Here is a 115,343-nt window from a genome sequence, read left to right as displayed (position 1 = left end):
CGGCTGGCTTGCCGCCAAGCGTCGAACCATGCGCGCTTCAAACAGACATCCGATTTGTGGAATTCTTTGGTCTCCCCGGGATTGGAAAGACAACCGCATCCACCCTGTTAACGAACGGCTTGCGTCGGTGCGGTCCTTTGGTCGGTGATGTGCGAATAGCGTGGGAGACAAGAAATTTCATCGACCGCCAAATCTATAGGATCGGTATTGTTGCACCAAGATTTAAGGATCGTGAGTTTCGCTCCCTGTTCGCGCGCATTGCGCGCTTTGTCATCGAAAGCGGGCAATCATCAATTGTCGATGCAGCCAGAGTCATCTGGAATCTTTCGTTTCTGGTTGCCTATGTGCAAAGCGAGAGAGCAGAAAAGAATACCATTACTATTATGGATCAGGGTCTGTTGCAGGGGTTCTTGTCCATTTTGCTCAAGAGCCGGCATCGGGCAACATCCGAGAAGTGGCTTGATATTCTGTTCGCCATTGGCGTGCACGACATAGCTTTTGTCCATCTGCGCGGCGAGGTCGGCGTGGCACGAGATCGACTTCAGAGAAGGGGCGATCGGTCTTCGCGGATGCAAAGGGCATCTCCTGACCGCGACTTTGATCTCTGGTCGACAGCGGACCGTGCTTGCCGCGAGATTGCGGCCGATCTGGAGGGGGGGATGGGGACGGAAGATCACGCCGGCGTACTTGCGGCGGTCGTCGTGGAAAGGTTTGCATCACCCGAAGACATCGCCGAAAAGGTTCTCGATGCTGTGCTGCTGGCCTGCCTCGAACGGCATCGGCTGTGCGATTCGGTAGGTCAATGAGCACAAGCATGGACCGCCGTTCGTTCATGGGCGTCGCCGGCTTATATCCTGTAATCGCCCTGTTGCCGAGCTCGTTCCAAGCGCAAGGCGGACAGACGCCGCAAGGCAACGAGATCGTTCTGGCAGGTGAGTATGGCTTCGAACAGCAATCGATACGGAATCTCCAGCCGGGAGCAACTATCGACGCTCGCAATGCTGCTTTCACAGTTGCCAACAGCAGAAACAACGATCCCAGCGCGATGATGGGCTGCGACGAGGGGCCGTTGCCGGTCAATCGCTATCCCGTCGTCATCCGCAACTGTCCCGGCGTTCGCTTTGTCGGCGGCCGCTTCGACGGCCAGGTGCCGCTAACGTCTGATTGGCGGGACACCTACTGCAACAGCGCGGCTCTGCTTGTCAGGGACGGAACCACCGACGCGACAATAGAGGGTGTCCGTGCGCGCCGCTGCTGGGATGGCATTCGTTTTGCCGAGCACGCCGATGGCTTTCGCCTAAAAGGGTGCTGGCTCAGCGAAATCAGGGATGATGCGGTGGAGAACGACTATCTCCTCAGCGGCATCATTGAAGACTGCCTGTTCGACGGATGTTTCTCCGGGATCAGCCTGGATCCTGCGTCAAACGAACGGGACGGAACAGGGGAAACCGTGCGGATCGATGGATCCCTAATCCGTATGCACGCCTTTCTCTCCAAGGGCGAAATCACACATCAGGCGCCGATCAAGGCTGTCGATCAATCACCCAGGTTGAGGATCACGGGATCGGTTTTTGCATTGGCTGCGGCCAATATGCGTGGGTTCCGGCGCCTGGAAAGAACATGGCGGCTGACGATTGAAAGCCGGGACAACGTGTTGCTGTGGCTGCCCGACGAGCCAATCCCCTCCGCATTGCCGCTGCCGCCGTCTGGTTTCAGATTGCTGACGGGCGCCGACGCCCGCAAACATTGGAACAAGGCGCATCTCCAGTGGATCGCGACGCACCAGGACGTGGTTCGGTTCTCCGACGAAGTGCTGTGAGAAGTCGCAGCCGTCGGCAATGATCATCCGAACTGCGAAGTCTTGTAGCGCTCGCATGCAACCTGCTTTGCAACAACAGCTTGGACCATCACCGCGATGAACCAGCACGAGGCGATTGACAGAAGCGTGGCGTCCGGCCCCGCCGACCACAGTCTTGGGATGTTTGTGATCCAGGGGCGGTTGGCACGCGTCAGGGGACAGAACCTCCTGTTCAGTTCATCCCAGCAGGCCATTTTCGCCGTCAACGATACGGCTGCCGACATCTGGCGCTCTCTGGAAGAAGGCATGCCACCGCAAGCCATCTCGGCCGAGATGGCGCGTAGTGGCGTTAGTAGACTTGAGGCAAACAGGCATGTCGAGACTGCGCTGGAGGATTGGCAGCGGCTGAACCTGATACGGCCCTTCGCGCCTTCGTCTGCTTCTTCAGCTCAAAAGGCCGTGAGCCAGGTGGTCTCCGTTGCGGGCCTCAACATACGCATCGTCTATCCGGCAGCTTGCGCCTTTCCCGCGATCACCGTGTTTCAGCACCTTGAGGTCAAAAGAGAGACTGCCGACGTTCTGCTCGAGGTGGTCGGACATGGGGGGCGGGTCCATTTGCTGCGGGATGGCGAGTGGATTTTGTCCTGCTCGCTCGACGAACTACCCGTCATGCTGAAGGGGCAATTGCTGACCGAGGTTCTGGATTACGGCGCCTACGAGCTTGCTCTCCATGCGGCAGCGCTTTTCAGAAATGAACGCATCGTCCTTCTTTGTGGCAATCCGGGCGCCGGCAAGACAACGCTGACCTTGGCATTGGTCCATGCAGGATTTGGCTTTGCCGCCGATGATGTGACGCTGCTGGACTCTAGGGGGCATGGCATTGGCCTTCCATTTGCCCCGGCAGTCAAGGCGGGATCATGGCCGCTGCTGGCCGAATACTGCCCCGACCTCGGTGCCGTTCCAGTCTGTCGCCGCCCAGATCGCAAGCGTGTACGGTTTGTCGTGCCCAAGGCGTTCGTGCCCTTGCCTCCTGATCCCTTATCTATCGGCTGTGTGGTCCTGCTCCGTCGGCGTCGCGACTCGAAAGCTAGCCTGGAGCCGGTCGATCCAGCTCACGCATTGCGCGGTCTTCTTAACGGCGCGCTTGCACCCGGCGGAGAGCTGAGCGGCACAGCGTTTGACGTCCTGGTCCAACTCATCGGATCGGCGCAAACCTATTGCCTGACCTATTCGAGGCTTGATGATGCGGTACAACTGATCACGAAAGCATGCCGGTGATGAGCAGGGGCAATGCGCTTGAGGCGTTGATCGCCGGACTGCGCGGTAGTCCGACCGACCGCACCGATTGGCGGGCCGTGATTGCTCTAGCCAATCACACTCTGCTCACACCCGATTTGTTCTCGTCCCTCGCGCAATCCGGACAGACCCACCATCTTCCGCAGGACGTGCGCGAGTACCTTCAGTTCGTTCACGACTGCAATCGCGAACGGAACCTGCGCTTGCGTACCCAACTGCGTGAAGCCGTTGCGGCCCTCAACCGCCGCGACGTCGTTCCGTTTCTGCTCAAGGGGGCCGTTCCCCTGTTCCTTTCGCCGGCCGGCCGGGTTCCCAGCAGGATGACGAGTGACCTGGATCTGGCCGTGGAAGCGCCCGAAGAGACGATCGCCCGAGCCTGTCTCGAAAAGCTTGGCTACGTCGATGTGGCGGGCGCTCGAGGCATGGCCCGCCAGCACGACGCTGGCATGCTGGAGCTCCGGACGAGCCGGGCGAACGGCTTTGACCCCCCCAAGCTCGTTCAGCGAGACGGCCTTCGGGTGAAGATTCCGTCTGCTCAGTCTCGCGCCCTGCACTGGATGGTGCACGACCTTCTCAAGGAGGGAGATTATTGGCGCGGAAGGATAGATCTCAGACACCTTCATGATCTGGCTCGATTGGCGGAAAGCGACTGCGTAGACTGGACGGCACTGCAGGCATCCATGTCGGATCGAAGCGCCCGCAATGCGCTCGACACCCAGCTGCTGGCCCTGCACCATTTCTTCGGGACCAGAATCCCGGCAAAATGTGCACAACGCCCAATGGTCCGTTTCCAGCACTGGAGGCGCATCTTCACGGCGACCCACCCCATCATCGGCGCCCCGCTGCGCCTGGCCGGCAATTTGATGTGGGGCACATGGCGGTTTTCACGTGACTACGGTTTGGCGCGACGTGGACCGTCCGACCTCTTGCGTCGCATCGCTCGCACGCTCTTCAACCCTCGTACCAAAATCTAAGCCTTTTGGGGAACTAGTACCCCCGTATCAGCGAGCCTAAGGTGAAAGCTGTGAATTTGAGAAAGTTTGTGAAGAGGTCTGACATGTCAACTGAAAGCACAAAACGCTCGGAACGGACGCCGGAAACCCTGGTCTCGGAGGCTCAAGCGCGCCGTGAATTTCTCAAGAAGGCGGGACGTTTTGCAGCGGTTACGCCGCCGGCAGTGACGCTCTTGCTCGGCACAAGCTTGAACTCCAGGGCGATTGCCAAATCGGGCGGATCAAAACCGGGCAATGGTTGGGGAGACAAGAACCATATTCACTCCGGTCCCCCCGGCCAGGCGTAAGCTCCTGGTGCATCGTGGTCGCTGAAAACAGCGTCTTGAGGACATAGGGCTCCAGCCTTTTCATTTGGAAGCCCGGACCAGCCTCACATTGCATAGGCACCATCCCGAACTGCAATCAGCGCGGCTTTCGGCCGGCGTGACGTGCGCGCCGAGGGATTGAGCCATCGCGCCGTACCGGTTCAGACGAGCCAATCATTAAAATGGAATTCATAGATCTTGCCGTCGTTCTCGGTTGGGTTCGTGTCATTGTCCACGCCCCGATCGACGATATAGAGGCTCATATGGTGGGTCGGATCGTCGCTGCTCGGCGCCAGCGCCAATCCGGCCGGTTTTTTCGCGTGGGCCGAGGAGATATCGAGCGTACCCAACAGATCCCCTGTCGTTGTAACCATTGCCACTGACTTGGGCGACTGAATGTAGTAGAGGAGATCGTTGCCCGGGTCATACGCGATGCTTGCGTCACCTGGGGTTCCCAGCGCGGAAGCAGAAAAACTCGTCACGATGTCATCGCCGCCCGTACTCGCGACGCCGTCGAATTTGCCGTTCGGACCCGGTGCGACGGTGTAGATGTTGTGCGTTGTGCCATCCGCGACATACAGGACGCCACGTTTGGTATCATAGGCAACGCTTTCCGGATCCGTGCTGCCGAATGCCGACGTCCTGAACGAGGTCACGATGTCGTCGGACGTATTGTAAAGTCCGTCATTGCCGGGGTTCAGTTCGTACACGCTCTTCGTGCCGGTATCGTCCGCGAAGAAGAGATGGTGGTTAGCAGGATTATAAGCGATCCCGGCGGGCTCGTCGGAGAAATTGACGGTTGTGAGTGTTCCCACCAGATTGCCGCTCAGAGTCGTTTGGTAGACATTCTTACCGGTAAAAATGGACATCTCCTCCACTTCGCTGTCGGCAACAAGCAGCGTGCCCAAGTGGGAGATATAGACGATATCAGTGGGGTCGGGGCTCGGCGGCGACCACAGCGAAGTCGCGATAGTATGTGCCAGGGTCACCGACGTCGGCAGCTGGTGGGCCATGATGTTGACGTTGAAGGCATGGGTATCGATGCTGCCATCGGACGAGGTGGCCGTGACGGTGAGGGCGACTGACGGCTCGGACGTCGCGTTGAGGGTGCCGGTACCCGAACGCGTTATGACACCCGTGCTGGCATTGATGGCGAAGCGCGAGTCGCCGATGCTATAGGTGACCGTCGAGCCGGCATCGGGATCCGTGGCCGCGGCGGTAATCCCGATCGCCGTGCCGGCGGCGGCGTCCTGGGCAATCTGGTTGCCGGCGGGGTTGGCATCCGCCGAAATGTTGAAGGCGACCGGCTCGGGGCTGTTGAGGACGGCGAGGCTGAAGACGCGGTTGGCGGTGCTTCCATCGGACGAGGTTGCCGTCACTGTCAGATTGATCGACGACTGGGTCTCAAAGTCGAGCGCGCCGGTGGCTGAGCGCGTGATGACGCCGCTGCTGGAATTGATCGCGAAGCGAGAGTCATTGATGCTGTAGGTAACGGTCGAGCCGGCATCGGGATCCGTGGCCGAGGCGGTGATTCCGGTGGGTGCACCTGCCGCGGCAAGCTCGGCGATCTGGTTGGCGGCGGGATTGGCATCCGGCGAGGAGTTGAAGGCGACCGGCTCAGGGCTGTTGAGGACGGCGAGGCTGAAGGCCCGGTTGGCGGTGCTTCCGTCGGATGAGGTTGCCGTCACTGTCAGACTGATCGACGGCTGGGTCTCAAAGTCGAGCGTGCCGGTGGTTGAGCGCGTGATGACGCCGCTGCTGGCGTCGATGGTGAAGCGCGAGTCATTGATGCTGTAAGTGACCGTCGAGCCGGCATCGGGATCCGTGGCCGAGGCGGTGATCCCGGTGGGTGCACCTGCCGCGGCAAGTTCGGCGATCTGGTTGGCTGCGGGGTTGGCGTCGGGAGGTGCGTTGAAGGCCACCGGCAGCTGGTTGGCCGTGACATCGACGTTGAAGGCATGGGTATCGATGCTGCCATCGGACGAGGTGGCCGTGACGGTGAGGGCGATCGACGGCTCCGACGTCGCGTTGAGCGTGCCGGTACTCGAGCGCGTGATGACACCGGTGCTGGCATTGATGGCGAAGCGAGAGTCGTCGATGCTGTAGGTGACGGTCGAGCCGGCGTCAGGATCCGTCGCGGCAGCGGTGACCCCGATCGCCGTGCCGGCGGCGGCGTTCTGGCCAATCTGGTTGGCGGCGGGGTTGGCGTCCGGCGAGGAATTGAAGGCGACCGGCTCAGGGCTGTCGAGGACGGCGAGGGTGAAGACCTTGTTGGCGGTGCCTCCGTCGGAGGAGGTTGCGGTCACTGTCAGATTGATCGACGGCTGGGTCTCGAAGTCGAGCGTGCCGGTGGCTGAGCGCGTGATGACGCCGCTGCTGGCGTCGATGGCGAAGCGTGAATCGTTGAGACTATAGGTGACGGTCGAGCCGGCATCGGGATCCGTGGCGGAGGCGGTGATCCCGGTGGGTACACCTGCCGCGGCAAGCTCGGCGATCTGGTTGGCGGCGGCGTCGGCGTCGGCCGGGGTGTTGAAGGCCACCGGAGCGCCGGATGCAGGCAGCAGATATTCGATGTGCAGCAGCGGAGCGCCGGTCGGCGAATATTCGTAGGAATCGGCCGTGCGCGTGCCGGTGCCGGTAACTATAAATGCCATGTCGTTGAGCGCCGCCCAGCCCGAGCGGTTGACGATCTCCTGCACGATCGTCGACAGGTCCGGCGAGCGCTCGGCCAAGCCGTGGGCGCCGACCGTGGTCCACGGGTCCGGCGTCCAGGCGGCGGACGCGTCCGTCGTCGCGCGTGAGGACACGTTGAAGCTGACGCTGGTGAAGGCGCTCGCGTCGTCGGCATCTTCGCCCTTGATCAGCAGCGAGGTCGCGCCGGTCTTTACCTCATTGGCCTGGAACTGGATGTAGGCGCTGGTGATGGTGGCGCCTTGCGGTATGTCGATTCCGGTGAAGCGGATGCCTACCGTCTGGCGGGTGCTGCTGTCATAGCCCAGTTCCAGATCGTTGGTGTTGGTTGAGATCGCGCCCGAGCCCTTCTGCTCGACATCGTCGCCGGCGCTCGCCACCCTTGTCTCGAAGATCGGGTCGATCGCACTAGAGCTGGCCGCGAGGAGGCTGCTGGTGGTGACCGCGGTGCGCGTCGAGACCGTGCCGATGCCAGCAACTGCCTCAGGGATAGTGGTGGTGGAGGTCAGCAAGCTGTCGGCGTGACCCTTTTCCACATTGTGCCACAACCCAGAGGCCTTCGCCGCAAGCCTGTCGAGAAGCGTGCTGTCCAGATGAATGCCAAGTCTGGCTGCCGCCTCGGTGAGGCCAGTCGGTTTCAATCCGCCCTCGCTCTCCCATGCCGGCGTGTTCTGATGCTCGGAGACGAGATCGAGCTGGTTTGCGGCAGGATCAAAGCTGGTGGTGTGATTGCCCTTGCCGGTTTCGGCAGCGAGCCCATCGCCAAGCTCGGAGAGTACGCGCGGAGTCTCGCTGCCGCTCGCTGATCCGGTAGGCTGGGTCCAATTGTCTATGTTCAGCCAGTCGAAGGCGTCGATGCCGAACTCCGTCATCAAGAGTTTCGCGTCACCCCAGGGATGCTCAGGCAGTTTAGCCATGTTGGATTCCTTTTCGCATTTCTCTCGATTAAATCCGGAATCGCCACGTGCCCGACAGGGCGTCAGTTCCGATACCCAGATCGAGCATGGCGACGGTAACGCAGCGCACGAAAGCCGCGGCCCAAATGTTCTGTCGTTGACTAGTCAGTTGCCTTCTTCATTCTGGGCCAGGCGGGCGCCACCGCAGCGAGCAAGCGCAGCAGTGATTGCCCGTCCCGCCCGAGAAACAGCGAGGGCAGGATCCAGCACAGCAACAAGCCCCCGGCAGATGCCAGCAATGCCGTATCGATGAGCAGGGGAAGAGGAGATAGATGGAACTCGCGCAGCCATTCCACCAGTGCCCAGACGCCGGTTCCAACAGCGCCCGCGAGCGCCAGCCCGGGCAGGTGTGCCACAAGGAAGTCCCCCCACGTCATCCCGGTCACGCGGAGGCTCAATTGTGCCATGAGCAAGAAGTTGATCCCGAAGGCCGCGCCGACGCCGAACGCCACGCCCTTTATGCCCCAGAATTGCCCTATGAGGGAGCCGGCGAAGACGCCGATGGTGAAAACCGCCTGGCGCCAGGCGCGAGCGTAGACCGTTCCTGTGGCGCGCGAGACGGAATCGCTAAGCTTGTAGCTCGTGCGGAACAGCATGCTGAACGCTAGAATCCGGAGCGGGTCGACTACCCCTACCCATCCCCGTCCGAGAATGACCGCAACCAACTCCGGCGCGACGATCGCCACGACCACACTGGCCGGCAGGACAAGCAGAGCGCAACCCGCGACTGCGCTGCGATAGGCACGAGCAAGCCGCGCGGGCTGCTCCTGGACCAGCGCCATCGTCGGGAACAGCACCCGATCGAGAACCTGACCGACGATGACCGCTGGCGTCGTCATCAGTTGTGACGACAGGCCGTACAGTCCAAGTGCATCGGCGCCGAGCCAGCGGCCCACGACAAGCCTATCCGCTTGGGTGGCCAGGTAATTGCATACCCGGGCAATGGTGAAACCGCTTCCGAAATAGAGCAGTTCGGTGATGGCGCGCCGCTCCAGCAAAGGCCGCATCGGATGCGGCTGGCCAGCGAGCAGCACGACCATGCGGATGAATTGCTGGATCAGGAGCGCGCCGACAAGGGCCCAGATGCCGAAGCCGAGCCAAGCCAGGAGCGGACCGGCAACAACGTAGCCTGTGGCGAAGGCGCAGGCATCGACGAGCGCCAGCCAGCGGAATCGCAGCGCGCGTTGAGCCGCGGCCAATGCCACCATGGAAGCCCCTTGGAAAAGAAACACAAAGCAGATGGCACGAACGACGGGAGCCAGATCGGCGAGCCGAAGGAGACCGGCAATTGCCGGTGCCATCGCCCAGACCAACGCGGACACGACCAGGCCGAGGAGGCACGACAAGGTGAACCCGACCCGAATATGCCGCTCTTCCAGCACAGGTCGTTGGACGATCGCGGGGGTAATGCCAAGTCCCTGGAAGATCGCCGAAAACTTGATGACGATCAGCGCTGCGGAGTAAAGACCGAACTCATTGGGCGATAACAGCCGGGCCAGGATGAGAAGAGCGACAAGCTCCGCGACCGCGAGGGCACCCATGGACAAGGACGTCCAGAACATGCCCACGACACTTTGTTTTGCCAACCCGCGCCTGTCATTGCTCACGTCTGTCTCCACTCCTCGGCCGGCCCAAACAGGGACCATTGCGGCGACTCTGGATTCGCCGAGCGACGGCTGATACTCGGCGACGCGCCCGCAACGTCACGATCGCATTGGTCACGATGGGGCTCGGCCGCCGGCCCGACCGCCCGCGCCTTACGCGCCTCACCTATTGAAGAAGCGACGGAATTTCGTAGCGATAGAATTCCATCTCATCCCGGACCTCTGGTATGATCGCCGTCAGGTCCTTCTTTTCGAGGCGGAGCCACTTCTGCTGGCGGCCCGGGTCGATCATCTCCTTGGCCTTGCGAGCGATATCGTCGGTGCAATTCAGCCCGCAATGTTCATAGATGCGGCGCAAGACCAACTCGGGATCCTGTATCAAATCCTCATAGCGAAAGGACAGCACGCGGCCGTTGCCCAACCTGGCGAGATCTTCTCGAGCCCTCCGATTGCCACGCGCCCACTGGCGCGCGATCACCGTCAACTTTTCATGCTCCTTCAAATCCCGATCTATTCCATTGTAACGTGGCCCATAGATCGATGTGTATTTCCTCCCAAGCAGTCTTTTTGTGACCATCTGTTTTATAACATCTTTTGCGTAATAGTGGATTTGTGTGACAGGAGTGATTTTCAGGAGGCGTATTAGTCCCTTGATAGATTTTGCTCGCTGCCACTTAAGCTCCATAGAGCTTATGTACGAAAATGGGTTCCTCGTAATATAGAGAAATATGGCCTCCGGAAAAATCCCGTGGACAAACGGCACGCGCAAGACGTTGGCAGGCGTGTTTTCCATGATTTGCCGGTCACCGTGCCGCGATTGATAGTCGAGGAACCGGCCGCGAATGTAACGAGCGACCCTATCGGTGGCATCGGTTTCGACGAATTCGTCATGACGCCGCGCCGGATCGGCGTATAGCCACAAGGTTTTTGGCTCGTACCAGGTAACGATGTCGGGGTGCAGCCCGATCAATTTTTGTGCAATTGTGGTCCCCGACCGATAGTTGCCGATCAGAAAAATCGGAGGTTTCAGCTCTTTTTCTGTCATCACAAGTCTCCGTCGCTAAAGGGTGAGCCAGGATTGCGCCGACCCGCACGACAGGCTGCGGATTGCACCCGCGATGCGCGATCGGACGATGGGAAGGCGGCGCCGGGCGCGATGTAACGTCTTGGCGCGCGCCGCTGCACGGAGGAGGTCTCCGCTCTGCTCCGTTTAGACATGGGAATTCGGCCGCCGGAGGCAGTTCCCCACGACTGCCAGTGCTGTCCCAAAGATCATGTCAAAGTTCTGGCGATGAGATTCTTACCCCGGATAAGGCGGGGCCGGGCCAGGTCGGTCGATCAAGGCGCGAAGCAAGAATGTTGCGGAGCGACGACGGCAGGCCTGCAGCAAGCCCGTGTTCGATGGAGCGGACACCCCGTTGGTGCTATTGGCCGACAATGCTTGGCTGAAGTGCCGGGCCTTCAGCATTAGGTGCCGCCATTGTTCCGGACGTGTCCGGTGCGTAGAACCCCTTGTTGGCCACGATCGAAACCTCGATGACGTCGCCAGCTCTGACTTCCGTATTTTCATCGGCGACGATGTCGTGGGCGACTTTCTGGTCGCGCCTGAAAATCGAAATCTTCACCGAGCCTTGCAGGTCGTCGAAGGTCCTCTGTTCGCCATATGTGAAGATAAAGAGAAGCTTATCAGCAACATACCTTATCTGACTTTGAATTTTTCCCAGCTCGACCTGCGTATCCTGCGTTTGCGAGATCAAGTCCATTTCATAACTCTGCTTCTTTTTTCTCAGCTCACTCTCCGAGTTCAGCATCGCCTGCCGCGCCTGCTCCTGCTGCAGTTCGGTCTGCGCAAGTTCGGCGCGATAGCTCGTATGGGCTCTTTCCGCCGTCATGACATTCGAGTTGGTTACCAGACCTTTTTCCCGCAGCGACCGGGCAGACTGCAGTTCCTCGAGTTGAAGGTTGGCGGTCTTTTCCCTCTCTTTTCGCGTGGCAGCGACCATATCTGCTTCCTTCCTGGCCCGATCCAGCGAGACTTCGAAGAAGGAAACGTCATCCCGATATGCGGTAAGGCGAGCGTCCAGTTGCGCTTGTTCGGACGCAATGATGTCGGCAATCAAGTGTCCGCCAAACTCGACCGGCGGATCCGCCGGCGCAACGAAGGATTTGTCCGCCCGGCTTTCCGCCTGAAGTCGGGCGAGCCGAACCTTCAGACGATATTCTTCGATCGCCAGACCTGCGCGTGCGCTGCGCAGATCAGCTATTTGCAGGGCCGGCTCCGTGTTTCCCACGACGGTGGCCCGAAAGCCGCCGGCTATGGTGAGCGCATGCCGAACCGTAATTCCGGGTTGAAACGGGTACGATCCGGGATGAGCCACCGTTCCGGAAATAAAGAATGGCCGGTACTGACCGATCTCCACTCTCACGAACGGCTCGAGGATGAGCTTCTGCTGCTGAAATGCACGCTGAATGGCCTGCGAAAGGGCAACGGCGGTGATGCCGCGCGCCTGAATATCACCCAACATGGGAAGTGATATCGAGCCCCGATCATCGACCACGACGTCCAGCGGATAGGATTCCTCGCCAATCACGGATACACGCAGGACGTCACCGGTGTCGAATGTATATCCATCCGCACGGGATGCATCTGCGGTGAGCAGAACAAAGGCAATGGCGAGACCACAAATCATTGCCAGCATGCGGCCGGCTACAGGTTCAAATCCGGGAAAAAGCCGTCGGCCCCAATCCTTCATTCGCAAAGGCTTGGAAGGAAATTGCTGGTCAGCACGCAAACGCATCGCCGTACTCCGGTTGTCTTGCCCGCCGTCAGGACCAATCGACATTCGTCGACCGGAGCGTGACAGCAGGTGTTCGTTAGGTTCGAGCAGTAAGCCTTGGAAATCTGTGCTCCTTCGAAGGAGCAAAAGGGATCAAAATCCGGGCAGTCCTAAGGGTTGCTTGGCGAGGCCATCGCGAATTCGCGTCTCGGTTGGCCTTGCGGATGAAAGGGCTGATTCAAGAACGGATTGATAAATCAACTCGACCCTATCGCACATGGCATCCAGCCCCCAGGATGAAAGGTCGGTGAGTTTCGCGCCATCAGCCAGTCGAGCGCGGCAGTGCTCATTTTGGAGAAGGTCGGCGATCGCAGCCGCTGCGGCGCCAACGTCTTCCCCGGGCGTCACAATTCCATTCACGCCATGCTTCACAACCTCTTCCACTCCTGGCAGATGCGAGACCACACTGGCTCGACCGCCCGCCAGATACTGCATCATGACGCGAGGCAGTCCTTCTCGCATCGACGTCAGCACACACACGTCTGCTAGACTGATCAGCCGCTCAGGCTCGCTATGGTATCCGATCATGCGAATGTTGTTTGCGAACGGGGATCGTTCAATCGCGGATTCAATGGTGGCCCGCGCCGGTCCCTCACCGGCCAGGATCAGTCGCACGTTCGGAATTCGGTCGACGACTTGCCCGAACGATTCAATGAACTCTACATGGCGTTTTCTCGGCTCCAGTGCAGCCAGCATCAGGACCACTGGTGGCTTTGGCTCTCCGACAGCCGTCCCCAGAAGCAGATGGGGGTCTTGCGGCCATTGCGCGTTCGCGAAGCGCGCCAGATCGAAGCCGGAGTGAACGACATGGTGCTGATCGGCGCTGCCCAGATGATTGGCGATGCAAATGTCGCGCATAGCCTGGCTGACATCGATGTAAGCGCGCGTGAACTTCGCGGCCAGGCGTTCGGCACCCAGGAATATCAGCCTCCGCGCGCGGCCCACATGCACGAAAGGCAAAATGTGCACGCCATGGATGATGCAAGGGATATTGGCTTCCCTGGCAGCAAGCCGGCCGACGATACCGGCCTTGCTTTGATGTGTGTGCACGATGTCAGGCCGCCAATCGCGCATAAGGCGAGTGAGTTGCCCGAATGCAGAAATGTCGCGGGATGGTGAAATCGAATTGATGAGTTTTTCCAGAGTCACCACTCTGATGGCTCCGGCAACGGATGCCCGCAACCTCGGGTCATACTCCTCGCCGTGAACCAAAAGCACGTCGTGGCCGTGCCGCGCCTGAGCTAGACAGCAGGCCAATGTGTTCTCTTCGGAACCTGCCCGAAGCAGTCTGGTGAGCACATGAACGATCTTCATTTGCTTATACCTCAGGGACATGAAATCCGGGGCGCATCCGGGTGAAAGGGCGAGCGCAAAATCAGATTTCAGGCGGCCGCATGGACCTCCGACAGCGACCTCGGCGCCGGCACTTCTGCGCTGTTCGCCGTTGGCCGGTCGCGCTCGAACTGTTCGGTGCCGGGCAAGGCATGCAGCCAGGTTTCGCGTCTTGCGGTCCACAATTCATATTCGGGTACGAGATCGGTCGGCGCGACGTCGAGGCTGCCGATCATCACCTCGGCCTCATTGTCGTCGACCCGGGCGACGCGGCCGCCGCAGGTCGGGCAAAAGCTGCGCTGGCCATAGGAGTTGACGAGGCCAGTCTTCTCGAAGGCCTCGCGCGGCCAGATGGCAAAGGCCGAATAGGCCGAGCCGCTGGCCTTGCGGCAATCCTTGCAATGGCAAAGACCAATGCGGAGCGGCGGACCACGGACCGAGAACTGCACGCCGCCGCACAGGCAACTGCCGGTCCTGCGTATGGTGTCGAACATGGCAACCTCCGTCATCGCGTGGAGCTGCGGGCCGGGTGGGACAGGTGCTCGTCCTAAACAGAGCCATATTGGCTCGTTCGAGTCGGAGCCCCGTGCTGATCCCGGGATGAAACAGGCTCTAGCAACGCGCCGCCATCGAGCGCGAGCGTTCGGCGGTCTTTCCCCCGCCTGGCAGGGAACACCTGTCGATTCGCGATGGCGGAACGCCGTGCGTCAGGGGCTGTTGGGGACTGGCCGATGAGCCGCCCGCCCTGCCTCTCACAAAGACAGCCAGATATGCCTGAACAGTTCGCGGCCGACCGCCTCAATGCCAGCGCTTGCGTCAATGGTTTGGATGGTCTTGTCCTTGGCTCGCAGCTCCGCCATCAGCGACAGCCGCGCATCGAAGGCTTCTTTCCTGATTTCTCCCGGCTTTCGCTGCTCGGAGACGGCAAAATCGGAAACGAGGTGCAAAGTGAGGTGTGGCCGGCATTCCGCCATCTTCTGATAGAGCCTCTGCTCGAGCCGGGCGAGAGCTGACAAGCCAGGGACGGAGAACAGGTGCTGTGGGATGGTTGGCCCGTCCAGATACCCCCTGCCGAGCGCTTGCGGCCACCTGTCGCAAATGACGATCAGGCCGCGCGTCGCCCATCGATGTGCACGTTTCACGACAGCGTATCGCTCAAACGCGATCAAAACTGCCCACAATGCCAATGCGGCGGCAGCAACTCCTCCCTTCGACCAATTTCGGCTAGCGGAATTGTTGCCACCTTGCTGGGCCAAGGACTTAAGGCGGCGTCTATGGGGAAAAACCAGGGTCTGCAACGCCTTGCGAAGCCACCACCCATTGCCGTCTCCGGTTCCGACATATGCTTGCGCACACCCGAATTTCCATCGAAATATCTGTGTCAGCCGATCAACCTGGGTGCTCTTTCCCATGCCATCAGGCCCTATGAGCGCCACTACAAAGCCACCAGCCGCAGGCCGTCTCTTTGGTGGAAATCTGCCGGGCATCAATCGCTGAAGGGATCTCAATGCGAGATACGAGGTCTTGCGGGCCAGATGAACGCCGGCGTCGGCTACTCCGTATCGCCCCGTGAAGCCGCACGTTTCCCGGATTGAACGCCGCAGTCCGGCAAGATCTCCGCGGTGGGCGACGAGGCCGCCGGCGCTTTGCAGAAACCTGCAGCTCGCGATTCTCCCGCCGCCAAGCGTGTATTCCACGACATGCAAGCCTTGCTCGCCTGACGGAAATGGCAGACGTGCAAATTGGTCCTTCCAAGCATCCCCAACGGTGATCCATTGCCTCCACGGCGGCCCCCAGGCCCTAAAGGCGAAGCGTGCAATTGCTATTCGAATCTCATCTTCGGGAGAGACGACCGGGACCGCTACGCCGTCGACACAAATCGTCTCCCATCGCGTAATCGCCGCATAGTCGAATACGGGATAGCGCTTGCGAAACTCCCGGCCGACCCGGACGCCGATATGCATGTCGAGATGGAGATAGCGGCCATGCGAAAAGTCGGGCAGGAACCAGTCCTCTCGGCCGGCGCAGACATTGTCGTAGCAGGACAGGCTCACGCTGCGACAGCCGTGCAGCTTGCTCACGATCGAGCAGAAGGCTGGGTAGTCGTGTTTGTCCAGAAGGACATCCAGATCGTCCCGGCCCGCAAGTCCATACTGCAGGGATGCGAGATCCTGAATTATTCCGTACTTCAGACCGCCCTCATTGAATGCTCGAAACAATTCTGTGGCGATCGGCAGGGGCGGCACCGTCTTGAGGGGCAGGAAGGGGGCGCTTCCGTCGGTTTGTGTAAGACCTGCATCTGCTTTGCTGCCCGACGGGCTTGCGCCAACCACCCTGGCTGGCGCTGGAACACTCGCCCCCGGCGTCAACGCTTCGGTCAGCATGCTTGCCTTGGCCTCTGGAGCCCAGCGACGATACTGTTGCGGCTGCAGACCGTCCCGAGGCGCTCCCGGGTCCGCGGGACGGTGGCTTCCGGGTTTGGATTTCCGTGAAAGTTGCAAGGGGTTTCCCCAGTTGATCGCGTCGAGAGTCAATCGCTCATCGCCGGCAAGTCGTCGAATTGGCGCCACATCCATCCATTGGCGGCTGACTGGTGGGACGTAGCATCCAATGTTCTCAATGCCGGCCTGAAGGCTGGGATGTCGGCTTTTGCAAGCTGCCGCATCGAGGGTGAATTGGGTGCCAATTCGTCCCTCCTTGCCCGATGGTCTCAACATCGTCCGCGCAAAAATCGTTAGGTGAAAGCTAACGCCTAGAATTCAAGCAATTGCAGAAAGTTTATCCCGGTCGATCGTAATTGGAATCGACCGGTTCATAATATCGAGGAGAATTCTGACTGCTCCAGCACTTCCGACATGATCAAGAATGCCAAGCTGATCCGAAAACGGTCCGTCTATTATCCTAACTCTTTGACCCGGCCTCAATAGAATGTCCGGGTGCAAAATACCGTCGTCATCGGTTGCTGAGATCAAAGACTCAATCACACCATATGGCGCCGGTATCGGCATTCCTTTGCTCATCACGAGTTTTCGGACGCCGACGGTCGAGTTGATCGGGTACCAACTCTGCTGATGAACAGCCAGCGAGACGAACAGATAGCAGTCGAAATACGCACTGGAGACGGTTCTGACAATGCGAGCGTGGCGAACGGTTCGTCTTCGCTTGGGCAGATAGGTTTGGAAGTTTTGCGACAACAGGTGCCGCTCCGCCAAGCTCTCCGAATGTTGGTGCGTCTGGACCACGCACCAACGCGCGGCGTCCCCGTCGTGAATTTTTCCTGCCGGCTCAAGAGAGTGAATATGAGATAAGTCAGCGCGCTGCATGGCGAAATATTTTCTCTAGTTGAGATAGTAACTGTCAGAAACGCTACTTTCCAAGGACGTGTAGCGGCCATATTTCGGCATCTTTGGTTCCTCCACCATCGTCAAGGCGATGCCGGCAATCTTGGAACGGCCGCCAAGATGGCGAATTCCTTCGGCAACGGCCTCGCGCGAGGTTTCACGCCACTTCACGACAAAGAGGACTTTGTCGACATACCTCGCCAGGATCGAGGCATCGGCCGCAGGTCCAACAGGTGGTGCGTCAATGATCACCGTGTCGAATCTCCCGCGAAGCTCGTTGAGGACCGAGCGCATTCGCGCGGAAGCAAGAAGGGCAGGCGGGTTCCGGGTCCTTGTGCCGGCAGGGAGGAGGGAAATCCCCGAGCGTTCGTCCCGATGAATTGCGTTTGCAGCCCTCATCGGCAAAGTCAGAACGTCGACCAACCCGACCTTATCCGCCATGCCGAAGAAGGCCGTGGCAGCAGAAAGCCGCAAGTCCGCATCGACGACCAGAACCCGTTCGCCGTCGGCGGCGGCGGAGCAAGCCAGGCTCAATACCAGGGTTGTCTTTCCTTCGCCGGGCATCGCCGATGTCACCAGCATGAGGCGGGGGGATCGGATCAGTTCCGGTGTCGCCTCGATGCCCAGACGAAGCCGCCGCACGGCTTCGCTATACCTGGATAGTGGCCTGCGTTCGAGATAGGCCACAGGCTGGGCTTGCGACTGGCCGTCTCTCGACCAGCCCGACATCCTTGGCATGGACGCAAGAACCGGAACTGCCAACTCGTCCTCTATCTGCTTCTTTGCCATGAAGCCGGAAGCGAAAAGTTCACGAAGAACGGCGCCGGCGCCCCCGACGAAGAGGCCGAGGACAAGTCCCAGGGCCGCAAAAAGAGGCCTGTTCGGGAAGCTCGGCGAATCCGGAACACCCGCGTCGGTGATCACACGCACGCCGCTGTTGAGGAGGGTGGACTTCTCCTCGGTGAGCTTGGCGCGTGACAGGAATGTCTCAAAGAGTTCCTTGTTCGCGGCGGCAATCCTCTCGAGATCGCGCAACTGGACGCCGACCTGACCTTCGATTTCGGACCGGTTGGATACTGAATCCAAGGCTCGAGCCAGAGAAGCTTCCCGGGCCTCTGCGGCATCGACTTCATTCTTCAGATTGCCAATGAGACGCTGTACTTCGGCGGCGATCTGTCCCTCGATGTCGCGGCGCTCTGCCTGAGCCGTCATGACATCCGGATGCCGATCGCCATATTTCAATTTGAGGTCGGCTTCCCGTCGTGTCACTCCAGAGAGCTGAGCACGAAGTGCGCTGATCACCACGGATTGCAGTACGTCCGGTATCGACTGGATGTCGCCTCCGCTAGTCTGCAATTTGTCAACTTGTTGAAATTGTGCCCGTTTCTCCGACAGTTCGGCGCGCGCGGTAATCAACGCGATGTTCAATTCGGACAGCTGCTGGTCAGTCAAACTGCCTGCTGGCGTCGCCAACAAATTGTGATCGATCCGAAACTTCTGGACGGCTTGTTCCGAAACGCTCAGTTCCGCTCGCAGAGATGCGGCCCGCTCACTAAGCCATGTGGACGCTTTCCTGGCCCCTTCGTAGCGAGACCTTACGCGATCAGCGAGATAGGCCTGGGATATTGCGTTCGCCAGGGAGGCTGCTTTTCCCGGTTCGTAAGCGGTCACTGAAATCTCAATAACATCCGCCATCCCGACACGCGAGACTCCGAGCGCGCCTTGCAGCCATCCTAATGCCCCCAACCCGATCTTGGGATCCTCCGTCAGCTTTTCGCTGTCGACGACCTTCTGAAGAAGCGATGCGGATCTCAGAACCGCAATCTGACTTTCGATGAATGTCGAATTGTCGGCAAAATCAGAATTGGAATAATCCTGCGGAGTCATATAGTCGATCGGGGAATCGAGTAAGATTTGTGCAGCCCCTGTATACGATGGCGGAAGCACATAGGCGGCAACCACAAATATGCCGAAGGTGACCGCTGCAATGCTGCACACGAGCTTCCATCGGCGGAGGAAGAAATCAAGAATTTCCCTGACGTCCAGTGGTAGCAACTCTCGGGTTATGATCGGATTATCAGTTGGACTTGCCATCTCCGAATCCTTGCGATCAGCAGCACAACTCCACCCCTCCAGCGTCGGCTGGATTTGCTTCACATCAAAATAATTCGGGCAACCGCCTGTTTAAGCGCAATGAAAACACCTAACAGGGTTGGTCCCCGCTATTCGGCATGTCCAAATCGCTCCCGCCCGACGACCGGCAGCATCGCCGGCCAGTCCGAAACATAACAGCTTCGCGGACATCGTCGCCATTACCATTATTGAGTAGTAAATCGGCTAAAGGTCGATCTGGTCTACCCGACAAGCCTTTCAGACCTTAGGACATTCGCCGGGAAATCTGTCGCTCTTCCGGGAGGTCTAGAACGCCACCACCGACCACGGTCAGGCGCGCAGGAGAACCTACGCTCCCAGGCGCCGAGCAAGCGGCCGGCCTCGTCCAGCGTGAGGTTGATATGGATAGTTACAGTGACGTTGTTCCGAGGCTTGTAGATTGGGCGGTCATCAGGCCGTTGTCCATTCTGATGCTGTCTGCAACCTGGCCGTTGATGCTTCTTCTGAATAAGGGCCGGTTGCTGGTCTACGGAGCCCTTGCCTTTTTTATTGGAGCCGGGGCCTTGATTGTATTCGGCATCGAAAGTCCCGCAGGAGCAGCCGTTGTCGTTTTGGCCTACAGTTTGCTGGTTTCGGTTGCCTTGCTTTCCACCCGGAAGCGACTTGCCCAGATCGAAAACCGCCTTGCATCGGTCATATCGGCACTCGACGACCTCGAGGTGGCCGAAGAAAGATGGCAGACTTACAACGCCAAACGTGCCCTGCGACGCCGGAAGTCGGCAGCCAAGCCAATGGAGCAAATCGTTTCGGCTGGCGCAACGCAGGGTCTCGAAAGAGATACCCGGGTGATCGCCGGCCCGCCTTGGCAAGAATTGCAGGCTCCCGATCCGCGAGTGGGATTGGCTAGTCCGAATTCAGCTCGACCCGCGATACCCGAGGGACTTTCAGAAAAGCGTCAAATAGGGCTGCTATCAAAGTAGCGGTGACGTTCGCTGGGTGCAGCCTAGAAAAGATGTTCGAAAGCGGCGATCCGTGGCCGGCGGAAGTTCCAGGGCAAGTAGCTGGGGCCATTCCGGCAGCTAGAATATAGGAGCCGGCTTCGATCGAGATGACCAGCGTTGGTCGACTTTCATCCCAATGGTTCACACGCTCGCTGCGAGCGGGACGAAAGTGCGCGATCCCCCTGGAAGTCGTTTTGTGCGACGGATCCACCCAAAAGTGGTAAGGCTGTATCCAACAGTGGTAGGCTGCGACGCCATTCGGCTAAAAGGATAGAGGGAACTTTTTGTCCAGTGTATGGTTTGCAGTTCCATGTTGATCGAAGGGGCGATCATGGGGTGGGGCTATTAGGACAAAATGAACTTTTCAAAACAGGCTTTTGGATTGGCGAGGGGACCTACGCTTGCTGACGCGAGTTGGGAAAAGGCGTTCTCTGTACTGCCGGGAGCTGTGCGCCGACGTTATCCAGCGAACACGACGATTGCACGCGCGCATCAGGCCAGATCCCTTATCCTGGTAGTGACTGCGGGATGGGCCGCATTCGTCAAGACATTGCCGAACGGCTCGCGTCTCATCGTCGATTTTGCGCTTCCTCGCGAAATTGCCTTGATTGAGTTTAGCGGAGAAGGGGGCGAGACGGTAACGGCTCTTTCCGATGTGACTGCGATCGAGTTGATCGGTACTGTCCGTACTTGTTTATCGCGCTATCCGCAGGCCATTTGCGAGACTATTCTGCTGGCTGAGGCAAGGCGGTATTCCAGGGTTACGGAACATCTGGCCGGAGTCAGTAGAAGGGGACCTGTGCAACGCACGGCTCACTTTCTTCTTGAACTGGCCTGCCGCGCACATCGATCAGCAACGACCTATCCGGACCGCTTTGAATGCCCGCTGACGCAGGCCGAACTGGCCGACGCCTTGGGGCTTTCGGCTGTGCATGTAAGTCGCGTGTTGAAGGATTTGCGGGAAAGCGGATTGGCTTCATTCCGCAATGGTGTGGTCGAGTTGCACGACCATGCGGGACTTATCAAAACAGCCGGATTTGATCCGTCTTACATTTCGAATTGACGCCAAAGCGCCGTGGGGAACTCGCCCGTCGCTACTGTGAAAGTTCGCCGCTCCGCGAGCATGCGTCGAGATCGCAGTCTCCGCGCACGTTCAATCGGAGCAGGCCATGCCGATGGAATATCATGGCAGGTCCATCGTTCGGCGACTGTCATGGCTGGGCGCGGATCATCGGTCACATTCCGCTGCTGATGCCGTCACGCTAATGGAGCCTTACGGCTCGTCGAATCCTATCCTTGTTCACTGCCGATTTCGACGCTGTGAATCAGGCGATCGCCGGGATGCAGCAGGACGCCGCGAGACCCGCCCCGCCCAAGGATGTACACGCGCTCTTGCGATACGAACTTTGTGCGCTGCTTCTGCGCCTTACCATCCTGCAGGATCAGCACATGGGGCATTGACGTTATCAGCCACCATCACAGCACCATCTCGTTTTGTGACGACGTGGTGATCCTGAGCGGCGGCCGGGTGAAAAAGCAGGCACCTTTCGGCGCCCTGGCATCGCTCAGCATGGACGAGCTTTACCAGCACGAACCGTTCGACTGAGAAGGATCCGGGCCGGCCCGCGATTGCGTCCCGGACGCGTCTGCGGCCTGCCGGCTGAAGGTTCCCGCAAGGGTTCGAATCAGAAGACCAGGGGATTGTCGCTTGCACCTTCCGTGATCGCACCAATGCCCTGCAGTGCTGACGCACGCTACTTTGGCTGCGCGGCGGACCTGTCGACGCGCCTGGCCGGTGCCCCATTGGTTTACTCTCCGGGTGAGGTGCCGGCCTCGGTGGCGCTGTCGTCCTTGCCACCTCTGGAGCGCGTGCGAAGCGACGTCGCGGACACGCTGGAATGAGAAAGCGAGCTACGAAGCGGCGCTGACATTCCTGCGGATGCGCCGCCTGCCCGTTGTCCGTGCTTTCTTCGCCATCAACCCGGCTATCTCGACCCCGTCCTCGCGCGGTCTACCGCTGGTGGCCTTATGGAGCCGCTCGTAGGGCAGCAGTTCCTTGATCCGGGCATTGAGTGACACGATTTCGGCTTTGAGGTCCTCGCACTCCTGCCTCTGGACGTCGAACTGTATCTGTTCGGATGCCTGTTGCAGCGCAAGCTGTGAAAGATTGGCGTTCACCTTCGAAAGACTCATCTTGTCGTTTTCGTTGTCCTGGGTGAGCGCGGACAATCTTTCATCGGCGATTTTCTTTTCGGCCAGGGTGTCGTTCAATTCGCCCTTGAGTCTGGCGATCTCGTTGGCGGCCTCGCTGTTCTCGTTCGACGTTTGCTCCAGTCGCGATTGCAGATTCTGGATCTCCGATCCCAACCCGCGCATTTCCGCCTGACTGCGAGCCAGCTCGGCTTCCTTGTCGCCTTCCATCATGCGGGCCGCTTCGGTTGTTTCCGTCAGCTTCGCCTGTGCGGCCTCAAATGCCTTCTGGAGCCGTATCTCTTCTTTCTCGCTCTTGCCGAGCGCGGCCAGCAGCTCCGCAAGCCGCGCCGCTTCGCTGGCATGGATCGTCGAGAGCTCGTCGAGCCTGTGGCGCGCCTGGGATTCCCGCTTCAGCGCCTTGTCGAGCTCGATCGACAGGCTGACATGCTTTTCCCGCAGCATCTTGCTCTCGCGCAAGCGCCTGTTGGCCTCGACCGTCCTGGCGGTCAGCCGCTTGGCGATGTCGCCGAACTCCGCCTCGCGTTTTGCGCTCGCATTGGCTGTCTCCACAAGTTCCAGCCTTGTCGCGGCAAGCGCTGCACGAAGCGCCTCCCGGTCCTGAACCAGGCTTGTCTCGCGCTGTTGCAGCGCTTCGAATGCGCCTTCACGCTCGCGCAGCTTTCTCACCGCGTCGTGCAGCTTTTCCGACAGCGTCCTTTGTTCGGCGGCCAGACCGGCATTTGCAATCTCCAGCTCGTTGGCGCGAAGAATGTCGTTGTGGAGGATGTTGAGGAATTCGCGCGTCAAATGGTGTGAGGTGCCGATCTCCGACAGCTTGTCGTTGATTTCCTCCAGATAGTTCCTGGCGTCATGGAAGAGCCCTTCAAACGCACTCAATGCCGCCAGTCGGGTCTGGGTATGGGCGGTCAGGCGTGGCGCCGCTTCGGAACTGTCTGCATCGCCCGCACTGTCCGCGTTCTTCGCACTATCGCCATTTGCCGCATCGGCTTGGGGTGGCCCGTCACCAGATCTCGCCGCGGATTCCGGGACATCGTCGCTCTTGGGCGGCATCAGCTCTTCGGCGTCGAGACTTGCATCCAGCGCGTCCGCCAAATCGGTCTGCAGGTCCTGAATTGCTTTGTCTACGTCTTCAGCGCGCTTAATCAGGCCTCTGAAGTTCATGACCGAACTCCCCTTACGCAAACTCCAACAGGAACTTAACGAATTGCTAATATACCCTTACATCCGCTGATTGCGCAGGGGAAGCCCCCCGTTGCCAGGATCTTCGTCCTCGTGATCTGGACCGAATCTCCGGCAGCGGGGCTTGGGCAATTCGCCCATCAGAACGGGTATCACGCCGGCGCAAGTCCATGAGTTAATCAACAGGTGTGGAGGCCGCCGCTCAAATGCAGAGAATTTTACTTCATCCTAGTTCTTTTGCGTTGTGAGCTCATCCAAGTGGTGGAATGGACTGAATGCCATATGAGGTCGTAGCGTTCCTTTTTGCGCAGGCAGGGGAGCCGTATGATACCGTTACAAATCAAAGAGTTGTTGGAAGTTGGGGTATATCGGCGAACCATTAGGGCACTCGACCACGCCTATAACGTCGACCTGGCAAATGCTTGCACGCCTAGGGAGCGGGAACAGGCGGAGTACCGACATTATTGGGAAACGCTGCTATACTATGAACAGATTGCGGAGATAAAAACGCAGCGACTAGTCCGGAAGGCGGATCGCCTCAATATCCCGATTGGCTACGCGGGCGACAAGGACCCAATGTGGAGGAAATCGTCCCAGCTTAACAGCTGGATCCTGACGCCACTTGGTTACTCTGAAGTCCAAAATATGATCCGCCAAGAATGCAAAGACCGCCGACAGCACGCCACCACCTGGGCTGGCGTGATCGTCGGCCCACTCACCCGGCTAGCATCTGTTTGGCTGGTTGCGCGCGGGCAGTAAGCCGTACAGGGGGCGCATGGCCTCCAGGTCTAGCCCAGCATGAAGGCGCATGTCGCTGCCGGGTACGTGGCGCGCCTGTGGCTGAACCAGAGCTCGCCCAGACATCGTATATGGTGGGCTGAAATTCGAATGTCCGAACGCCGGCTTGGAGCAATGCGCCCCAGAAGTAGCGCGAGCTCGATTCAGCCGGCAAGGGAGGCAAAAGTGTCGCGGGCGAGTGCGGGAGCAACTCCGGACAGGACGGTTGGGATCCTCAACACCCTAGCGTCATTGTCTCCGTGGCACTGACGTGAACGCAGCTCCTCTACGGGTGCTATCGCAACGTGATGCTCATGCTTTGTGATCTTCAGCAGAGTCGCAGGGGCTTCACCATGATGTGAGGCCTCAGCTGCGCTGGCTGTCTCACCATGGCTATCAAAAGATGCGCAACCGATAGCGTGACCAACCCGCATGATATATAAAACTTGTCTAATATGATCGCTTGTCCGAGGGCAGTTCGGGATGCCCAATTATTCGAACAGAACGGTGCTATCGAGAAGCGTGGTCGAAATGGGCCTCTTCTCCGCGGTGATGAACACCCTGGTTTTGATTCTGCCCCTCTACATGCTGCAGGTATATGATCGGGTTTTGCCTGCAGCCAATCTGGACACTCTCACCTACCTGACCTTACTTGCGCTTTCGTCGCTCTTGCTCTTCGGAGTGCTCGAAGTCGTTCGCGGGATATACGCGAGCCGGCTCGCCGCGCGGCTCGATGTTGCGTTTGGTGCATCGTCTTTTCTCGCCGCAATGAGCGGCCCCCGAGCTGGGCTCGGCGATGTCCAGGCCTTACGCGACTTGGCCACCCTGCGGGGGTTCATCGCTTCACGAACCATTTTCTTTCTCTTCGACCTTCCCTTCGGGCCGATCTTCGTGGGCCTCCTCTATTTCATCCACCCGTTGCTCTTCCTTGTAACTGTAATCGGAGCGGTTCTCATGGTGTCCATTGCCGTGCTGAATCAGGTCGCGAGTTCGCGGCCCGGCAACGAGGCGGCGGAGAATCTCAGTGCCTCAATGAATTCGGCGCAGGCCTTCGCGCGAAACTTCGAAACGGTCCGTGCACTCGGCATGGTGTCCAACGCGATTGAGTTCTGGGGCGCCCGTTTTTCCGGCTCGCTGCACGCCTCCGATGGGCTCGCTCGCATCAACGCATTTTATGGCGGTGTATCTCGCACCACGCGATCGGTACTGCAAATCGCGATACTGGGCGTCGGCGCTTATCTGGTTCTGCACAACGAGATGACCGCCGGGATGATATTTGCGTCCTCGATGATTTCCGCGCGCGCTTTGCAACCTCTTGATCAAATCGTTGGAAGCTGGCGGCAGATCACCGACGCCAATCTTGCATGGAAGAGGCTTTCGGCTTCCCGATCCGAACCGGACAAGCAGGAAAGCATAGCATTGCCCGTCCCTGAAGGAGCGTTGAGCGCGGATCAGATAGTTTATCATCTTCCTGGATCGGCCGACGGCGCGCTGCCGCTCATAAAGCGGGTAACCTTCGAGGTCCCCGCTGGAGAAACCGTCGCCATCGTCGGCCCGAGCCAGGCCGGAAAATCGACGCTGGCGCGCCTTATCGTCGGTGCCATTCAACCCCGTTCTGGCGCGATCCGCATCGATGGCGGCGATATTCGAAACTGGGATCCCGAGCAGCTCGGCCGGCATATGGGCTACCTTCCGCAGGATGTGGAGCTCTTTCCAGGAACAATCGCCCAGAACATTGCGCGCTTTGAACCGGACGCACCTGACGAAAAGTTAGTCCGGGCGGCCCAACAGGCGCAGGTACATGAGCTCATCCTGGGGCAGAGGAACGGATACTCGACTGTGATCGGGCCCGCTGGCGTTCGCCTCTCAGGCGGTGAGCGTCAACGCATCGGCCTTGCGCGCGCCTTTTACGGCGATCCCAAGATCCTGGTGCTCGATGAGCCCAATGCAAATCTTGACACCTATGGCGAAGCCGCGCTCGAGCGCGCGATCATCCAGGCACGTTCACGAAAAACGACCGTGCTTGTCATCACCCACCGGCCTTCCCTCGCAGCCAAATGCGATCGCATACTTATGCTGCGCAATGGCCAGGTCGAGATCGATGGTTCGACCAAGGCCGTGCTCGACAAACTTGCCGAGCGACAGGGGCAAGCCACATCGCCCGCAGCTTCCCAGTCACGTGACAACGAAGGAGTGGTGCCTTTTCCCGTTACCTACACGCGTGGAGATAAAGGTCGCCAATGACGGTTCGTAGCCAAACCATCCAGACGGGCGCCAATACGTATCGCTGGCAACGTGACGTCGATACACGCACCGATCGGATCACGCTGGCGGGGTATGGAAGCGTGGCCCTTTTCTTGCTCGGCTTCGGATTCTGGGCAGCCACTGCACCGATTGCAGGAGCTACGATCGCGCCAGGCGTGGTAGCAGCAGCAGGGCAAAATGTCATGATCCAGCACCTCGAAGGAGGCGTGGTCAGCAGCATCAAGGTCCGAGAGGGCGACAAGGTCTCAAGAGGCCAGGCCCTGATTGTGCTCGATCCGACGGTAGCGCAGTCCCAGCTCAACCGCGTTCTCAAGCAATGGGTTGCCCAAAAAGCTGACATTGCGCGGCTTGAGGCAGAGCGGGACGGCCTCGAGAAAATTGTCTTGTCCAGCGATCTCGGAGCCTATTCAGACGCTTCCGAATATAGCGATGTCTTCGGAGAGCAAAATAAGGAATTTCAGGCTCGGTTGGCGCGCTATGCCGCAGAACAGGGGATTCTGAAGCAAAGGGTAATGGCCCTCCAGGACGCGATTGTCGGGCTAAGGGCTCAAAAGAAGGCAGCGGAAAATCAAATTGCGATCGTCAACGGGGAGACGGAGCGAAAAAAAGACCTGCTGGAAAAAGGACTCACAAATCGTTCGGAATACACCGATCTTCTGCGTAGCACCGCCGAGTTGGTAGGCCAGGCAGGGTCTCTGGAAGCGCAGATCGCTAGCTCGGCGACGCAGACCGTGGAAGCGCGTCAGCAGATTGAGCGACTCACAACCAGCCGGGTCGAGGACGCCGTTACGGAATTGAACAAAGCCCAGGCACAGGTCGCGGATCTCGAGGAACAAATCAACGCTGGTCGATCGGTTCTGGACCGGACGACCATCCGGGCGCCGGTGGACGGCATCATCGTTAGATCGCTCTACAATTCCCAAGGCAGCGTCATCCGTGCTGGGGAGGTGGTGATGGAGCTTCTGCCGACCACGAACGAGTTCATTGTCGAGGCCAGGATAAAGCCCGAAGATATCGACTCAATCCGGGTGGGGCAGGACGCAAATATGATGTTCACTGCGCTCAACGCGCGTACGACGCCGAAAGTGCCCGGAAAGGTATTCTACATTTCGGCGGACCGGCTGATCACACCCAGCACGGGACTGCCTTACTTCACCGTACGGCTTAAAATGGCCGACAAGTTGCCGCCGCAGATCAAGCCCGAGCAGATCTATCCAGGTATGCCGGTCGAAACATTCATCTCAACCGGCGAGCGAACGTTTCTGGCTTATCTGACCAAGCCCCTGATGGATTCGTTCCAGCGCGCCTTCCGGGAGAGATAGGCCCGTCCTGCCTCCTGGATATCAGAAGTTCAGATATGAGCGGGCGCCGGATTGATCGGCGCCCGCTCCATGCGATTGCCTTCTGCCCGCCGCTGATTATTACCGAAACCCCAGGTCGATACACTGATCGATGCTTTCGAGCGGTCGCTCGCCGCCGCTATGCCGTAGGTTCGGCCGCTGGACTGAGCAAGGTCTGCGATTGCAGGCGGGTCTTGATTTGCCGATCGTCATCGAGCGACGCGGGGGGTAGAAGAAGTCAAATCCCTATCCGTGTGGCGGAACCATGCGGAACGCCACGGGAAGCTTGATGTCCTCCGGGCCCACCATGACCATTGATTTTGCGATGAAAAATGCCCCTATTTGTAGCGGGTGACGGTACTTTTCGAGACGGCAGACACGCCTCGTCGAAAGCCCGAAAAGTGCAAAAATCGTCCGATTGGTCTCGATAGTTGGTGAAATCTCAAAATATTTTTTGCGACGATTTTCCTTTTAAAATCAAAAGCGTAACTTTTTGACGGTTCTGGTGTCGGACTTTATGCGGTTGCGGAAAATATTTGACAGTAATTTCAACGGGTTATATGCTATTTAAACAATCGAGTGGGAGTAGGGGTTGGATTAGTCTGGAGTGCTCCATCGTAGTTTTTCGCAGAAAAAACAACGATTTGCGTCTTGTTCTATTCACCATTGACCTCGCATCATCAACTCAAGTCATCGGCTTCCTAAGTTACTGATTTGTATGAATTTCTGCAAACCAGGGCCGTGTCGGACATAAAGCAGCGGGTCAATCTGACGGTACTTTCGGCGGTATTTTTTCGCGCGGAGTCATGCTCGCGAGAAAAGTACCGTCACCCGCATTCCAGTCTTGACGGTACCTTCTCTCGGCTAGCACTTTGAAATTGTGAGAGAAAGCCGCCTTGGAGTGTTGTTTACGCGCCGACGGTACTTTCGTTCATGCGGTTGAACGTCCGAAAGTGGCCGACAGCGGACCAGCAGCTTTCGGCCTCCGGAAAGCAAGAGCGGACGCGGCGCGACAGGTGCATTGTCTGGAGTTGACCGCCACAAGCCGACATTCTGGTGGGCATGGTTGGCGCGACCCCCAAAGAACCGGAAGAGCGGCCTTGGATCGGTTGATCTGGGCGCATATGATCCCGAGGCCTTGGAGGGGACTCGGATGGAAATCGGCCGCGTCGAGCGCAAGCTCTCGGCGATCCTTGCGGCTGACGTCGCCGGGTACAGTCGGCTGATGGGCGCCGACGAGGAAGGTACCCTCGACCGCTTGAACAGCCATCGCCGTGAGCACGTCGATCCCTGTGTTGCCAGGCATCGCGGCAGGATCGTCAAAACGACGGGCGACGGGCTGTTGGCGGATTTCGCCAGTGTCGTCGATGCGGTGCGCTGCGCTGTCGAGGTGCAGGCCGGTATGGCAGAACGCAATGCCGCCGTTGCAGCCGACGAACGGCTCGAATTCCGGATCGGCATCAATGTCGGCGACATCATCGAACAGGACGGCGACGTCTTCGGCGAGGGGGTCAACATCGCCGCCCGTCTTGAGGGGATCGCGGAGCCGGGCGGGATCTGCGTTTCCGCACGCGTGCAGGAAGATGCCGCGGGAAAGATCGGCGGCCTGCGCTTTGAAGATATGGGCGAGCAGGCGCTGAAGAACATAGCCCGGCCTATCCGCGCCTATCGTTGGAGCCCGGATGGTGCAAAGCAGCTCGGCCCATCGCGTCCGACAGAGCGCCTGCCCGACAGGCCGGCGCTTGCGGTACTGCCGTTCCAGAACATGAGCGGCGACCCGGAGCAGGACTACTTTGCCGACGGCATAGTTGAGGACATCATCACCGCGCTCAGCCGCTTCAAGTCGTTTGCGGTTATCGCCCGCAATTCGAGCTTCGTCTACAAGGGCAAGGCCATCGACGTGCGGCAGGTCGCCAGGGAGCTCGGAGTCCGCTACGTGCTCGAAGGCAGCGTGCGACGCTCCGGCGAGCGGCTGCGCATCACTGCACAGCTCATCGAGACGATAGCCGGGGCGCATCTTTGGGCCGATAGGTTTGATGGTGTCGTCGCAGACGTGTTCGACGTGCAGGACCGCATTGCCGAAAGCGTTATCGGCGTCATCGAGCCGCAGATCCGACAGGCCGAAATCGAACGCTCCCGCAGGCAACGCCCGGAAAGCCTCGATGCTTACGATCTCTACCTGAGAGCGCTGTCGAAGACGTACAGCGCGCGGCCCGAGGACAACGCCGAGGCCTTTGAGCTATTCATGCAGGCAGTCGCGCTCGAACCGCACTACGCGGCGTTCCTCATCGGTGCCTGTTTTGCCCTCGAGTTCCGCATTGCCATGGGCTGGCCCGAGCTTACCGGCGACGACCGGTCCGCTTGTCTCGATCTGGTGCGCCGCGCCCTTGCCGATCCGCGGGGCGATGCGACCGTGCTTGCGCAATGCGGGCTGACGCTGGTGACCATGCGGGAGTACGACCGAGGCATGCAGATCGTCGCCAATGCCGTCGAGGCGAACCCCAACAGCCAGTTTGCGCTGATGGTCGCAGGCATTGCCGAACTCCATTGCGGGGATCTGGAGGACGCACTCACCCATAGCCGGCGCGCGATCCTCATGAGCCCGGGCGACCCTACTGCGCCGTGGCCCATGACCACGATTGCTCATGTGCACATGGCGCGTGGCAACTATGTCGAAGCGCTGAAAGCCGCGGAGCGGTCAATGGCGTTGAACGCAGGCCTCGACCCGACTTACTGGATGCTGATCGCGGCAAATGCACAGCTCGGCCGAATGGATGAAGCACGTCGCTACCTGGCAAAATTTCGGACACTCGCGCCCGACGTTACCATCGCGAGCATCAGGGCAGGACTGCCGGAATACGATCCATCGCGCATGGCAGCGATCCTCGAGGGCTTGCGCATCGCAGGGCTGGAAGAGGGCTAGCCATTGCGCGGACAAGACCCCCGTGGTCGAGGTATGATGCAGCTCCTCGGCGGGGGCGATCGCACACCTCCGAACGTCCATCGCCCATGGCCGCTTTGCGCCGTCAGGCCCACCTCGACATTCGCGACTTTGTGGCTTTCAAATATTCGGTCGCGCGCTGCTCGAAGAAGTTAGCGCGCGACCAGTTCTCGGCGTCGATTACACGGTCGTAGATCGATTACTGCTCCTTCTTGAACAAATCCTGGAAGATGAGCTGGCCCCAAGTGCGGCCGCGTGCGTGCACCAGCGCGCCACCCTCGTTGAGCTTTCCCAGCTTGACGGGTGCGAACCCGAGTTGTTTGGCCAAGGCCGCCACGGGAGCGATCGCATCCTCGTCGTCGCTCGACAGAAAGACGACCCGGTGCCCGCCCTCGACGATCGGATCGGCAGCCAGGGTGGCTGCAATCAAGTGATTGAAGCCTTTCACGAACTTGGCGCCGGTGAACGACTTCGCAACGAAGGCGGAGGACGGGAGGCCGTCCAGTTCTTCAGGGACAGGAAACGCGTTCGTCGCGTCGATGACCGTCTTGCCTTCCCAGCTCGGCAGAGCCGTCGCAACCTCGCGATGCTCCCCGAAAGGGACCGCCAAGATGATCGTGTCGGCCTCGAGTGCTTCCCGCAGCGACTTGGCGACGACTGTAGGTCCAATCGCCCGAGCCTGCGGCGCCAACGCCTCCGGCGGCCGGCGGCTCGCGACGGTCACGTCGATATTTTTACGGGCGAAGGCGTGGGCGAGGGCCTGGCCTATCTTACCGAATCCTACAATCGCATAGCTCATAATACTTCTCCGATCCGTGTTGATATTGATTCCCCGGCCGTTCAGATGGCCGAGAAGCCGCCGTCGACAGACAACTCCACCCCATTCACGAAGCTCGAATCGTCGGAAGCAAGAAACAGCGCGGCCGCCGCAATTTCCTCAGGACGCCCCATCTTTCCCCGCGGGATCAGGGATTCGAACATCTGCTTCGCCTCTTCGGTGAGAACTTGGTCCTGCATCGGTGTGGCGATCGGCCCTGGGTGCAGTACGTTCACCCGGATATTCCTACCCTTCAGTTCGTTGAGCCACCCGCGTGCGAATGCGTGCAACGCCGCCTTGCTGGCCGCATAGACGCTGTAACCAGGAAAACCTTTGATCGAAGCAACTGACCCGGTCATGAAGATCGATCCGCCATCGTTGAACAGCGGCAACGCCTTCTGAACCGTAAACAGCGTGCCGCGCGTATTCAGGCCGAAGGCCGCATCGAAATGCTGCTCGGTAATCTCGCCCAGTGGGACGGCTTCGCCCGTGCCGGCGCTCGCGTACAGGACATCGATCTTGCCCTTTTCCCGCTTGACCGTGTCGAACAGGCGATCGAGGTCGTCGAGATTGGACGCGTCGCCGCGCACGCCGGTCACGTTCCGGCCGATCAGCTTGACGGCCTCGTCGAGCGCCTCCTGCCTTCGACCCGTGATGAAAACATAGGCGCCTTCTTCAACGAACCGCTTGGCGCTCGCCAGCGCCATGCCGCTCGATCCACCCGTGATGACTGCAACCTTGCCGTCTAGCTTTCCCATGACTTTTCCTTTCAGGCTCTGCTTTTGGTCGTTCGGGAAGAACCCCCGAGAGCTTGGAAGTAAGTCTGCTGGGGTCAGGCTTTGAGTGCGGAAACGCGCACATCGGTGGTGCGAAATCGATCCGGCCGGACGACTGACGCCAGCCGTGACGATCGGCGTTCGCCGCTCGGAATTGCGCCGTGCTTGTCGGCATGGGCTATGATAACCGCCCCGCGCCACTCACATACGAGATGCTGTTCGATGTGTTGGACACGGGCATTGGAAGGCGCACCGCACGGTGCGGGATTGCACCATGATCGACTGGGATGACGTTCGCTACTTTCTTGCCGTCGCGCGCGGAGGCTCTGTGCGGGCCGCCGGCGAGCGCCTCGGTGTGAACCACTCGACCGTGCTGCGACGCATCGCACAGCTCGAGGAACGCCTTGGGGCGCAGATGTTCGAAAAGCTGCCTTCGGGCTACCGCCTGACGGCTGCGGGCGAGGAGGTCCTCGAGCTCGCGAACCAGATGGAAGCGTCGTCGCACCAGCTGGAGACGCGCGTCTTCGGGCGCGACCAGAGCGTGCGTGGGCTTCTGCGGGTAACGTTGGCTCCGCCCCTCGCGACACATTTGCTCATGCCGGACTTCGCCGATTTCGCGCGTCTGCATCCCGACATCGAGATGGAAATCCTGTCGTCCGGCGAGCTGGCAAATCTGACCAACCGAGAGGCCGACGTAGCGATCCGCGTCGTCTACGACCGCAAAACCCTGCCGCTCAATCTTCACGGCCTGAAGGGACCGGAGCTGTTCGGCGGCGTCTACATGTCCCGCGATCGACTGGCCGCATGGCGTGCGGGCGCGCCTGACCCCATCCGGTGGATCGTCATAAGCATTCATGGAATTCCGGAATGGGCCAGCGAGGGTGAGGTTCGCACCACGGGGGTTCCATTCAGGACCACGGACGCCGAGGCGCAGATCGTTGCTGTACGGCAAGGGCTCGGGATCACGACACTGCCGTGCTTCGTCGGAGATGCCGACCCCCTACTGGTGAGGGTGCCGGGCACCGACCTGCACATGTACGGAACGCTCTGGCTTCTCACACAGGGGGAGACACGCAAGACGAAGCGCGTGCGGCTGTTCACGGAGTTCGTATCCCGCAGGCTCGCCGCGTACGCTCCGCTTCTCGCGGGGCTGTCCATATCGCGCGATTGACGCCCGGCAGGTCGCCGGCGGGCGCCCAGCCCCTTGCGGCCCAAGACGTTGGAACGCACGCCGCTGGGCCTCGATCCGGGATAGATGACAACCAACAACCCGCGCGACTGCTTATCGAAGCGCACGCTTCCGTCAGTGCAGGATCTGCGACAGGAACAGCTTTGTGCGCTCATGGCGTTAGTGGCTTGGCCGTCTAATCCAGCCGGTCGCGCAGCATGCTCCAGGGAAGCAGCACGTTCGGTGCGTAGCGCACGACGCTGTGGAGCGGGATCGGCGATGGCGCGGCGAAGGGAAGCGGCAGATCGCGCGCGTCCGTTCCGCTCGCCCAGTCCGCCAGCACCTTGCCCATCGCCGTGGTCATGGCGATGCCGCGGCCATTGCAGGCGAAGCCTGCGATCAAGCCCGGGCCGAGGTCGATGAGACGCGGCAGGAAATCCGGCATCACCGCCGCCAGGCCCGTCCAGCTGTAGGCAAGCGGCGGCAGTTCAGGCAAATCGAGATGCCTGGCAAGCCGTCGCCAGACGGTTTGCGGCACGCGCGTCTCGGCGCCGGCGCCGACGATGTGCATGCCGCCGCTGATCAGCCGGTTCTGGCTGTCGAAGCGGCAGGTGAAGAGGTTACGCCTGGTGTCGCCAATGCCCTGGCCACCGGGCAGCAGGCGGGCGCGTATGGAGTGCGGCAACGGCGCGGTGGCGATCTGGAAGACCTTCAGCGGGACGTAAGTTCGCGCCAGTGTCGGGTTCAGCGCTCCACCATAGGCGTTGGTGGCGACCAGCACCTTGCCCGCGCGCACAGTGCCGGATGCGGTCTTCAAGGCCCAGCCACCTTGTGTCCGGTCGATCGAGGCGACGCGCGTCTTCTCGAAGATGCGTGCGCCGGCTTTCTCCGCGGCGTCGGCCAGGCCGCGCGCATACTCGACCGGATTGAGGACACCACCAGATTTGTCCATCCAGCCGCCGGCATAGCCGTTGATACCAGTGAGCTCCGTGACCGCCTTGGCATCGAGCGTTACGGTCGGTCTGCCACGTGCCGCCCACTGCTCGGCGCGCGATCTCGTCTTTTCCAGCGCGGCGGACGAATGCGCCGGCTGGATCCAGCCGTTCTGCACGGCGTCGCATTCGATGCCGTGCTGCTTGATCAGGCCGAAGACGAGATCGGCACTGCCGGCAGCGAAATCGACCAGCCTTTCGCCGCGCTCGGGTCCAAGTTCGGCGATGATGTCGTTGGGGTCGCGCTTGGCAAAATTCGGGACGACAAGGCCGGCATTCCTGCCAGTCGCACCCCAGGCAATGAATTCGGCTTCGAGGACGGCGACCGAAAGCCCCTTCTCGGCGGCGTGTAGCGCCGTTGAGAGGCCGGAAAAGCCGCCACCAACAATCGCGAGGTCGACGTCGAGGCCGCCTTGCAGCGCGCTCCGGTCGCGGCGGTTGCGGCTGACGGCATCCCAGAGCGAAATGCCATGCACCTCTTGCCGGGTCATGGCATTCATCATCCGGCCTCGCTCTCGCCGGCCGCCTTCGTCTGTTTGCCGGGCTTCGGCCGCCGTGGCCGGTCGCCGAACAGGCCAGTCGGCCGGATCAGCAGGATGAGGCACAGCATGACGCCGATGGCGACGATCTGCAGCGAGGCCGCGCGGGCTTGTTGTTCCGGCGAGAAGACCACGCTGGTCAGCGTGCCTGACCCCGCCCATATTCCCCACACCAGGATGCTGCCGATGACGGCGCCGAGATTGCTGCCCGAGCCGCCGACGATCAGCATCACCCAGACCTGGAAGGTCAGGATCGGTAGATAATTGTCGGGCGCTATGAAGCCGGTGAAATGCGCCTGCAGCGCACCGGCCAGCGCCATGATGGCGCCGCCGACGGCAAAGGCCTGGACGCGGTAGAAACGCGCGCTTTTGCCCAGCGAGATCGCCGCCCGTTCGTCCTCGCGTAGCGCCTTCAAGACGCGTCCCCAGGGGCTGCGCGACAGGTGCTCCAGAGCGAGATAGGCGATCAGCGTCACAGCCGAGACGGCCGCTAGGTTCGACAGATTGAACAGCAGCGGCGTCTCGGCAAGGCTGCCGAAGGGACGCGGAATGAAGCCGATGCCGAACGGGCCGCCGGTCAGCTTCTGCGCGTTGAGCGCGACCAGTTGCACGACGACGGCGACGCCGAAAGTGGTGATCGCCAGATAGTCGGATCTCAGACGCAGCGTCGCCATGCCGGTAAGTGCCGCGGCGATGCCGCCGACGACCATGGCGCCCGCCCAGCCGACAAGGATCGGCAGGCCGAAGCCGCCGAGCCGGGCGGCATCGTCCGGTGTGGTCAGCAGCGCCGAGGTATAGGCGCCGATGGCAACGAAGCCGGCGAGGCCGACATTGAACAGCCCGGTCAGCCCCCACTGCAGATTGAGCCCCAGCGTGACCAGCGAAAAGATCAACGCGGTGGTCAGGAAGAAGGCGCCGTAGCCAAGCAGGTCCATCAGCGTTCCCTCACACCAAACAGGCCGATCGGCCGCACGAACAGCACCGCCATCAGGATGATGAAGGAGACGGCGGCGCGCCATTCGGCGCCGATCAACTGCACCGCGCCCGCTTCGGCGAGCCCGATGATCAGGCCGCCGAGAACCGCGCCTGGAATGCTTCCGATGCCACCGAGAATGGCGGCGGCGAACATCGGCAGCAGCATGTCGAACCCCATGAACGGGCGGATCTGCACCAGAATGCCGATCATCACGCCGGCGACGCAGGCCAGCGCCCCGCCGATGACCCAGGTGACGCGCACCACGGAGGCTACGTCGATGCCGACGATGCGGGCCAGTGCGGCGTTCTGGCTCAAGGCCTGCATGGAGCGGCCGGTCTGCGTGCGTGTCATCAGAAGATGCACGCCGAGCACCAGCACAGCGGTCAGCAGCAGAAGTGCAATCTGGTCGGGCGTGATGCGAATGCCAAAGCCGACCGGCATCGCGATCTGGATTGCCCGGCTGAAATAGGTCGGCCGCGAGGTGAAGGTGAATTCGAGCAGGCTGCGCAACGCCATCGAGGCACCGAAGCTCGCCATCACCACGATGATCGCCTGGCCTTGCGAGCGCAGCCGAGAAAACAGCACCTTGTCGAGCAGCAGCGCCAGGAGGGCGGTGAAGGCCATGCCGACGACCAGTGCAACAAGCAGCGGCCAGCCGAAGGACAGCGGTGCGATCGGCGCCACCTTGCCGAAGGTGGCACCGATGGCACTGACCACCGCCAGCGTCGCATAGGTGCCCCAGGCCATGAAGTCGCCATGGGCGAAGTTGGAGAAGCGCAAGATCGAATAGGTGAGCGTTACGCCGATGGCGCCAAGGCCGATCATCGAACCGGTCAGCAGTCCGTCGACGACGAATTGCAGGCTCATGCCGCGCCTCCCTTGCTGGCGTGAGAAGGGCGTTGGCCGAGATAGAGTTCGGCGACGACCGGGTCGTTCCACAGTTCGGAAGCAACGCCCTCGTGCCGGTCCTTGCCTTCGACCAGCACATAGGCGCGGTCGCCGATGGCCAGTGCTGCCTTGGCATTCTGTTCGACCAGAAGGATGGTGACGCCGGACTTGCGTATGCCGGCCAGCATCTCGAACACCATCGACACGAATTTCGGCGACAGGCCGGCCGAGGGCTCGTCCAGCACCAGCACCTTGGGATGGACGATCAGCGCCCGCGCCACCGCCAGCATCTGCCGCTGTCCGCCCGACAGATTGCCGGCGGCGGTCCGCCGCTGGCGGACGAGGTCGGGAAAGGCGGCATACATTTCCCCGATTCGGCCTGGGATTTCGCGCCGCTCGAGAATGCCGCAGGCGACCTTCAGATTGTCTTCGACCGACATCAGCGGAAAGATGTTTTCGGTTTGCGGCACGAAGGCTAGGCCAAGCCTAACCATGGTGTGTGCAGGTGCGGCGGTGATGTCCTTGCCGTCAAGAAACACCGTGCCGCCGGTGATCGGGACGAGGCCGGCGATCGCCTTGATGAGGCTCGACTTGCCGGCACCGTTGGGACCGAGCACGACGACGATCTCACCCTTGCCGACGGTGATCGAGGCGCCGCGCACGATCGGTACGCCGGGCTCGTAACCGGCTTCGAGATCGCGGACCTCGAGGACGGTCTCGTTCATGTAGCGCCTCCGAGATAGGCCTCGATGACGCGTGGGTCGCGGGCGACCTCTTCCGCCGTGCCTTCGCTGAGCAGCTGACCGCTCGCCATGACGAGGACGCGGTGGCAGAGCCGCGTCACCATGTCGATATTGTGCTCGATCAGCAGGAAGGTGATGCCGCGCGCGTTGATATCGCGGATGCGGTCGATGATGACTTCGAGCAGCGTGGCGTTGACGCCGGCAGCCGGCTCGTCGAGCAGGATGATCGCCGGGTCGGCAATCATGACGCGAGCGAGTTCGAGCAGCTTGCGCTGGCCGCCGGAAAGCACGCGCGCCGGCTCTTGCGCGAGATGGGTGAGGGTGACGAGCTCCAGTAGCTCGAGTGCCTTTGTTCTGGCCGTTCTCTCCTGCGCCGCGACGCGCCACGGCGTGACGAAATTGGCGAGCAGCTTTTCACCGGCCTGGCCCTGTGCCGCCAGCATGATGTTTTCGATCAGCGTCAGATTGGGCAGCGGACGCGGGATCTGAAAGGTGCGGCCAAGGCCGCGACCGATGCGCAGATGAGCGGCTTCACCCGAGACGCGCGCGCCGTTGAGAATGATATCGCCACTGGTCGGCAATATGCTGCCCGCCAACAGATCGAACATCGTCGTCTTGCCGGCGCCGTTAGGTCCGATCAGGCCGAGGATTTCGCCGGCTTTGACATCAAACGAGACATCGTTGACCGCGACGAGGCCACCGAACCGCCTGACGACATTCCTCGCCGACAGAACCGGTGCGCGGATTTCATCCTGCCGTTCAGCTCTCTCGCTCATGCACCCTCTGGCCGAGCGGTCTTTGCCGCCTTCTGATTTTTTTGATTTGTGATCACACTTGCTTTGATCACGCTAATCGGCTTTAATTTTCTCCGCAAGCCGAAAACGGGCCAAGACCGGGAATGCCATGCAAAAGGCTGCCATCGAGCGAAACAACGAAACGATCGCGGCCCAGCTTACGCCGGTAGGTCGCGAGACCGTGCAGGATCGTGTTTACTCGGAGTTGCGCCGGGCCCTGATCGGCGGTCTTTTCGAACCGAGCCAGGTGCTGACCATCCGTGGTCTCGCCGATGCGCTGGTCACCTCGACCATGCCGGTGCGAGAGGCGCTCGGCCGGCTGATCACGGAAAAGGCGCTGGAGGCGCTGCCCAACCGCTCCGTGCGTGTGCCGCCGATCACGCTGGAGCGCATCGACGACCTCCTGCGCGCGCGCTCCCTCATCGAAGGCGAAGCGATCGCGCTTGCCGCCACGCGGATGGGGCCGCGCCAGATCGCCACCATCGAAGCCATGCTTGGCGAGTGGGACGAGATGCGGGCGCTGAAGCACAAGAAGGACATCGACCGCGAAGCGACGCTCAACCAGAGCTTCCATTTCGAGATCTACCGCTGCTGCGGCTCGGCTGTGCTGATCCCGATGATCGAAAGCCTCTGGCTTCAATCGGGACCATGCATACGCGTCGCCATCTACGCGTTTTCCGAAGCCGGCGAGGTCGACACTGCGCACTATCATCGCAGAATCGTCGCGGCTCTTGCCAAACAGGATGCGCAAGCGGCGCGCGAAGCGCTTGTGGCAGACATCAGCCGGCCGTTTGCATTCCTGCGCGACAAGCTTCAATCCGCCGCCGCGAAGGACCGGACATGACCGGCATCAGGATCACCGAGCCGCGCTCGAAGCTTTCCGTCACGGCGCCGTTGCTGCCCGAAAAGGCGCCGGAAAACGCGGCTTTTCTCCAGGCATACCTCGCCACCCCGCGCGTTGTCCCGGGCATCCATGCGATGTGGACGGGACCGGAAATCTCGTGCCCGGTTCCGTCAGCCGATCTCGAGGGCCAGGCCTATGCCCGGCCTTTGCCGCCGGAGAATGCGACGCTGACGCCGCAGCCGGGCGATATCGTGCTGTCCTATGTGCCGCCACGCATGTGGGGCGGCAATCCCAATGCCATCTTCGATATCGGCCTGTACTACGGGCAGGGGGCGCGGCTGCTGTTCCCGATCGGTTGGCTGGCCGGCAGCGTGGTGGCGCAAGTGCTTGCCGGAGAGCGCGATCAGTTCGCCGCCGCCTGCGGCGTTATCCGCCGCAATGGCGCCTGTGACATCAGCTTCAGCCTGGTGGAGACCTGACATGGCCGACGACAGTTTCGAGCTTTTCGATTTGCGCGTCGAGGCGGTCATTCCCGAGGGCAAGCCGATCTATTGCGGCGCCAGGGCCGGCGACTATTTCGAGCTCAAGGGCGAGATGCTGTCGCTGCCGGCGGGGCAGGGCTTTTCGATATATTCGATCTCAGCCGTGTTGCCGCTCTTGGCGGCAAAGCAGCGCCCGACACACGCAAATGACTGGATGACCTCGGATGCCGAGATCGCCTGCCCCGATCCCAATTGCGCCAGCCGGCTGCGGATCGTCAGGCTGGCCAAGCGGCGGTTCAGCCATGCCGAAACCACGGCGGTGCCGCTGCCGAAGGAGACCGACAAGGGATGAGCGCCAGGACCGTCGAACTCAGCCCCGGCTATACGATTTCGCGCGTCATCCGCGGCGGCTGGCAGCTTGCCGGCGGCCATGGCGCCATCGACCGCAACCAAGCGGTGACCGACCTGATCGCCACTTTCGATGCCGGCATCTGGACCTATGACTGCGCCGACATCTACACCGGTGTCGAGGAACTGATCGGCGCCGCGCGCCTGTGGCTGGCCAGCGAGCGCGGTCTCGATGTCGCGGCCAGGATGAAGGTGCACACCAAGCTGGTGCCTGACCTCGAACGACTGGCAAGCATCAGCCGCGACTACATCAGGGGCATCGTCGATCAATCGCTTCGCAGGCTGAAGACGGAGCGGATCGATCTCGTGCAGTTTCACTGGTGGGATTATGACCAGCCTCGCTACGTCGATGCGATGGTTTGGCTCGACGAGCTTCGGCTGGAGGGCAAGGTGCGCAATCTCGGCACCACCAATTTCGATACGCCGCGGCTCGCCGAAATCCTCGCCGCAGGCATCCCGCTGGTCAGCCAGCAGCTGCAATATTCAGTGCTCGACCAGCGGCCGGCACACAGCCTGGCGGGCCTCGCCGCAAAGAACGGTGTCGGCTTCCTCTGCTACGGCTCGGTGGCCGGCGGCTTTCTCAGCGACAAATGGCTTGGCGCGGCCGAGCCAGCCACACCGCTCGAAAACCGCTCGCTGGTCAAATACAAGCTGATTATCGACGATTTCGGTGGCTGGGAGCTGTTCCAGTCCCTGCTCGAGACGCTGAAAGCCGTCGGCGATCGCCATGGCGTCGACATCGCCACCATCGCCTCGGCCTGGGTGCTCGAACAGCCACGCGTGGCAGCCGTCATTGTCGGCGCGCGCAATCAGGCGCATGCGCTGGCCAATGCGAAAATCATGGACGTCGCACTCGACGCCGACGATCGCGCGCGGATTGCTGCCGTCATCGCACAAGGCACCGGCCTCGAGGGCGATGTCTACACGCTGGAGCGCGACCGCCATGGCCGCCACGGCTCGATCATGCACTACAACCTCAATGCGGGGAAGAAATGAGCGGCGAGCCTTCCCTTTTTGCGCGTGCCAGCGCCGAGGTCGTCGACCTGCATCGCTTCTTCGTAGACTGGTTTGTCGCCGCGCGAGCCAACTCCGTGGAGTTCGGCCGCTTCGAAGCTGTCATGGGCGAAGGCTTCGCCATGGTCGCGCCGAATGGCCAAATCCTCGATCGCGACGCGGTCGTCGATCATGTCCGAACAAGTCGCGCCACTTGCGACGACGGTTTTGCCATATCGATCGAGGATATCAGGCCGGGTTGGCAGGACGCCGACACGATCGTCATCTTCTACGTCGAAGCGCAGTTGCGCGCGGGCAAGCACAGCCGCCGCCAGTCGAGCGCTGTCTTCACCACCAGTTCATCGGCGCCTAACGGCGTCGAATGGCGGCACCTGCATGAAACCTGGCTGCAGGTGCCGGAAAGCTGAACAGGCTCCAGAGATCAAAATACAGTCGAGTAACTCAAGGGGAACAACAATGAGAAACACGATACTCCAACTCACCACTGCACTCGCCCTCGTGACGATGGCCGGTGCTGCACACGCAGCGGACTGCAAGATCACCGTCGGCCTGGTCATGGAACTCACCGGCCCTGCCGGCGAATACGGCCAGGCCGGCGCGAAATCGGTCGAAATGGCCTTCCGCGACATCAACGAAGCCGGCGGCGTGCGCGGCTGCGATCTCGTGACCGACACGCGCGACAGCCAGAGCCAGGGCAACATCGCCGTCGACGCCGCGACCCAGCTGGTGCAGGTCAAGAAGGTGCCGGTGATCATCGGCGGCATCATCTCGTCGGTGTCGATCCCGATCCTGACCTCGGTCACCGGGCCGGCCAAGATCGTCCAGGTGTCGCCGGCTTCGTCCTCGCCGACGCTGACCGCGCTCGGCCGCGACGGCAAGACCAACGGCATCTTCTTCCGCACCATCACGTCGGATGCACTGCAAGGCGTGGCCGCCGCCAAATACGCCATCGACAAGGGCTTCAAGAAGCTGTCGATCATCCACGTCAACAACGACTTCGGCGTCAACATGGTGGCGGAGTTTTCGCGCGCCTACAAAGCGCTCGGCGGCACCATCGTCTCCGACACGCCCTACAACGAGAAGCAGTCGAGCTACGCCTCGGAAGTGACAGCGGCAATGGGCGGCGAACCGGACGGGCTCTATCTCGTCAGCACGCCGGTCGACGGCGCAACGGTTGCCCGCACCTGGATTTCGCAGGGCGGCGTGCAGAAATTCCTGCTCAATGACGGCATGAACAGCCCGGACTTCATCGAATCCGTAGGCGCCGACTATCTCAAGGATGCTTACGGCACCTCTTCCGGCACCAGCCCGACGGCCTCGACCGACTACTTCATGAAGAACTACAAGGAATTCTCCGGTATCGAGCCGTCGAACCCGGCAGCCGATCGTTCCTATGATGCCGGCGCCATTGTCGGCCTTGCCATCGCCATTGCCGGTTCCGAGGATCCGGCCAAGATCAAGGACGCCATGTACAAGGCGGTCGATCCGGCCGGCGCACCGATCTTTGCCGGCAAGGACGAGTTCGCCAAGGCCCTCGGCCTGATCAAGGACGGCAAGCCGATCCGCTATGAAGGCGTCATCGGTCCGGTCGCTTTCGACAAATATGGCGACATCACCGGCCCGTTCCGGCTGTGGAAGATCGTCGACGGCAAGGTGACGACCGACGGCGAAATGACGACGGACGACGTCAATGCGTTGCAGGCAAAGCTGCAGTAGGCGCTGATACGCCTGTCCGGCGCGATCCCCATCCGATCTCGGGGAGATCGTTGCCGGACAAGCAGCCGCCACCGAGTCTGCCGTGCACGCTAGCACGCCGGCCCGCGTCGAACCGGTGATCGAGACCATGTCGACATACGCGAGATCGCCTCGCCGACTTCGGCGCAATCGCATTGATGAGATCGTCATAGGCGCGACAGAGAGGTACCATCTTAAGGTCGACCTCCTCCTCCCACACTATGATCAGACAACGACGCCACTGTCTTCAACGCGCCATCGAGCATGTCGCCTTTCTCGTCCTTCAGCGCGGCCTCGCGCAACCGCCTGATCCAGTCGGCAGCGTCAGCACGGCCCTTGATCAGATCGAGCGCCGACAGGACGCGGTCGAATTTCGACTGGGCGCGGACGTGGGTGTCGCTGTAGCCCTTGATCAGCCGGCGGCAGTTAAGGATTTCGACGGCCAGCGCGTAGTCCTGGGGTACGTGGCTGAGCGCCAGTGCATACCAGCGCTCCAGATGTGCCGTCTCGACCTTGTGACGCAGCAGGCGGCGGCGCCATCGGCGCAGGCCGCCGATGAACCAGAGGGCCGCAAAGCCGGCAAAGCTGTCAGTGCGGATGTGGCGCCCATGGTTGATGCGGCGATCGAGGAAAGCGGCAAGCTTCGGCCGGTTCTCGATATAGCTGCCAAGCCCCGCCGGCAACGTGCCGCAGAATTCCTGGATGCGCGGATGGAAATATTCGGTCACCTGCAGGATGGAGCCGTCCTTGACGCCCACCTCCTTGCGCACCCGCCGGTCACGCGTCGAGCGCGTCTTGAGATCGGCGACGCGGATCATGTCGTCGTAGCATAGAGCGTTGGCGAGATGCTTGGCGGCCGCGATGGACAGCGCATGGGCATGGTCGGCGCCATCCAGCGCGACGGCCTTGTCCAGCCGGTCGAGATAGTCGCGCCCATAGGCGATGTCCTGATAGTCGACGACCTTTCTCAAGCCTCGAAGCGCCATGTCGCGCACCACTACGGGCATCAGGTCGATGCGGGCGGCCAGGGTCTGCCAGCCATGCAGCAGGTTTTGCGGGCCGCTTACGCGGCCTGCGCCTGAAGCAGATTCGACAATCGCTGGCTCTGCTGGTTCTGGCCCCGGCGCCGCTGTGCCGCGCGCGCGGTCAAACGCAGCGCCGAAGGCAGCGAGGCTGGCTTTCACGCCCCGGCCGCCGGCACCGATCGCCTGCTCATAGCTTTCGCGCGTGAACGGCAGCGCGTCGGAGCCTGCCAGTGCGCCAAGCAGGCTGGCGGAAATCATCGAGCCATTGTCGGCGGCGATCTTTTCCATGTCGAAGGCGATGAAGCGTTTCGATGCAGCTTCCGCTGTCGCATGTACCTTCGAAGACGAGGCCCGGCCGTCGCCCGGCTCGATCTTTTCCGACACGGCGGCAATGCGATGCGAAGACGCGATGAGCGTGGTGCGATCAGGCGTGACAAAGCCACGGATGATGGCGCGGCCGGCCTCCATCAATTCCGCGGCGATCAATATGTCGACGTCGCCCTGCGAAGGCGACAGCGCAAAGACCGGCAGCCGGCCGGTGTCTCGGGCCATTTCGATATAATAGATCGTGGCGCCAGTGCGTTGCGCCACGCCGGCGACCGAGGTCGACTGCGCAATGTAGCCACTGCGCTCGGCGACATCGGTGATCCAGTCGGCCAGCACACCGCCGCCCTGGCCGCCGACCGCAAGCACGGCGAGCTTGATGACGCGTTCGTCGTCCTGAGCGCCGGTCGGGGCGCGGAATGGCGGGACAGCGTCAAGCATCGGCAAAGGTCAGGCGCCGGCTTTCGCGGCGGCGCTGCAGCAGGCTGATGGTGGCGCGGCGTGTGCTCTCCAGGAAGCGATCCCAGCGGCTCGGATTGTGCACGACGTCGGCGCGGTAGAAAGACGGGCACAGCACGGCGGCGTCCGCCACCTCGCCGCAATTGCCGCAGCCGACGCAGCTCTGATCGATGGATGCCACCGGATCGTCACGCAGCGGATCGTCGAGCGACTTCACCGACAGTGACGGGCAGCCGGACAGCCGGATACAGGCATGGTCGCCGGTGCAGATGTCCTCGTCGACGCCGAATTTCGGCTTCACCACACGCTCGCCACCCTTGATCGCCTTGTCCACCAGCGGTTTTTCGCGGCGCTGGCGGTTGAGCATGCATTCGGACGAAGCGACGATGACTTTCGGTCCTTTTTCCTCCGTCGTCAGCGCCTCGCGCAGCGTGTCCTGCATCTTGCCGACATCATAGGTGCGGTCGATGTGGCGCAGCCATTTGACGCCCATACCCTTCACCGCTTCGGTGATTGGATGCTTGGTTGACTTGGTCTTGTTGCCCGCGCGCGACGACAGGATGTCCTGCCCGCCGGTCGCGGCGGAGTAAAAATTGTCGACGATGACGATGACGCCATCATTCTTGTTGAACACCGCATTGCCGATCGAGGAGGTCAGGCCGTTGTGCCAGAAGCCACCATCGCCGACGAAGGAGATCGAGCGGCGCTTGGCGTCGGGCGAATTGAAGGCCGAAGCCGAGGCCGGACCCAGCCCATAGCCCATGGTGGTGGCGCCGAGCTCGAAGGGCGGCATGATCGAGAACAAATGGCAGCCGATGTCGGAGGCGATGTGGTGCTTGCCGAGTTCCTGCTCGACCAGCTTTGTCGCGGCAAAGATTGGCCGTTCGGGGCAACCGATGCAGAAACCCGGCGGGCGGCCCGGCACGACATTGATCAGATCAGCGGTGTCGACGCCGTCGCCGACCTTGTTGGGGGCGCGCACCTCGCCCGGCAGCAGATGCGGAGCCTCGGCGCGCAGGAAGGTGCCGATGCCGTCGAGCATGACCTGGCCGGTATATTCGCCGGCCATCGGCAGATATTCCTTGCCGACCAGCCTGGTGCCCCGCCCGGCCTTATGCAGCATGGCGGCAAAGGCTTGCTCGATGTAGTTGGGCTGGCCTTCCTCGACCACGAGCACCGCCTGCTTGCCTTCGCAGAACGACAGGAATTCATCGTCGATCAGCGGATAGACGGCGTTGAGCACATAGAGCGGCACATCCGTCTCGCCATAGGTGTCGGCAAGGCCGAGCCGCTGCAAGGCGCGGATGACTGAATTGTACATGCCGCCCTGCATGACGATGCCGACCGAACCGTGATCCGAGCCGAAGAATTCGTTGATCTTGTTCCTGGCGATGAAATCGACCGCCGCCGGCCAACGTTTCTGCACCTTTTCCTTCTCATGCAGGAAGGAAGCGGGCGGCAGCACAATGCGGCCGGTGTCGCGCCGCGGCGCGTCGAGCGCATCGGCCACCGTCATCGGCGGTCGCTTGTTGTCCTTGGCGATGAAGTGGCCATGGACATGGCAGCAGCGGATGCGCACCTGCAGCATGACCGGCGTGTTGGAAATCTCCGACAGCTCGAAACCGTCCTCCACCGCCTTGACGATCGACGGCAGGTTCGGGCGCGGGTCGAGCAGCCAGACCTGGCTCTTCATGGCGAAGGCATGGCTGCGCTCCTGCATGATCGAGGACCCCTCTCCATAATCCTCGCCGACGATGATCAGCGCGCCGCCGGTGACGCCGCCGGAGGCGAGGTTGGCAAGCGCATCGGAGGCGACATTGGTGCCGACGGTCGACTTGAAGGTCGCTGCACCACGAATGGGGTAATGCACCGAGGCAGCCAGCATGGCGGTGGCGGTGGCTTCCGAAGCGCTGGCCTCGAAATGCACGCCGAGCTCGCCGAGAATGTCCTGCGCGTCGGCCAGCACATCCATCAGATGGCTGATCGGCGCGCCCTGATAGCCGCCGACATAACCGACGCCGCATTGCAGCAGCGCCTTGGTGATGGCGAGGATGCCTTCACCGGCAAACTCCTCGCCGGCGCCGAGCCTAAGTTTTTCGACTTCCTTGGCAAAAGACCGTTCGGCCATTTTTCCAACCTTCCGTTGCCGACCGATACGGCCGGCGCGTACGTCTAGAGTCCTAGTTTATGCATGTCGTTTCCCCAAAACCGGATCCACTTTTGGGCGACATGCATTAGATGTCGTGCTTGCGAATGTTCTTGAGCATTTTCAAAAGCGTTGCGATCAATGCTGCATATTCCGCATCGTCGATATCGTCGAACATCGCCTCGAAGGCGTCATGCATGGCCGGCCAGGCGCGCGTGAATTCGGCGCGACCCTCGTCGGTCAGGAAGACATGGCGGATGCGGCTGTCGGTGACGCCCTGCTCGCGGCGCACGAAGCCTTGCCCCTCCAACGTGTCGAGCGTGCGGCTCAAGGTCGACTGCTCGATAACGGTGTAGACCGAGAGGTCGTTGACGGTGACGCCGTCGGTGACCGACAGCACGGCAAGCGTGCGGACCTGCGGAATTGTCAGGCCCTGCTTGCGGAAATCGTCGCGCAAGGTGGCGTTGTAACGGCCCATGATGCGGTTCATCAGATAGGGTGCGAATTGCTGCAGGCCGATCTGACCGAGGGTCGAAATGCGCTGGCGCCTTTCCGCGACCTTCTGCTCCATCACAGCCTCCCCGCCAGAAGAAAGCCGGAGCCGCCGCCAAGACCCGCGCCTGGATGAGTGGAGGCGCCGATATGGTAGAGGTTTTTGATGCAGGTCTGATGGTTGCGGCTGGTCTTGAACGGCCGCCACAGGAAAGACTGGTCGATGGTGGACGAACCGCCATAGGGGTCACCGCCAACCAGATTGATGTTCATCGCTTCGAGATCCGCCGGCGAATAGGCGCGGCGCGCGATCACGCTGTCCTTGAAACCATCGATATGGCTGGCGAGGATGGCTTCGACACGATCCGCATAGGCTTCGCGCAACGCGTCGGTCCATTGTCCGTCAGCGGGCGTCTGCAGCTTGCCGGCAGCGTCGCCCTTGATGTGGCGGGGCGCTTCGGGCAGTTGCAGCCACAGGATCGCCTTGCCTTCCGGGCAGCGAGACGGGTCGAGCGCATGCGGCTGGCCGACGCAAATCGTCGGCACGTCCGGCAGCATGCCGCGCGCCGCCTCGTTGCAGGCTTTCGATACGCCGTCGAGCCCAGGCGTCAGGTGCAGCAGCGCCACCTTGTCGAGGCCATCGCCGCGCCATGCCGGCGGCTTGTTCAATGCATAGTGGATCTGGAAGTTGCCTTTGCCGTAGCGATATTTCTGTGTCGCCTCGACATCGGTTTTGGGAGCATCCGCACCGAGCAGCCGGCCATAGAGCTGCGTCGGCGTGACCGAGCAGATGACGCTCTTGTTGGCAGTGATCGTTTCGCCAGATGCTAGCCGTACGCCGGTCGCGCGGCCACCGCTCTGGACGATCGAGGCGACATCGGCGCCGGTGCGGATGCCGCCACCACGTTCCCGTATCAGAGCTTCGAAGGCGGTGAGCAGGGTCTTCGCCCCACCCTTGACGATCGGCGCGCCGGCCGCCTCCAGCGCGAAGGCAATGACCTTGGCGATCTGGCCGGAGAAGGCATCTTCCGGTCCAAGCCCGGCATGCAGCACCCAGGGCGCCCACAGCGCGCGGATTGTCTCGGACTGGTAGGTGCTTTCCAGCCAGCTGCGCGCCGGCACCAACGCTTCGCCGAGAAAGGCGGCAAGACCGCGCGGGCCGCGCCGCCAGGCATCGCCGGCCAGCAATTTCGCCGTCGGATAGGACCACAGGCTGCCGCCGAGCAGGCCGAACAGCAAGCCTGCGTTCCGCTCGATGCTGCCGACATCGCCGGCATGCCGGTCGCCATCGCCAGCGGCAATTGCATTGAGAGCAACGACATTGGCGGCGCGGCCGGTGGTGAGCACGGCATGGCTGCCGTCAGGCCGCAGCACGCCTGTTGGCATGCCGGTGTGACAGAACTCCAGCCCATGCCGCGCGAGATCGCCGCCCAATGCTGCAAAGGCCGGCGAGGTGATGAACAGCACGAAGGTCGTCGCCATCACGTCATGGATGAAGCCAGGTGCGGTGATCTCCTCGGTACGCATGCAACCACCGATGCGGTCATTGCGCTCGAGGACGAGCACACGCGCCCCTTTGCCGCCGAGCATCGCCGCGCAGACCAGCGCGTTGATGCCGCTGCCGACGATGATGTGATCCGGCTGGCTCACCTCAGCGTGCTTTCTTAGCCTTTCGAGACCAGTGCCAGCGCGCGGATCGGGCTGCCGGTGCCATGCTCGATCTTGAGCGGTGCCGCGATCAGGATCGCACCCTTTGGCGGCAGTTGGTCAAGGTTGCAGAGGCTGGCCAGCCCGTAGCGGTTGGCCTTGTGCATCAGTGTGTGCGCCGGGAATGGCGGCTCCATGCCGCCGGCCTTGCCGGCATCGGTGCCGATCGTCTCCGAGCCCCAACCCTTGATGTTCTTGCTGATCAGGAACTGGATGGCTTCAGCCGTCGGGCCAGGCGTGTGCGGGCCGGTCTCATTGGCGTTGAGGAACTCGGCTTCCGAGCCATTGCGCTTGTACCAGTCGGTGCGCATCACCACCCACTCGCCAGCATTGATCGCGCCATGCTTGGCTTCCCACGCCTTGATGTGGTCGACGGTGAGCAGGAAGTCATGATCGGCGGCGGCCTCCTTCGAGCAGTCGATGACATTGACCGGACCGACGAAGTTCTGCGCCGGAATGGTGTCGGTGGCGCCGTCCGGATAGTCCTTGCCGCTGATCCAATGCTGCGGCGCATCGAAGTGCGTGCCCGAATGCTCGCCAAGTTTCAGCCAGTTCCATGCCCACCATGGGCCGTTCTTGTCATAACGAGAGATGTTGTGGATCTCGACCTTCGGCGTGTCGACGGCGAGTTCCGGCGGCAGCTTGATCAGCGGCGTGTCCGGCCCGAGCGGCGCAGACAGGTCGACCACCCTGATGGCGCCTGAAAGCAGCTGGCCGGCGACTTCGCCGAGGAGTTTTTGCGTGTCCATGGTCTGAAGTTCCCTCTTTCTGGTGATGATCAAGGCTCGTCTCGGCCCTTAATATCCTACTAGACGAAAACATATGCATCTGCAATTATCTTTAAGCATAAAGGAAATGGGAACGGGGCGTGAGCGAGTTCGACGCCATCTTTGTCGGGGCGGGCCACAACAGTCTGGCATGCGCCGCGCATCTGGCGCTCAAAGGCTGGAAAACCGGGATTTTCGAGCGTAGCGCAGCAATCGGCGGCGCCGTGCAGACCCGGGAATTCACCCTTCCAGGCTTCCGCCACGATTTCGGCGCGATGAATCTGAGCCTGTTTGCCGGCTCTGCCTTCCACCGGAAATATGCAAATGAATTGAAAGCGCAGGGCTTGGAGTTCGCGCCGGTCGCCGACTGTTTCGCCAGCGCCTTCCCGGACGGACGCTGGTTCGGCGTCAGCAACGATCTGGAAAAGACCGCGACGCGCATGGCCGCATTCTCCGCCGCCGATGCAACGACATGGCGCAAGCTGGTCGCTGCCTTCCCCGGGGAGGCCGAGCATCTGTTCCGGCTGCTGGGATCGCCGATGAGCGCGCGTGCGCTTGCCGGCACCGCCTGGAACCTGTGGCGCAAGAAGGGCATGTCCGGCGCGCTCGACACCGGCCGGCTTTTGCTGTCATCGCCTCGCGCCTGGCTGGAAGAAAACTTCGAGTCCGCGCATGTGCGGGCAACGCTTGCCACCTGGGGCATGCATCTCGACTTCGCGCCCGACATCGCCGGCGGCGCCGTGTTCCCCTACCTGGAGTCGATGGCCAATCAAAGCTTTGGCATGGTGCTGGGCAAGGGCGGGGCCGATACCATGGTCCGGGCGCTGTCGGGTATGGTCACCTCGGCGGGCGGCAAGATCGTCACCGGGGCGGAGGTCACCGAAATCAGCGTTTCCGCCGGCAAGGCATCAGGCGTGCGGCTCGCATCCGGTGAGACGCATACGGCAACCAAGGCGGTCATTGCCGGCGTCGCGCCCATGGCGCTGACCGGCAAGTTGCTGCCAAACGGTTCCGGCGACGCCGGCTTCGACACGGCGATGCAAAAGTTCCGGCACGCGCCGGGCACGATGATGATCCATCTGGCGCTCGACGATCTGCCCGACTGGCGTTCCGGCGCCGAGCTGCGGCAGTTCGCCTACGTGCATCTGTCGCCGTCACTCGACGCGATGTCGCGAACCTATCAGCAGGCGATGGCGGGCATACTGCCGGACGAGCCGGTGCTGGTCGTCGGCCAGCCGACCGCGATCGATTCGTCGCGCGCGCCGCAGGGCAAGCACATACTGTGGGTGCAGGTGCGCATGCTGCCTGCCGAAATCGCTGGCGATGCGGCCGGCAGGATCGCGCCCGCGCATTGGGATCAGGTCAAGGACGTCTACGCTGACCGTGTCCTCGACATCATCGAGACCTATGCGCCCGGCCTGCGAAACAAAATCCTCGGCCGTTCGGTGTTTTCGCCCATCGATCTCGAGCGCGAGAATCCGAATCTCGTCGGTGGCGACCAGGTCTGCGGCAGCCATCATCTGGCGCAGAACTTCTTGTTTCGCCCGGCGCGCGGCTATGCAGGCTGGAACACGCCGATCGCCAATCTGCATCTCACGGGCGCTGCAACATGGCCAGGCGCCGGCACCGGCGCGGCCTCGGGCTTCATGCTCGCACAACAGCTTGGTGGGAGGTAGCTCGGAAGATTTCATGAAGGCGACGAGAGGCAAGGCGCTGCTGCCCACGAAGCCTGAAGCTATGAACTGATAGTGCCGCGCGAAGACAACAAACAACAAGGGGAACAACCATGACAATCAACAGACGAGAATTGCTGGGATACAGTGCCGCAGCACTTGGGGTGGCCGCAGTCGGCCTGCCCCATATCGCCAAGGCGGCCGGCGAGCTGACCATCGCCTATAACGTCAACCTGCCGTCCTGGGACCCGACCACCGGACCCTCGGCGGTCAACCCGACCATTCAGGGTCTCTACCAGTCCGTGTTCGACCAGTTCATCCCGCAGAAGCCGGACCTCTCCTTCGCGCCAGGCCTGCTCACCGAATGGGGTTGGAACGACGACCGCACCAAGGTGATGATGACCGTGCGCGAAGGCGTGACCTGGCATGACGGCTCGCCCTTCACGCCCGAGGATGTCGTCTGGTCGCTGCAGCGGGCGGGCGACGAAAAGACCGGCAACCCGATCCAGTTCGTCTGGAAGAACGTCAGCAATTTCAAGATCGACGGCAACAAGATCACCGGTGATGTCGTTCAGTTCGACCCGGTCTACTTCAAGTGGATGTCGTTCCTGACCGGCTACATCCTGCCGAAAGCCTATTACGAGAAGGTCGGCGCCGAAGGCTTCGAGAAGGCGCCGATCGGCACCGGACCGTACATGGTGGAAAAATTCGAACGCAACGCCTTCCTGCGGCTCAAGGCCAACCCGACCTATTGGGGCGGCAAGCCGGCCTTCGAGAATGTGACGATCAAGTTCGTCACCGACGCGGCAAGCCGCGTGGCCGAGATCGAATCCGGCTCCTCGCAGGTGACACTCGAAATTCCTTATGAGGAGTATGACCGGCTGATCGCCAAGGACGGGCTTGCCGGCTCGTGCAAGCCCGTTTCCGACATCGGTATGATCTTCTTCAATGACATCGAAGCGATGCTGGACAAGAACGTCCGCCAGGCCGCCGTGATGGCAGTGGACAAGGAGCTGCTGGTCAAGCGGCTGCTGCGCGGCTACGGCCAACCGATCGCTACGCTGGAGACCCCGGAGTACGAGGCCTTCGATGCCTCGATCAAGGTCGAGCACAATCCGGAAAAGGCCAAGGAGCTGCTCGCGGCTTCCGGCTATTCACCCGAAAAACCGGTCAAGTTCACCATCCAGACGACGAAGGGGTTCAAGCCCAAGGACTATGAGATGATCCAGGCGATCGTCGGCATGTGGCGCAAGGTGGGCATCGAAGCAACGATGGAGGTCTACGAGATCGCCAAGCACTATGAGCTGCGCGCCGCTGACAAGCTGGCGCCGGCCGCCTTCTACAATTGGGGCAATGCCATCGGCGATCCGACGACGTCGACCGGCTTTGCCATGTACGGCCCGAGCCCGCACTCGGTGTGGGACAGCCAGGACCTGATCGACATGATCAACCCGCTGTGGGGCGAGAAGGACGAGGCCAAGCGCGTTGCCGGCTGGAAGGCGGTCGACAAATACATCGCCGAGCAGGCCTATGTGCTGCCGCTGATTCAGTATGCGCAACCGATCGTGCATGCCAAGGGCGTCAATGTGGTACAGCATGTGTCCGGCGCGCTGCTGCCGGCGCTGATGACTCCGGCCTGATACCGGCCTGGACTTGCCGCGCGCCGTCCATAGCGACGGCGCGCATTCATACAGGCATACGAACCTGCGGGCTTCTGCAAAGATTTACATGCTCCTGCAAAGATTCCTGATCCGTCTGCTGACGATGCTGATCACGCTGTTCGGCGTGGCTGTCGTCGTCTTCGTCGTGATCCGCGTCGCGCCTGGTGACCCGATCGCCATGATGCTGCCGCCCGGTGCGACGGATGCCGACATCGACCGGCTGCGCGCACTTTACGGGCTCGACAAGACCATCGTGCAGCAATTCTTCATCTGGCTGTCCGGTGTTGTCAGAGGCGATTTCGGCACCTCGATTTCACTCAGGCAAGATGTGCTTGGCCTTGTCTTCAACCGGTTGCCGGCGACGCTGGAACTCGCCATCGTCGCGCTTGTCATGGCGGTGGCGCTCGGCGGCACGACGGCGGTCCTCGGCGCACGCGAGCGCGGCACGGTGGTCGAGGCCGGCATCGATATCGCCAGCGGTGCCGCGCTCTCCATTCCCGATTTCCTGTGGGGCCTGGTGCTGATCCTTTTGTTCGGCGTGCTGGTGCCGATCTTCGACATTTCCGGCCGAGTGTCACCGCAACTCGACCTGCCTTTCGTGACCCAGTTCTATTTCTTCGAGAGCATCTTGCGACTGCGCCTGGACCTGACCTGGGATCTGCTCAAGCACATGCTGATGCCGGCGATCGCGCTGGCTCTGCCGCTAGCTGCAATCATCTCGCAGTTGCTGAAACAGTCGCTGAAGGAAGTGCTTGACCTCGACTATGTCGTGCTGGCTCGGGTGAAGGGGTTTTCGGAAACGCAGGTCATTCTGCGCGAGGCGCTGAAGAACGCCGCTCTGCCGACGCTGACGCTGGTCGGCGTGCAGTTCACCTTCCTTATCGGCGGCACGGTCATCGTCGAGCGACTGTTTTCCTATGAGGGGCTCGGCAACATGGCGATCGACGCCGTCATCAACCGCGACCTGCCGCTGATCCAGGGCATCGTGCTGGTCTTCGCGCTGCTGTTTGTGCTGATCAATCTTGCGGTCGACATGATGTACGCGCTGCTCAATCCGAGGCTGCGCCATGGATGAGGCGCGCATCGCCCGACGCGGACTGAGCCCCAGGCTGTGGCTGGCCGGCGGCTGGCTGCTGCTGGCGTTGCTGGCCGCGATCTTCGCCCCGCTGGTGGCGCCGCAGGATCCGTTGGCGCAGGATCTGATGCTGGAGCGGCTGCCGCCGTTCTGGCTCGATGGCGCCGAGCCCGGCTATTGGCTGGGCACCGACAGCCTCGGCCGCGATCTCTTGTCCCGGCTGATCTTCGGCGGCCGTATCGCCTTCATCGTAGCTTTTGCGGCGGCGATTGCCGCCTGTCTGGTCGGATCGACGCTGGGGTTGATCGCAGGCTATTTCGGCGGCTGGGCCGACCGCATCATTTCGCGCATCGTCGATGTCTGGATGGCGTTTCCGCCGGTGCTGTTCGCCATCTTGCTGGTCGCGGTGCTCGGCACCGGCCTGAGTTCCGTCATCCTCGCCATCGCCATCATCGACTGGACGCGCTTTTGCCGGGTGATCCGTGCCGAAGCGATGGGCCAGTCGCGCATGGACTATGTCGAGAACGCCCGCATCGCCGGCTATGGCCGCATCGGCATCATGCTGCGCGAGGTGCTGCCCAATGTGGTGCCGTCGATCGTGGCGCTGCTGTCGCTGGAAATGGGCATCGCCGTCATCGTCGAGGCGATCCTGTCCTTCGTCAATCTGTCGATCTCGACCGACGATCCGACCTGGGGCGGCATTATCGCCGAGGGCCGGCTGTCGGTCCACCAGGCCTGGTGGGTGCTGGTGTTTCCGCTGATCACGCTGATCCTCACCGTGCTGTCGTTCAGCCAATTCGGCGAGGCGCTGAAGACGCGCTTCGATCCGGTGCTGCGATGAGCGCATGTCTCGACATCCGCGATTTGAGCGCAGTGCTGCCGAACGGCCAGCGCGTGCTGCGCTCGGTGTCGCTCTCCGTTCAACCGGGGGAGGTGCGAGCACTGGTCGGTGAGAGCGGCGCCGGCAAGACGATGATCGGCAAGGCGGTGCTTGGCGTGCTGCCATCAAGCGTGCGCATCGTCGAAGGCAATATGAAGCTCGAAGGCGAGGACCTCGGCAAGCTGCAGCCCAAGGCAAGGCGTACGCTGATCGGCGCCCGCACGGCGCTGATCCCGCAAGATCCGTTGACTGCGCTCAACCCGTCGCGCCGCATCGGCCCGCAAATGACTGACCGACTGGTGCGCATTCTCGGCTGGGGCGGAGAGAAGGCCGATACGCGCATCCGGCAACTGCTGGACGAAGTGCAGATCCGCGACCCCGACCGGGTGCTGAAGAGCTACCCGCACGAACTGTCCGGCGGCATGCGCCAGCGTGTGCTGATCGCCGCCGCCTTCGCCGCCGAGCCAAGGCTGATCGTTGCCGACGAGCCGACCACCGCGCTCGACGTTACCGTGCAAAAGCAGATCCTGCGCCTGATCGCCGAGTTGCAGCGTGAGCATGGCACCGCGATCCTGTTCGTCACGCACGATCTCGGTGTCGTTGCCAAGATCAGCCAGAAAGTGTCGGTGCTCTATGCCGGCAAGGTGGTGGAAGAGGCTGATACGGCCGCTCTCTTCGCCGGGGCTGAGCATCCCTATACGCGAGCATTGATGGCCGCCACGCCGCGCTACACCGATCCTTTCGCCTCGCTGATGCCGGTGGACGAGACCGTGCTGGCCGGGCTTGCCGCCGAGATCCATGCGGCAGACCAGGCGTGGAGGCGGCCGCATGGTTGAGCCGCTGTTTTCCGTGCGCGGGCTGAAGGTCGCGCTGCCCGACATGACCCGCAAGCCGCTGATCGGCCGCGCGCCGCTGGCCGAGATTTTGAAAGGTCTGGACTTCGATCTTCCGAGGGGTTCGGTGACCGGCATCGTCGGCGAATCCGGGTCCGGAAAATCGACGCTTGGCCGCGCGCTGGTCAGACTGCTGGAGCCGAGCGCCGGCAGCATCAGCTTCGAGGGCCGCGATATCACCCATCTGCCGGAGGGGGAACTGCGCCCTCAGCGCCGCGACCTGCAGATGATCTTCCAGGATCCGATGTCGTCGCTCAACCCGCGTCGCACCATCGCCAGCATCATTGCCGCGCCGCTCAAGCAGAATGGGCTTGGCGACAAGCTTAGGGAACGCATCGCCGAGGCATTGCATCGCGTCGGCCTGCCGCAAAGCTTCGCCGGCCGCTATCGTCATGAACTGTCGGGCGGCCAGCGGCAGCGCGTCGGTATTGCGCGCGCGTTGGCGCTATCGCCGAAATTCGTGCTGGCCGACGAGATCGTCTCCGGCCTCGACGTGTCGACGCAAGCGCAGATCCTCACACTCTTGGAGAAGCTTGCGGCGGAGATGGGGCTGACCGTTGCCTTCATCAGCCACGATCTGTCGGTCATCCGGCGGCTCTGCCAACAAGTCATCGTCATGCGCGAAGGCAGGATCGTCGAGGCGAGCGCCACCGACGCGCTGTTCGACAACCCCAGGGAGACCTACACGCGCGATCTGCTTGCCGCCATTCCACTGCCTGAGATCGACGCGGACTGGCTGCGGCCAGCTACGAAAGCGCCGGCATAGGACTGTTCATCCAGCACGCCGAACCGCGGGCCTCGGACGTGCATGATGGCAAAATCAGCCCGCGAACGGAGGGTAACATGAACTATGCAACCTGCGGCACGATGCTTGCCGCGATCCTGTTCGGCTCGATGGGAGCGGCCTCGGCCGATTCAATCCCCGGCATGCGCGGCCACGACCACACCGGCATCACGGTGCCCGATATGAAGCAGGCGGTCGACTTCTTCACCGAAGTGGTCGGCTGCAAGAAGGCGATGTCGTTCGGTCCGTTCGCTGACGACAAGGGCACCTTCATGCAGGACCTTCTGGGCGTCGATCCGAAGGCTGTCATCGAGCAGGTTACCATGGTGCGTTGCGGTTACGGATCGAACATAGAGCTGTTCAAATACACCGCGCCCGACCAGAAGGATTTGACGCCGAAGAACAGCGATATCGGCGGCTTTCACATTGCCTTGTATGTCGATGATGTCGCCGCGGCGAAAGCCTATCTCGATGGCAAGGGTGTGAAGACGCGGATGGGGCCGCTGCCGGTCAAGGAAGGTCCGGCCGCCGGCCAGACCATCCTCTATTTCCAGGCGCCATGGGGATTGCAACTGGAGGCAATCAGCTATCCCGATGGGATGGCCTATGAGAAAGGCGCCGAGACCGTTCTGTGGAGCCCGAAGAACCCGGACAAGTGATTTCCAGAGCGCGCTTGCGGGACGGGCTCGCAAGCGCGCCACCCGATGTCCAGACAATCATTCGGTGCGAAACTTTAAGCTTGAAATATTTTATCTCTGGCGCGATACTTGGGATGCAGCAAGCGAAGAGGAGATCGCACGGATGAAGGTTGCGGTTCTCGGCGGCGGACCAGCTGGCCTCTACTTTGCCATTTCGATGAAGCTCAGAGACGCCGCGCATGAGGTCACGGTGTTCGAGCGCAACCGCGCCGACGATACGTTCGGCTGGGGCGTCGTGCTGTCGGCCGAAACACTCGACAACCTTGCCAAGAACGACCCGGTCAGCGCTGTCTGGATCAAGAAGCATTTCGCCTATTGGGACGACATCGCCGTCATCCATGACGGCGTGCGCACGGTCTCGTCGGGTCACGGTTTTTGTGGCATCGGCCGCAAACGGCTTCTGATCCTGCTGCAGCGGCGCGCGCGCGAACTCGGCGTCAAGCTGATGTTCGAAAGCGATATCGCCGACCCTCAGCCCTATATGGAGACGCATGATCTGGTCGTCGCCGCCGACGGGCTGAACTCAAGGGCGCGCAACACTTTCGTCGATGTCTTCAAGCCCGACATCGACACCCGCAAATGCAAATTCGTCTGGCTCGGCACCAACCAGAAATTCGACGACGCCTTCACCTTCATCTTCGAGAAGACCGAACATGGCTGGGTGTGGGCGCACGCCTATCAGTTCGACAGCGAGACGGCGACTTTCATCGTCGAGTGCAGCGAACAGACCTGGGCTGCCTTCGGCTTCGGTGCGATGTCGCAGCAGGAATCCATCGCCGTCTGCGAGCGCATCTTTGAGAAACATCTCGGCGGCCATGCGCTGATGACCAATGCCAATCACATCCGCGGTTCGGCCTGGATCAATTTCCCGCGCGTGCTGTGCGAGCGCTGGTCGTACAAGAACCTGGCGCTGATGGGCGACGCGGCGGCCTCGGCGCATTTCTCGATCGGCTCCGGCACCAAGCTCGCATTGGAAAGCGCGGTGGCGCTGGCCGAATATGTCAAAACCGAACCGGACCTCGACGCGGCCTTCCGCAAATATGAGGATGCCCGTCGCACCGAGGTGTTGAAGCTGCAGTCGGCGGCGCGCAATTCGCTGGAGTGGTTCGAGGAGGTCGAGCGCTATCTCGGCCTCGATCCGGTGCAGTTCAACTATTCGCTGCTGACCCGGTCGCAGCGCATCAGCCACGAGAATTTGCGGCTGCGCGATGCCAAATGGCTTGAAAGCGCCGAGGAATGGTTCCAGCGCCAGGCGGGGGCAGGCGGCAACAGGCAGCGCCGGGCGCCGATGTTCGCGCCGTTCAAGCTGCGCGAGATGCAGCTCAACAACCGCATCGTCGTTTCGCCGATGGCGCAGTACAAGGCCGTCGACGGCTGCCCGACGGACTGGCATTTCGCCCACTATGCCGAGCGTGCCAAGGGCGGCGCCGGGCTTGTCTATATCGAGATGACCTGCATCAGCCCGGAAGGACGCATCACGCCCGGCTGTCCTGGCTTCTATGCGCGCGAACATGAGGTGGCGTGGAAGCGGCTTGTCGACTTCGTCCACACCGAGACAGAGGCGAAAATCTGCGCCCAGATCGGCCATTCCGGAGCCAAGGGGTCGACCCGTGTCGGTTGGGAAGGCACCGACGTGCCGCTCGCCTCGGGCAATTGGCCGGTCATGGCGGCCTCGGCGATTGCATGGTCGCCTGAGAATCAGGTGCCGAAGGCCATGGACCGCGCCGACATGGACAGGGTGCGCGACGAGTTCGTGGCCTCCACCGAGATGGCAGATCGCTGCGGCTTCGACATGCTGGAGATCCATGCCGCGCACGGCTACCTGCTGTCGTCCTTCATCACGCAGGTCACCAACCAGCGCACGGATGAATATGGCGGTTCGCTGGAAAATCGTATGCGCTATCCCTTGGAAATCTTCCATGCGGTGCGCGCCGCCTGGCCGGCGCGAAAGCCGATCTCGGTGCGAATTTCGGCCAATGACTGGGTCGGCATCGAGGGTGTGACGCCGGCCGATGCTGTGGAGATCGCGCAGATGCTGCACGAGGCAGGCGTCGACATATGCGACGTCTCTGCAGGCCAAACCTCGATTGCCGCCAAGCCTGTCTATGGCCGCATGTTCCAGACGCCGTTCTCGGACCGCATCCGCAACGAGGTCGGCATGGCGACGATGGCGGTCGGCAACATCTACGAGCCTGACCATGTCAATTCGATCCTGATGGCCGGCCGCGCCGACCTGGTAGCACTGGCGCGGCCGCATCTCGCCGATCCCTACTGGACGCTGCATGCGGCCGTGACGCTCGGCGACCGTGGCGTCAAATGGCCGGATCCCTATCTGCCCGGACGCGACCAGATCTACCGGTTGGCCGAGCGCGATGCGGCGGCGGGGCTGAAAGTATGACGACGGCCTCAGCGATCTCCGGCAAACATGCGCTGGTCACCGGCGGCGGCTCCGGTGTCGGTCGGGCCATCGCACTCGTGCTGGCCGAGGCCGGCATCGAGGTGACCATATGCGGGCGGCGCGACGCCGAGCTTGCCAAGGTGGCCGGCGAGAACGGCCGCATCCACGCCATGTCAGCCGATGTTACCAACGAGGCGGCGATGACATCGCTCTACGCGCAAGCGGAGGCCGCACGCGGCCCGTTCGACATCGTCGTCGCCAATGCCGGCATGGCCGGCAGCACGTCGGCGCACAGAACCTCGCTTGCCGACTGGCAGCGGACGCTCGACGTCAATCTGACCGGCGCCTTCCTGACGGTGAAGCCGGCGCTGGCCGGCATGGCCGCGCGCAAGGCAGGCCGGATCGTCTTCGTCGCGTCGACTGCAGGACTGAAAGGCTACGCCTATGTCGCGCCCTATGTGGCGGCCAAGCACGGCGTGGTCGGGCTGATGCGGGCGCTGGCGGCCGAGACGGCGAAATCAGGCATCACCATCAACGCCGTGTGTCCGGGTTTCGTCGAGACCGACATGCTGGAAGCATCCGTCCAGCGCATTGTCGAAAAGACCGGCCGCTCGGTTGACGAGGCGCGGGCGAGCCTTGCCTCGACCAACCCGCAAGGCCGCTTCATCCAGCCGCAAGAAGTTGCCGCGGCGGTGCTTTGGCTGTGCGGCGATGCGGCGGCGTCGATCACCGGACAAGCAATTTCGATCTCAGGAGGCGAAACATGGTAGCCGGCCCATTGCCCGCGCCCTCGGGACCCGGCAAGGACCGGCTGCGTCTTTGGATCAGGCTGCTGCGCGCGTCGCGCACGATCGAGGCCGAACTGCGCGAGCGCCTGAAGAAAGAATTCGATACGACGCTGCCGCGTTTCGACGTCATGGCTGCCCTCTACCGCGCGCCGGAAGGCATGCTGATGAGCGATCTATCGCGCTTCCTGCTGGTGTCCAACGGCAATGTCACCGGCATTGTCGATCGGCTGGTTTCGGAAGGGTTGGTCGCGCGCGCGCGCCGCAATGGCGATCGCCGCACGTCAATGGTGCGACTGACCGATGAGGGTTCCAGATCCTTTGCCGCAATGGCCGCGGCGCATGAGGGGTGGATCGGCGAATTGCTGGGAAAGGTCAGCGAGGAGGATGCCCGCCGGCTGACCGGCATGCTGACCTCGTTCCGCAGCAACTGGGAGGGACGCGAATGACTGCGATGGCCGGCCTCAAGCCGAAGCACTTCCTCTGGGAGGTCGAAGGCAGGATCGCCAGGGTGCGGCTCGACCGGCCGGAGCGCAAGAACCCGCTGACCTTCGACAGCTATGCCGAACTGCGCGACACGTTCCGCGATCTCGTCTATGCCGACGACGTCGACGCCGTGGTGTTCCTGCCCAACGGCGGCAATTTCTGCTCGGGCGGCGATGTCCACGACATTATCGGCCCATTGGTCAAGATGGACATGAAGGAGTTGCTCGCCTTCACCCGCATGACAGGCGATTTCGTCAAGGCGATGCTCAACTGCGGCAAGCCGATCATCGCGGCGGTCGACGGTGTCGCGGTCGGCGCCGGCGCCATCATCGCCATGAGCGCCGACATTCGCATCGCCACGCCGGAGGCCAAGGCCGCCTTCCTGTTCACCCGCGTCGGCCTTGCCGGCTGCGACATGGGCGCCTGCGCGATCCTGCCGCGCATCATCGGCCAGGGCCGTGCCGCAGAACTGCTCTACACCGGCCGCACGATGACAGCTGCGGAAGGCGAGCGCTGGGGCTTCTACAACAGGCTGGTCGATGCGGCGGCGCTCGAGACCGACGCACTCGATATGGCGGCGCGCATCGTCTCTGGCCCGACCTTCGCGCACGGCATCACCAAGACGCAGCTCAACCAGGAATGGTCGATGGGCCTCGACCAGGCGATCGAAGCGGAAGCGCAGGCGCAGGCGATCTGCATGCAGACGCGTGACTTCGAGCGCGCCTACAAGGCCTTCGTGGCCAAGGAAAAACCGGTGTTCGAGGGCAATTGATGGCTGACAAGAGTTTCCTCAACTGGCCGTTCTTTGAAGATCGCCATCGCGAATTAGCCGAAAGGCTGGAAGCATGGTGCGTGAGAAACCTGCCCGTCGATCATCATGACGTCGATGCCGCCTGCCGCGAGCTGGTGGCCAAGCTTGGCCGCGACGGCTGGCTGAAGCCGACGGCGCTCGATACCGACAATCCCGGACCGCTCGATGTCCGCACTTTGTGCATCACGCGCGAGACGCTGGCCCGCCATGACGGGTTGGCCGACTTCGCCTTCGCCATGCAGGGGCTCGGCACCGGTGCGCTCAGCCTGTTCGGCACGCCCGACCAGCAGCAGTGGCTGGCAAAGACCAGGGCCGGCAAGACGATCTCGGCCTTCGCACTGTCGGAGCCACGCTCCGGGTCGGATGTCGCCAACACCGAAATGACGGCGACTCGCGACGGCGACGTCTATATCCTCACCGGCGAGAAGACCTGGATTTCCAATGGCGGCATCGCCGATCTCTACGTCGTCTTTGCCCGCACCGGCGAGGCGCCGGGCGCCAGGGGGCTTTCCGCCTTTCTCGTGCCTGCCGACACCAAGGGGCTTGGCATCGCCGAGCGCCTCGAAGTGATCGCGCCGCATCCGCTGGCGCGGCTTTCCTTCGACAAGGTCCGGGTGCCGGCGTCGGCGCTGATCGGCAGACCGGGCGACGGTTTTCGCATCGCCATGTCGGTGCTCGACGTGTTCCGCTCGACGGTCGGCGCGGCGGCACTTGGCTTTGCCCGCCGGGCGCTCGATGAAAGCATCCGCAGGGTGGCCGAGCGCAAACTGTTTGGCGCGCCGATGGCAGAACTGCAGATGGTGCAAGGCCATGTCGCCGATATGGCGCTGGACGTCGATGCGGCGGCGCTTCTGGTCTACCGCGCTGCCTGGACCAAGGACATGGGCGCCGCGCGGGTGACCCGTGAGGCGGCGATGGCCAAGCTGTTCGCCACCGACAAGGCGCAAGAGGTGATCGACAAGGCTGTGCAACTGCATGGCGGCGACGGTGTCCGCAAGGGCCATATCGTCGAGAGCCTGTATCGCGAAATCCGCGCGCTGCGCATCTACGAGGGCGCTTCCGACGTGCAGAAGGTGGTGATCGCACGGCAGGTGATGGGCGCGGCCTGACGGCGAGATATCGACGGGCATTCGATTTTGAGACTTGGTTTTTAGGACTACCGGGGAGGCTTGAAATGCACGAGATCCTGCAGCCGGAAGGCTGGGCGAAACCGGTCGGCTACGCCAACGGCATAGCGGCGCGCGGCAGGCTCGTCTTCGTCGGTGGACAGGTCGGCTGGAACGGGCAGTGCCAGTTCGAGACCGACGATTTCGCCGGCCAGGTGCGGCAGACGCTGCAAAACATCGTCGCCGTGCTAGCAGAGGCCGGCGCCGAGCCACGCCACATCACCGCGATGACCTGGTATTTCACTGACAAGGCCGAATATCTCGGCAACCTAAAGGGAATAGGCGAAGCCTATCGCGAGGTGATCGGCCGGCATTTTCCGGCGATGGCCGCCATGCAGGTGGTGGCCCTGGTGGAAGATCGCGCCAAGATCGAGATTCAGGCAACCGCCGTTATTCCAGATTAGTTAGCCGCGAAGCCCGGCATGCCTGAGCAGCGGCAACACATGGTCGCAGAAATAGGGCAATTCCCTAGTGTAGTTGACGAAGGACAGGGCGATGCCCTGGTAGCCATGCCCGGCAATCGCGGCCATCTCGGCGGCAATCGTCTCCGGCGTTCCAACCAGCGGGTAGGTGCCGGCGCCGCCTGCGAAACGCTGCCGGTAGCGGTCATAGGCATGCGGGTCATGCGACTGCGAGAACTCCTTCTTGCCAGCCATATGGGCATCGACCGCGTCGTGGTCGGCCAGATCGACGGCATACCGGTTGTAATAGTCCTGCGCCTCTTTCATCGTTGGGCGGCAGACGACATGCGCCACCGTGTAGACGCCAACATTGCGGCCAACCTTGTCGGCCCGCTCGCTGATGTCGGCGACATGCTTGCCGGCATCGCTCATCTCGGAAAAGGTGGTGAACAGATAATCGCATCGGGCGGCGGCGAAATCGCGGCCTGGGCCACCGAAAGCGGCGTTCATGGTCACCGGGCGCGGCACCTGCAGGCTGGCCGGCCGGCTGACCGCTTCCTTCAAGCGATAATAGATGCCTTCGTAATCGAGTGGCTCGCTCGACGCGTAAAGCCGCTCCAGAACTTCGATCCATTCCGCGGCCTGCTCATAGCCCTTTTCGACCAGCGGTGTGCCGAACATGCCGAATTCCTTCGGGTTCCAGCCGCAGACGATGTTCAGGCCGGCGCGGCCCTGGCTGATATGGTCGACCGTTGCCAGTGCCTTGGCAGCATAGAGCGGATGCACCAGCGGCACATGCACGGTCATGAACAGGCCGATCTGCTCGGTGGCCACCGCCAGAGCTGCTGCCCAGGTGAAGGTCTCGAACGACCATTCGCGCACCTTGTTGCGGCCGCCAAAGCCACGCCAGCGCGCTATCGGCAGGATAAATTCCAGCCCGGCGCGGTCGGCGATCTGCGCTGCCGTCAGATTGTCCTGCCAGCTTGCCGTCCAGCGTTCCGGCACATCGGTGATGGCCAGACCGCCATCGGCATTGGTCGAGAAGACGCCGAGCTTCAGTTTGTTCGGGCCGTGCAGGGGATGCGTTTTGATCATCATGGGAACTCGTGGCGGGAGACCCACACGCTAGGCCCGCCCAAAAATATTTCAAGCCTGAAATAGCTTCGCCTCGCTGCCGATTGCGGTTATGAATTTGGACCAGACGAAAAAGGGGATGGAGATGAGCGAGTTCCGTCAGAAGTGCATCGGCAAGGCCAATCTCGTCGGCTCCTTCGCCGCCATTCCGCATCCCGTCGCGGTCGAAGTGATGGCGCTCGCCGGCCTCGATTTCCTCTGTATCGACTGGGAACATGCCCAGATCTCGCGCGACACGATCGAGACCATGGTGCGCGCGGCCGACGTCCACCGCGTGCCGGCGATGGTGCGTGTTCCCGGCCATGCGCCGGAAGCCATTCAGGCGGCACTCGACAGCGGCGCCCAAGGCGTGCTGGTGCCGCGCGTTTCAACTGCCGCCCAGGCTGCGATAGCGGTGAAGGCCTCGCGCTATCCGCCGCTGGGCGAACGCGGCGTCGGGCCAGGCCGCGCGGCCGGCTATGGCTATCGCATTCCCGAATATCTGGCCGCCGCCAATGACAGGATCGTCGTCGCGATCCAGGTCGAGACATCGGAAGGGCTGGCCAACATCGAGGCGATCGCTGCCGTCGACGGTGTCGATGTGATCTTCGTCGGCCCCGGCGATCTCTCGGTATCGATCGATGCGGTTGGACCGAAAGGCGCCGACAAGCTCAACGAGGCGATCGGGACAATCATCCGCGCGACGATCGCACACCACAAGGTAGCCGGCATATTTTGCGCCAGCCCGCAGGCGATCAGCCGGTGGGCAGCGATCGGCGCAAGCTTCTTCATGCTGGCCAGCGATACGATGTTTCTTGGCGCCGGCACAGCGGCCAACTGCACCGCCGCGCGCGCCGAGCTGGGGCGAGAAGGGCGGGACTAGGTAAAAACTTTTTAAGCTTAAAACTTTTGCCTTGAAAAGCGCCGCACTTTGGATAGCATCCAAAGTGGATGGCGACTGCCGTGCCGGAGGGGCTAGCCGGACAGTCCATCATGGTGCTCCGGGTGGGAGGGGTTTCAGTCCTTGTCGTTCATACTGCCCCAGTCATCGTCCAGCGCTCGCTACGCTTTCGACGGCGTGCGCGCCCAGATTCGTGACCTGCACACCGAAAACATCGCCAACCTTGCCGTGCGCGCCCGCGAACTGGGCGACGTGATTGCGCTCTGGTACGGCGAAGGCGACATGGTGACGCCGGCCTTCATCCGAGACGCCGCCAAGGCTGCCTTCGACGAAGGCCAGACCTTCTACGTTCCCAACATGCGCGGGCACGGCCCGCTGAACGAGGCGCTGTCGGAATACCAGACGCGCATTCACGGCCGCTCGATCCCGATTGCGCGCACCACCGTCACGCCGGGCGGCATGCAGGCGCTGTACCTGGCGCTGGAGCTGCTGGTCGATACCGGCACCAATGTTGTCTATGTCGCGCCGCAATGGCCCAACATTCATAACGCCATCCATCTGATCGGCGGCGAGCCACGGCCGTTTTCGCTCGACTTCAAGGGCGACTGGAAGCTCGATCTCGACCGGCTGTTCGCCACTTGCGACGCGCGTACCCGCGCGATCTTCCTGTCGACGCCGTCCAACCCGACCGGCTGGACCGCGTCGCGCGAGGAGATGCAGGCGCTGCTCGATTTCAGCCGGCGCACCGGCATCTGGATCATTTCCGACGAGGTCTATGGCCGGCTCTATTTCGACGGCGATGTTGCCCCTTCCATCCTGCAGATCGCCGAGGACGGCGACCGCGTGCTGTCGGTCAACAGTTTTTCGAAAGCGTGGGCGATGACCGGCTGGCGCGTCGGCTGGCTGACGCATCCGTCGGGGGTGGCCGACCAGCTTGGCGCCATGACGCAGTATATCAACAGCGGCACCGCCGCGCCGATCCAGGCCGGCGCTGTCGCCGCCATCCGCCAGGGCGAGCCGCTGGTCGAGGAGATCAGGCAGCGGATCAAAACCGGCCTCGACCTTGCCTACGACAGGCTGGCCCAGATTCCCGGTATCATCCTGCCGACAAAACCGCGGGGCGGCATGTATGCCTTCTTTGCCATGGACGGAGAGAGCGACGCCCGGCAGGCCTGCGCCAAGATATTGGAGACGGCGCACGTCGGGCTGGCGCCCGGCCACCTCTTTGGAAATTCGGCAGCGGCCTTCCTGCGGATGTGCGTGTGCCGTGAACGCGACCAGATAGCGACCGCGCTCGAGCGCATGGTCGCCGCCATGAATTGACGCCCCGCTGGGAGGTGGGACGGCAACAAACCGTGCGGGAGCAAACCCGCCCGATCAACAACCAGAGGGAACAAAAAATGAGCTTCACTCGTCGCAACCTGCTTCTTCTCGCCGCCACGATCGGCATCGCTGCCGGCCCGGCCACCGCCTTTGCCGCCGACGTGCTCAATGTCGGCGCCTACCCGACCAATCCACCCTTCGAATACAAGAACGAGAGCGGCACCTTCGAAGGCTTTGAGGTCGACATCGTCAACGAGGCGGCCAAGCGCATCGGCATGACCACCGACATCGCCGACCTCGGCTTCCAGGCGCTGTTTGCCGCCACCACCTCGAAGCGCATCGACGTTGCCATATCCTCGATCACCATCACGGCCGAGCGACTGAAGTCGCAGTCCTTCACGCAGCCCTATTACGATTCCGATATGGGCATCGCCACAAAGACCGACAGCGCGATCAACACCGAGGCCGATCTCAAGGGCAAGATCGTCGGCGTGCTGTCCGGCTCGACCGGCGAAAACTGGGTCAAGGAGCACCAGGCGGCCGACGGCTTCAGTGATGTGAAGGGCTATGACACGCAGCAGAACCTGCTGCTCGACCTCAGCGCCGGCCGCGTCGACGCTGCCGTCAGCGACATTCCGGGCATGGAATATTCCTTCACCAAGATGAAGGACCTCACCGTGAAGGAGCGCATCAAGACCGGCGAACAGTACGGCCTGATGATGACCAAGGACCATCCGCTGCTCGGCAAGCTGAACGACGCGCTGACGGCGATGAAGAAGGACGGCACGATCGCCGCGATCCACAAGAAGTGGTTCGGCAGCGACGCGCCAGCCGATTCCTCGACCGTGAAGGAAATGCCGCTGCCCAAGGCCTGAGCGGCATTGCACCTAAATCGTGCCGGCTTTCCAGGCCGGCACGATTCATTTCACGCTCCAGCGCCTGCTGCCGCACGGACAGCCTCATCGTAGGCGAGGTCGATTGGTTTTAACGTGAGCATCCTTTGCTCTGGGGTTCGGGAACGCTCCCATGTCGCTGATCGACACCTTCTTCAATCCTGACGTGATCATGTCCAGCCTGCCGGCGCTGCTGCGCGGCTTCCTGAACACACTGCTGCTCGGCATTTTGAGCATCGGCATCGGCATTCCCATCGGCCTGGTCATCAGCCTGTTGCGGCTCTATGCGCCGAAACCGGTACGTTGGCTGGCGGTCGGCTACACCGACATCTTTCGCGCGCTGCCGGTGCTGGTCGTGCTGATCCTGATCTACTACGCGCTGCCCTTCCTCGGCATACGCCTGTCGTCCTGGGCGTCGGCGGTTACCGCGTTCGCCTTCATCATGTCGGCCTACTCGGCCGAAGTGTTCCGCTCCGGCATAGAGAGCATTCCGAAAGGCCAATTCGAGGCATCGCAGGCGCTTGGCCTGCCGTTCCTTTTAACCTTGCGCAAGGTAGTGCTTCCGCAGGCGATCCGCGTCGTCATCCCGCCGATGACCAGCAACTGCGTCTCGATGTTCAAGGACACGTCGCTCGCCTCAACCGTGGCGCTGCCCGAACTCTTGAAGGAAGCGACCAACGCCCAGTCGCTCTACGCCAATCCCTCGCCGCTGATCGGCGCGGCGCTGGTCTATCTCATCTTCCTCTGGCCGATGGTCCGCCTCGTCAGCCTGCTCGAAGACCGCTTCAAGACCGAGAAGACGCGCTGACCCGCCAACCGATCTCCACCCGCCAAATTCTTCGCAGGAGCGTACCCGTGAACAAGCACCAAACCGACAATGCGAACGCCGCTGCGTTCCCCGTCGACACCATCCGCGCCATGTTTCCCGCCTTGCAGCAGGCCGGCGATTTCATCTTCATGGACAACGCCGCCGGCGCACAGATCCCGCAGAGCGTGCTCGACGCGGTGACCAACCATCTGGTCTCGCACAATGTGCAGCGCGGCGGCCGCTATGGCCGCTCCGTCACGGTCGACCAATCGGTTGCGGATGCGCGGACGAGCGTGGCACTGCTGATCAACGCCTACAGTCCGTCGGAAATCTGCTTCGGCATGAACGCCACTTCGTTCATCCGTCTGGTCAGCCTCGGCATCGGCCAGATGCTTGCCAAGGACACAGATGGGGCGCGCGACGAGATCGTCATCACCGACATGGACCATGACGCCAACATCGCGACGTGGCTGGCGCTGGAGTCCGCCGGAGCCAAATTCAAGTGGTGGCGCATGCGCGAGGACGGCAATCTGCATGTCGACGACCTCAAGCCGCTGGTTTCGGAGCGCACCCGCCTGGTCGCCTGCACGGTGACCGCGCATTCGATCGGCTCGATCGTCGACGTCGCCTCGGTGGCCAGGATCGCCCACGCTGGCGGCGCCGAAGTGTTCCTCGATTGCGTGCATTACGGACCGCACGGGCTGATCGACGTGCAGGCCTGGGACTGCGATTATCTCGTCTGCTCCGGCTACAAGAATTTTTCGCCGCATATGGGCTTTCTGTGGGGCCGCTTCGAAACGCTGAAGCGGCTGCCGACCTTCCGCGAGGATTTCATTCCCGACGAGCCGCCCTACAAGGTCGAGGCCGGCACCTTCATCTACGAAAACGTCTCGGGCATGGATGCCGCCGTGCAGTACCTGGAACTGATCGGCCGCAATCTGGCGCCCTCCAACAACCGTTCGCGGCGAGACAATATCGTTGCCGGCATGGGTGCCATCCGCGACTACGAAATGCTCTTGGCGCGCGAGATGCTCGCCGTGCTCAAGGGCTGCGATGCCACGATCTACGGCGTCGCCGAGGAAGCCCGCATCAACGAGCGCGTGCCGACCTTCTGCTTCAACATCGGCAAGCTGTCGCCGCAGCGGATCGTCGAGGAAATGGCGGAGATGCAGATCGGCATCCGCGACGGCCACATGTACGCCCCGCGCCTGATGAAGCGGCTCAACCTGGAGATGGACAGCGGCGCCATCCGCGCCTCGCTGGTCCACTACAACACGGTAGACGAGGTCAGGCGTTTCGGCGAAGCGCTGCGCGCCGTCATCGCCAAGCTGTCTTAGCTTGATCCTCAGATGTCTCCGGCGTGGAACATTGGCCCGCCCTTGTGGGCCGGGAAGCCGTAGCCGTTGATCATCACAAGATCGATGTCGGAGGCACGCGCCGCGATGCCTTCGGCGAGCAACGCCTTGCCCTCGTCGGCCATTGCCGCCAGCAGGTGTGTGACGATCTCGTCGGCCGAAAAGCGGCGCGGCACGATGCCCTTGGCCGCCCGCACGGCCTCGATCAGCGCCGTCACCTCAGGGTCGGTCCTGCGCTCGCCGTCCGAATAATCGTACCAGCCGCGCCCGGTCTTGCGGCCGAAGCGGCCGGTCTCGCACAACCGGTCGGCGATCTCGACATAACGCGCTTTTGGATCGCGCATGGGCGCTTGCCGCTTGGGCCGCGCCCAGGCTATCTCCAGTCCAGCCATATCGTTGACGGCGAAGATCCCCATCGGGAAGCCCCAGGCCTCCAGCGCGGCGTCCACCTCATCGGGTGCTGCGCCATCCTCCACCATGAACTCCGCTTCGCGGCGGTAGGCCGAATAGATGCGATTGCCGATGAATCCCTCGGTAACGCCGCACACGACAGGCAGCTTGCCGAGCTTTCTGACGAAGGCGATCGCCGAGGCGAGCACATCGGGCGCCGTCGCCGCACAATCCACGACTTCGGTGAGCCGCATGATGTTGGCCGGGGAGAAAAAATGCAGGCCGACGATCCGTTCGGGTCTGGCGGTTGCCGACGCGATCTCGTTGGGGTTGAGGTAGCTGGTGTTGGTCGCAAGCATGGCGTCCGGGCGGACGATACGATCAAGCTTCCGGAAGAGTTCGGTTTTTACCGTGAGGTCGTCGAACACCGCCTCGATGACCAGATCGGCCTGCGCCAGCCTGCCGGCATCGCTGGCCGCTTCAAACCGGCTCAGAGCCTCTCTGCGCGCATGATCGGTGAGACGGCCTGATTGGACCGACTTGTCGAGAAGACCGGCGATACGTTCGTATCCTTTTGCCGCCGCCTCGTCGGTCTGTTCGATGCCGATCACGCGATAGCCCGCATTCAAGGCCGAGACCGCGATGCCTGCACCCATCAGGCCGGTTCCGACGATGCCAACGGTCTCGACCTTGCGAGGCGTGACACCCTCCAGCCTGTCGACTTTGCTGGCTTGCCTCTCGGCAAAGAAGACGTGGCGCAACGCTGCCGCTTCGCGGGAATCCCGGAGCCGCAGGAATGTAGCGCGTTCGTCCGCGAGACCGTCCTCCAGTCTGGCCGAGGACGCAGCCTGGACCAGTCTCACGGCTTCTGCGGGCGCGATCTGTCCACGGCTGCGAGAAAGCACCTTTTTTGCGGCTGCCGCGTCGGCCTCAGGCTGCGAGTGCGGGACGGAAAGCGCGCCCGTGCGCCGCAACGGTTGGTCAACGCGACGATGGGCGGCATCGAGCGCGCCTTTAGGGAGATCGTCTGCAATGGCATCGATCAGACCGAGAGTGAGGGCCTCGTCGGATGTCGCGATGCGACCCGTGCCGATCAGGTCAATTGCGGCGACCGTGCCGATGAGGCGGGGCAGGCGTTGGGTTCCGCCGGCCCCGGGGACGATTCCGAGCTTGACCTCGGGCAGGCCGAAGCTGGCCGCCTTGCTGGCCACGCGGTAGTGGCAGGCCAGCGCAATCTCGCAGCCGCCGCCGAGCGCCGCGCCGCCGACTGCCGCGACGACCGGTTTAACGAAGCTCTCGATCGCATTGATCACGTCAGGCAGTGTGGGCTCGATAGAGGGCTTGCCGAATTCCTTGATATCGGCGCCACCGATGAAAGTGCGCCCAGTGGCGGTCAGCACCACGGCAGACACTTCATCCGACGCCGCACGCCCGAGCGCAGCCATCAACCCGGCCCTGACATGGAAGGAGAGGGCGTTGACGGGTGGATTTTCGATCGTGACGATGAGAGCGCCATCGACGATCTCGCCTGTTACACTCTCGGAAAATCGTGCTGTGTTCATGGAGTTTTGTTCCGGAACGACGGCAAATCTTCCTCCTCCTGCTCTCCTGCCAAATGCCGCGGTGTCTCGGCTCGGACGAATGAAGCGCCATGGGATTCTTCATAAAAACTTCAAGCTTAAAATAATCAGAATTCAAAAAACTTCAAGCCTATACCAAGTCGACTGCAAAAGGCGTCGCGACCACCTCGTTCGAGCAAAGACCGTCGCCAATGTTACCTGCCAGGCATTCTGACGCTTGATCGCCGAGCGACTGCTTAGGACCCGCTCTCCGCTTCCATTTCGGCAACATCCTGAAAGCGGTCGGCGATGCGGGCGTGCACCCGTCCGCCATTGGCGGCGCCGATGGCAACCAGCACTTCATCGGCGCTCGGCGCATCGGCGATCTGGAAGTTCGCGGTGATGAAATGCGAGCGCCTTCCGTTCTCGCTCTTGTGCATCATCGGCAGCGACATCAGCGCGCCGCCCGCGTTTCTGGTGTTGCAGAATTCGAGATAGGTGGTGCCGCCAACCGCGTCGCGGAACAGATTGCCGAAGCGCAGCGTGTGGATCAGCGCCGAGGCGTGTTCGATCTCGCCATTGAGACCGACCGCGGCAGCCTTGCCGTAGGATTCGATCTCGGCCGGCGGCATCAGGGCGATCAGCCGTCGGGTCAGTTCGGCGCCGAGCTTGGGCGCGACGTCAATGATCTCGGGGCGAAGGTTCTCGACGAAGCCGCGGCCCGCCCACGGGTTCTTCAACACGGCTGCGACGACGATCGATGTGACCGGCTTGCCGGCCGCCTTGCCGCCTTCGATCAGAACCTCGTCGATGAAGGTGCAGATTTTCCTGATTTCCATTCGCTCCAGCGGCCTTTCCTCAAGCAGAATTCAGGGCAGGCTAGGGGAGTGGCCGGCCAGGCGTCTTCCTCTGCTTCGGAGGAAAAACGGGATGTCTCGCTCTCGGAAGACGTGTAGCTTCGCACGGTCGCGAATTGCTTATATCGGCGCGCGGAGCGCCAACAGGAAACAGATTGCCCAGCCGGAAAAAGATCGCAGCGTGAACCACCAGTCGCAAATCCTGTCGTTGCGGGACGCCGCCAGCCTGATCAACTCCGGCGGCGACCTGAGCACTGTGCTGCGCGATCTGGTTCGGGCCGCCTGCCGGCACGCCAAATGGACCATGGGCTCGATCATGAGCATCGATGCGCCGCATGGCCATGCCTATGTCATCGTGCGCCATGACCCGACGCTGATCCAGCGGCCGCTGCCTGATCGCTGGGAACTCGCCACCAGCCCGTCGATCATCGCCCTGCAGCGCAACGAGCCGGTCTACATCAGGGATGCCCGCGTTTCGGAGGAGTTTTCCGGCTACCGCAAGGAAGCGTTCGAACGCGATTACCGCAGCGTCCTAGTGATGCCGATGAGTTGCGTCGACGAGGCGGAGCGGCCGATGGTGCTCAGCGTCGTCTCCCGCGAGATCATGGAGGTCACCGCCGATGACCTCGCCTTCATCGGCATGATTGTCCATCTCGGCGAAATCGCGGTCGAAAAACAGCACAAGCTGCGTGAGGAAAAGCGGGCCGCCGAACGGCTGCAGAAAGCCTTGCAGGCTCATACGTCGCTGCTGCAGCAGGCCTTGGCGGAAAGTTCGGTGCCATCGCTTGCCGGCAAGATCGCAGCACTTGTGCCCAACCCTGTCGTCGTGGTCGATTTCACCGCCAACCTGATCGTTGCCAGCCGCACGCCGAGCGAGAAGCATTTCGACGATGAGGCCTGGCAACTTGCCGCCAACACCAGCCTGCACCGGCAGATCATGAAGGCGGCGCGGTCGGCGGTGGATCGGCCGCAGAACGAGGCCCATACGTTCTTCCTCGACGACGGCACGCGGCGTCTGCGTCTCACCGCCAGGATCGAGCCGCTGAGCGTCGATGCGGAAGCAGTCGGTGCGCTGGTCATTTTCACCATGCAGGAGCCGTTCAGCCAGTTGGACCTGCTCTTGCTCGACAGCGCCAAATTCGCGCTCAGCGTCCAGATGATGCGCAGCTTCATCCGTTTCCGATTCGAAACGCGAACACTGACCGAACTGTTCATGGAGGTTGTCGAGCACCGTTGGCACGACGCCGCCGATGTGATGCAGCGGGCGCAACGGCTTGCCATCGGCCTGGCGTCGCCGCAGCAGATGATCGTCATCGACCTGCCTGAGGCAGCAAAAGGCAGCGCGGGACGTTCCGTAGATCCTCATCATGCAGTGATCCGGCTGCTGCAGCAGAATTCGGTCGCAGCCGGCATCATCGTTGTCGACAACGGTCTCGTCTGCCTGATCCCGGCTGAGCTGGGTGAGGACAAGGAGCGTGTCGCCAAGCTGCTGCGCAAGATCGCCGAGGAACTGGGGCGATATTTCGGCCAGGAGCCGTTCGTCGTTCTCTCCGGTCCCTGCTCGAAACTTGCGGACTATCCCGCCGCCTGGGAGCGCTGCCTGCGCATGATCCGCATCGGCCGCTCGTTCGGCCGCACCGGAGTGTTTGCCAGCCAGGATTTCGGCCCGCTGCCGATGCTGGTCGCAGCCGCCGATGTCGAGGACGTGCGCGGTTTCGTGCAGGACAGTGTCGGCGCCATTGCCGACCACGATCGTCAGCACGGCACGCCCTACATGGAAACGCTGTTTTCATACCTGCGCGAAGGGTGCCGCAGCCAGGCTTGCGCCGACGCCATGGGCCTGCATGTGACGACCTTGCGCTACCGCCTGACGCGCATCCAGGAACTGTTCGGCGTCGACTTCGATACGCCCGAGCGACGCTTTGCTTTCGAACTCGCCATCCGTTTGCGCGAGGTCATCGACAACAGCGCCTCATCAGAAAAATAGCATCATTTTTGGCACCTGCCGCGCAGCCGTTTCCCGACTGGAAAAACGGCCCTGTCGTTTGCGTTGCTGGCCTCCATCTTTGCTAGCAAACACAGCAGCGGCATCGCCGCCCGTTCCTATCAACAGGAGGAAGAACAGCTCGAAACCAGCGGCTAACGTCTCATGCGATCCGAAGAGGAAACACGAGGCGAGATGCTCACGACCCCGCAGCCGACGATCGATCCGATCGCCCTCAGAAGGGCCTTCGGAACCTTCGTGACCGGCGTCACGGTGATCACCACCTGCGACAGCGACGGCACGCCGCGCGGCATGACGGCGAACTCCTTCACATCCGTTTCGCTCGATCCGCCACTGCTTCTCGTCTGTGTCGGCAAGGTAGCCGCCAGCTATGCAGCGTTCAACGCGTCCGACTCTTTCGCGGTCAACCTCTTGCATGAGGGGCAAACCGACGTTTCGGCGGTTTTCGCCTCGAAGGCGCAAGACAAGTTCAGTGCCGTCAGCCATGACCGCGTCCACACCGGTGCGCCTATCCTCAATGAGTGTCTCACCTGGTTCGACTGCACCGTGCACAATCGCGTGGATGCCGGCGATCATGTCGTGCTCATCGGCGCCGTGCAGGCCTTCGGCACCAGCCCGTCGGCGCCGCTTGGCTTTTGCCGGGGCCGCTATGCCTCGGTGAAGGATCCGCTGCCGCCGGGCTGGCTTGCGTCCCACTCCATGATCGTCGGCTATCTCATCGAAGCGGACGGCAACATCCTGTTGCGTTCTGACGGCAAGGGCGGCTGGGTGCTGCCGAGCGCCAAGAGCCGCAAGGCGGAAAACGAACTCAAGCTTGAAGGCGGCGATGCGCTGACGCTGCTGCCGGACGAGACGTTCCTCTATTCGGTGTTCGACGTTGCCGACAGCGACCCTGGCTACCTCATCTATCGCGCCCGCCTGTCCGGCGCATCCGCTGCCTTCACCGTGCCCGCGGGGTTCCGGTTCTTCCCGTTGGCGGACCTTCCCTACAACGACATTCCAGCCCGTGAGATCCAGGCGCTGCTGCGTCGCTACAGCCGCGAGCGGCATGACGACCGCTTCAGCATCTTCATGGATTCGGGTGATGGCGGACGTCTGGCGCGGATCGATGGCGGCTCGCAGCCATGGACGCAAAGCCCGCAGGACACTGAGCAGGAAAAGCCATGAAGACATCCGTCAAATCGCTCGAGAATTCACGCCAGCAGCTTTTCATCGGCGGCGGTTTCGTCGCCCCGAAAGCCGGCCAATACATTCCGAGCTACGATCCGACGACCGCCAAGCCGTGGTATGAACTGGCCGAGGCCGACGCATCCGATGTCGATGCCGCCGTGGCCTCCGCGCGCGCCGCCTTTGCCAATCCGGCATGGCGCAGGATGACCCAGACCGACCGCGGCAAGCTTGTTTACCGCCTGGCGCAGCTTGTGCTCGAGCATGCCGACGAACTGGCGCTGATCGAGACGCGCGACAATGGCAAGCTGCTAAAGGAGATGCGGGCGCAAATGCGCGCCATGCCGGACTCCTACAGCTATTTCGCGGGGATGGCCGACAAGCTGCTGGGCGACACGATACCCGTCAACAAGCTCGACATGCTCAATTTCAACATGCGCGAACCGCTCGGCGTTGTCGGCATGATCACGCCATGGAATTCGCCGCTGATGCTGCTCACCGGCACGCTGGCGCCTTGCCTTGCCATCGGCAACACCGTGGTCATCAAGCCGTCGGAACATGCCACCGCCTCGACGCTGGCGCTGGCCGAGCTGATCATGGAAGCCGGCTTTCCCGCTGGCGTCGTCAACGTCGTGACCGGCACCGGCGCCAGCGCCGGCGACGCGCTGACGCGCCATCCCGGCATCGCCAAGATCGTCTTCACCGGCAGCACGGCCACCGGCCGGCGCATCGCCACCAACGCGGCTGCCAATCTGGTTTCCTGCCAGATGGAGCTTGGCGGAAAATCACCGCATGTCGTTTTTGCCGATGTCGACATGGACCATGCCGTCAACGGCGTCGTCTCCGGCATATTCGCCGCAGCAGGCCAGAGCTGCGTTGCCGGATCGCGCTGCTTTGTCGAGGCCAGCGTCTATGACCGGTTCATCGATGCACTGGTCGAGCGCGCCAAACGCGTGAGGGTAGGGCATCCCTTGAACGACGATACCGACATGGGACCGCTGGCGCTTTCAGCACAGCTTGCCAAGGTCGAGAGCTATGTCGCCTCGGGCGTGCGCCAGGGCGCGAGGATCGCGGCGGGCGGCCGCAGGCCGCAATCCGCCGAGCTTGCCGGCGGCTGGTATTTCGAGCCGACCGTCATGGTCGATGCCCGCAACGACATGGACTTCATGCAGGAAGAGATTTTCGGGCCGGTCGTCGGCGTCATCCCTTTCTCGTCGGAAGAGGAGATGACCGCGCTCGCCAATGACACGCGCTACGGCCTGTCGTCCGGCATCTGGACCAAGGACATCGACCGCGCGCTGCGCTTTGCCCGCAACGTCGATGCCGGAACCGTCTGGATCAACACCTATCGCGCCTCGTCCTTCATGTCGGCCAATGGCGGCTTCAAGGAGAGCGGCTATGGCCGCCGCGGCGGGCTTGACGTGATGGAAGAGTTCTCTCGCCTGAAGAACATCATGATCGATTATTCCGGGGCCATGCAGGACCCGTTCGTCATTCGTCTGCGCTGAGCCGACCACAAAGTACGGGACAGGAAAAATGAAATTTGCGGTTTCGCTGACCATGGAGCGCTTCTCGCCCGACATGCCGATGTCGAAGGTGAAGAGCAATCTGCTCGAGCTGGCGCAGATGGCCGACGAGGGCGGTTTCGAGACGCTGTGGACGGCCGAACATCACACGATCGAATGCACTATCTCGCCCAATCCGCTGATGACGCTGACCTGGCTGGCGCAGCACACGCAGCAGATCCGGCTTGGCACCTCGACGCTGGTGGCGCCCTACTGGAGCCCGATCCGTCTGGCCGGCGAAGCCGCCCTTTGCGACCACCTGACCGGCGGCCGGCTGGAGTTCGGCATTGCCCGCGGCTCCTACCAGTATGAGTTCGACCGTATGGCCGGCGGGATGCCGCAGCAGGAGGGCGTCGCCTATCTGAAGGAACTTGTGCCGGCGGTGAAGAAACTGTGGGCCGAAGACTATGCGCATGACGGCCAGTTCTGGAAATTTCCGCTTGCTGCCGGCGTGCCCAAGCCTCTGCAGACGCCGCATCCGCCGATCTGGGTCGCGGCGCGCGACCCAGGCACGTTCGGCTGGGCCGTCGGCATCGGCGCCAACATCCTGTCGACTCCCCTGTCGGCGCCCGCCGCCGAGATTGCCGTGCTCGGCGAAAAATTCCGCAAGGCGGTCGCCGACCATCCGGAAGTGCCGCGCCCACGCCTGATGATGCAGCGCCGCACTTGCATCTACGACCGCCCGGAGGACTGGGAAGTCGCGGTCCGTCACGCCATCGACTATGGGCGCGCCTTCGAAAACCTGTTCCAGAATATCGGCACGGTGAAGAGCGGTTTCCCCGAAGCGGTCCCCTATGAAAGCGTCAAGGGCAAGGACAATTATAATCCCGAGAGCATCCGCAAGAACCTGATGTTCGGCACACCCGACGAGATCATCGAGAAGCTTGAGGACTACGAGGCCGCCGGCGTCGACCAGTATTGCCTGGGGCTGACCTTCAACCTGCCATTCGAGCTGCAGAAGAAGACCATCCGGCTGTTCGTCGACGAGGTCATGCCGCACTTCGCGGCACGCAATCGCGCCAAGGCCGTCGCGGTGGGACACTGATGGCAATGACGGCCGGCACCTTTGTCCATGGCGATGTAGCACTGAACTACCGTGTCGACGGCAACGGGCCGCGGAAGCTTGTCTGCATCCATGGCGTCGGCTCCTATCTGGAAGCCTGGGGCGGCGTCGTCGCCCGCCTGCCGGATGAGTTCACGGTACTCACGTCCGATCTGCGTGGCCACGGCCGGTCGGCCCGCATCAAGGGCCGCTACGAGATCGACGATTTCGTCGGCGATATTTTGGCCCTGGCTGATCATGCCGGCTTCGCACGCTTTCATCTGGCCGGCTTTTCGCTCGGTGGCCTGATCGCGCAGCGCCTGGCGCTGAGCCGCCCGGAGCGGCTCGACCGGCTGGTGCTTTTGTCGACAGTCGCTGGCCGCTTGCCGGAAGAACGACAGGCGGTTCTGGGGCGTCTTGCCGCTTTGACCGCAACCCAACCGAGCACGCATCATGCGGCCTCGCTGTCGCGCTGGATCACCGAGGATTTTCAAGCGCGCAATCCGGATGTGATTGCGGAGCTGCGCCGGCGCGACGCCGAAAACGATCCAGCATGCTACGCCGCCGCTTACCGGGTGCTGGCCGAGACCGATTTTGGCGGCATTCTCGATCAGATCAGGGCGCCGACGCTGATCGTCACCGGGGAGGATGATCAGGGATCCAATCCGCGCATGGCGCGCCATATGCACGAACAGATCCGTGGCTCACGGCTGGAAATCCTGCCGGGCCTGCGACATTCGATCCTGGTCGAGGCGCCCGAACTGGTCGCCGGCCTGATGGCTGATTTCCTGAGCGACCATTCACAACGGGCGGGGGCACCCAGTCATGGATAGTGAGCTGCAAAAGGCCGGCGAGGCGGCCCGTCGTAAAGTTCTCGGCGACGACTATGTCGAGCGCGCAATCGGCAATGCCGACGATTTCTCGCGGCCGTTCCAGGACATCCTCAACGAGTATTGCTGGGGCACATGTTGGACCGACGGAGCTCTCGACCTCAAGCAGCGCAGCCTGCTCAATCTCGGCATGCTTGCCGCTTTGGGGCGGATGCATGAATTCGGCGTGCATTTCCGTGGTGCGATGCGCAATGGCCTGAGCGACGACGAATTGCGGGCGGCGCTGATCCAGATTGCGGTCTATTGCGGCATTCCCGCTGGTGTCGAAGCCTTCCGGGCCGCGCGTGCGGCGCGCGACGAAGCAAAGGCCGACACGCGATGACACCGGTTTCGAAAGCCGGCGCCAGCTTACCATCGTTCCGAGCAATCGGCGCGACAAACCTCCTCTGCCTCGCCGGAAGACGGCGACAGCGGTCTCATCTCTAAATTAGCAACAACAACAAAGGGGAACGGAACACATGAAAACATATCTGAAACTGACGACGCTGGCGGCTTCGCTTGGCTTGGTCCTGGCGACGCTTCCGGCGCAAGCCGGGGCGGTGCTCGATCGCGTGACCACGGCCGGCACGCTCAAGGTGGCCACCGACGCCAACTGGGCGCCGCAGTCCTTCGTCAACTCCAACAATGAGCTGGACGGCTTCGACGTCGACGTCGCCAAGGAGATCGGCAAGCGCATCGGCGTCAAGGTCGAGTTCGTGACGCCGGGCTGGGACATCATCACCGCCGGCAACTGGGTCGGCCGCTGGGACATGCATGTCGGCTCGATGACGCCGACCAAGAAGCGGGCCGAGATTTTCGATTTCCCGGCGGTCTATTACTACACCCCCGCCGCCGTTGCCGTTCACAAGGACAGCAAGGCTACGTCGCTCAGCGATCTGGACGGCAAGGTCGTCGGCGCGACGACGACATCGACCTTCGAAGCCTATGCCAAGAAGGATCTGACGCTCGACGCCGCCGGCGCGCCGCCCTTCGAATACAAGCTCAACCCCAAGGAAGTGCACTCCTACGAGAACTCCACCACCGCCTTTGACGACCTGCGGATCGGGGATGGCGTGCGGCTTGACGCCGTCGTGTCGTCGCAGCCCAGCATCGTCGATGCAGTGAAGGCCGGCTATCCGATCAAGCAGATCGGTGAGCCGGTGTTCTACGAGCCACTGGCTGTTGCCATCGAACATGGCGACCCGGAATTCTCGGCCAAGATCGCCGATGCGGTCAAAGCGATGAAGGCCGATGGCACGCTCGGCACGCTCTCCAAGAAATGGTACGGGGTCGACTATTCCATCGTGAGATAGTCTCGACTTTCGCTGGTGGCCCGCTCTAAGCGGGCTGCCGACCATTCGAGGGGGACAGGCTATGCTCTATCCGGATACCGTCGAAGCCGAGATTCTTGTGCACAAACCATGGTTTGTGGCTACGATGTTCGGCGTTGTCTTTGCGATCTTCCTCGCCTTCAACCTGACGTCGACGAGCTTCGGCGAATTGATGCGCCCGGTCATCGGCGAACCGTCGCAGAGCGGCCTCTATGGTCGGTTTGCCATCGCCTTCGTGATCGCGCTTCTGTTCGTCCTCAATGTCGTCCTGATTGGCTTCGCCTCGCTGCGTGTCCAGATCGCCATCGTCTGGTTCGAACTGCTGCTGCTCTTCCTGGCCTTCTTCGCGACCTTTCATCTCAGCCTGCCCTTCATCTGGGAAAAGCTGCCATTCCTGATTTCCCAGGGCGTGGTGACCACGCTCTACGTCTCGGCCATCTCCATCGTCATTGCGTCTCTCATCGCCATTCTGGGCGCCGTCGCCAAGCTCTCCACCAATGGCTTCGCCTATGCCATCGCCAGCTTCTACACCTCGTTCTTTCGCGGCTTGCCACTGTTGATGCAGGTCTATCTGATCTATCTCGGCCTGCCGCAGCTCGGTTTCGTTGTTGGCGCCGTCCCGGCCGGCATACTGGCGCTGTCGTTATGTTACGGCGCCTACATGACCGAGATCTTTCGGTCCGGCATCCAAAGCATCGACCGTGGCCAGTGGGAGGCGTCGCGCTCGATGGGCTTCGGCTTCTCGTTGACTATGCGCCGCATCATCCTGCCGCAGGCGCTGCCGGTGATCATTCCGCCGACCGGCAATCAGTTCATCTCCATGCTCAAGGACAGTTCGCTGGTGTCCGTCATCGGCGTCTGGGAGCTGATGTTCCTTGCCCGTACACTCGGCCAGAAGACCTTCCAGCATATGGAGATGCTGATCTCGGCCTCGGTCATCTACTGGATGCTGTCGATCTGCCTCGAACTGATCCAGTCCCGTATCGAACGGCACTACGCCAGGAGCAAGGTGCGATGAGCGCTGAAGCCATCATTGAAGCCAAGGCCGTTTCCAAATGGTACGGCCAGTTCCACGCGCTGAAGGACATCAATCTGACGGTCCACAAGGGCGAGCGGATCGTCATCTGCGGGCCGTCCGGTTCGGGCAAGTCAACGCTGATCCGCTGCTTCAACCGCCTCGAAGCGCATCAGGAAGGCGACATCACCGTGAACGGCATCGAGCTTCATCCGAAGATGAAGAACGTCGCCGACGTGCGCAGCAATGTCGGCATGGTCTTTCAGCACTTCAACCTGTTCCCGCACATGACCGTGCTGATGAACTGCATGGCCGGACCGATGTGGGTCAAAGGCGTTTCCGCAGCCGAAGCGCGCAAGACCGCGCTTCAGTTCCTGGAGCGCGTGCGCATCCCCGAACAGGCGAACAAATTCCCGGTCCAGCTGTCAGGCGGTCAGCAGCAGCGCGTCGCCATCGCCCGCAGCCTGTGCATGCAGCCGGCGGTGATGCTGTTCGACGAGCCGACCTCGGCGCTCGATCCCGAAATGGTGTCGGAGGTTCTCGACACCATGACCGGGCTTGCGCGCGACGGCATGACGATGGTCTGCGTCACCCATGAGATGGGCTTTGCCCGCGCGGTCGCCGACCGTGTGATCTTCATGGACGCCGGGCAGATTGTCGAAGAGGGCAAACCGGACAGTTTCTTCGGCAACCCCCAGCACGCACGGACCAAGCTGTTTCTCAGCCAGATTTTGAAACACTGACCAAGCTGCATCGTTTGATCCAACTGATCGCACGATGCCGCATTGCACAATTTTTTCTGCTTAAGCAGAATGCCGGGCATGGTCCGATCTTCCTTAGCCGTCCTGGTGATCGACGAAAACCGCATCCGCGCCGCGATCATCGAGGCCGGTTTGCGCGAGGCCGGCCATGAGCGCGTCACCGTTGTCCACGACGTGACCGGCATTGCACGGCGCATCGCCGAGATCGAGCCGGACGTTATCGTCATTGATCTCGAAAACCCGAACCGAGACATGCTGGAAAACATGTTCCAGCTGTCGCGCGCGGTGAAGCGGCCGATCGCCATGTTCGTCGACCGCTCGGACCAGGCCTCGATCGAGGCAGCCGTCGATGCCGGCGTTTCGGCCTATGTCGTCGATGGTCTCAGACAGGAACGCGTCAAGCCGATCCTCGACATGGCGGTCAGCCGCTTCAACGCTTTCTGGCGCATGGCGCGCGAACTGGAAGAGGTTCGCGGCGAGCTTGAGAGCCGCAAGGTCATCGATCGCGCCAAGGGCATATTGATGAAGTCGCGCGGCCTGACGGAAGAGGCCGCCTACACGCTGCTGCGCAAGACGGCGATGAACCAGAACCGCAAGATCAGCGACATTGCCCAGAGCCTGGTGACCGCTGCCGGGTTGCTCGGGCCGTCGGAGGAAGAATGAGCATGGACGCCGAGCACCAGATCACCGCCGGCTTTATGCCGCTGTTCGACAGCGCCGTGCTGGTTGCGGCCGGCGAGCTTGGCTTTGCTACACGCGAAGGCATAGATCTCACACTGCACCGCGAGACCTCCTGGGCCAACATCCGCGACCGCATCGCCATCGGCCACTTCCATCTGGCGCATATGCTGGGACCGATGCCGCTCGCCTGCAATCTCGGGCTGACGCCGCTCGCTTCAGAGACCATCGTGCCGTTTTCGCTTGGGCTCGGCGGCAATTGCGTCACCATCTCCAACGCCGTCTGGGCTGGCATGGCGGCGAATGGGGCAGCACCCGATCTCGATCCGGCGCGCGCCGGTGCCGCCCTTCGTGCGCTCATTCGCGAGCGCGCCGGGGCCGGTGGCGATCCGCTGCGCTTTGCCGTGGTGCACCCGCATTCGGGGCACAATTACGAACTGCGTTACTGGCTCGCCGGGTGCGGCATCGATCCCGAGCGCGAGATCGAGATCGTCATCGTGCCGCCGCCCTTCATGGCCGATGCGCTGGCCGCAGGGCGGATCGACGGCTACTGCGTCGGCGAGCCCTGGAACAGCGCCTCTGTCGCTGCCGGCACCGGCCATATCGTCACCGTCAAGGCGCTGCTGTGGCGCAATAGCCCGGAGAAGGTGATCGGTGTGCGCAAAGCCTGGGCCGAGCAGTCCCCCGGGGCGCTGGCGGCGCTCTTGCGCGCGCTGCATCACTCGGCGCGCTGGTGCCAGGATCCGGGCAACCACGCCGAATTGGCTGGTGTGATGGCTCAAGCTTGCTTCCTCGGTCTGCCGCCCGCTGTCCAGATGCCGATCCTGACCGGTCACCTCCAATTGGGCGGCGGCGCCGAGCTGGATGTCGACGACTTCTTCCTGCCCTTCGACAAGGCGGCAAATTTTCCGTGGAAGAGCCACGCGCTATGGTTCTACACGCAGATGGTGCGCTGGGGGCATGTGGCGCACACGCCGGAAAACCTCGCTATTGCCCGAGACTGCTACCGTCCCGACCTCTACCGCTCGGCGCTAAAGCCGCTTGGTGTCGCGCTTCCCGGTGCCAATGCGAAGGTCGAGGGCGCGCTGAAGATCGCGACGGCGGTCGGTGCGACCGGGGCAGGCCTGGTGCTCGGGCCGGACGGCTTCTTCGACGGCCAGATCTTCGACCCCGATGAGATCGATGCCTATATCGCCAGTCAGAAATCAGGCCTGATCCGAGCCTGATCATTTTCGCGCCATTCTTGTGCATTGCACAAAAAATGTGCGTGCGATTGCTCTAATGAACAATCTTTGACCTGCTTGCCATATAGCCTGGCACCTCGGTAGCTGGCGTATTGTGCTGATTTAATTGATGTTTTTCATATTCTCACAAACTGGCACGGTTCCTGCTTTGAAATAGCCAGGCCCTTCGCGGGTCACGGAACAGGCGTCCAATGGCGGGCGCCACAGGCAAAGCTGCCGCTCAGGTCAAAACGCGATCCCGGATGTACGGATGCGCGAGGCTTGGACGGCGGCTTTTTTGTTTTGGGTCAATCGAAGGCGCCCTCGCGTTCAACCGGAGATCACGATGAAAGAAACGATAGAGAAATGGATCGGGACGGGAACATCGCTCAAGGATGTGACGCGTCGCGATTTTCTTGTCAGCAGTGCCATGACCGCAGGTCTGTTCGTCGCGGCTCGCAAGCTCTTCCCCTCGGGTGCGTATGCCGCCACGACCGCTCCGGAAGTCACCGGCGCCAAGCTCGGCTTCATCGCGCTGACCGATGCGGCACCGCTGATGATCGCCAAGGAGAAGGGGCTGTTCGCAAAATACGGCATGCCCGATGTCGAGGTGCTCAAGCAGGCTTCCTGGGGCGCGACGCGCGACAATCTGATGCTTGGCGGCGCGGCCAACGGCATTGACGGTGCCCACATCCTGACGCCGCTGCCCTACCTGATGCACACCGGCAAGGTGACGCAGAACAACCAGCCGATGCCGATGGCGATCGTGGCGCGGCTCAACTACGACTGCCAGGGCATCTCGGTCGCGCAGGAATACGCCGGCACTGGTGTCGGCCTCGATGCCTCCAAGCTGAAGGACGCCTTCGCCGCCAAGAAAGCGGCCGGCAAGGAGATCAAGGCCGCCATGACTTTTCCGGGCGGCACCCACGATTTGTGGTTGCGCTACTGGCTGGCCGCCGGCGGCATCGATCCCGACAAGGACGTCTCGACCATCGTCGTGCCGCCGCCGCAGATGGTGGCCAACATGAAGGTCGGCAACATGGATGTCTTCTGTGTCGGCGAGCCATGGAACGAGCAACTCGTCCACCAGGGCGTCGGTTTCACTGCCGCCACCACCGGCGAACTGTGGAAGGGCCATCCCGAAAAGGCGCTCGGCCTGCGCGCCGAATTCATCGACAAATATCCGAACGCCACCAAGGCGATCCTTATGGCCGTCATGGAAGCGCAGCAATGGTGCGAAGCCATGGAGAACAAGGACGAGATGGCCGCCATCATCGGCAAGCGGCAATGGATGAACGTGCCTGTCGCTGACATCATCGGCCGCCTCAAGGGCGACATCAACTACGGCAACGGCCGCGTCGCCTCCGGCACCGATCTCTACATGAAATTCTGGAAGGGTGGCGTCTCCTATCCCTACAAGAGCCACGACAGCTGGTTCCTCGCTGAAAACATCCGTTGGGGAAAATTCGCGCCGACCACCGACATCAAGGCGCTGGTCGATCAGGTCAACCGCGAGGATTTGTGGCGCGAAGCGGCGAAGGATCTCGGCGTTGCGGCGGCCGATATTCCGGCGTCGTCGTCGCGCGGCGTCGAGACCTTCTTCGACGGCAAGATCTTCGATCCGGCCAACCCGTCGGCCTATCTCGACAGCCTGAAGATCAAGGCGTCGGCCTAGGCCGGCGCAAACGGTGCCCAAGGCGCCGTTTGTCGCCCTCGCAACGGCGCTTCGCGCCGTTGTCGCTCTCAACTCCGACCCCGGCGCAAGCGGCGTCAGCCGCTTGTCGCCAGAGATACCCAGGGAGCTTCCCCAGACATGTCGATCCAGACTATTGAGGACACCAAGGTGAAGGCATTTCCCACGCCCGCCAAGCCGGCCGCGGTGATTGCCTTCACCGCCAAGGCGCGGCGCCGCTTCGATCCAATCGCGATCGCCGGCAGTCTTGCCACCGCCCTGGTGCCGCCGGTCATCGTCATCGCCCTCATGCTGGTCGTCTGGCAGATCGCCTGCTCGTCGCCGACCGCCAGCCTGCCGCCGCCGAGCCAGGTGTGGAACGAGGCTTATGATCTGATCGCCCATCCGTTCTTCAACAATGGCCCGCAGGATATCGGCCTTGCCTGGCGGGTGCTGATCTCGCTGCAGCGCGTCGCCATCGGCTTTGGCCTGGCGGCGATCGTCGGCGTTGCACTCGGCGCGCTGGTCGGCCAGTCGATCTGGGCGATGCGTGGCCTCGATCCGGTGTTCCAGATCCTGCGCACCGTGCCGCCGCTGGCATGGCTGCCGCTGTCGCTGGCTGCTTTCCGCGATTCCAGCCCATCGGCGCTGTTCGTTATCTTCATCACCTCGATCTGGCCGATCATCATCAATACCGCCGTCGGTGTGCGCAACATCCCGCAGGATTATCGCAACGTCTCGCGCATCCTGCGGCTCAACCAGTTCGAATTCTTCGTCAAGATCATGGTGCCGGCCGCCGCGCCCTACATCTTCACCGGCCTCAGAATCGGCATCGGCCTGTCCTGGCTCGCCATCGTCGCCGCCGAAATGCTGACCGGCGGCGTCGGCATCGGCTTCTTCATCTGGGACGCATGGAACTCGTCGCGGCTGCCCGACATCATCGTCGCGCTCGCCTATATCGGCGTCACCGGCTTCTGCCTCGACCGTCTGGTCGCGGCGGTCGGCGCCTTCGTCACCCGCGGCACAACGGCAAAGTGAGGAGAGGGTGATGACCGCCTATCTGAAACTCGACCATATCGACAAATCCTTTACCCGCGGCAGTCAGGTCAGCGAAGTGCTGAAGGACATCAGGCTGACCATCGACAAGGGCGAATTCGTCTCGATCATCGGTCATTCCGGCTGCGGCAAGTCGACCTTGCTCAACCTGATCGCCGGACTGACCAGGGTCTCCGCCGGTGCCGTGCTGCTTCAGGACAAGGAGGTCGACAGCCCCGGACCCGAGCGCGCTGTGGTGTTCCAGAACCATTCGCTGCTGCCATGGCTGACCGTCTACGAGAACATCAGCTTGGCGGTGTCGAAAGTCTTTGGTCGTACGAAGAGCAGAGCCGAACGGCATGAATGGATCATGCGCAATCTCGACCTGGTGCAGATGGCGCATGCCAGGGACAAGCGGCCGGCCGAAATATCGGGCGGCATGAAGCAGCGCGTCGGCATTGCCCGGGCGCTCGCCATGGAGCCGAAGATACTGTTGCTCGACGAGCCATTCGGGGCGCTCGACGCGCTGACGCGCGCCCATCTGCAGGACGCGGTGATGGACATCCATTCCAGGCTTGGCTCGACAACGATCATGATCACTCACGATGTCGACGAGGCGGTGCTGTTGTCCGACCGCATTGTCATGATGACCAACGGTCCGGCGGCGACCATCGGCGAGGTGCTTGCGGTACCGCTAGCGCGGCCACGTCGACGCGTCGAGCTCTCGTCCGATCGCACCTTCCTGCGCTGCCGCGAGGCGGTGCTGAAGTTCCTCTACGAACGCCACCGCTTCGTCGAAGCCGCGGAGTAGCATCATGAGCGAAAAACTCGTCATCATCGGCAACGGCATGGCCCCCGGGCGCATGCTGGAGCATCTGCTGGAACAGGCGCCGGGCCGCTACACCGTCACCATCTTCAACGCCGAACCGCGGGTCAATTACGACCGCATCATGCTGTCGCCGGTGCTGTCGGGCGAAAAGGCTTTTGAGGAAATCATCATCCACGGCGACGGCTGGTACATCGCCAACAACATCACCCTCTACAAGGGTCACAAGATCGTCGCCATCGACCGCGAGGCGAAGACCGTCACCTCCGATCACGGTGTCACCGAGCCATACGACAAGCTCGTCATCGCCACCGGCTCGGTGCCGTTCATCATTCCGGTTCCCGGCCATGATCTGCCGGGCGTGTTGACCTATCGCGACCTCGACGACGTGCAGGCGATGATGCTCGCCGCGCAATCGCGGGCCAAGGCCGTGGTCATCGGTGGTGGCCTGCTCGGGCTGGAGGCGGCGGCCGGCCTCAATTCGCAAGGCATGGACGTCACCGTGCTGCATGTCATGCCGACGCTGATGGAGCGCCAACTCGATCCGGCGGCAGGCTATCTCTTGCAGCGCGCCGTCGAGCAGCGCGGCATCAAGGTCATCACCAAGGCCAACACAAAGGCGATCACCGGCAACGGCAAGGTCGGGCAGGTAGAGCTCGCCGACGGCATGGTCATCCCGGCCACGCTGGTAGTCATGGCGGTCGGCATAAGGCCGAATTCGGCGTTGGCCAAGCAGGCCGGCATTGCCGTCAATCGCGGCATTGTCGTCGACGCCGGCATGCGCAGCAACGATCCTGACATCTACGCGCTCGGCGAATGCGCCGAGGTCAATGGACAGGTCTACGGGCTGGTGGCGCCGCTCTACGAGATGGCGCGCGTTGCGGCACGCCAGCTTGCTGGCGACGAGGCAGCCGCCTTCGTCCACATGGACACGCCTACCAAGCTCAAGGTCACCGGCATCGACCTGTTCTCGCTGGGTGACTTTGCCGAGGGCGAGGACCGCCAGGAGATCGTGCTGCGCGACGCCGCGGCCGGCGTCTACAAGCGCCTGGTGCTCAAGGACGACCGTATCATCGGCACCGTGCTCTACGGCGAGACGGCGGACGGCACCTGGTTCAACGACCTGAAGAAGAAGCAGACCGACATATCCGAAATGCGCGACACGCTCATCTTCGGCCAGTCCTACCAGGGGGGTGCCCCGCTGGACCCTATGGCGGCCGTTGCAGCCTTGCCGGATGATGCGGAAATCTGCGGCTGCAACGGCGTCTGCAAGGGCAAGATCACAGGTGCGATTTCAGGCAAAGGCCTGACCTCGCTAGACGACGTGCGCGCCCACACCAAGGCGTCCGCCTCCTGTGGTTCCTGCACCGGGCTGGTCGAGAAGCTGATGGTGCTGACCATCGGCGACAAATACAATCCGGCCGCCGTACAGCCGATGTGCGGCTGCACCACGCTTGGCCATGACGAGGTGCGCCGGCTGATCATCGCCAAGAGCCTGAAGACCATTCCGGCCGTCATGCAAGAGCTGGAATGGACGACCTCCTGCGGCTGCGCCAAATGCCGGCCGGCGCTCAACTATTACCTCGTCTGCGATTGGCCGGATGATTATGCCGACGACTACCAGTCACGCTTCATCAACGAGCGCGTCCACGCCAACATCCAGAAGGACGGCACCTATTCGGTTGTGCCGCGCATGTGGGGCGGCGTCACCAATGCCGCGGAACTGCGCGCCATCGCCGACGTCGTCGACAAGTTCGAAATACCGATGGTCAAGGTCACCGGCGGACAGCGCATCGATATGCTGGGCATCCGCAAGGAGGATCTGCCGGCGGTGTGGGCCGATCTCGGCCAGGCCGGTTTCGTCTCCGGCCATGCCTATGCCAAGGGGTTGCGCACCGTGAAGACTTGCGTCGGCTCCGACTGGTGCCGCTTCGGCACGCAGGATTCGACCGGGCTCGGCATCCGCATCGAGAAATTCATGTGGGGCTCGTGGACCCCGGCCAAGGTCAAGATGGCGGTGTCGGGCTGTCCGCGAAACTGCGCCGAGGCGACCTGCAAGGATGTCGGCGTCATCTGCGTCGACAGTGGTTACGAGATCCATTTCGCCGGTGCCGCCGGCCTCGACATCAAGGGCACCGAGGTGCTCGGCATGGTCAGGACAGAAGACGAGGCGCTGGAGCATATCGTGGCGCTGACGCAGATGTATCGCGAGCAGGGCCGCTATCTCGAACGCATCTACAAATGGGCAAAGCGCATCGGCATTCCCGAGATCAAGCGCCAGATCATGGATGATGGCGAGAAGCGCAAAGCCTATTACGAGCGCTTCGTCTTCAGCCAGAAATTCGCCCAGGTCGACCCGTGGTCGGAACGCGTCTCCGGCAAGGACAAGCACGAATTCAGGCCGATGGCTTCGGTCGGGTTTGCGCAGGCGGCGGAGTGATGGAGATGAACTGGGTATCGATCGGCTCCCTCTCAGACATTCCCCGCCGCGGCGCGCGCTGTGTCGCCACGCCGGAAGGCAAGGTCGCGGTCTTCCGCACCCAGGACGATCAGGTCTATGCCATCGATGATCACTGCCCGCACAAGGGCGGGCCGCTGAGTCAGGGCATCGTCCACGGCACGGCGGTGACCTGTCCCTTGCACAACTGGGTGATTTCGCTGGAGACCGGCAAGGCGCTCGGCGCGGATGAGGGCGTGGTGCGAACCATTCCGGTCAGGATCGAAGGCGAGCATCTGTTCATAGCGCTGGAAGCGCTGGCCAGCCGCGCGGCTTGAACCCATGGAAATCGACGCAGCGCGCGAGGTGAGGACCACCTGCCCCTATTGCGGGGTGGGCTGCGGCGTGCTGGCGAAGGTCGCCGCGGACGGTGAAGTCAGCGTCCGCGGCGACCCCGATCACCCTGCGAATTTCGGCCGGCTTTGCTCGAAGGGTTCGGCACTCGCCGAAACCATCGATCTTGACGGCCGGCTGCTCCATCCGGAGATCGGCGGCCGCCGTGCCGGCTGGGACGAGGCGCTCGATCTCGTCGCTTCGACCTTCTCGCAAACCATCGCCGAGCATGGCACGGACTCGGTCGCCTTCTATGTCTCCGGCCAGTTGCTGACCGAAGACTACTATGTCGCCAACAAGCTGATGAAGGGCTTCATCGGCTCGGCCAACATCGACACCAATTCGCGCCTCTGCATGGCCTCATCGGTGGCCGGCCACCGCCGCGCCTTCGGCTCCGACACCGTGCCGGGAACCTACGAGGATCTTGAGCTCGCCGACTTGATCGTGCTGGTCGGCTCCAACCTCGCCTGGTGCCATCCCGTGCTTTACCAGCGTATCGCGGCTGCCCGGGAAAAGCGGCCCGACATGAAGATCGTGCTGATCGATCCGCGCCGCACCATGACCGCTGACATCGCCGACCTGCATCTGGCGATCGCGCCGGATGGCGACACCGCTTTGTTCACTGGGCTGCTCGCCTGGCTTGGCCAGCATAATGCGCTGGACCGCGCCTATATCACCGCGCACACGACTGGCTTCGGACAAGCGCTTTTCGCCGCCTCGGCACTCGACCTTGCCGGCGTCGCCACGGCCACGGGCCTCAGCGAAGACGAGCTCGGCCGCTTCTACAGCCTGTTTGCCGCCACCGCGAAGACAGTGACCGTCTACAGCCAGGGGGTGAACCAGTCATCGCAAGGCACCGACAAGGTCAACGCCATCATCAACTGCCATCTCGCCACCGGCCGCATCGGCAAGCCAGGAGCAGGGCCGTTTTCGGTGACCGGCCAGCCCAACGCCATGGGCGGCCGCGAGGTCGGCGGCATGGCCAACATGCTGGCCGCCCATATGGAGATCGAAGACCCGGAGCACCGTGACGGCGTGCAGCGTTTCTGGAAGGCGCCGGCCGTTGTGCAAAAGCCCGGTTTGAAGGCGGTCGAGATGTTTCAGGCGCTTGCTGACGGACGCATCAAGGCGCTGTGGATCATGGCCACCAACCCGGTCGATTCGATGCCGGACGCCGATGCCGTCGAAGCTGCTATCAAGGCTTGCCCATTCGTCGTGGTGTCGGACGTGTTGGCCAAGACCGACACGATCCGCCACGCCCATGTCCGGCTGCCGGCCGCCGCCTGGGGCGAGAAGGACGGCACCGTCACCAATTCCGAGCGCCGCATCTCGCGCCAGCGTGCGTTCCTGAACCTGCCCGGAGACGCGCGACCCGACTGGTGGATTGTCGCCGAGGTCGGCAAACGGATGGGTTTTGGCGAAGCGTTTTCTTATTCGTCGCTGGCGAAAATCTTCGCAGAACATGCCGAGCTATCGGGTTTCGAGAATGATGGCGCGCGCGATTTCGATATAGGAGCTTATGCCGGGATCGATGCGGCGGGGTATAGAGAATTGGCCCCGTTCCAGTGGCCGGCGCCGAGTCGACAAGAAAGGGACACTCTGGCTGGATGTAACCCTTCCAGCATCCGCTTCTTCGCCGACGGTAATTTCTACACACCCGACCGCAAGGCGCGCTTCATCGCTATCCGCCCAACCGTCGAGACACGCACCAGCCCGAACTATCCGCTGATCCTCAACACCGGCCGCGTCCGTGACCATTGGCACACCATGACGCGCACAGGCAAAAGCCCGCGGCTGTCCCAGCACATCGCCGAGCCTTTCGTCGAAATCCACCCGGCGGATGCCGGGCATCATGGCATCAGCGACGCCGACATCGTGCGCATTTCCAGCCCGCGCGGCGATGTGCTGGTGCGCGCGCTGGTGACAGCACGCCAGCGCCAGGGCAGCCTGTTTGCGCCGATGCACTGGACCGATCAGTTCGCTGCAAGAGGCCGGCTTGATGTGCTGACCGCCCCGCTGACCGACCCGATTTCTGGCCAGCCGGCGCTGAAACATGTGGCCGCCCGCATCGAGAAATTCTCCGCAAAGGCCTTCGGTTTCGCGGTAATGCAACAACTGCCAGTGGCGATTGCCGCAAGCTACTGGGCCGTGGCCAAATGCCGGAGCGGTTGGCGGGTGGAACTGGCCTTTGCCGATGACGACATCGACTGGGCCGCATTCGCCAGTTCGTTGTTCGGCACGCCACCCGGGGCCGAAATTCTTGCCTACCACGATCGCGACGCCGGCCAGCATCGCATCGCTGCCTTCGACGCTGATCGCTTATCGGGAGCACTGTTCGTCGCGCCCGGCCCGGTCGCCGTGTCGCGCGGATGGGCGGCGGAACAGCTTGAGGAGAACCACCATGGCCAGCGCGAACGATTCCGCATCGTCGCCGGTCGCGCTGGAGCCGAACGGCCAGATGCCGGCGCGATCGTCTGCACCTGTTACGGCGTCGGGGCCAACCAGATCGCGACGGCCGCGGCGGCCGGCTGCACGACCGTAGATGCCATCGGCGGCGCCCTGAAAGCGGGCACCAATTGCGGTTCCTGCCGGGCTGAGATCAGGGCTATCATCCAGGTCAATCGGGTTCAGGCTGCAGAATAGCTGCGGGTCGCCCGAGGAACGGACCGTCTCGTCGATCTAGTTGGTCTTCAGCTTGCCAACGCGATTTTCAGCGATCCAGCGGGCGGCAAGTACCAGCGCGCCCATGCTGAAATCCTTGCCATGCTTGGCCACCATTTCTTCCGAAAGCTCGGCCAGCCGTTCGAAAAATTCGTCCTTGCTCTTGTCCTCGGCGGTGAGTTCGGCCTGCATTTCATCCTCCTGTTTCATGTCGGCTGCGTCCGCTATTTGAACATCTGCCCGGGGAAGGTGACGATCGCGGCGGTGCCGTCAACGGCGCCCGCGGCCAGGTGTCGTCCATCGCCGGACCATGCAAGCGCGGTGACCGCGCTGCCCAGCGGCCTGACCAGCAGCTCGTCCCGGCTGCCGGTCTGAGCGACTATGATGCGTCCATTGGCATAGCCCGCCGCAATCAGCTTCTTTTCCGGGTGTGCCGCCACCGCCTCGACAAGAACCAGCCCGGCGCGGCCTGTCTCCAGCGCGCCGGAGGTTTCGCCGCCAACCGGCGGCGCCGTCATCGACCAGCCGGCGATCCGGAAGGCGCCCGAGGCAAACAGCGCATCCGCGGGTTGGCTCCAGCACATTGTCCGAACCGGTGATGGAAATCCCGCGACGACGTCCGTTCGGCCATCGGCCAGGCTGACCAGCGCAAAGCCTCCTGTTTCGAGCCCGCAGGCCAACCATGTGCCATCGCTGCTCCAGCGGATCGACACCGGTCGCGCTGGAAGGGAGATATCGTGTATCAAGGCTGCATCGCCTTCGACCGCCCAGATCGACAGCCTTTCACCAACGCCGCAGGCGAGGCGCCGCCCGCCTGGCGAGAAGGCGAGGGCATCTGTTGACAATGTCACACCGCGTCCCAGTTGCACGGCATCGCCTTGGCCACGCGAGAGAAAGACATCATGCCCATTGCTGACGGCTGTCGTGTCCGTCCTTGTGCTGTGGTCGATGGCCAGGATCGGTCCATCGATCTTGACCAGGGAGGCCTCGATTTCACCGCCGGCGGTCAGATGCTGCACGTCGCCGCTGGCCGCGCCGACCAGAAAGCCGGAATGCGCGTGGGCGGCGATCGGAACATCGCCATCTCCGAATGCCGCTGTGGCGATCAGCGGCACTGGTGGCTTCTCCCTGGGGCGGATCGTCGTCTGCCCGAGATCATGGCTCACCCTGAGCCGCGATTCCGGAGGCTCGTGATCCGCGACCGTGGCTATGGCGACGGTTCCGTCCACCGAGGTGAAGGCGACAGCCGTACCGTCGGTGCTGAAGCGCAGATCGGCGATCGCCGACGGTCGCTGCCAGCTGCGGGCCAGGAGGTCGAACAAGGTCAGGCTCTGCATCGTCTGCTGGTTCATGTTCTCTCTCCCGTCAGTTCTTGTTCGCCGTTGCGACGAGCCGGCGATCAAGCTCCTCGATGTCGGCTTCGACAGCTATGATGCGATCCTCACAAGCCGCGCATGCCTGCACGATTGCCGTCATGCTCTGCTCAGCCTCATGCAAGTCCCGCACCAGTTGCGCATTGGCGCCGCTTCTGCCGATCTCCAACTCCAGGCGCAGCAGGTCCATTTCGATGCCGGCGCGTTTCTGGTTGAGCCGCATCGCTTCCGCGGTGAGGGCGGAGACGCTGGCGACGAGATCGAGCCGGTGAGCAAGCAGCGCGTCGCGCCTGGCCGTTTCGGATCCTTCGGTCATTTTTCGCTTCCCAAAAGCCAAGGCGGTTTTTCAAAAGCCGACAGCAGTTTGGGCAATGTGCCGGCCTGCGACTGGAACTGTTTTTCGGCCGTTTCGATATGGCTCTTGAGCTGGTCCCAGATGTCGACACGGATCATCGATGTCGTGTCGCCGGTCAGGCGCTCGATCTCGTCGACACGGAACTGACGCGTCAGTGAAACGCCTGAAAACACGAAGTCGCGCAACAGGATGGCATGGCTTTCGATGAACAGATGGATCATCGGATGCGTCTCCGTGGTGACGCCGCCGGCGGCAAGCTCGGCCCGGATGAAGTCCTGGAAATGGCTCTGCAGGCGGTGCTGGCTCTCGCCCATGAAGCGCATGACAAACACCAGATCGCGGGGCATCAGCTTGACCAGGTCGCCGGTAACGCCATCGGCATGGCTGGACATTGGTCCGGTTGGCTCGCTTGCGCCCCTGTCGTTCGGCATTGTCTTTCTCCAGTGCCAGGCTGGCCCCAAGGGCCGTCGCCTTCAAATAATAGAGAAAGACAAAGAGTTAAACAGATAATATGGTTTTTGATATTTTGCTGCGATTGCTAACTAGATATATTGCATGTGCGAATATACGGTAAATATTACAGGCGTAAGTTACAACTGTAAAAGAACGTTACAGTTGAGCGTCGGATCGCTTGCCGAAAGGGCGACGGTCTTGTTTTGAATGCCGGCCATGAGCGCTATTTTAAAACTGGCACGACGCTTGCTTTGTTCATTTTCATAAGAAGCCCATCGCGCTTGACGCGGTGCCAAAAGAACGAAGGAACGGAGGAAGCAGAACCGCTTCGATACGCCCATCGCACATGCGGTAGGCGTCGCGGATCCCTGCCAGACGCCTCGAAACCTTTGCCCCGATCCACTTGAACGGCCGGACCTCGAGTCGTGCCTCGACGCGCAACGCTTTGTCATGCCGATCGCATTCTCACTGGCGGTGCTTTGCCGCTTCATGCCGGGGTCAAGGGACCTGCGGCTCAAACCTGGTGGAGGCTTATGACCATGACGTCTCTGACGCTCAACAAGATTACCTCGCAACGCGGAATTTCCGTCGGCGAGGCGACCAAGAAGATCGCCGATCTCGGCTGGAATCCTTCCTACGTGCAGGAAGCGATGACATTCCCGACCGACTACAAGATCAACAAGACGCCGCGCGACCCGATGAAGCAGGTGTTGCGATCCTACTTCCCGATGCAGGAAGAGAAGGACAACCGTGTCTACGGTGCGCTCGATGCCGCATTGCGCGGTGACATGTTCCGCAACGTCGAGCCGCGCTGGGTCGAGTGGATGAAGCTGTTCCTGGCTATCATTCCCTTCCCGGAAATCTCCGCCGCCCGCTCGATGGCGATGGTCGCCCGCATTGCACCCGGCGAAGAACTCCGGACCGGCTTCACCATGCAGATGATCGACGAGTTCCGTCACTCGACGATCCAGATGAATTTGAAGAAATGGTACATGGAAAACTACATCGATCCGGCCGGCTTCGACATCACCGAGGAAGCCTTCGGAAAATGCTACGCCACCACCATCGGCCGGCAGTTCGCGGAAGGTTTCATCACTGGCGATACGATGACCGCCGCCTGCATGTACCTGACGGTGGTCGCCGAGACCGCCTTCACCAACACACTGTTCGTCGCCATGCCTTCGGAGGCCGCCCGCAACGGCGACTACGCGCTGCCGACCGTCTTCCTGTCGGTGCAATCCGACGAGAGCCGGCATATCGGCAACGGCCACTCGCTGCTGATGGCGGCGCTCAAGGAGCCGGAGAACCATCTCTTGCTCGAGCGCGACCTGCGCTACGCCTTCTGGCAGAACCACGCCATCGTCGATGCGGCCATCGGCACCTTCATCGAATACGGCACCACCAACCGCGACAAGAACAAGGAATCCTACGCGGAAATGTGGCACCGCTGGATCTATGAGGACTACTACCGCACCTACATGCTGCCGCTCGAGAAATACGGCATCAAGGTCCATCACGACGATGTCCAGGCGGCCTGGGAGCGCATCACCAAGAAGAATTACGTCCACAAGGTCGGGCAGTTCTTCGCGGTCGGCTGGCCGGTCAATTTCTGGCGCATCGAAGCCCAGACCGACAAGGACTTCGAGTGGTTCGAGCACAAGTATCCAGGCTGGTACGCCGAGTTCGGCGAGTTCTGGAAATGGTACGCCAAGCTCAGCCACAAGGGCGAGAAGGTGCTGCTGTTCAACAGCGACGTCGGCTACGTCTACCCGCACCGCTGCTGGTCGTGCCTCGTTCCCTGCCTGATCCGCGAGGACATGGTGGTCGGCGAGATCAACGGCGAACTCTACACCTTCGCCCACGAACTCGACCGCTGGACCACGATGGTCGCCTTCAACGACGAGTATGAGGGCCGTGCGACGCCCGCCATGGGCCGCTTCAGCGGCAAGCGCGAGTGGGAGACGCTCTATGACGGCTGGGATCTGGCCGATGCCATCAAGGACCTGAACTTCGTCCGCTCCGACGGCAAGACACTGGTTCCCCAGCCGCATCTGCGCTTCGACGACAAGGAGATGTGGACGCTCGACGATGTGCACGGCAACACGCTCGGATCGCCGCTCAACGCGCTGCGTGGCATGTCGCCCGCGGACCGTGAGAAGCACCTGGCGGAGTACCGGGCCGGCTTCACCATCAACCCCTGCAACTGATCAGGCCAAAAGGGGGGCGGGTTCGTCCCGCCCTTCTTTTCACTGGAGGTCCGTATGTCGGAAACCCACACGGTCAGGCTCAGCCCGGTCGGCGTCGAATTCGAGGTCGAGAATGGCGAAACGGTGCTCAACGCCGCATTTCGCCAGGGCATCGCCCTGCCGCACGGCTGCAAGGAGGGGCAATGCTCGGCCTGCAAAAGCGTGTTGCTCGAAGGCGAAGTCGACATGCTGAAATACTCGACCTTCGCGCTGAACGACATGGAGAAGGAAAGCGGCCACGTCCTGTTGTGCCGTTGCATCGCCTACTCCGATCTGGAAGTCGAGCTTCTCAACTACGACGAGGAGATTTTGGCGAAAGCGATCGCCGTGAAAACGTACAAGGGCCGGATTGCTCGCATCGAGCAGCTGACCCACGACATTCGCGGCATCGAGATCGAACTCGGCTCCCCAATGAAGTTCTGGGCGGGGCAATATGTCGACATCACGGTTACCACGCAAAAAGGGGAGACGATTACGCGCTCGTTCTCCATGGCAAATACGCCGGACCAAACCCAGAAACTCTCCTTCATCATCAAAAAATACCCTGAAGGAAAGTTCTCAGGCGAACTCGATTCCGGAGGCATCAGGGCCGGAGCCGAAGTCACCGTCGTCGGACCCTACGGAACCTGTTTCCGCCGCGACGAACGGCAAGGACCCCTGATCCTGGTCGGCGCCGGATCGGGCATGTCGCCGATCTGGTCGATCCTCAACGACCATCTGAAGAGCGGTGAGAAGCGTCCCGTGTATTTCTTCTACGGCGCCCGCACCCGCAACGACCTGTTCTACCTCGACAGGATCGCCGAGCTGGTCGGCAATCATTCCGACGTCACCTTCATTCCCGTGCTGTCGCACGCCAATGACGACGCCGAATGGCAGGGCGAACGCGGCTTCGTTCACCAGAGCGTCGACGCCATGCTCAAGCAACTCGCGGTCGACGGGCAGGGCGATGTCCATGCCTGTGGCCCGCCGCCGATGATCGATGCGCTGCAGCCGGTGCTGTTCATGAACGGCTTCGAAACGGAGCGGATCTTCTTCGACAAGTTCACCACATCGGCAGGTGCAACGCCGGCCCATTGAGGGCGGTATCGCGCAAGCCAACCACAACTGCAACAAGGGAGAGAGACTATGCCTGCAACCTCGAGTTCAGTCGGATCCGGAGCCGCCGGTGCTGCGATCTTCGCCGACTCCGACAGCCGGAAATACCGGTATTTCGAGCCGAAAGGCCAGCGTGCCACCCACTATGAGGACATGACGGTGGACGTGCAGCCCGATCCGGAACGCTATTTGATCCAGAACTGGATCATCTCCTTCGCCGACGGCAAGGGCGCCTATGTCAAGCAGAACACTGCCGCCCAGAGTTCCAACTGGCATGCCTTCCGCGCCCCCGACCAGGAATGGGAACGCACGCATTACCAGCGCCAGTCGAAGATCGAGACGATGGTGCAGAGCGTCATCAACAATGCGCGCAAGTCCGGGGCGCCGAAGACATTCGACAAGGCCTGGGTCAAGATCCTGCAGACACAGCTCGGCGCCTGGAAGCATGCCGAGTTCGGCCTCGGCACATCGCTGATGCAGGCGCAGCGTTACGGCTACACCCAGATGATCAACAACGCGACGCTGACCAACTCGTCCTACAAACTCAGGCTTGCCCAGGACATCACGCTCTACCTTGCCGAGATCGGCATGGACCTTCCCGGCTGGGACGATGAGCTCGGCAAGAAGGCCTGGCTCGACGACAAGAACTGGCAAGGCACGCGCGAAGCGGTCGAAACCATCATGGGCGCGACCGATTATCTTGAGCAGTATTTCGCCATCAACATCGTCTTCGAACCGCTGGTCGGCGAGGTATTCCGCTCAGGCTTCCTGATGCAGATCGCCGCCGCCAACCACGACTTCATTACGCCGGCGGTGATCTCGGCCGCCGAGGCCGATTACGAGCGCAACCTCGCCAACACCATCGACCTCATCCACATGCTGGCCAATGACGAGAAGCACGGTGCGGCGAACAAGAAGCTCTTCCAGGGCTGGGTCAAGAAACACGGCGCGCTCGCCGACAAGGCAGCCACCGGCCTGCAGCCGATCTGGTCGATGCCGCATTCCAAGCCGGTCGCGTTCGCGGATGTCCGCGCCAAATCCGAGGAGCGGATTGGCCAGATCCTCGGCGAACTCGGCCTCAAGCGCTGAAACAGGGAGAAATCGTCATGTCACTAGCAGCACGCGACGCAACGCATTCCAACATCTTCAAGGCGATGAAGGACATCACCTTCGAGCAGACGATCTCGCATCAGTGCGGCGTCACCATGAACGACTCGGTCGAGGCTCGCGCCATTGCCGAATTCATGGGCCAGAAGCCCGGTGTCACCATCACCTACCAGCCGGCGCTGATCCGCATCGACGGCGACGGCAAGCTGATCTTCAAGATGGACGCGATCGGCGAATATCTCGGCCGCGAGATTTCGGCCGAGACCTTCGAGGTCAACACCTCCACCCATTACGGCCGCATGGTCCGCGTCGACGACAACACCGTGATCCTGTTCGGCAACATGGATGAGATGTTCGAATACATCGAATAGCCGCCAAGGAAACTGGCGCGCCGCAGGTGCGGCGCGCCGAACCGATCAATGCGATTGCTGCGGAGGCAACCATGTACAGAACACCGGAAGGCAAGGACATTTTCGTGGTCGACGGCCACACCCATTTCTGGGACGGCAGCCCGGAAAACCAGAAGAACATCCACGGCAAGCAGTTCATCGAATGCTTCTATGCCTACCACACGGGCTTGAGCCCGAAGGAACAGCTGTGGGAGAAGAGCAAGTTCGAAAAATACAGCGCCGACGATCTCTATCGCGACCTGTTCATCGACGGGCCCGATGATGTGGCGATCGTCCAGTCGACATACCTCAAGGATTTCTACAAGAACGGCTTCAACACGATCGAGCGCAACGCCGAGGTCGCCAAGCGCTATCCCGAGCGTTTCATCGTCAACGGCGCCTTCGATCCCCGCGACGGCGAGAAGGCGCTGGAATACATCCACTTCCTCAAGGAGACCTACAACGTCAAGGGCGTGAAGATGTACACGGCCGAGTGGAACGGCGCGTCCAAGGGCTGGAAGCTCACCGATCCCGATGCCTACAAATGCTTCGAACTCTGCGACAAGCTCGGCATCAAGAACATCCACGTCCACAAGGGGCCGACGATCATCCCGCTCAGTAAGGATGCCTTCGACGTTCATGACGTCGACCACGCCGCGACGGATTTCCAAAACCTCAATTGGATTGTCGAGCATTGCGGCCTACCGCGTCTCGACGATTTCTGCTGGATCGCCACGCAGGAAACCAATGTCTATGGCGGCCTGGCCGTGGCGCTGCCTTTCATCCACGCACGCCCGCGCTATTTCGGCGAAGTGATTGCCGAGCTGTTGTTCTGGCTCGGACCGGAGAAGATCCTGTTCGGCTCCGACTACGCGATCTGGACGCCGCGCTGGCTGGTCGAGAAATTCTGGGCCTACCAGATCCCTGAGGATATCGCAGCCGAACGCGGCGTGCAGCTGACCGACGAGATCAAGGAGAAGATCCTCGGCCTCAACGCCGCGCGTCTCTACAACATCGACGTCGAAGCCAAGAAGAAGGCGCTCGCCAGTTCGCCCTTCAGCATCGCGGCGGAGTAGCAGCCATGGCAACCGCCAGCGTTTCCGGCGACTGCCAGAAGGAACTCTGGCGGCGCCTTGGCGAGGTCAACGACCCCGAATTAGACGAACCCATCACCGAGATGGGTTTCGTCGAGCGGGCGCAGATGACGGGCGATGGCAGCGTGGAGATAGATTTCCGCCTGCCGACATACTGGTGCTCGCCCAACTTCGCGTTCCTGATGCTGGACGGCGTCCGCAAGGCGCTCGACCAGCTCTCCTGGGCGCCGGCCTATCGCGTCAAGCTGCACGACCACATGTTCGCCGAGGAGGTCAATCGCGGCATGGCGGAGGGCAAGACCTTCGGCGACATTTTCGCCGTGCTTGCCGAGGACCAGGATCTCGGCGCCTTGCGCGAAACCTTCAGAATGAAGGCATTCAAGCGGCGCCAGGAAGCGGTCTTGCGCGGCCTCAAGGCGCACGGTCTGACCGATCGCGAAATCCTCGGCATGGACCTGCCGGCATATGACGTCGCGCGGTTCGAACCGGGCGAGGCAGCCAAACAGAAGCCGCGATACCGGGCGGCTCTGCTCGAGCGATTTCCGGAGCGCCGGGCCGATGATCCTGTGTTCGTGACCTGGGACGGGCAGCGCATCCCGCACGGTGCACTCAGCGCCCATCTCGCTGAGTTGCGCGGAGTGCGCATCAACATGGAGTTCAACGGCGCGCTGTGCCGGGGGCTCAAGCAGACCAGATACAAGGAGCTGGATGTGGTCGACGGCGAGCCGACGCTGGTCGATTTCATTCTGGATCGCGTGCCGGCACGAACCGCGCCGACCGCCTGAAGCAGAGCTGACAGCAACGGCCTCCCGCGCACGAGGCCCCCAACCAACAACCCGCCCGTAAGGCGGAAGGAGGAATCATGCCCAAGATAATGCTTCACAATTCGCAGGCCCGTCGTGCTCTCGCCCGCGGCGTCTTCCGGCTCGCCGCCGCGGTCGAGCCGACGCTCGGCCCCAAAGGCATGAACGCCATGATCGACCGGCCGATCGGCACGCCGATGGTGACCCGCGACGGTGTCAGCATCGCTTCCGAGATCGAGCTGCACGACCGTTTCGAAAACATGGGTGCGCAGGTCGTCCGCGAAGTGTCGATGCAGACCAACGAGGTCGCCGGCGACGGCACCACGACGGCCATCGTGCTCGCCAACGCGCTCATCCAGGGTGGCGTCGAGGCGAATGAGCGCGGGGTGAAATCCGTTGATCTGTGCAAGGGCATCGACCTTGCCGTGGCGGCGGTGGTGGCCGCGCTTAAGGCATCGGCCAAACCGGCAAAGGGCAACGGCATCCTGGCGTCGGTCGCCAACATCGCGGCGACCAACACCACACTTGGCGCCCTCGTGGCTGAGGCCCATCAACGCGTTGGGATCGAGGGCGTGATCACCACGGATTTCAGCGTCACCACCGAGACCACGCTCGATGTCGTCGAAGGCATGTCCTTCGAGCGCGGCTATCTCTCGCATCACATGGTGACCGACCAGGAAAAGATGGAGGCTGTGCTCGAACGGCCCTACATCCTGATGACCGATCTCAAGATCAAGGAGCCGGGGCAACTCGATGCGGTTCGCCGCATCGCCGACGAAGATGGCCGGCCGCTGCTGATCGTGTCCGAGGAGATGTCGCCGGAAGTGGTGGTGACGTTGCTCGGCAAGCAAGGACCGGGAAAATACCTTGTCGTCCATCCGCCGGAATATGGCCATTGGCGCAAGGCGATGATGGAGGATCTGGCCATCATCACCGGCGGCAAGGTGATCGCCCGCGATCTCGGCGGCCGGCTGGAGGATATCACCGCCGAGGATCTCGGTACGGCCGACCGGGTGAAGACCAGCTCGTCCTACACGTCCATCATTCGCGGCGGCGGCGATCATGCGGCAATCGCCTCGCGTCGCGCCCAGGTGCAGCGGCAGTACGAAGCTTCGCCGCCGAACATCGACCAGGACAAGCTGCGCGAACGCCTGGCCAAGCTCTCCGGCGGCACGGCGATCCTCTATGCCGGCGGCGTCACGCCTGTCGAGCAGAAACGGACCATCCAGCTGATCGAGGATTCCTTGAATGCGGTGCGTGCCGCATCCGAGGAGGGTGTCGTTGCCGGCGGCGGTTCGGCGCTGGCCCAGATCGCGCCGCTGCTCGATAAGGTGGCGGCCGGCGTCGACGGCGACGTCGCCGAGGGCGTGCGCCTGGTGCGCTCGGTGCTGTCGCGGCCGCTGTGGCGCATCGCCGCCAATGCCGGCGCCGATCCCGAAGCCGTGGTGACCGAGGTCACCCGCATCAATGGCGGCTACGGCTACAACGCGTCGACCGGCGCGTATCAGAACATGTTCGAAGCAGGGATCATCGACCCGGTTCGCGTCACCTACACCGCGCTCGCCAATGCAGCCTCGGTGGCGACGTTGATCCTGACCACCGAAACGCTGATTGGCGACCTTGCCGAGGATGAGGATCCGACGGCCGGCCCGGCGCGTGGCGGCGGTTCCGAAAAGCTCGGCCGCGCCTGAAGCAATCCAGACAATCTCGACGTTGAAAGGATACGACGATGAAAGCTGCCAGACTCTACGAATACGATCCGAAGATGAACGTCCGGCTCAAGATCGAGGAGGTCAAGGCGCCGACGATCACCGCGCCCGACGAGGTGATCGTGCGGGTTGGAGCCGCCGGCCTCTGCCGCACCGACCTGCATATCATCGAAGGCGTGTGGAAGCCGACCATGGATCCCGAGGGCACGCTGTTGCCCTACATCATGGGTCACGAAAATGCTGGCTGGGTCGAGGAAGTCGGCAGTGGCGTCAAGTCGGTCAAGCGCGGCGATGCGGTGATCTGCCATCCGTTCCGCTCATGCGGCATCTGCCTCAACTGCCGTCATGGCGAGGACATGTACTGCGACAACGGTCAGTTCCCCGGCCTTGGCATGAATGGTGGCTTCGCCGAGTATTTCATCACCAGCGAGCGTTCGCTGATCAAGCTGAACGCCAACATCACGCCGATCGAGGTGGCGCCGCTGGCCGATGCCGGTATCACCGCCTACCGCGCCGCCAAACGCGCCGCAAAGCTGCTGCGACCAGGCAGCTATTGCGTGCTGCTCGGCATTGGCGGGCTCGGCCATATCGCGCTGCAATCGCTGCACGCGATTTCGGGCTGCCGCATCATCGCTGTCGACCGCGAGCCGGCAGCGCGGGTGTTGGCCAAGGACCTTGGCGCCGACTTTATCCTCGATGGCGGGCCAAACGTCGTCGAGGAAGTCAGCCAGATCACCGGCGGCGGCGCCCATGTGGTGATCGACTTCGTTGGTGAACTCGGTGTCGAGAACATCTGCTGGAAGATGGTTCGCAAGGGCGGGCAACTGTTCGTCGTCGGCTATGGCGGCAATATCAACGTGCCGACCGCGCATCTCGTCATCGAGGAGATCAACATCGGCGGCAGCCTGGTCGGCAATTTCACCGAGCTTGTCGAACTGATGGAGCTCAACGCCGACGGCAAGGTCAAGATGCACTACACCGAGTACAATCTGGCCAGCATCAACACCGCGCTCGACGATTTCAAGAACCGCCGGTTCACCGGCCGCGGCGTCATCGTGCCCTGAAAAGCTTCTGGTCTGAACGCCGCACAAACGGGCGTGCCGCGTCATGGCCGATGCCACGTCGTTTGCAGATCGGGAACGTCGGCGAAGCGCGATCCCCATACGAGTTTCCTTGCTTCGTGGTGTTTGAAAACGGGAGGACAACATGGATCTTGTTACGGGACTGGCCGTCGTCATCGGCATTATGGGTGGCATTGCAACATGGGCTGCGATCGCGATCGGCAACCCTTATCTGCTGATCTGGGCGGTGTTCGTCGGCTGGGGAAGTTTCTATCACTGCGGCGGCAAGGCGGCCGGGTTCAAGAACTCGGCGGTGGCAAACCTGTGGGGCGCGATCTGTGCGGCCGGTGCCTTGATTGCGCTGACGTCTATCGGCGTTACCGCGATCATGGCCGGCATTTGCGTCGGCATTTCAATCATTGTCCTGATCCTTGCGGCCAAGCTGCCATTGTTGAGCGCCATTCCGTCGGCGGTCTACGGCTACGCAACGACCGCAGCGCTTTTTCTGCTCGGTGCCGCCGCCTATGGCGAAGGTGCCGTAGGCATCGTCAAGGTCGCGACGGCCGTGGTGATTTCGCTGATCATCGGCAACACCCTCGGCTACGCCTCGGAGAAAGTGACCGGTGCTGTCGTGAAGACCTGATCATGCCCACGACCGTTGCCTGAAGGCAATTTCCGTCGACGATTTTTCCCCAACCCGCGGCGCAAATGCCGCGGGTTTTTTGTGCCACTGATTGAGTCTACAGGAAGCCGCGCCGGATGCCGTATTGGCCGAGCTTGCGATACAGCGTCGGCCGCGAAATGCCGAGCCGCAGCGCAACCTTGCTGAGATTGCCGCCCTCAGCAGCAAGCGCATTCTTGATCGCCTGGCGTTCCGCATCCTCAATGGAGTACACCGGGGCTTCGAGCATGATTGCGGGATGGTCGCCGTGCACGGCCATGCTGTTGCGATCGCCAGCACGGATTTCCCCGGGAAGATCCTGGAGTTCGATCGTGCCACCGCGCGCCAATATGTGCAGGCGCTCGACCAGGTTCTTCAGTTCGCGCACGTTTCCCGGCCAGCGATAGGCCAGCAGCGCGTCGAGTGCTTCGTTTGAGAACTCCAGCGGATCGTTGCCTCCGAGCTTCGCTATCTGCCGGTTGAAATGCTCGATCAGCAGCATCACGTCGTCGCCGCGCTCGCGCAAAGGCGGGACATGGATAGAGACCGCACCGATGCGGTAGTAGAGATCGCTGCGGAAACGCCCGGCGGCGACTTCCTGCTTGAGGTCGCGATTGGTCGAGGCGACCAGTCGCACATCCACCGGCCGACCTCTGGAGTCACCGATGCGGTGGACCACGCGCTCCTCCAGGACACGCAACAGGAATGGCTGGATTTCGAGCGGCAACTCGCCGATCTCGTCAAGACTGAGCACGCCGCCATTGGCAAGTTCGAAGATGCCCGGCTTGCCGTCACGCGAAGCTCCGGTAAAGGCGCCGCCCACATGGCCGAACAATTCGCTGCCGAACAGTTCCTTGGTGATTGCGCCACAGTTCATGGCGATGAACGGGTCGGTTTCGGTGCGCCGGCTGCCGGCATGGACCAGCCGCGCAAACAACTCTTTTCCAACTCCGGTTTCGCCTTCGATCAGCAACGAGGTGACACCGTTCGATCCGGCCACCCGGGAGGCGACATCGACGGCAGCCAGCAATTTCTCACTCTCGCCGACGATCATCGCCGCGGCTGCCCGCAGGTGTTTGTTCTCCTCCCGGCGTATCACCGTCATACTCGAGACGGCCGGCACCGACGGGAACACCAAGGCCGCGCCACGAAGATCGCCATCAAGTTTCAGTGGCGTGACATGGCAGGATCGCAGATGTACCGGCAGCGCGTTGGCGAGATCGGTGTCGGAGCCGGAGGCCGGCAGGTTCATGAGCCAACGACCACGCCCCGGTTCCATCGGGCCGTCCATCATCTCTGTCGTGTCGCCATTGGGGACGTTGTTGCAGAAGATAGCACGGCCACGATGGTCGACGATCACCAACCCGTCCTTTCGGCGGTAGTTGGGAGCCGAGGAAATAAAGGCCTCCAGCAGGCGCGTGCGCTGCTCCTGTTGCTGCTCGGCCAGCGCCTTCTCGATCTGTCTGGCGGTGGCGGCGACGAGCGCCGTGTTGTGCGGCCGGAAGATCGGCGAATAGCCCGACAGGTCGACAACGCCGATGATCTTGCCATCCAGGGGATCGCGGATCGGCGCGCCGGCGCAGGTCCAGGATTTGATGCCGGCGCAGAAATGTTCAGCCGCGTGGACGAAGATCGGCTCACCAGTCCATAGTGCTGTGCCGATGCCGTTGGTTCCGACGGCGTCCTCGTTCCATTTGCCGCCGATGCCCAGATGAATGTCCATGCCGTCATGCAGGGTCTTCTTGTCGCCGATGGCATCGATCAACACGCCGTCGCCGTCGGCTAGCACCAGCATCGCGCCTGTCCCGTCCAGCAACTGACCAAGGGAGGCGAACGACCGGCGTGCCGCCGAAAGCAGTTCCGCATTGGCGCGGGTCAGATATTCGATCTCGTCGCGATCACTGCTCAGCGGCGCTTCGATGCCTTGCGCATTGATGCCGCCGGTGGCGCTGCGATACCAGGAGTCATGAATCAGCGAGCGAACGTGGACCGGATCGCGGGCGGATGTCGGCTCGTCGGAAAGAAAACTCTCCCAGGCGCGCATGGTGGCGCGCTCATCATAGTCGATCCTGTCCAGAACCAGTTGTCCGGTGGCCATCGACGCATGCGTCGCAAGAGCATCGGTTTTCATCGGATTGGGGCCGCTCGCGTGTCTCATTCAGTCATCACAGTACCTTTTGAGGTATGCCATTTCTGTATGCCGTCGCGAATTGGACGTGCAGAGCAAAGCCCAACAGCCTGCCGTCAGTCGATGCCGAGTTTCGCGCCGATGTCGGCTGCAAGCTGCTCTTCGGTATAGGTCCCGGTCAGCCGGAATCCGTCCAGCCCGGCCAGCGCCTCGGCGATGGTTTCGTCAACCGGCGAGAAAAAGCCATTCTGTTTGGTTGCCAGAACGAAGATTTGCTCGCCATTCCGGTTGCGGACATCGCCGATATGATGAAGCTGGCGGCCGGTGTTCTGATCCTTGGAGATCACACGGCCGTTCATGGTGACGCGGATGGATGGGCTCGCTTCGGCGGCGGTCGCCGCGCTGCCGCCAACATGGATGATCAGGCCTTCAGCCTTCGGTTGCTGGCGCGGCTTCCTGGAGGCGGAATAGCCACCGCCGCTGATCTGGTCGGCAAGGCGAACGATCGTCGAGCGGTTCTGTTCGATCAGCCGCTTGACCTGAACATCCTCGCGCCGCGGGCCGTCCCGCTTGGAGATGATCTCGACCATGAATCCTCCCAGATTCGTTGGCTTGGCAGTGCCCGGGATACGGGTCATTCTTATTTGCAGCGAACCCTACACTGCCATCGCCAGCTCCGCCATTCACAATAGGTAGCGCTGAAATTCATCTCGGTGGTAGCAGGTGGCTGCTACACGGGATTTCCGGCGCTCCATAGCTGGACCTTGTGACGGTACTTTCCAACCATACCGCCGATCGCCGTGCATGCGTCGAGACGTGTTCTTCTCGGACCGGCTCTATCGCGAATTGAACGGCAGTGCGGATGAGGCAAACATGCTGGCCAAGGCTCTGGGCAAATTGGACCGCCCCGCACATTATCGACCGGATACAGGCGGCGCTTCAATGCTAGTGGTGCAGGTGCGACAATTGAAATCCAGGCTTGTGTTCGACGCCCGATAACAGCGATTCCGCCGACCGGAACATCTCTTCGAATTCCAGTTCGTTTTCAAACACCACGCCGCCGACGCTGATGGCCAGGGTGTCCTCGGTTCCTTTCGGCGCGAAATAGGCTTGCGCCACGCGGGTCCGGATACGCTCGCCGATTTCCTTGGCGTCGTCTTCTGTCGCACCGGGCAGAAAGACCCCGAACATGGAGGTTCCGATGCGGCCCACCAGATCTTCCTTGCGCACCGATGACTGGATGGTCGACGCTATGAGCCGCAAGGCCTCGTCACCCCAGCCGAGCCCGAAGCGCAGATTGATGGACCTGATGTGTTCGGGATGAATGACCAGGAAGGCGCCAGATCTTGGACCGGACGATCCCTGCCTGGTTGTTCTCCTGTCGACCATCGACGTGAAGACTGTCCGGTTCAGGCAGCCTGTCAGGCTGTCAAAGGTCGCCGACTTGTTGAGTTCTTTTCGATAATGGCCGAGCTCGATCCGCTGCAGGCCAATGAACAGGAGAAGCGGGCCACCTATGATGACTGGCAACAGGGTCGCTGTGACCATGCTGCGGCCGAACGGCGTCAATGCTTCCGAGAACAGAAGCAGATAGTTTAGGCCAATGGAGAGCAGCAAAATTCCCGCCGATCCCAAGGCGGTCAGCCATGCGACGTTTTTCCATTGCTGGGGCGAGTTATTCGCCATCGGTGTCATCATTAGTCAATCTCCCGCCTGATCGAACTGTCATAGACCAGGGGTGCTGCACATTCAGTTTCGAGGAATCATACAATTTGAGTAATGGCGCAATCGCTTACCATTGGCCCGAAACCTGGCCTTCAAAGCAAGGGCCGCGCTGGCAACGGTAGCGAAACCGAATTGTCGGCTATTGCGGAGAGCCGAATATGCCCATCTCAGCATCCTTGGCCACTGCCTCCGCCTTGCCGTAGATGTCACTCGCCAAGGCCGTCGCCCAGCCGTTGGAAACAAGCCAGGCACCGACATCCTGTTTGCCCAGATTGCACGGTGCGGCAATGGCGAATCGATCGATCTCCGGCGGCACGACGCATCTAAGCGCCCGACCGCGCAGCCAGGAATTGAAAGCTGCCCGTGCACGCTGGCCGCAAGGCCAGGCGACGTCGCGAAACGAACAGGCCTTGTCCAGGGCGATGCCCTGGACCCCGCTGATGGCTACCGTGCGTCCCATGGATTCGAAGGTCGCCGACGAGGTGGCAACCGGTTGGTACAGCAGGACCTCTGGCCAATCCTTTGGCATCCGCATCCCTGCAGGCGAAGCCAGGCCAAGCTCGCTGAGTGGCGGGCGCGGCTCTGCCCGTTCGATTTGCGCCGGATCAAGCGGCGGCGGTGCGATAAGGTCCTGAGCAATCTTGCGTGCCCGTCCTCGCCATGGCGTATTGGCGCCGGTCGCAGCCGGTCGCGTTGGCTGGCTATCGTCGATGGATTGACGTGGCGCTGGTACCGGTCGGTCGATGGAAAGCAGATCGGCGGCTCGGATGATCAATAAGACCCCGGTCAGAAGCAGCAGGCTTCCGAGCAACACCACCAAGCGATCGCGCCTCAGCCAGCCCATCAGCTCAAGCAGATCCCAAGGCGTCTTGCCCCTCAGTATCCCGACGTCGATTTGGCGACCAGTTTGAGCGCACCTTTTTGAACCTGATAAAAGGGCATGGATCGTTCACTGGAGCCATCCGCCCGAAACCGGAACAAGCCGGTCGATCCGCGAAATCCACTCCGATTTTCGAGCACCTGCTTGTTGAAGCCTTCGGGGCCGACCGAACTTGCAATCCCCGCTGTCAGGGCGACCATATCATAGGCGTAGGCGACATTGGCGTCGGCCGGATAATTGTAGGTCGTCTTGAAGCGGTCGGCGATTGGACCGGTTTCGCTTGGGTCGAGCGTGGCGATGTAGGATCCTTCAAACAGCGGCTCGATCGGATGTTCCAGCCAGCGGTTGGTTCCAACGACGGCGACTGCTTTTCCAGGAATGCCTTTCGATTTGAGCGCCGCAAGGATCTGCGACGGACTGTCGTCGCCGCTGGCGATGACGATGGCATCGGGAGCCTCGACCAGTGAGCCCATGTCGTTGACCGCTTTTGTGCCGCCGTCACCGGCCGCATACGGAATGGTGACGGCGAGCGTCGCGCCATAGATGCTGAGGCTGTTAGCGACCCGCTTTTCAACCGCGCCGGCATTCGCGCCGGCCGCGAGCAGCACGAACTTCTTTCTGCCTTTGGCCGCCAGGCCGGCTGCGCCCGCGGCCGCGCTGTCGGCCTCGTTGAGACGCACCGCATAGACGCCTGGACCGCCGGCGAAATTGTCGGCCAGCGCCAGCACGGGCGGCCGCTGCGATCCCGACAGCTTGGCTATGTGCTGAGCGGCCGCGAGCTCGACCGGACCGATGACGATCTTGGTTCCAGTGGTGATCGCATTCACCGCCAATTCGCTGGCGTGCGCGCTGTCGCCCTTGGTGTCCTCGACCGTGACCGTGAGCAATGCATTGCCAAGATCGGCCATCGCCAGCTTGGTTGCGTCGAGCATCTTCCTGCCGTTTTCGCCGGCGGCTCCCGGGGCCGACAAAGGCAGCAGCATGGTAACCTTCGTCGGCCCTGTGCCGAGCGATTGCGTGGCTTGGGCCGGGCTGGCAGCGGCGCCGGCGGCCGGCGCTCCAGGTGCGGCGATCGCCGCCGGATCGAGCGCGTCCGAGACGCTGCCTTTCGACTGGCAGCCCGACACTATGCCCGCGAACGCAAAGACGATCACCCACGTCCACGAACGGTGGCGCTGCCGGCCAGATTCCATGATGCCTCCCCAAATCCCGCCGGGTGTTTGTTGCGGTCTCATCCCATTCATCTTACGGCAGACTTGCCTCGCCGTCTTTGTAATTGCTGGACCTTGGTTTAGCTGTTGAAGAGTCTTGCCCGGAGCGCCTTGATCACCTTGGCTTGCCCGGCGCTTCGATAGTCGGCGCATTTCATGTATCGCGGCCCAGGCACGAACAGCCGCCGCACGCAAATCCGCTTCCCCTGGGCAGGGGCGCCGTAATCTCCCGCTGTCGGGAATGCGGAGAACCCGAACGTCGCCACCGGCAGCGGACCGGCAACAGTGACGCCTTCCCTTGCCAATATTGCACGCGCACGCCGGCAGTAGCGGACCGAAAGTTCGGAGAACCGGGTTTCACCATGCCCGGCGCGATACTTCATGACGGTGGTGCAGAGATCACCTGCGGCAAGGCTGTTTGCCTGCGCCAGATATCTGACGCCGAGCGCGATGTTGGTCGCCGGCGCGCCAAGTTCCTCGAGCGAACCGTGAAAGCCGAGCATTCGCGCCGTTCCGGGCATCACCTGCATCAAGCCGACTTCGCCATCGGCGCCGTGCACATCGGGATCGAAACCGCTTTCGATCTCCATCACCGCGTGCGCCAGCACCGGCTCCAGGCCGTAGAGCGATGCCTGGCATGCCGCGAATGCCTTGAATGTCTCGCGCGTCCATTCCGGGGCGGCGTCACAGCGGGCTGGCCGCGTCAACGCGGACGGTGATGATCTCTCCAGGCTAGGTCGTTCCAGCCAGTTGGCGCGGGCTTGCGTGGCAACCTGGCCAAAGCCGACCAATGCGATCGCTCCTGCGATCGCCCTCGTCAATCGTCCGCCGACCATTGGGTCAGCCAACCGGCACGGCCAGATCCCTTCCGGTCAGTTCATGTACTCGACCATGCGGTCGTGGAAGCACTCGCATTTGTTGAGGGTGTCTTCGTCCTTGTAGTTCGTCTTGAGATAGCCATAAGCCATGCCGCAGGCGACCTTGGCTTCCGATGCCCAGACGAAGGCGGGGCGCGAAGAGTTGATCCATTCCGAGCTGTTGGCGACGGCCACCGACTCGTCCATCAGCTTCACCACCTCGGACTTGAGATCGACGATGTTGTCGTTCAGCACCAGGTTCGACGTGCCGACCGTGCGGCAATAGTCGGCCACCGGTCCTTCGATGATGTCGGCGGCATAGCCGGTCGATCCGACTGCCAGCAACAGCGTCGCAGCGGAAACCAGCAGTCTTGCAGAACGTTTCATGATGAACTCCCCTCGATATTAGCAATGTATAACATGATCGCGTGGCCACGCGCCATGCCGTTAAACCAAGTTTGCCGTTGTCGTATGCTGGGTCACGCCATCGTCGTAGAGAAGCGTGATCGTGTTGGCCGCAGGCAGGTTCTGCAGCGTCGCGACGTCGACGAAATTGGCGCCGCCGGTGGTGCCGTTGGCGTCGACGCTGAGCGTGCCCGTCGCCGCATTGTAGTTGACGAAGTCGCCGACATTGGCGCCGCCAGGTGCGGTGTCGAACAAGGACGACAGGTCGATCTTGTCTCCATGCCCGCCGACACCGCTGTAGTCGACAATGAGGTCCTTGATGTCCAGACCGTCGAGCTTGAACGTGTCGGCGCCCGCTCCACCGGTCATGGTGTCCTGGCCGAGACCTCCGATCAGAAGGTCGTTGCCGTCGCCGCCGCTGATGAGGTCGTTGCCGGCGCCGCCGCTGATGAAGTCATTGCCACCCCTGCCGATGATGACGTCGTTGCCGCCATTGCCGTTGAGATTATCGATGCCGGACGTTCCGTAGATCTGGTCGGCCAGCGTCGCATCGCCATTCACCACAATGCCGGGGTCGCCCGGATCATGCGAGAAGAATGAGAAGTTAACCGAACGTGCCTGATAGTTGCCGCCATCGTTGTCGAAGTAGGACAGGGTCCATGTGTCGCCGGCTGTCGGCGGATGCGCGATCAGGTAGCTGGCGAGCGTCGTGGCAGTGGCAGTGCCGCCGGCGTCCAGAAGGAAGATGTGGTCGTAGTCGACCGTAGCCTTCATCTGGCCTGTGGTCGCATCGAAGAACCAGGTCTGCTCGAATGTTCCAGGTGTCGTGTCGTCCTGGACAACTGCGAAGTGGTCCGATCCGATCCTGATCTCGACCTGGACCTCTTGCTCGCGGTGCGAGCCCGCGCTGGCGTCACCGTAGAGGCCTGGGTTCTGTTCGCTTGCCTGAATAGGCGTGGTGAAGGGCGACTCTTGGAAGTCGGTATAGACTACCACCGTCGCACTATGTGGATCGGCCAGGATCGCGTTCACCGTCGCTGTCGACAGGGCAAGCGTCGTGACCTGATCATTTCCTGATGTAAGGGGGCTGTTGCCATTGCCGATCTGTGACGTGTCGCTGGGCAGACTGTTCGGCGGCACTTCGTGGATGCCGACAGTCTGCCCGACATGGACGTGGCCGTCATAGACATCCAGCGACAGGTTGTTGTTGACCGTGTCGGTTTGCGATGCGGTTGGCCGGTAGAACAGGTCGTCCAGCAGGTTGATGCCGCCGGACGGATTGTAGAGCACCGTGCCGGCTGTCAGGGCGACATAGGTCACACCGTTGAAGTAGAACGTCCCGGTCGGGATCGTTCCTGTCGCCGTAACGATGAGGTTATCGCCGTCCGCGTCCGTCGGGATCGAGACCAGCAGCGGATATCCATTCGGATAGCTGGGCGTGCTGAGCGTCTGCTGCGCCGGGTCGCTCGACATCCAGTTCTGGGTGTTCGCGACGACCGGTGCGTCATTGATGTCGGTCAGGTTGATGGTCAGGGTGGTCGTCGACAGGTCGCCGTCGCCGTCCTTGATCGTGTAGACGAACACGTCGGTCGTGTTCGCGTTGATGCTGTGGGCCGTCGATTGGTACGTGTAGGAGCCGTCGGCGTTGAGGTGCAACGTGCCGTGCAGGCCGGCTATGTCGGTCCCGGTGCCTGTGATCACCGCCGTCGTGGTGTCGCCGCCGGCAGCACGTGCGCCGACCACGCCGCCACCTGGGGCAAAGCCGTCGGCACCGGCCACGTCGTTGGCCAGCACGCCGGCTGCGGCTGTCACGGTCAGCAGAGCGCCTTCGTTGACGTTGCCGGTGTTGAGGACTGCCGTCGGCACGTCGTCGATGACGTCGATGGTGATGGTGTTGGTGATCGTGTTGCCGTTGGCGTCGGTGGCCTGGTAGGTGAAGGTCTCGACGTTGTTGACGGTGTTGGCGCCGTTGTTGGCGTCGACGCCGTCGACCGGCGAGGTCAGCGTGTAGCTGTAGGTGCCGTTGGCATTGAAGGTCAGCGTGCCGTGCACGCCGACGGCGTTGCTCACCAGTGAGTAGGTGTAGGGTCCGGTGCCGCCCGAC

The 115,343-nt window shown here is 62.0% G+C and carries 100 protein-coding genes (1 of these 100 running past the window's edge); 62 read left to right on the top strand and 38 right to left on the bottom strand.

The window, feature by feature from the left end:
- From AC1D1B_RS24240 to AC1D1B_RS24220, 5 genes are all read left to right on the top strand, one after another.
- Nucleotides 1–806, top strand: the 3' portion of a protein-coding gene (locus tag AC1D1B_RS24240) for a hypothetical protein (protein ID WP_477335076.1). 28 nt of this gene lie to the left of the window's left edge; only the last 806 of its 834 coding nucleotides appear in the window; its start codon lies off the left edge, out of view; the stop codon is at nt 804–806.
- 8 nt (nt 807–814) lie between these two features.
- The gene (locus AC1D1B_RS24235; RefSeq protein WP_477335074.1) at nt 815–1,819 is read left to right on the top strand and encodes a hypothetical protein; all 1,005 of its coding nucleotides are present in this window, start codon (nt 815–817) and stop codon (nt 1,817–1,819) included.
- A gap of 96 nt (nt 1,820–1,915) precedes the next feature.
- Nucleotides 1,916–3,076, top strand: coding sequence for a PqqD family peptide modification chaperone (locus AC1D1B_RS24230; RefSeq protein WP_477335072.1), 1,161 nt, complete (start codon nt 1,916–1,918; stop codon nt 3,074–3,076).
- Nucleotides 3,067–4,068, top strand: a complete 1,002-nt coding sequence (locus tag AC1D1B_RS24225; RefSeq protein ID WP_477335070.1) for a nucleotidyltransferase family protein — start codon at nt 3,067–3,069, stop codon at nt 4,066–4,068. Before AC1D1B_RS24230 ends, AC1D1B_RS24225 begins: the two co-directional genes overlap by 10 nt.
- An 83-nt stretch (nt 4,069–4,151) precedes the next feature.
- The gene (locus AC1D1B_RS24220) at nt 4,152–4,394 is read left to right on the top strand and encodes a hypothetical protein (protein ID WP_477266616.1); all 243 of its coding nucleotides are present in this window, start codon (nt 4,152–4,154) and stop codon (nt 4,392–4,394) included.
- A gap of 179 nt (nt 4,395–4,573) precedes the next feature.
- On the opposite strand, the gene AC1D1B_RS24215 is transcribed toward AC1D1B_RS24220, so the two are convergent.
- The 9 genes from AC1D1B_RS24215 to AC1D1B_RS24175 form a co-directional block, all read right to left on the bottom strand.
- Nucleotides 4,574–8,020, bottom strand: a complete 3,447-nt coding sequence (locus tag AC1D1B_RS24215) for a beta strand repeat-containing protein (RefSeq protein ID WP_477335068.1) — start codon at nt 8,018–8,020, stop codon at nt 4,574–4,576.
- A 140-nt stretch (nt 8,021–8,160) separates the two neighbouring features.
- Nucleotides 8,161–9,666: a lipopolysaccharide biosynthesis protein gene (locus AC1D1B_RS24210; RefSeq protein ID WP_477335066.1), complete on the bottom strand. Its 1,506-nt coding sequence runs from the start codon at nt 9,664–9,666 to the stop codon at nt 8,161–8,163.
- Between the two features lie 163 nt (nt 9,667–9,829).
- On the bottom strand, nt 9,830–10,708 hold the full coding sequence (locus AC1D1B_RS24205) for a sulfotransferase family protein (RefSeq protein WP_181060084.1): 879 nt from the start codon (nt 10,706–10,708) through the stop codon (nt 9,830–9,832).
- A gap of 379 nt (nt 10,709–11,087) precedes the next feature.
- On the bottom strand, nt 11,088–12,461 hold the full coding sequence (locus AC1D1B_RS24200; RefSeq protein ID WP_477335064.1) for a polysaccharide biosynthesis/export family protein: 1,374 nt from the start codon (nt 12,459–12,461) through the stop codon (nt 11,088–11,090).
- A 132-nt stretch (nt 12,462–12,593) separates the two neighbouring features.
- On the bottom strand, nt 12,594–13,814 hold the full coding sequence (locus AC1D1B_RS24195; protein WP_477335062.1) for a glycosyltransferase: 1,221 nt from the start codon (nt 13,812–13,814) through the stop codon (nt 12,594–12,596).
- A gap of 68 nt (nt 13,815–13,882) precedes the next feature.
- A complete protein-coding gene (locus AC1D1B_RS24190) occupies nt 13,883–14,326 on the bottom strand; it encodes a GFA family protein (RefSeq protein WP_477335060.1) in 444 nt (147 codons plus the stop codon).
- 258 nt (nt 14,327–14,584) lie between these two features.
- Nucleotides 14,585–16,216, bottom strand: a complete 1,632-nt coding sequence (locus AC1D1B_RS24185) for a hypothetical protein (RefSeq protein WP_477335059.1) — start codon at nt 16,214–16,216, stop codon at nt 14,585–14,587.
- A gap of 375 nt (nt 16,217–16,591) precedes the next feature.
- Complete coding sequence (gene nusG, locus AC1D1B_RS24180; RefSeq protein ID WP_477335057.1) at nt 16,592–17,155, bottom strand: transcription termination/antitermination protein NusG; 564 nt, start codon at nt 17,153–17,155, stop codon at nt 16,592–16,594.
- A 15-nt stretch (nt 17,156–17,170) separates the two neighbouring features.
- Nucleotides 17,171–19,267, bottom strand: a complete 2,097-nt coding sequence (locus AC1D1B_RS24175; protein ID WP_477335055.1) for a GumC family protein — start codon at nt 19,265–19,267, stop codon at nt 17,171–17,173.
- A gap of 419 nt (nt 19,268–19,686) precedes the next feature.
- Here AC1D1B_RS24175 and AC1D1B_RS24170 point away from each other — a divergent pair, with 419 nt between their 5' ends.
- Both AC1D1B_RS24170 and AC1D1B_RS24165 read left to right on the top strand, forming a co-directional pair.
- The gene (locus tag AC1D1B_RS24170; protein ID WP_477335053.1) at nt 19,687–20,265 is read left to right on the top strand and encodes a hypothetical protein; all 579 of its coding nucleotides are present in this window, start codon (nt 19,687–19,689) and stop codon (nt 20,263–20,265) included.
- 376 nt (nt 20,266–20,641) lie between these two features.
- Nucleotides 20,642–21,349: a Crp/Fnr family transcriptional regulator gene (locus tag AC1D1B_RS24165; RefSeq protein WP_477335051.1), complete on the top strand. Its 708-nt coding sequence runs from the start codon at nt 20,642–20,644 to the stop codon at nt 21,347–21,349.
- Between the two features lie 227 nt (nt 21,350–21,576).
- Here the strand turns inward: AC1D1B_RS24165 and AC1D1B_RS24160 are convergent, their stop codons facing one another.
- Complete coding sequence (locus tag AC1D1B_RS24160; protein ID WP_181060158.1) at nt 21,577–21,744, bottom strand: hypothetical protein; 168 nt, start codon at nt 21,742–21,744, stop codon at nt 21,577–21,579.
- 453 nt (nt 21,745–22,197) lie between these two features.
- Complete coding sequence (locus AC1D1B_RS24155) at nt 22,198–23,661, bottom strand: coiled-coil domain-containing protein (RefSeq protein ID WP_477335049.1); 1,464 nt, start codon at nt 23,659–23,661, stop codon at nt 22,198–22,200.
- 342 nt (nt 23,662–24,003) lie between these two features.
- On the opposite strand from AC1D1B_RS24155, the gene AC1D1B_RS24150 reads away from it, so the two are divergent.
- The 4 genes from AC1D1B_RS24150 to AC1D1B_RS24135 all read left to right on the top strand — a co-directional run bounded on the left by AC1D1B_RS24150 (nt 24,004) and on the right by AC1D1B_RS24135 (nt 30,984).
- Entirely contained in the window at nt 24,004–24,438 is a 435-nt protein-coding gene (locus tag AC1D1B_RS24150) for a hypothetical protein (protein ID WP_477335047.1), read from the top strand.
- Nucleotides 24,439–24,939: 501 nt separating this feature from the next.
- A complete protein-coding gene (locus AC1D1B_RS24145; RefSeq protein ID WP_477335045.1) occupies nt 24,940–26,700 on the top strand; it encodes a type I secretion system permease/ATPase in 1,761 nt (586 codons plus the stop codon).
- On the top strand, nt 26,697–28,043 hold the full coding sequence (locus tag AC1D1B_RS24140) for an HlyD family type I secretion periplasmic adaptor subunit (RefSeq protein WP_477335043.1): 1,347 nt from the start codon (nt 26,697–26,699) through the stop codon (nt 28,041–28,043). The genes AC1D1B_RS24145 and AC1D1B_RS24140 overlap by 4 nt, the downstream gene beginning before the upstream one ends.
- Before the next feature lie 1,171 nt (nt 28,044–29,214).
- Nucleotides 29,215–30,984: an adenylate/guanylate cyclase domain-containing protein gene (locus AC1D1B_RS24135; protein ID WP_477335041.1), complete on the top strand. Its 1,770-nt coding sequence runs from the start codon at nt 29,215–29,217 to the stop codon at nt 30,982–30,984.
- 217 nt (nt 30,985–31,201) lie between these two features.
- On the opposite strand, the gene AC1D1B_RS24130 is transcribed toward AC1D1B_RS24135, so the two are convergent.
- Complete coding sequence (locus AC1D1B_RS24130) at nt 31,202–31,801, bottom strand: NADPH-dependent F420 reductase (RefSeq protein WP_477335039.1); 600 nt, start codon at nt 31,799–31,801, stop codon at nt 31,202–31,204.
- A 41-nt stretch (nt 31,802–31,842) separates the two neighbouring features.
- Nucleotides 31,843–32,577, bottom strand: a complete 735-nt coding sequence (locus AC1D1B_RS24125) for an SDR family NAD(P)-dependent oxidoreductase (protein WP_477335037.1) — start codon at nt 32,575–32,577, stop codon at nt 31,843–31,845.
- Between the two features lie 292 nt (nt 32,578–32,869).
- On the opposite strand from AC1D1B_RS24125, the gene AC1D1B_RS24120 reads away from it, so the two are divergent.
- A complete protein-coding gene (locus AC1D1B_RS24120; protein WP_477335035.1) occupies nt 32,870–33,766 on the top strand; it encodes a LysR family transcriptional regulator in 897 nt (298 codons plus the stop codon).
- A 193-nt stretch (nt 33,767–33,959) separates the two neighbouring features.
- Here AC1D1B_RS24120 and AC1D1B_RS24115 read toward each other — a convergent pair whose 3' ends face one another.
- From AC1D1B_RS24115 to AC1D1B_RS24095, 5 genes are read right to left on the bottom strand one after another with little or no spacing between them, the layout of a single operon-like run.
- Entirely contained in the window at nt 33,960–35,255 is a 1,296-nt protein-coding gene (locus tag AC1D1B_RS24115) for an NAD(P)/FAD-dependent oxidoreductase (RefSeq protein ID WP_477335033.1), read from the bottom strand.
- Nucleotides 35,255–36,232, bottom strand: coding sequence for a branched-chain amino acid ABC transporter permease (locus AC1D1B_RS24110; RefSeq protein WP_477335406.1), 978 nt, complete (start codon nt 36,230–36,232; stop codon nt 35,255–35,257). Before AC1D1B_RS24110 ends, AC1D1B_RS24115 begins: the two co-directional genes overlap by 1 nt.
- Entirely contained in the window at nt 36,229–37,137 is a 909-nt protein-coding gene (locus AC1D1B_RS24105) for a branched-chain amino acid ABC transporter permease (protein ID WP_477335031.1), read from the bottom strand. The genes AC1D1B_RS24110 and AC1D1B_RS24105 overlap by 4 nt, the downstream gene beginning before the upstream one ends.
- Nucleotides 37,134–37,883, bottom strand: a complete 750-nt coding sequence (locus AC1D1B_RS24100) for an ABC transporter ATP-binding protein (RefSeq protein ID WP_477335029.1) — start codon at nt 37,881–37,883, stop codon at nt 37,134–37,136. Before AC1D1B_RS24100 ends, AC1D1B_RS24105 begins: the two co-directional genes overlap by 4 nt.
- A complete protein-coding gene (locus tag AC1D1B_RS24095; protein WP_477335027.1) occupies nt 37,880–38,677 on the bottom strand; it encodes an ABC transporter ATP-binding protein in 798 nt (265 codons plus the stop codon). Before AC1D1B_RS24095 ends, AC1D1B_RS24100 begins: the two co-directional genes overlap by 4 nt.
- A gap of 127 nt (nt 38,678–38,804) precedes the next feature.
- On the opposite strand from AC1D1B_RS24095, the gene AC1D1B_RS24090 reads away from it, so the two are divergent.
- From AC1D1B_RS24090 to AC1D1B_RS24065, 6 genes are read left to right on the top strand one after another with little or no spacing between them, the layout of a single operon-like run.
- On the top strand, nt 38,805–39,539 hold the full coding sequence (locus tag AC1D1B_RS24090; RefSeq protein WP_477335025.1) for a GntR family transcriptional regulator: 735 nt from the start codon (nt 38,805–38,807) through the stop codon (nt 39,537–39,539).
- A complete protein-coding gene (locus AC1D1B_RS24085) occupies nt 39,536–40,018 on the top strand; it encodes a DUF3830 family protein (RefSeq protein ID WP_477335023.1) in 483 nt (160 codons plus the stop codon). Before AC1D1B_RS24090 ends, AC1D1B_RS24085 begins: the two co-directional genes overlap by 4 nt.
- Before the next feature lies 1 nt (nt 40,019).
- Nucleotides 40,020–40,373 (top strand): TIGR04076 family protein, encoded by a 354-nt coding sequence (locus AC1D1B_RS24080; RefSeq protein ID WP_477335021.1) that lies wholly within the window; start codon nt 40,020–40,022, stop codon nt 40,371–40,373.
- Nucleotides 40,370–41,425: an aldo/keto reductase gene (locus AC1D1B_RS24075; protein WP_477335019.1), complete on the top strand. Its 1,056-nt coding sequence runs from the start codon at nt 40,370–40,372 to the stop codon at nt 41,423–41,425. Before AC1D1B_RS24080 ends, AC1D1B_RS24075 begins: the two co-directional genes overlap by 4 nt.
- Entirely contained in the window at nt 41,422–41,850 is a 429-nt protein-coding gene (locus tag AC1D1B_RS24070) for a hypothetical protein (protein ID WP_477335017.1), read from the top strand. The genes AC1D1B_RS24075 and AC1D1B_RS24070 overlap by 4 nt, the downstream gene beginning before the upstream one ends.
- Before the next feature lie 49 nt (nt 41,851–41,899).
- A complete protein-coding gene (locus AC1D1B_RS24065; protein WP_477335015.1) occupies nt 41,900–43,159 on the top strand; it encodes an ABC transporter substrate-binding protein in 1,260 nt (419 codons plus the stop codon).
- A gap of 212 nt (nt 43,160–43,371) precedes the next feature.
- Here AC1D1B_RS24065 and AC1D1B_RS24060 read toward each other — a convergent pair whose 3' ends face one another.
- The 5 genes from AC1D1B_RS24060 to AC1D1B_RS24040 all read right to left on the bottom strand — a co-directional run bounded on the left by AC1D1B_RS24060 (nt 43,372) and on the right by AC1D1B_RS24040 (nt 50,079).
- The gene (locus tag AC1D1B_RS24060) at nt 43,372–44,967 is read right to left on the bottom strand and encodes an indolepyruvate oxidoreductase subunit beta family protein (RefSeq protein ID WP_477335013.1); all 1,596 of its coding nucleotides are present in this window, start codon (nt 44,965–44,967) and stop codon (nt 43,372–43,374) included.
- Complete coding sequence (locus AC1D1B_RS24055) at nt 44,960–47,113, bottom strand: thiamine pyrophosphate-dependent enzyme (RefSeq protein ID WP_477335011.1); 2,154 nt, start codon at nt 47,111–47,113, stop codon at nt 44,960–44,962. The genes AC1D1B_RS24060 and AC1D1B_RS24055 overlap by 8 nt, the downstream gene beginning before the upstream one ends.
- Nucleotides 47,114–47,219: 106 nt before the next feature.
- Entirely contained in the window at nt 47,220–47,702 is a 483-nt protein-coding gene (locus AC1D1B_RS24050; RefSeq protein ID WP_181060057.1) for a MarR family winged helix-turn-helix transcriptional regulator, read from the bottom strand.
- Entirely contained in the window at nt 47,702–49,273 is a 1,572-nt protein-coding gene (locus AC1D1B_RS24045) for a phytoene desaturase family protein (protein ID WP_477335009.1), read from the bottom strand. The genes AC1D1B_RS24050 and AC1D1B_RS24045 overlap by 1 nt, the downstream gene beginning before the upstream one ends.
- Nucleotides 49,274–49,287: 14 nt before the next feature.
- A complete protein-coding gene (locus AC1D1B_RS24040; RefSeq protein WP_181060055.1) occupies nt 49,288–50,079 on the bottom strand; it encodes a cyclase family protein in 792 nt (263 codons plus the stop codon).
- Between the two features lie 119 nt (nt 50,080–50,198).
- Here AC1D1B_RS24040 and AC1D1B_RS24035 point away from each other — a divergent pair, with 119 nt between their 5' ends.
- From AC1D1B_RS24035 to AC1D1B_RS23975, 13 genes are all read left to right on the top strand, one after another.
- Nucleotides 50,199–51,773, top strand: coding sequence for a phytoene desaturase family protein (locus tag AC1D1B_RS24035; protein ID WP_477335007.1), 1,575 nt, complete (start codon nt 50,199–50,201; stop codon nt 51,771–51,773).
- Between the two features lie 110 nt (nt 51,774–51,883).
- Nucleotides 51,884–53,410 carry an ABC transporter substrate-binding protein gene (locus AC1D1B_RS24030; RefSeq protein WP_477335005.1) on the top strand — a complete coding sequence of 509 codons (1,527 nt, stop codon included), beginning with the start codon at nt 51,884–51,886 and terminating at the stop codon, nt 53,408–53,410.
- Between the two features lie 88 nt (nt 53,411–53,498).
- Nucleotides 53,499–54,506 carry an ABC transporter permease gene (locus AC1D1B_RS24025; RefSeq protein ID WP_477335003.1) on the top strand — a complete coding sequence of 336 codons (1,008 nt, stop codon included), beginning with the start codon at nt 53,499–53,501 and terminating at the stop codon, nt 54,504–54,506.
- Nucleotides 54,499–55,347 (top strand): ABC transporter permease, encoded by an 849-nt coding sequence (locus AC1D1B_RS24020; protein ID WP_477335001.1) that lies wholly within the window; start codon nt 54,499–54,501, stop codon nt 55,345–55,347. Before AC1D1B_RS24025 ends, AC1D1B_RS24020 begins: the two co-directional genes overlap by 8 nt.
- The gene (locus tag AC1D1B_RS24015) at nt 55,344–56,222 is read left to right on the top strand and encodes an ABC transporter ATP-binding protein (protein ID WP_477334999.1); all 879 of its coding nucleotides are present in this window, start codon (nt 55,344–55,346) and stop codon (nt 56,220–56,222) included. Before AC1D1B_RS24020 ends, AC1D1B_RS24015 begins: the two co-directional genes overlap by 4 nt.
- Nucleotides 56,215–57,045, top strand: coding sequence for an ATP-binding cassette domain-containing protein (locus AC1D1B_RS24010; RefSeq protein WP_477334997.1), 831 nt, complete (start codon nt 56,215–56,217; stop codon nt 57,043–57,045). Before AC1D1B_RS24015 ends, AC1D1B_RS24010 begins: the two co-directional genes overlap by 8 nt.
- A gap of 77 nt (nt 57,046–57,122) precedes the next feature.
- The gene (locus AC1D1B_RS24005; RefSeq protein ID WP_477334995.1) at nt 57,123–57,722 is read left to right on the top strand and encodes a VOC family protein; all 600 of its coding nucleotides are present in this window, start codon (nt 57,123–57,125) and stop codon (nt 57,720–57,722) included.
- A gap of 142 nt (nt 57,723–57,864) precedes the next feature.
- Complete coding sequence (locus tag AC1D1B_RS24000) at nt 57,865–60,159, top strand: bifunctional salicylyl-CoA 5-hydroxylase/oxidoreductase (RefSeq protein WP_477334993.1); 2,295 nt, start codon at nt 57,865–57,867, stop codon at nt 60,157–60,159.
- A complete protein-coding gene (locus AC1D1B_RS23995; RefSeq protein WP_477334991.1) occupies nt 60,156–60,929 on the top strand; it encodes an SDR family NAD(P)-dependent oxidoreductase in 774 nt (257 codons plus the stop codon). Before AC1D1B_RS24000 ends, AC1D1B_RS23995 begins: the two co-directional genes overlap by 4 nt.
- On the top strand, nt 60,923–61,393 hold the full coding sequence (locus AC1D1B_RS23990; protein ID WP_477334989.1) for a MarR family winged helix-turn-helix transcriptional regulator: 471 nt from the start codon (nt 60,923–60,925) through the stop codon (nt 61,391–61,393). The genes AC1D1B_RS23995 and AC1D1B_RS23990 overlap by 7 nt, the downstream gene beginning before the upstream one ends.
- A complete protein-coding gene (locus AC1D1B_RS23985) occupies nt 61,390–62,202 on the top strand; it encodes an enoyl-CoA hydratase family protein (RefSeq protein ID WP_477334987.1) in 813 nt (270 codons plus the stop codon). Before AC1D1B_RS23990 ends, AC1D1B_RS23985 begins: the two co-directional genes overlap by 4 nt.
- Nucleotides 62,202–63,350 (top strand): acyl-CoA dehydrogenase family protein, encoded by a 1,149-nt coding sequence (locus tag AC1D1B_RS23980; protein WP_477334985.1) that lies wholly within the window; start codon nt 62,202–62,204, stop codon nt 63,348–63,350. The genes AC1D1B_RS23985 and AC1D1B_RS23980 overlap by 1 nt, the downstream gene beginning before the upstream one ends.
- 65 nt (nt 63,351–63,415) lie before the next feature.
- Entirely contained in the window at nt 63,416–63,811 is a 396-nt protein-coding gene (locus AC1D1B_RS23975) for a RidA family protein (protein WP_023667806.1), read from the top strand.
- Here the strand turns inward: AC1D1B_RS23975 and AC1D1B_RS23970 are convergent, their stop codons facing one another.
- Nucleotides 63,812–64,903 carry an LLM class flavin-dependent oxidoreductase gene (locus AC1D1B_RS23970; RefSeq protein ID WP_477335404.1) on the bottom strand — a complete coding sequence of 364 codons (1,092 nt, stop codon included), beginning with the start codon at nt 64,901–64,903 and terminating at the stop codon, nt 63,812–63,814.
- Nucleotides 64,904–65,027: 124 nt separating this feature from the next.
- Here AC1D1B_RS23970 and AC1D1B_RS23965 point away from each other — a divergent pair, with 124 nt between their 5' ends.
- The 5 genes from AC1D1B_RS23965 (at nt 65,028) to AC1D1B_RS23945 (ending at nt 70,183) form a co-directional block, all read left to right on the top strand.
- Nucleotides 65,028–65,804: an HpcH/HpaI aldolase family protein gene (locus AC1D1B_RS23965; protein WP_477334983.1), complete on the top strand. Its 777-nt coding sequence runs from the start codon at nt 65,028–65,030 to the stop codon at nt 65,802–65,804.
- Between the two features lie 141 nt (nt 65,805–65,945).
- On the top strand, nt 65,946–67,145 hold the full coding sequence (locus tag AC1D1B_RS23960; RefSeq protein ID WP_477334981.1) for a pyridoxal phosphate-dependent aminotransferase: 1,200 nt from the start codon (nt 65,946–65,948) through the stop codon (nt 67,143–67,145).
- Between the two features lie 77 nt (nt 67,146–67,222).
- Complete coding sequence (locus AC1D1B_RS23955; RefSeq protein ID WP_181060038.1) at nt 67,223–68,020, top strand: ABC transporter substrate-binding protein; 798 nt, start codon at nt 67,223–67,225, stop codon at nt 68,018–68,020.
- A 151-nt stretch (nt 68,021–68,171) separates the two neighbouring features.
- Nucleotides 68,172–68,846 carry an amino acid ABC transporter permease gene (locus tag AC1D1B_RS23950; protein WP_115144620.1) on the top strand — a complete coding sequence of 225 codons (675 nt, stop codon included), beginning with the start codon at nt 68,172–68,174 and terminating at the stop codon, nt 68,844–68,846.
- A gap of 47 nt (nt 68,847–68,893) precedes the next feature.
- Complete coding sequence (locus AC1D1B_RS23945; RefSeq protein WP_477334979.1) at nt 68,894–70,183, top strand: cysteine desulfurase-like protein; 1,290 nt, start codon at nt 68,894–68,896, stop codon at nt 70,181–70,183.
- 8 nt (nt 70,184–70,191) lie between these two features.
- Here AC1D1B_RS23945 and AC1D1B_RS23940 read toward each other — a convergent pair whose 3' ends face one another.
- Both AC1D1B_RS23940 and AC1D1B_RS23935 read right to left on the bottom strand, forming a co-directional pair.
- Nucleotides 70,192–72,153 (bottom strand): 3-hydroxyacyl-CoA dehydrogenase NAD-binding domain-containing protein, encoded by a 1,962-nt coding sequence (locus tag AC1D1B_RS23940; RefSeq protein WP_477334977.1) that lies wholly within the window; start codon nt 72,151–72,153, stop codon nt 70,192–70,194.
- Nucleotides 72,154–72,407: 254 nt separating this feature from the next.
- Nucleotides 72,408–72,989 (bottom strand): amino acid synthesis family protein, encoded by a 582-nt coding sequence (locus AC1D1B_RS23935; protein ID WP_477334975.1) that lies wholly within the window; start codon nt 72,987–72,989, stop codon nt 72,408–72,410.
- A 199-nt stretch (nt 72,990–73,188) separates the two neighbouring features.
- On the opposite strand from AC1D1B_RS23935, the gene AC1D1B_RS23930 reads away from it, so the two are divergent.
- The 17 genes from AC1D1B_RS23930 to AC1D1B_RS23850 all read left to right on the top strand — a co-directional run bounded on the left by AC1D1B_RS23930 (nt 73,189) and on the right by AC1D1B_RS23850 (nt 93,669).
- Nucleotides 73,189–74,994 carry a helix-turn-helix domain-containing protein gene (locus AC1D1B_RS23930; protein WP_477334973.1) on the top strand — a complete coding sequence of 602 codons (1,806 nt, stop codon included), beginning with the start codon at nt 73,189–73,191 and terminating at the stop codon, nt 74,992–74,994.
- A gap of 192 nt (nt 74,995–75,186) precedes the next feature.
- The gene (locus AC1D1B_RS23925; protein ID WP_477334971.1) at nt 75,187–76,179 is read left to right on the top strand and encodes a flavin reductase; all 993 of its coding nucleotides are present in this window, start codon (nt 75,187–75,189) and stop codon (nt 76,177–76,179) included.
- Complete coding sequence (locus tag AC1D1B_RS23920; RefSeq protein WP_477334969.1) at nt 76,176–77,687, top strand: aldehyde dehydrogenase; 1,512 nt, start codon at nt 76,176–76,178, stop codon at nt 77,685–77,687. The genes AC1D1B_RS23925 and AC1D1B_RS23920 overlap by 4 nt, the downstream gene beginning before the upstream one ends.
- 28 nt (nt 77,688–77,715) lie before the next feature.
- Nucleotides 77,716–78,789, top strand: a complete 1,074-nt coding sequence (locus AC1D1B_RS23915; RefSeq protein ID WP_477334967.1) for an LLM class flavin-dependent oxidoreductase — start codon at nt 77,716–77,718, stop codon at nt 78,787–78,789.
- Nucleotides 78,789–79,619 carry an alpha/beta fold hydrolase gene (locus tag AC1D1B_RS23910; RefSeq protein WP_477334965.1) on the top strand — a complete coding sequence of 277 codons (831 nt, stop codon included), beginning with the start codon at nt 78,789–78,791 and terminating at the stop codon, nt 79,617–79,619. Before AC1D1B_RS23915 ends, AC1D1B_RS23910 begins: the two co-directional genes overlap by 1 nt.
- On the top strand, nt 79,612–79,998 hold the full coding sequence (locus AC1D1B_RS23905; protein ID WP_477334963.1) for a carboxymuconolactone decarboxylase family protein: 387 nt from the start codon (nt 79,612–79,614) through the stop codon (nt 79,996–79,998). The genes AC1D1B_RS23910 and AC1D1B_RS23905 overlap by 8 nt, the downstream gene beginning before the upstream one ends.
- A gap of 136 nt (nt 79,999–80,134) precedes the next feature.
- Nucleotides 80,135–80,968 (top strand): transporter substrate-binding domain-containing protein, encoded by an 834-nt coding sequence (locus AC1D1B_RS23900; protein WP_477334961.1) that lies wholly within the window; start codon nt 80,135–80,137, stop codon nt 80,966–80,968.
- Nucleotides 80,969–81,029: 61 nt separating this feature from the next.
- On the top strand, nt 81,030–82,004 hold the full coding sequence (locus AC1D1B_RS23895) for an amino acid ABC transporter permease (protein WP_477334959.1): 975 nt from the start codon (nt 81,030–81,032) through the stop codon (nt 82,002–82,004).
- Nucleotides 82,001–82,744 (top strand): amino acid ABC transporter ATP-binding protein, encoded by a 744-nt coding sequence (locus AC1D1B_RS23890; RefSeq protein ID WP_477334957.1) that lies wholly within the window; start codon nt 82,001–82,003, stop codon nt 82,742–82,744. Before AC1D1B_RS23895 ends, AC1D1B_RS23890 begins: the two co-directional genes overlap by 4 nt.
- Nucleotides 82,745–82,822: 78 nt before the next feature.
- The gene (locus tag AC1D1B_RS23885) at nt 82,823–83,425 is read left to right on the top strand and encodes an ANTAR domain-containing response regulator (protein WP_477334955.1); all 603 of its coding nucleotides are present in this window, start codon (nt 82,823–82,825) and stop codon (nt 83,423–83,425) included.
- Between the two features lie 2 nt (nt 83,426–83,427).
- The gene (locus AC1D1B_RS23880) at nt 83,428–84,666 is read left to right on the top strand and encodes a CmpA/NrtA family ABC transporter substrate-binding protein (RefSeq protein ID WP_477335402.1); all 1,239 of its coding nucleotides are present in this window, start codon (nt 83,428–83,430) and stop codon (nt 84,664–84,666) included.
- A 343-nt stretch (nt 84,667–85,009) separates the two neighbouring features.
- Nucleotides 85,010–86,338, top strand: coding sequence for a CmpA/NrtA family ABC transporter substrate-binding protein (locus AC1D1B_RS23875; RefSeq protein WP_477334953.1), 1,329 nt, complete (start codon nt 85,010–85,012; stop codon nt 86,336–86,338).
- 138 nt (nt 86,339–86,476) lie between these two features.
- Nucleotides 86,477–87,373, top strand: coding sequence for a nitrate ABC transporter permease (ntrB, locus tag AC1D1B_RS23870; RefSeq protein WP_477334951.1), 897 nt, complete (start codon nt 86,477–86,479; stop codon nt 87,371–87,373).
- A gap of 10 nt (nt 87,374–87,383) precedes the next feature.
- Nucleotides 87,384–88,181 carry an ABC transporter ATP-binding protein gene (locus AC1D1B_RS23865; RefSeq protein ID WP_477334949.1) on the top strand — a complete coding sequence of 266 codons (798 nt, stop codon included), beginning with the start codon at nt 87,384–87,386 and terminating at the stop codon, nt 88,179–88,181.
- Between the two features lie 4 nt (nt 88,182–88,185).
- Nucleotides 88,186–90,636: a nitrite reductase large subunit NirB gene (nirB, locus tag AC1D1B_RS23860; RefSeq protein WP_477334947.1), complete on the top strand. Its 2,451-nt coding sequence runs from the start codon at nt 88,186–88,188 to the stop codon at nt 90,634–90,636.
- 5 nt (nt 90,637–90,641) lie between these two features.
- Nucleotides 90,642–90,971, top strand: a complete 330-nt coding sequence (gene nirD / locus AC1D1B_RS23855) for a nitrite reductase small subunit NirD (RefSeq protein ID WP_477334945.1) — start codon at nt 90,642–90,644, stop codon at nt 90,969–90,971.
- 4 nt (nt 90,972–90,975) lie between these two features.
- A complete protein-coding gene (locus tag AC1D1B_RS23850; RefSeq protein WP_477334943.1) occupies nt 90,976–93,669 on the top strand; it encodes a molybdopterin-dependent oxidoreductase in 2,694 nt (897 codons plus the stop codon).
- 36 nt (nt 93,670–93,705) lie between these two features.
- Here AC1D1B_RS23850 and AC1D1B_RS23845 read toward each other — a convergent pair whose 3' ends face one another.
- From AC1D1B_RS23845 to AC1D1B_RS23830, 4 genes are read right to left on the bottom strand one after another with little or no spacing between them, the layout of a single operon-like run.
- Complete coding sequence (locus AC1D1B_RS23845; RefSeq protein WP_477334941.1) at nt 93,706–93,897, bottom strand: hypothetical protein; 192 nt, start codon at nt 93,895–93,897, stop codon at nt 93,706–93,708.
- Nucleotides 93,898–93,911: 14 nt separating this feature from the next.
- Entirely contained in the window at nt 93,912–95,039 is a 1,128-nt protein-coding gene (locus tag AC1D1B_RS23840) for a WD40 repeat domain-containing protein (protein ID WP_477334939.1), read from the bottom strand.
- Between the two features lie 13 nt (nt 95,040–95,052).
- Entirely contained in the window at nt 95,053–95,376 is a 324-nt protein-coding gene (locus AC1D1B_RS23835) for a hypothetical protein (protein ID WP_477334937.1), read from the bottom strand.
- Nucleotides 95,373–95,846 (bottom strand): hypothetical protein, encoded by a 474-nt coding sequence (locus tag AC1D1B_RS23830; protein ID WP_477334935.1) that lies wholly within the window; start codon nt 95,844–95,846, stop codon nt 95,373–95,375. The genes AC1D1B_RS23835 and AC1D1B_RS23830 overlap by 4 nt, the downstream gene beginning before the upstream one ends.
- Nucleotides 95,847–96,401: 555 nt before the next feature.
- On the opposite strand from AC1D1B_RS23830, the gene AC1D1B_RS23825 reads away from it, so the two are divergent.
- From AC1D1B_RS23825 to AC1D1B_RS23785, 9 genes are all read left to right on the top strand, one after another.
- Complete coding sequence (locus tag AC1D1B_RS23825) at nt 96,402–98,075, top strand: aromatic/alkene/methane monooxygenase hydroxylase/oxygenase subunit alpha (protein WP_477334933.1); 1,674 nt, start codon at nt 96,402–96,404, stop codon at nt 98,073–98,075.
- Between the two features lie 54 nt (nt 98,076–98,129).
- Entirely contained in the window at nt 98,130–99,191 is a 1,062-nt protein-coding gene (locus AC1D1B_RS23820; protein WP_477267631.1) for a 2Fe-2S iron-sulfur cluster-binding protein, read from the top strand.
- 48 nt (nt 99,192–99,239) lie between these two features.
- On the top strand, nt 99,240–100,298 hold the full coding sequence (locus AC1D1B_RS23815; protein WP_477334931.1) for an aromatic/alkene monooxygenase hydroxylase subunit beta: 1,059 nt from the start codon (nt 99,240–99,242) through the stop codon (nt 100,296–100,298).
- Between the two features lie 17 nt (nt 100,299–100,315).
- Nucleotides 100,316–100,687, top strand: coding sequence for an MmoB/DmpM family protein (locus tag AC1D1B_RS23810; RefSeq protein ID WP_096455128.1), 372 nt, complete (start codon nt 100,316–100,318; stop codon nt 100,685–100,687).
- Between the two features lie 71 nt (nt 100,688–100,758).
- On the top strand, nt 100,759–101,781 hold the full coding sequence (locus tag AC1D1B_RS23805; protein WP_477334929.1) for an amidohydrolase family protein: 1,023 nt from the start codon (nt 100,759–100,761) through the stop codon (nt 101,779–101,781).
- Nucleotides 101,782–101,786: 5 nt separating this feature from the next.
- Nucleotides 101,787–102,584: an iron-sulfur cluster assembly protein gene (locus AC1D1B_RS23800; RefSeq protein WP_477334927.1), complete on the top strand. Its 798-nt coding sequence runs from the start codon at nt 101,787–101,789 to the stop codon at nt 102,582–102,584.
- Nucleotides 102,585–102,661: 77 nt separating this feature from the next.
- Nucleotides 102,662–104,293 (top strand): chaperonin GroEL, encoded by a 1,632-nt coding sequence (gene groEL, locus AC1D1B_RS23795; RefSeq protein ID WP_477334925.1) that lies wholly within the window; start codon nt 102,662–102,664, stop codon nt 104,291–104,293.
- 38 nt (nt 104,294–104,331) lie between these two features.
- On the top strand, nt 104,332–105,375 hold the full coding sequence (locus AC1D1B_RS23790) for an NAD(P)-dependent alcohol dehydrogenase (protein ID WP_477334923.1): 1,044 nt from the start codon (nt 104,332–104,334) through the stop codon (nt 105,373–105,375).
- Nucleotides 105,376–105,517: 142 nt separating this feature from the next.
- Complete coding sequence (locus AC1D1B_RS23785; protein ID WP_477334921.1) at nt 105,518–106,015, top strand: DUF1097 domain-containing protein; 498 nt, start codon at nt 105,518–105,520, stop codon at nt 106,013–106,015.
- Nucleotides 106,016–106,112: 97 nt separating this feature from the next.
- Here AC1D1B_RS23785 and AC1D1B_RS23780 read toward each other — a convergent pair whose 3' ends face one another.
- The 8 genes from AC1D1B_RS23780 to AC1D1B_RS23745 form a co-directional block, all read right to left on the bottom strand.
- Nucleotides 106,113–108,191, bottom strand: coding sequence for a sigma-54-dependent Fis family transcriptional regulator (locus AC1D1B_RS23780; RefSeq protein ID WP_477334919.1), 2,079 nt, complete (start codon nt 108,189–108,191; stop codon nt 106,113–106,115).
- Between the two features lie 86 nt (nt 108,192–108,277).
- Nucleotides 108,278–108,751 (bottom strand): hypothetical protein, encoded by a 474-nt coding sequence (locus AC1D1B_RS23775; RefSeq protein ID WP_477334917.1) that lies wholly within the window; start codon nt 108,749–108,751, stop codon nt 108,278–108,280.
- 355 nt (nt 108,752–109,106) lie between these two features.
- The gene (locus tag AC1D1B_RS23770) at nt 109,107–109,859 is read right to left on the bottom strand and encodes a GGDEF domain-containing protein (protein ID WP_477334915.1); all 753 of its coding nucleotides are present in this window, start codon (nt 109,857–109,859) and stop codon (nt 109,107–109,109) included.
- 166 nt (nt 109,860–110,025) lie between these two features.
- A complete protein-coding gene (locus AC1D1B_RS23765) occupies nt 110,026–110,703 on the bottom strand; it encodes a thermonuclease family protein (protein WP_477335400.1) in 678 nt (225 codons plus the stop codon).
- A gap of 59 nt (nt 110,704–110,762) precedes the next feature.
- Complete coding sequence (locus tag AC1D1B_RS23760) at nt 110,763–111,959, bottom strand: type 1 periplasmic-binding domain-containing protein (RefSeq protein ID WP_477334913.1); 1,197 nt, start codon at nt 111,957–111,959, stop codon at nt 110,763–110,765.
- Nucleotides 111,960–112,057: 98 nt separating this feature from the next.
- A complete protein-coding gene (locus tag AC1D1B_RS23755; RefSeq protein ID WP_477334911.1) occupies nt 112,058–112,768 on the bottom strand; it encodes a lytic transglycosylase domain-containing protein in 711 nt (236 codons plus the stop codon).
- 81 nt (nt 112,769–112,849) lie between these two features.
- Nucleotides 112,850–113,221, bottom strand: coding sequence for a hypothetical protein (locus tag AC1D1B_RS23750; protein ID WP_352558739.1), 372 nt, complete (start codon nt 113,219–113,221; stop codon nt 112,850–112,852).
- Nucleotides 113,222–113,281: 60 nt separating this feature from the next.
- Nucleotides 113,282–115,343: VCBS domain-containing protein (locus AC1D1B_RS23745; protein ID WP_477334909.1), on the bottom strand; the 2,062-nt coding region annotated here is incomplete at its 5' end.

The organism is Mesorhizobium sp. P2_C5_2 (assembly GCF_056404535.1).
This window is presented reverse-complemented; position numbering and strand designations above follow the sequence as displayed.

Coding starts and splice junctions, on each gene's coding strand:
- AC1D1B_RS24145 (WP_477335045.1), top strand. CDS start 24,940: ATGCCCAATTATTCGAACAGAACGGTGCTATCGAGAAGCGTGGTCGAA.
- AC1D1B_RS24030 (WP_477335005.1), top strand. CDS start 51,884: ATGACAATCAACAGACGAGAATTGCTGGGATACAGTGCCGCAGCACTT.
- AC1D1B_RS23875 (WP_477334953.1), top strand. CDS start 85,010: ATGAAAGAAACGATAGAGAAATGGATCGGGACGGGAACATCGCTCAAG.
- AC1D1B_RS23790 (WP_477334923.1), top strand. CDS start 104,332: ATGAAAGCTGCCAGACTCTACGAATACGATCCGAAGATGAACGTCCGG.
- AC1D1B_RS23825 (WP_477334933.1), top strand. CDS start 96,402: ATGACCATGACGTCTCTGACGCTCAACAAGATTACCTCGCAACGCGGA.
- AC1D1B_RS23905 (WP_477334963.1), top strand. CDS start 79,612: ATGGATAGTGAGCTGCAAAAGGCCGGCGAGGCGGCCCGTCGTAAAGTT.
- AC1D1B_RS24215 (WP_477335068.1), bottom strand. CDS start 8,020: ATGGCTAAACTGCCTGAGCATCCCTGGGGTGACGCGAAACTCTTGATG.
- AC1D1B_RS23865 (WP_477334949.1), top strand. CDS start 87,384: ATGACCGCCTATCTGAAACTCGACCATATCGACAAATCCTTTACCCGC.
- AC1D1B_RS23760 (WP_477334913.1), bottom strand. CDS start 111,959: ATGGAATCTGGCCGGCAGCGCCACCGTTCGTGGACGTGGGTGATCGTC.
- AC1D1B_RS23780 (WP_477334919.1), bottom strand. CDS start 108,191: ATGAGACACGCGAGCGGCCCCAATCCGATGAAAACCGATGCTCTTGCG.
- AC1D1B_RS24075 (WP_477335019.1), top strand. CDS start 40,370: ATGAGCGCCAGGACCGTCGAACTCAGCCCCGGCTATACGATTTCGCGC.
- AC1D1B_RS23925 (WP_477334971.1), top strand. CDS start 75,187: ATGCTCACGACCCCGCAGCCGACGATCGATCCGATCGCCCTCAGAAGG.
- AC1D1B_RS24080 (WP_477335021.1), top strand. CDS start 40,020: ATGGCCGACGACAGTTTCGAGCTTTTCGATTTGCGCGTCGAGGCGGTC.
- AC1D1B_RS24070 (WP_477335017.1), top strand. CDS start 41,422: ATGAGCGGCGAGCCTTCCCTTTTTGCGCGTGCCAGCGCCGAGGTCGTC.
- AC1D1B_RS24205 (WP_181060084.1), bottom strand. CDS start 10,708: ATGACAGAAAAAGAGCTGAAACCTCCGATTTTTCTGATCGGCAACTAT.
- AC1D1B_RS24040 (WP_181060055.1), bottom strand. CDS start 50,079: ATGGACACGCAAAAACTCCTCGGCGAAGTCGCCGGCCAGCTGCTTTCA.
- AC1D1B_RS24125 (WP_477335037.1), bottom strand. CDS start 32,577: ATGGGAAAGCTAGACGGCAAGGTTGCAGTCATCACGGGTGGATCGAGC.
- AC1D1B_RS24020 (WP_477335001.1), top strand. CDS start 54,499: ATGGATGAGGCGCGCATCGCCCGACGCGGACTGAGCCCCAGGCTGTGG.
- AC1D1B_RS24235 (WP_477335074.1), top strand. CDS start 815: ATGGACCGCCGTTCGTTCATGGGCGTCGCCGGCTTATATCCTGTAATC.
- AC1D1B_RS24185 (WP_477335059.1), bottom strand. CDS start 16,216: ATGCTGACCGAAGCGTTGACGCCGGGGGCGAGTGTTCCAGCGCCAGCC.
- AC1D1B_RS24165 (WP_477335051.1), top strand. CDS start 20,642: ATGAACTTTTCAAAACAGGCTTTTGGATTGGCGAGGGGACCTACGCTT.
- AC1D1B_RS24095 (WP_477335027.1), bottom strand. CDS start 38,677: ATGAGCGAGAGAGCTGAACGGCAGGATGAAATCCGCGCACCGGTTCTG.
- AC1D1B_RS24225 (WP_477335070.1), top strand. CDS start 3,067: ATGCCGGTGATGAGCAGGGGCAATGCGCTTGAGGCGTTGATCGCCGGA.
- AC1D1B_RS23840 (WP_477334939.1), bottom strand. CDS start 95,039: ATGAACCAGCAGACGATGCAGAGCCTGACCTTGTTCGACCTCCTGGCC.
- AC1D1B_RS24050 (WP_181060057.1), bottom strand. CDS start 47,702: ATGGAGCAGAAGGTCGCGGAAAGGCGCCAGCGCATTTCGACCCTCGGT.
- AC1D1B_RS24115 (WP_477335033.1), bottom strand. CDS start 35,255: ATGAATGCCATGACCCGGCAAGAGGTGCATGGCATTTCGCTCTGGGAT.
- AC1D1B_RS23830 (WP_477334935.1), bottom strand. CDS start 95,846: ATGCCGAACGACAGGGGCGCAAGCGAGCCAACCGGACCAATGTCCAGC.
- AC1D1B_RS23890 (WP_477334957.1), top strand. CDS start 82,001: ATGAGCGCTGAAGCCATCATTGAAGCCAAGGCCGTTTCCAAATGGTAC.
- AC1D1B_RS23965 (WP_477334983.1), top strand. CDS start 65,028: ATGAGCGAGTTCCGTCAGAAGTGCATCGGCAAGGCCAATCTCGTCGGC.
- AC1D1B_RS24195 (WP_477335062.1), bottom strand. CDS start 13,814: ATGAAGATCGTTCATGTGCTCACCAGACTGCTTCGGGCAGGTTCCGAA.
- AC1D1B_RS23850 (WP_477334943.1), top strand. CDS start 90,976: ATGGAAATCGACGCAGCGCGCGAGGTGAGGACCACCTGCCCCTATTGC.
- AC1D1B_RS24000 (WP_477334993.1), top strand. CDS start 57,865: ATGAAGGTTGCGGTTCTCGGCGGCGGACCAGCTGGCCTCTACTTTGCC.
- AC1D1B_RS24100 (WP_477335029.1), bottom strand. CDS start 37,883: ATGAACGAGACCGTCCTCGAGGTCCGCGATCTCGAAGCCGGTTACGAG.
- AC1D1B_RS24005 (WP_477334995.1), top strand. CDS start 57,123: ATGAACTATGCAACCTGCGGCACGATGCTTGCCGCGATCCTGTTCGGC.
- AC1D1B_RS24105 (WP_477335031.1), bottom strand. CDS start 37,137: ATGAGCCTGCAATTCGTCGTCGACGGACTGCTGACCGGTTCGATGATC.
- AC1D1B_RS24200 (WP_477335064.1), bottom strand. CDS start 12,461: ATGCGTTTGCGTGCTGACCAGCAATTTCCTTCCAAGCCTTTGCGAATG.
- AC1D1B_RS23880 (WP_477335402.1), top strand. CDS start 83,428: ATGGACGCCGAGCACCAGATCACCGCCGGCTTTATGCCGCTGTTCGAC.
- AC1D1B_RS23845 (WP_477334941.1), bottom strand. CDS start 93,897: ATGAAACAGGAGGATGAAATGCAGGCCGAACTCACCGCCGAGGACAAG.
- AC1D1B_RS24155 (WP_477335049.1), bottom strand. CDS start 23,661: ATGAACTTCAGAGGCCTGATTAAGCGCGCTGAAGACGTAGACAAAGCA.
- nirD (WP_477334945.1), top strand. CDS start 90,642: ATGAACTGGGTATCGATCGGCTCCCTCTCAGACATTCCCCGCCGCGGC.
- AC1D1B_RS23910 (WP_477334965.1), top strand. CDS start 78,789: ATGGCAATGACGGCCGGCACCTTTGTCCATGGCGATGTAGCACTGAAC.
- AC1D1B_RS23820 (WP_477267631.1), top strand. CDS start 98,130: ATGTCGGAAACCCACACGGTCAGGCTCAGCCCGGTCGGCGTCGAATTC.
- AC1D1B_RS24085 (WP_477335023.1), top strand. CDS start 39,536: ATGACCGGCATCAGGATCACCGAGCCGCGCTCGAAGCTTTCCGTCACG.
- AC1D1B_RS24170 (WP_477335053.1), top strand. CDS start 19,687: ATGGATAGTTACAGTGACGTTGTTCCGAGGCTTGTAGATTGGGCGGTC.
- nusG (WP_477335057.1), bottom strand. CDS start 17,155: ATGCAGCGCGCTGACTTATCTCATATTCACTCTCTTGAGCCGGCAGGA.
- AC1D1B_RS23915 (WP_477334967.1), top strand. CDS start 77,716: ATGAAATTTGCGGTTTCGCTGACCATGGAGCGCTTCTCGCCCGACATG.
- AC1D1B_RS24060 (WP_477335013.1), bottom strand. CDS start 44,967: ATGCTTGACGCTGTCCCGCCATTCCGCGCCCCGACCGGCGCTCAGGAC.
- AC1D1B_RS24190 (WP_477335060.1), bottom strand. CDS start 14,326: ATGTTCGACACCATACGCAGGACCGGCAGTTGCCTGTGCGGCGGCGTG.
- AC1D1B_RS23815 (WP_477334931.1), top strand. CDS start 99,240: ATGCCTGCAACCTCGAGTTCAGTCGGATCCGGAGCCGCCGGTGCTGCG.
- AC1D1B_RS23985 (WP_477334987.1), top strand. CDS start 61,390: ATGACTGCGATGGCCGGCCTCAAGCCGAAGCACTTCCTCTGGGAGGTC.
- AC1D1B_RS23775 (WP_477334917.1), bottom strand. CDS start 108,751: ATGGTCGAGATCATCTCCAAGCGGGACGGCCCGCGGCGCGAGGATGTT.
- AC1D1B_RS23785 (WP_477334921.1), top strand. CDS start 105,518: ATGGATCTTGTTACGGGACTGGCCGTCGTCATCGGCATTATGGGTGGC.
- AC1D1B_RS23970 (WP_477335404.1), bottom strand. CDS start 64,903: ATGATCAAAACGCATCCCCTGCACGGCCCGAACAAACTGAAGCTCGGC.
- AC1D1B_RS23955 (WP_181060038.1), top strand. CDS start 67,223: ATGAGCTTCACTCGTCGCAACCTGCTTCTTCTCGCCGCCACGATCGGC.
- AC1D1B_RS24120 (WP_477335035.1), top strand. CDS start 32,870: ATGATCGACTGGGATGACGTTCGCTACTTTCTTGCCGTCGCGCGCGGA.
- AC1D1B_RS24230 (WP_477335072.1), top strand. CDS start 1,916: ATGAACCAGCACGAGGCGATTGACAGAAGCGTGGCGTCCGGCCCCGCC.
- AC1D1B_RS23800 (WP_477334927.1), top strand. CDS start 101,787: ATGGCAACCGCCAGCGTTTCCGGCGACTGCCAGAAGGAACTCTGGCGG.
- AC1D1B_RS23805 (WP_477334929.1), top strand. CDS start 100,759: ATGTACAGAACACCGGAAGGCAAGGACATTTTCGTGGTCGACGGCCAC.
- AC1D1B_RS24055 (WP_477335011.1), bottom strand. CDS start 47,113: ATGGCCGAACGGTCTTTTGCCAAGGAAGTCGAAAAACTTAGGCTCGGC.
- AC1D1B_RS24090 (WP_477335025.1), top strand. CDS start 38,805: ATGCAAAAGGCTGCCATCGAGCGAAACAACGAAACGATCGCGGCCCAG.
- AC1D1B_RS23810 (WP_096455128.1), top strand. CDS start 100,316: ATGTCACTAGCAGCACGCGACGCAACGCATTCCAACATCTTCAAGGCG.
- AC1D1B_RS23940 (WP_477334977.1), bottom strand. CDS start 72,153: ATGAACACAGCACGATTTTCCGAGAGTGTAACAGGCGAGATCGTCGAT.
- AC1D1B_RS23975 (WP_023667806.1), top strand. CDS start 63,416: ATGCACGAGATCCTGCAGCCGGAAGGCTGGGCGAAACCGGTCGGCTAC.
- AC1D1B_RS24220 (WP_477266616.1), top strand. CDS start 4,152: ATGTCAACTGAAAGCACAAAACGCTCGGAACGGACGCCGGAAACCCTG.
- AC1D1B_RS23895 (WP_477334959.1), top strand. CDS start 81,030: ATGCTCTATCCGGATACCGTCGAAGCCGAGATTCTTGTGCACAAACCA.
- AC1D1B_RS24130 (WP_477335039.1), bottom strand. CDS start 31,801: ATGAGCTATGCGATTGTAGGATTCGGTAAGATAGGCCAGGCCCTCGCC.
- AC1D1B_RS23900 (WP_477334961.1), top strand. CDS start 80,135: ATGAAAACATATCTGAAACTGACGACGCTGGCGGCTTCGCTTGGCTTG.
- AC1D1B_RS24025 (WP_477335003.1), top strand. CDS start 53,499: ATGCTCCTGCAAAGATTCCTGATCCGTCTGCTGACGATGCTGATCACG.
- AC1D1B_RS23750 (WP_352558739.1), bottom strand. CDS start 113,221: ATGAAACGTTCTGCAAGACTGCTGGTTTCCGCTGCGACGCTGTTGCTG.
- AC1D1B_RS24015 (WP_477334999.1), top strand. CDS start 55,344: ATGAGCGCATGTCTCGACATCCGCGATTTGAGCGCAGTGCTGCCGAAC.
- groEL (WP_477334925.1), top strand. CDS start 102,662: ATGCCCAAGATAATGCTTCACAATTCGCAGGCCCGTCGTGCTCTCGCC.
- nirB (WP_477334947.1), top strand. CDS start 88,186: ATGAGCGAAAAACTCGTCATCATCGGCAACGGCATGGCCCCCGGGCGC.
- AC1D1B_RS24175 (WP_477335055.1), bottom strand. CDS start 19,267: ATGGCAAGTCCAACTGATAATCCGATCATAACCCGAGAGTTGCTACCA.
- AC1D1B_RS23835 (WP_477334937.1), bottom strand. CDS start 95,376: ATGACCGAAGGATCCGAAACGGCCAGGCGCGACGCGCTGCTTGCTCAC.
- AC1D1B_RS23885 (WP_477334955.1), top strand. CDS start 82,823: ATGGTCCGATCTTCCTTAGCCGTCCTGGTGATCGACGAAAACCGCATC.
- AC1D1B_RS23990 (WP_477334989.1), top strand. CDS start 60,923: ATGGTAGCCGGCCCATTGCCCGCGCCCTCGGGACCCGGCAAGGACCGG.
- AC1D1B_RS23920 (WP_477334969.1), top strand. CDS start 76,176: ATGAAGACATCCGTCAAATCGCTCGAGAATTCACGCCAGCAGCTTTTC.
- AC1D1B_RS23995 (WP_477334991.1), top strand. CDS start 60,156: ATGACGACGGCCTCAGCGATCTCCGGCAAACATGCGCTGGTCACCGGC.
- AC1D1B_RS23770 (WP_477334915.1), bottom strand. CDS start 109,859: ATGATGACACCGATGGCGAATAACTCGCCCCAGCAATGGAAAAACGTC.
- AC1D1B_RS24010 (WP_477334997.1), top strand. CDS start 56,215: ATGGTTGAGCCGCTGTTTTCCGTGCGCGGGCTGAAGGTCGCGCTGCCC.
- AC1D1B_RS23935 (WP_477334975.1), bottom strand. CDS start 72,989: ATGGAAATCAGGAAAATCTGCACCTTCATCGACGAGGTTCTGATCGAA.
- AC1D1B_RS24150 (WP_477335047.1), top strand. CDS start 24,004: ATGATACCGTTACAAATCAAAGAGTTGTTGGAAGTTGGGGTATATCGG.
- AC1D1B_RS24065 (WP_477335015.1), top strand. CDS start 41,900: ATGAGAAACACGATACTCCAACTCACCACTGCACTCGCCCTCGTGACG.
- AC1D1B_RS24135 (WP_477335041.1), top strand. CDS start 29,215: ATGGAAATCGGCCGCGTCGAGCGCAAGCTCTCGGCGATCCTTGCGGCT.
- AC1D1B_RS23980 (WP_477334985.1), top strand. CDS start 62,202: ATGGCTGACAAGAGTTTCCTCAACTGGCCGTTCTTTGAAGATCGCCAT.
- AC1D1B_RS24140 (WP_477335043.1), top strand. CDS start 26,697: ATGACGGTTCGTAGCCAAACCATCCAGACGGGCGCCAATACGTATCGC.
- ntrB (WP_477334951.1), top strand. CDS start 86,477: ATGTCGATCCAGACTATTGAGGACACCAAGGTGAAGGCATTTCCCACG.
- AC1D1B_RS23950 (WP_115144620.1), top strand. CDS start 68,172: ATGTCGCTGATCGACACCTTCTTCAATCCTGACGTGATCATGTCCAGC.
- AC1D1B_RS24160 (WP_181060158.1), bottom strand. CDS start 21,744: ATGCCCCATGTGCTGATCCTGCAGGATGGTAAGGCGCAGAAGCAGCGC.